Raw genomic sequence first — 115,343 nt, 5'->3', positions numbered from 1 at the left:
TTCAGCAGCGGCTCCGGATGCGGCTTCTTGTTTTGCACATCATCGCCGCCAATCACCACGGAGAAGTAGCTGTCGATGCCCAACGACGCCAGAATCGGCGCCACAAACGGCGTCGGCTTGTTGGTCACAACCGCCAGCGGCAGGCCGTTGGCGTGCAGCGCGGCCAACGTCTGCGCAACGTGCGGGAACAGGAAGCTGCCTTCTTCCGCAAATTCAGCATAATAGCGATCGAACAGGCGACGCAGCACGCGAAGCTGCTCATCCTGAGGAATATCGTGGCTATCGACGGACGGTTTGCCCTGCGCCGCACGCTGAGTCGCACGCTCCTGACGGGCCCAGTTCAGCGCTCGTTCCATCAGTACATCGGCACCGTTGCCAATCCAGGTGACCACGCGGTCTTCACCGGCGACCGGCAGTTCCAGCGCGTACAGCGCGCTATCCACCGCCGCCGTCAGCCCCGGCGCGCTATCGACTAACGTCCCATCGAGGTCAAACGCGACGCCGCGAATGCTTTGCAATTTATCCATGACTTACCTTTGCCAGCTCACTGCGCATTTCATCAATGACTTTTTTGTAGTCAGGTTGGCCAAAAATCGCCGAACCGGCAACGAACATGTCCGCTCCCGCCGCCGCGATTTCACTAATGTTGTTCACTTTAACACCGCCGTCGACTTCAAGACGGATGTCATAGCCAGATTCATCAATACGGCGACGCACTTCACGCAGCTTCTCTAGCGTATGCGGAATAAAGGACTGGCCGCCGAAGCCCGGGTTCACCGACATCAGCAGAATAACGTCCAGCTTATCCATCACGTAGTCGAGATAGCTCAGCGGCGTGGCCGGGTTAAACACCAGCCCCGCCTTACAGCCGTGCTCTTTAATCAGCTGCAGCGTGCGGTCAACGTGTTCGGAGGCTTCCGGGTGGAAGGTGATGATGCTGGCGCCTGCGGCGGCGAAGTCCGGAACCAGACGGTCCACCGGCTTCACCATCAGGTGTACATCGATAGGGGCGGTAATACCGTAGTCACGCAGCGCTTTCAGCACCATCGGCCCGATGGTCAGGTTCGGCACGTAATGGTTATCCATAACATCGAAATGAACCACATCCGCCCCGGCAGCCAGCGCACGCGCCGTGTCTTCTCCCAGGCGGGCAAAGTCGGCCGACAAAATTGAAGGGGCAATCAGGTACTGTTTCATCCGCATCTCCTCAGAGCCTATCCATTAGGATCTTTAACGTTGTTTTTTATCCGGCAGGCGATACAGCGCCAGCAACTCGTCCACCTTTTTACGCGTGCCGCCGTTGCGGCTAATGCTGCGTCGAACCTTCACGACGTGCATCTGCGTTGCGTTTTTATACCATTCCAGCGTTAGCGGCGTACGGTGGTTTGAGATAAGCACCGGTATTCGCTTCGCCATCAGTTCTTCCGCTTTCTGCGCCAGAACTTCCTGCTGCTGCAGGCTAAAGCTATTAGTGTGGTAGGCCGTAAAATTCGCCGTCGCCGACAGCGGCGCGTACGGCGGATCGCAGTAAACCACAGCATTCTTCCCGGCGCGCTTCATACAGTCTTCATAAGACTCGCAGTAGAACTCGGCATTTTGCGCTTTTTCAGCAAAGTGGCGTAGCTCGGCTTCCGGGAAGTAAGGTTTCTTATAGCGCCCAAACGGGACGTTAAACTCACCGCGCAAGTTATAACGGCACAGGCCGTTGTAGCCGTGGCGGTTGAGGTACAAAAACAGCACCGCGCGACGGAACAAGTCGGTGCTGGCGTTAAACTCTTCGCGGTACTGATAGTAGCGCTCAGCGTTATTGCTCTCGGGCACAAACAGCATCCGCGCCTGCTCAACGTACTCATCGGCGCGCGTTTTAACGATTTTATAGAGCTCAATGAGGTCGCTGTTGATATCAGCCAGAATATAACGCGAAAAATCGGTATTCAGGAATACCGATCCAGCACCAACGAAGGGTTCAACCAGGCAATCACCTTTCGGCAGATGGCCTTGAATTTCATCGAGCAGTGGGTACTTCCCCCCTGCCCATTTCAAAAAAGCGCGATTTTTTTTCATGCGGCCTGACTACTTACACTCTCTCCGGCTGTGGAGAAAGCTCCGACAGCATCCTGCGCTTCTACGCCCCGCTCATACCCAATGGTACAAACGGGGCGGTTGCTAACGAAACGGCGATTACTTCAGGTCAGATTGAACCTGATGCAGCGGTTTCGCCCACGGGTTTTTCGCCTGTACGTCGGCTGGCAGCGTGGTCACGGCGCGTTTGGCATCATCTTTCGATGCGTAGATGCCGCTGACCAGAACATACCACGGCTGGCCGTTACGAGAGGTTTCATACACCACGTAGTTTTTCAGGTTCTCTTTCTTCGCCCAACCGTTCAGGTTGTCGTAGTTAGAAGAGGAACTGAGCTGCAGAGTGTAGTGCGAGCCTGAAGCTGATTTCAACGAACCGACATCGCCTGCGGACTTACCGGTTGCCGCTGCAGGGGCTGCCGTCGTGGCGGCGGTAGCAGCAGGAGCAGTGGTGCTGGCCGCTGGTTTCGCCGTTTCGGCTGCCGGCGCTTTAGTTGGCGCTGCGGCCGTCACAGTTTGCTTCGGCGCGGTCGTAACCGGCTTCGCTTCAGCAGGTTTGCTCTGCGCAGTCGTCGTCTGCGTTTTCGCAGGGGCAACAGGCTGAGGTTTGGCTTCGATGACCGTGTGCTTACGTTCCGGACGCGGAGCGGTCGCAGTCTGGCGCGGGGTTTCCGGCGCCGTTACCGCCGGACGTGCGCCGTTACGGATAGGTGCGACGGTCGCGGGTTCAGTCGGCAGCGTGGAATTGACCACGGCATTATCAATCTGGCCCTGCTGCTGAGTCAGCGCATTATTCAGATCGCCCTGCACTTCTACGCGCTGCTGTCCGTCCGGCGCAGCGGTTTGCTGGCCCTGGGTCGGCGTAGAGGAAATTGGCGGCAGCGAAACGTCCTGCTGTGGGTTCGCTTCCGGCGCAGGCTGGCTCTGGGTGACATTGGCCTGATCGACGTTATCGCCGCCAGACAGAGAAATACTCTTCTCACCAGAGGCGCTCTGATCGTTTGAAGACGGCGCTTTTAATGCCGAACCGATGCCGACGATCAGCACCAGCAGCACGACGACGCCCAGCCCCATCATGATGTACTGACGGGAAGCCGGCTTACGCGGTGCGACATTTTTACGTTTACGCGGGCGGCGCTCTACGACTTCTTCTGCATCACCCTCGTCGGCTTCGTCAGATTCCTCGTATTCGTCTTCCGGTTCAACTTCTTCACGTGCTTTGCGACTACGGGACGGACGACGCTCATCCGCATCGAGATCCACATCATCAAAGTTGATCTGTGGCTCGTTGTCACGATCGGAAGATTGACGAGAGCGACCAGTGCGACGATCGCTGGGATCGGGTTTCAGCTCGTCTTCTGGTTTAAATTCATCCATTTAACACCCCACTAAAAGGCTTATGCCACGACAATTGCACATCACCTGAAGTTAAAACACCGCGCGAACGCGGCTAGACCTTTCTTATAGTTGCGCCTGCTGAGTATCAGCAATAGCGCCAAGAACCACATCGTGGGATACGCCACCGCGTACCTCACTTTTCCCGATGGCCAACGGCAGCACTAAGCGCATTTCGCCAGCCAGGACTTTTTTATCTCGCAGCATATGCGGCAGATAGGCTTGCGCCGTCATCTGCTGCGGACCGGCGACCGGCAGACCCGCTCGCTTGAGCAGCGCGATGATACGCTGAGTATCCTGAGCGTCAAATTGGCCCAGTCGCTCAGCGGCATGAGCCGCCATCACCATTCCCGCCGCCACGGCCTCGCCGTGCAGCCAGTTGCCATAGCCCATTTCGGCTTCAATGGCATGGCCAAACGTATGCCCAAGATTGAGTAAAGCACGTAACCCGGTTTCGCGCTCGTCGGCAGCGACAACATCGGCTTTCAGCTCACAACAACGGCGAATACAGTACGCCATTGCTTTTTCATCCAGCGCCATCAGCGCATCAATGTTATTTTCCAGCCAATCAAAGAACGGGGCATCCAGAATGATGCCGTACTTAATGACTTCAGCGAGGCCGGAAGAAAGTTCACGTTTCGGCAATGTTTTCAGGCAATTCAGGTCAACCACCACAGAGGCCGGCTGCCAGAATGCGCCAATCATGTTTTTGCCGAGAGGATGGTTGACCGCGGTTTTGCCGCCAACCGAAGAGTCCACCTGCGAAAGCAGAGTGGTAGGCACCTGGATAAAGCGCACGCCGCGCTGATAGCTCGCTGCCGCAAAACCGGTTAAGTCGCCAATCACACCGCCGCCCAGGGCGACAAGAGTGGTATCACGACCGTGTGGTTTTTGCAGAAGCGCGGTGAAGACGGTATCCATCACAGCCAGGCTTTTATACTGTTCGCCGTCCGGCAGAATGACGCTATCAACCTTCACGCCAGCCTGCTCGAGCACGGTTCGAACCTGGTCCAGATAAAGCGGTGCCAGCGTTTCGTTGGTGACCAGCATAACCTGATCGCCAGACTTGAGCGGTAAGAAGGAAGCTGGATCGTTAAACAAACCAGCCGCGATGGTAATCGGGTAACTACGTTCCCCGAGAGTTACTGTAAGCCTCTCCATAACGCGACGTCCACCTTAGTGACTTATATTCGCTGGCGTTCTACTTTTCTGGCCAGTATTAGTTGCTTTCCAGCATATGAATAATCTGGTTGGCGACAACTTTTGCGCTTTGATCGTCAGTGCGAATGGTGACGTCGGCAATCTCTTCGTACAGCGGATTACGTTCGTCAGCCAGCGCCTCGAGTACTTCACGCGGCGGCGTTTCGACCTGCAGCAGCGGGCGTTTTTTGTCACGCTGAGTGCGCGCTAGCTGTTTTTCAATGGTCGTTTCCAGGTAGACGACGACACCACGAGCGGAGAGACGATTGCGCGTTTCACGTGATTTTACAGAGCCACCGCCTGTCGCCAGAACAATACCCTGCTTTTCCGTTAACTCATTGATGATTTTTTCTTCGCGGTCACGGAAACCTTCTTCGCCTTCGACATCAAAGACCCAGCCCACGTCAGCGCCTGTTCGTTTCTCAATCTCTTGATCAGAATCGTAAAATTCCATATTGAGCTGTTGAGCCAGCTGGCGCCCAATAGTGCTTTTGCCGGCACCCATGGGCCCAACCAGAAAGATATTGCGTTTCTCTGCCATTTTTTTGGTACTACTAAGACTATTCGTTAATGATAAATCCGCGCCGCAGAACATCGCGCGTCGCTGGACATGAACTGAAACCTCTTATGCAATAGAGCGAGAGTCAGACTGAAAATTATCTCAATACTCCGGCTGGTTTGGCAACAGATTAAATCAGCAGACTACAGGAGAAGGAGCGGTGCGTACTGACACTCAAATCGGTACTCCTTGTATGCTAAATCTGGCCCCACGTCAAACTCGGGACACGCCTTCCCGCTGAAATTCGCCTGATTCTTCTCTGCTATTGCGCAGAAATAATACGTGGCGTGATAAACACCACCAGTTCACGTCGTTCATTATCCTTACCGTCACGGCGAAAAAGATGGCCCAACAACGGGATATCCCCAAGAAAAGGCACGCTGTCGCTGGCGTTTTTATTCTTTTGGGAAAAAATACCGCCTAGCGCCAGCGTCTCACCGCTTTTTACTTCCACCTGCGTTTCAATCTCCTGCTTATCAATCGCCAGGACTTCGCCATCCGCCTGTTGTAGGACCTGGCCCGGCATGTTTTCGCTGATGTGCAGCTTCAGCCGCACGCGACCGTTCTGTAACACCGTTGGCGTCACCTCCATGCCCAGTACCGCCTCTTTAAATTCCACTGACGTCGCGCCGCTTTCCCCACTCGACACCTGATACGGAATTTCGCTCCCCTGCTTGATGCTGGCAGGCTGGAGGTGCGAGGCGAGCAGGCGCGGGCTGGCGATAATATCCACCTTCTGTTTCTGCTCCAACGCAGAAAGCTCCAGCTCAAGCAGACGACCATTAATGCGGCCAATGTTGAACCCCGCGCGCGTGGTGGCGTCAGCCACCGAAAGATTGCTGCTTAGCGTGGTGATTTTACCTGCGCCAACGGTGCCTTCCGCATCGGCAAGACTCCACTTCACTCCCAGCTCACGCAGGCTGGTTTCATTAATGGTGACAATATGCGCCGCCAGCTCAACCTGACCGACGGGGATATCCATCTCTTTCGCCCACGCGCTGAACGCCGGCAGATGTTCACTATCGTCACGGACAATCAGGCGGTTGGTGCGTGTGTCGACGGTCAGCGTCCCACGCGCACTCAGGAGTTTGCCTCCGGACTTTGCCAGCTCAGCGGCATCGGCATAGTGCAACACGATGCTACTGTGGCTCAGCGGCAGCGTTTGCTGACGCCGCGTTTGTTCCGCCTGCGCTCGTGCCTGCTTCTCTTCACGCCAGCGCTGCGAATAAACGTAGATCACGCTTCCTTCCTGGGTCATCACCAGCCCGCTGCTGGTGATGACCGTCTGTAGCGCCTGTTTCCACGGCAGATTACGCAACTGAAGCGAGAGCGTGCCCTGCACGTCAGGAGCTATCACCAGGTTTTTCTGTTCAAGGTCGGCCAGGCTTTGCAGCACCTGTGCCACCGGCACGTCGTCCACCACCAGCGTGACGTTTTTCGCCGGGCTCAGCAGCGGCAGAAGCAGCAGTATCAGCAGACTTATCCTTTTCATGATGGCTCGTTCCTTCTCTTTTCCATTGCCAGCGCTGCGGCTCGCAGCCCGTTCCAACGTCTACCGTCAGCTCATCCGGCGTGATTTCCGTTACACGCCACCCGGTCTTCAGTAGGGTGTCGTTTTCCAGACGTTGCCATGTCTCATCATCGCGCTGGACGATGCCCATCGTTCGTCCCCCCGCTTCAATCGTTCCACCAAAGCGCCAGAGATTGAGCTGCGCGCTGTGGCATGGATCGTCGACCGGTGCGAAAGGGTCACGCAGGCCGCATAGCAGCGGAAGCGCAAGTAGAATGCCCAGTGGGATGTTAAGGTTCATGGTCATGCACCAGTCGAACGGTAAAGCGCAGCGTGCCGTTTTCCCCAGCCAGAGCAAACGCCGCCACCTGCATATCGCGCTCCGCCAGCAGTGAAAAGGTGTCAGCAACCAGCGGCCAGGGCGTATCAAGCACCAGCTCCCCACCCTTGTCTGAAGGCAGCCAACTCACCAGTCTGGCCCCGGCCCGCTGGAACGCCGCCGGAGAGAACGCGACGGAGGGAGGGACAGGCGACTCCGCGCCTGCCTGCTGCCGAGGCAGAGACATCAGCCGGTGCCAGCCCGCCACATACAGCGCATGCTGCCGCTGGCGGGCTTCCCTTTCCTTCTCGAGCGTCAGGCTGATCTGCGTCATCCTGTAAAAACACAGTCCGATGCCCAACAACACTGCCATTATCCCGGCGATACGCAGCGCGTTCAGCATTGAGACCGCTCGCCAGCCATCAGGGAGTCGCATGCGCTATCTCCTCATTAAGCTGATAGCGCACCAGCCAGCGCCCGGTACTATCACGCTGAATTTTTCCCGGCTTCGCGGGCTGAAAACCGGGCACGGTCTCCAGGCGATGTTCAAGCTCCGTCAGGGCAGGAAAACGCGTCAGCGTTGCCGAGAGCGACAGCGTGCGGTCGCGATAATCCAGTTCATTCAGCCACGCCTGAGCGGGTATGCCCTCTGCCAACGTCGTGAGGCGAGCGGACCACGCCTGTGTTGCTTGTCGGCGAGCGTGCTTTTGTGCGTTTAGCGCCTGCTGCTTTGCCCGCTCAGCTTGCGCACGTTCGCGCAACGCCAGCTGCTGAGCTATCTGCCGCTCTGCAGCAATATGCATAGCATTCACCGTCCGCGCGGCTTGCCCGTTTAACCAGCAGAACAGCACCACAGCCGCGCCACACAGCCAGCATGCCGCCACGCCCGCCCCCCAGCGACGAAGCTGCCGATAAAATCGCATCCGTCGCCACGGTAGAAAATTAACGGCCTGGTTCATCACATCACCGCCCCCATCGCCAGCCCGATCGCCACCGCAAACGCGTCGCCGCCGGCAGGCAACGGCGGCTGCTTTTGCGTGACGGCACTCCAGGGGTCGAAGTAAGGGTATTGCGTTTCCTCAGCCGTGCAGCACACCAGGCGAGGCGTGGTCATCTCGAGGTGTTCGCCCAGCATGGCGGCTTCATGCAGCGCACAGCTTCCCCACCGCTCCCCGCTGGCCCACAGCCACTGCCCGTCGCTGCGCCAGAGCAGCACGGTATCCGCTTCCGTTTGCAGCGGCATAAAAGATCGCAGCGCACAGGCATCCGGCGTAATCGCCGTTACCTGAAGACGCAGGCGGCGCGCCAGATGCTGTAATCGCGCGACGTCGTGCTGCTGCGCGGCGGTGACGTTCCAGCATCCCTGCGGCTCCGCCAGATGGTAATCAAAGCACAGCGCCTGCGCGGGCATCTCCAGTTGCTGAGACATCGCGCTGGCAATCCACTGGTTTTGCTCATTTTCTCGCAATGCGATCGCCGCACGAGGCAGGCTTTTTTGTAACGTTCTATTGGCAGGAAACGCGATACTTACCGCATGCCGCCAGGGAAGTTCACGGCGCCATGGCGAGAGGGCGGCGAACAGCGCATCGTCATCGGAGGAAGCCAGCGGCAGTTGCCACCAGCGGCGCAACGACCAGCCCTGACGGGCGCGCTGGAGAGCAACGATAAAAATATTATCTTGCTGAATATGCAGACCCATTTGCCAACAGTTGAAAGCCATTTCACGATTATCCTTACGTCACCGCAGGGTGACGGCTATATCAATGAATCAGGCTTGCCTTTATACTACCGCGCGTTTGTTTATAAACTGCCCAAATGACACTCAATGGGAAATCTCCGGTGAAGTTCGTAAAGTATTTATTCATCCTTGCAGTCTGTTGCATTCTGCTGGGAGCAGGCTCGATTTATGGCCTCTACAAATATATTGAGCCGCAGCTGCCAGACGTCGCTACGCTCAGAGACGTGCGCCTGCAGGTGCCCATGCAGGTCTATAGCGCAGACGGCGAGCTCATCGCACAGTACGGCGAAAAACGCCGTATTCCGATGACCCTTAGCCAGATCCCGCCGCAGATGGTGAAGGCATTCATTGCCACCGAAGATAGCCGCTTCTACGAGCACCACGGGATTGACCCGATTGGTATCTTCCGTGCGGCCAGCGTCGCGCTGGTGAACGGCCACGCCTCTCAGGGGGCCAGTACCATTACTCAGCAGCTGGCGCGTAACTTCTTCCTTAGCCCTGAAAAGACGCTGATGCGTAAAATTAAGGAAGCGTTCCTGGCTATTCGCATCGAGCAGTTGCTGAGCAAAGATGAAATTCTCGAGCTGTACCTGAACAAGATCTACCTCGGCTACCGCGCTTACGGCGTGGGGGCGGCGGCGCAGGTTTACTTCGGTAAGCCAGCCGACCAGTTGAGCCTCAGTGAAATGGCGGTGATTGCCGGTCTGCCGAAAGCGCCGTCCACCTTTAACCCGCTTTATTCGCTGGACCGCGCCACCGCGCGTCGCAACGTGGTGCTGTCGCGTATGCTGAGTGAAGGCTATATCACTCAGGCGCAGTACGATCAGGCGCGCAGCGAAGCCATTGACGCCAACTATCACGCGCCGGAAATTGCCTTCTCCGCGCCGTATCTCACCGAGATGGTGCGTCAGGATATGGTGAAACAATACGGCGAACAGGCCTATGAAGACGGCTACCGTGTTTACACCACCATCACGCGCAAAAATCAGCAGGCGGCCCAGCAGGCGCTGCGTAATAACGTGATGGATTACGATATGCGCCACGGCTACCGCGGCCCGGCCAACGTGCTGTGGAAAGCGGGTGAAGCGCCCTGGGACAGTAAAAAAATTCGTGCCTCGCTGCGTCCGCTGCCGTCTTACGGCCCGCTGTTGCCCGCCGTGGTGACAGCCGCGAATCCGCAGGAAGCGACGGTAGAACTGGCCGACGGTACTTCGGTGTCGATAAGCATGGAAGGTATGCGCTGGGCGCGTCCTTATCGTTCCGACACCGCGCAGGGCCCAACCCCGCGTAAGGTGACAGACGTGGTACAGGCTGGGCAGCAAATTTGGGTCCGTCAGAACGGCGACAGCTGGTGGCTGGCGCAGGTACCGGACGTCAATTCCGCGCTGGTGTCGATTAACCCGAAAAATGGCGCCATCATCGCGCTGGTGGGCGGCTTCGACTTCAACCAGAGCAAGTTCAACCGTGCGACTCAGGCGTTGCGTCAGGTTGGTTCCAACATCAAGCCCTTCCTCTACACCGCCGCAATGGATAAAGGCTTAACGCTGGCCAGTATGCTCAACGACGTGCCTATCTCCCGTTGGGATGCCGGCGCCGGTTCAGACTGGCAGCCGAAAAACTCCCCGGCAGAGTACGCGGGCCCTATTCGCCTGCGTCAGGGTCTGGGGCAGTCGAAGAACGTAGTGATGGTGCGCGCGATGCGAGCGATGGGCGTGGATTATGCGGCAGAATATCTGCAGCGTTTTGGCTTCCCGGCGGAAAACATCGTGCATACCGAATCGCTGGCGTTAGGTTCCGCCTCGTTCACGCCGCTACAGGTTGCGCGTGGCTACGCGGTGATGGCGAACGGCGGCTTCCTGGTTGATCCTTATTACATCAGCAAAATTGAAAACGATCAGGGCGGCGTGCTTTTTGAAGCGAAGCCGAAAATTGCCTGTGCCGAGTGCAACCTGCCGGTAATCTACGGTGATACGCCGAAGTCGAACGTGCTGGAGAATCAGGACGTGGAAGACGTCGCCATCTCGCAGACCCCGCAAAACGCCACCGTTCCAATGCCGGAACTGGAGCAGGCAAACCAGCAGTTGGTGGCTCAGAGCGGCGGTCAGGAGTATGCGCCGCACGTGATTAACACCCCGCTGGCGTTCCTGATTAAGAGCGCGCTGAATACCAACATCTTCGGCGAGCCGGGCTGGCAGGGTACCGGCTGGCGCGCAGGCCGCGACCTGGGTCGTCACGATATCGGCGGTAAGACCGGGACCACCAACAGTTCGAAAGATGCCTGGTTCTCTGGCTACGGGCCGGATGTGGTCACCTCAGTGTGGATTGGCTTTGACGATCATCGTCGCGATCTGGGGCGCACAACCGCCTCTGGCGCGATCAAAGATCAGATTTCCGGTTACGAAGGCGGCGCGAAGAGCGCGCAGCCAGCCTGGGATGCGTTTATGAAACAGGTGCTGGCGGGCGTGCCGGAACAGCCGCTGACGCCGCCACCGGGCGTGGTGACGGTCAACATCGACCGCAGCACCGGGCAGCTTGCCAACGGTGGCAGCAGCCGCCAGGAGTACTTCATTGACGGAACGCAGCCGACACAACAGGCGGTTCACGAGGTGGGGACTGAAGTGATTGATAACGGGGAAACCCACGAGTTGTTCTGATGTCGTGGCGGAATTTCCGCTGTCCATCAGACGAATAAAAAAGGCGCCGCTGGCGCCTTTTTTATGACAATCTGCCCTGGGCCTTCAGCCACTCTCGAAGCAGGAACAGCGCGCTGACGTTACGCGCTTCGTTAAAGTCAGGATCGTCGAGCAGATCCATCAGGTTAGCCAGCGGCCAGCGTACCTGCGGCAACGGTTCCGGCTCATCACCCGGCAGCGATTCTGGATACAGATTTTCCGCCACCACGATGTTCATTTTGCTGGAGAAGTAGGATGGCGCCATGCTCAGTTTTTTCAGAAACGTTAGCTCATGCGCGCCAAAACCCACCTCTTCTTTCAGCTCACGGTTTGCCGCCTGCATCACCGTTTCGCCTGGGTCAATCAGCCCTTTGGAAAAGCCCAGCTCGTAGGATTCGGTACCCACCGCGTATTCACGAATCAGAATAATATGGTCGTCGACAATCGGCACAATCATGACCGCTTCACGTGAGGACGGTTTCATACGTTCATAAACGCGACGAACGCCGTTGCTGAACTCCAGGTCAACGCTTTCCACATTAAACAGGCGAGATTGCGCCACGGTTTCAACATGCAGGATGGTAGGTTTCTGTAATGATTTGCTCATTGGGCCGGGTCTTTGCAGTGGTGACTTTTATCATTGTGCGATAGCGATGAGGTTCCGGCAATGTATAAAGCGTTTTATTTACATCATTGCAACCTTTATCCACCCATCTCTCATTTCTGGATAAATGTCAAGAGCTTGAATTGCAATTGAGAATTTACTGATACTCGTCAGAGGATGGGTTTGTTATGCTTACGTTTTGCGAGAGTCTATAAACTCTTTATAGTACCTCTGTAATACGTGCCGATGGTTTATAAGAAAAGCGGGCGACTCAAGAGACCTCTAAGAAAAAGTATGATGGGAAAAGCATGGGCACATTGATGATCTTTACCGTAGCGATACTGATCTGCGCCGTGCTGGTCGGTTGGCTCTTGCGTAAAAGAACAAAACGCCTTCAATTACCGTGGCTGCACCTTTTTCCGGGCGCAACCACGCGGAAACTGACCGATGAAGAGCGCCAGGGCGTTGAAAACTATCTGGGCGATCTGAACCGCGATTTGCAGGTTCCGGCGTCCGGCTCAACGATCGCGCCTACGGCGCTGACGCTCAATGCGCAAAGCGGGACCGTGTTCACGCTGACTCGCGCGATCACGCGCTACGGTATTACCACCGACGACCCGAATAAATGGCGCTATTTCCTCGACTCCGTGGAAGTACACCTGCCGCCGTTCTGGGAACAACATATTACCGATGAAAACAGCATTGAGCTTATCGTCACCGACGATATGCCATTGGTCATCGGGCTCAACGGCCATTCACTTAAGTCCTACTCGCAAGAGAGCCATAATTTCGCGCTGGAGTCGACCACATCAACGCAAGCCTCGATTCGTGGTGAAGAAAGCGAACAAATTGAACTACTTAACATTCGCCAGGAAACCCATGAGGAACACGCGCTAAGCCGCCCCGACGGGCTGCGCGAAGCGCTGCTCATTGCCGCGGCGTTTTTGCTGTTTTACTGTAGCCTGATTGCCCCGTCGGTGTTTACCCCGTGGGTACTGGGCGGTGCGGTGCTGCTGCTCGCGGGCGGGCTATGGGGACTGTTTGCTCCTCCCACCAAATCCTCTCTGCGCGAGATCCACTGTCTGCGCGGCACCCCTAAGCGTTGGGGCCTGTTTGGCGAAAACGATCAGGAACAGATCAACAACATCTCACTCGGAATTATCGACCTCATCTACCCACGTCACTGGCAGCCTTTTGTGGCACAGGATCTGGGGCAGAAAACGGATATCGATATCTACCTCGACCGACACGTTGTCCGTCAGGGGCGTTTCCTCTCGCTGCATGATGAAGTCAAAAACTTTCCTCTACAGCACTGGCTGCGCAGCGCAGTCATCGCTGGCGGCGCGTTGCTGGTGGCGATCATGATGTGGGTGAGCGTGCCGCTGAATATGCCGTTTAAGTTTACGATTTCATGGCTGAAAGGCGCGCAAACCGTAGAAGCCAAAGACGTTCGCCAGTTGACGCAGGCAGGCGTACGCGTAGGCGACACGCTGCAACTGAGCGGCATCGGGATGTGCAACATTCACTCACCCGGTACGTGGACGGCACAGGAAAGTTCGCCGTTCCTGCCATTCGACTGCTCGCAGATTATCTGGAACGATGCGCCGCGTCTGCCGCTGCCTGAATCCGAAACCGTCAGCAAAGCCACCGCACTGGTACAAGCGGTCAATCGTCAACTGCATCCTTCTGCGGACGATGATTCCCGCGTTAGCCCCGCGCTGCGTTCCGCCATTCAGAAATCCGGGATGGTCCTGCTGGATGACTTCGCCGATATTGTGCTGAAAACGAAAGATCTGTGTTCAGCTGCTGACGACTGCGTACGGCTGAAGAATGCGCTGGTCAACCTTGGCAACACCCGCGACTGGGATGCGCTGGTGAAGCGCGCCAACTCCGGTAAGCTCGACGGCGTTAACGTCCTGCTGCGCCCGGTCAGCGCCGAATCGCTGGATAACCTGGTAGAGACCTCCACCGCCCCGTTTATTCTGCGCGAAACCGCGCGCGCGGCGCAGGCGCTCAACAGCCCGGCGCCGGGCGGTTTCCTCATCACCAGCGATGAAGGCAGCGACTTTGTGACCCAGCCGTACCCAACCACCAGCCTGTACGACTACCCTGCACGCGAGCAGTGGAACGAGTTCCAGCGTCTGGCGGGTATGCTGATGCACACCCCGTTCCACGCCGAAGGTATCGTGACAAATCTCTATACCGATGCCAACGGCACCCAGCACATCAACCTGCACCGCATGCCGGACAGCAGCGGGTTGTGGCACTATCTGGCCACCACGCTGCTGATGCTGGCGATGATTGTCTGCACAATTTACAACGGCATTCAGGCGCTGCGCCGCTACCATCGCCATCGGGAACGTCTGACCGAAATCCAGAAATACTACGAAAGCTGCATCAATCCGGTTCTGCTTTCGTCACCGGATGACTTTAAGTCCGATTTCCCGACCCACTAGCCGCCTCACCCGTCGCGACAGAGTTATGTTACTCTGTCGCGCATTTCTTCCGTCTGGAGACTCAGCATGCATTTCGACATCGCCTGGCAAGAGGTTGATACCGTACTTCTGGACATGGACGGCACGCTCCTCGACCTCGCCTTCGACAGCTATTTCTGGCAAAAGCTGGTACCGGAAACCTACGGCGCTAAGCATGGCATCAGCGTACAGGCGGCGCAGGAAGCCATCCGCCAGGAGTACCACGCGGTGCAACATACGCTAAACTGGTACTGTCTGGACTACTGGAGCGAGCGACTGGGTCTGGATATCTGCTCGATGACCAGCGAGCAGGGGCCGCGCGCGGTGCTGCGTGATGATACCGTCCCCTTCCTGAATGCGCTGAAAGCCAGCGGCAAACGCCGTATCTTGCTGACTAACGCACATCCACACAACCTGGCGGTGAAGCTGGAACACACGGGTCTCGACGCACACCTTGATTTATTACTTTCCACCCATACATTTGGTTATCCGAAAGAGGATCAGCGGTTATGGCAGGCTGTGGCGGAAAAGACGGGACTGAAAGCCGAACGCACGCTGTTCATCGACGATAGCGAGGCGATTCTGGATGCCGCCGCACGCTTTGGGATTCGCTATTGCCTCGGCGTCACTAACCCCGATTCGGGCATGGCGGAAAAAGCGTATCTGCGTCATCCCGCACTTAACGATTACCGTCGTCTGATCCCCTCACTGCACGTGAAGGAGTGACCATGAAAGAGAAGCCCACTGACGGCGTCAGGCTGGATAAGTGGCTCTGGGCCGCGCGTTTTTATAAGACCCGCGCCCTGGCACGCGAAATGATTGAAGGCGGTAAAGTTCACTATAACGGGCAGCGTTCCAAGCCCAGTAAAGTTGTCGAACTGAACGCCCAATTGACGCTACGTCAGGGAAATGACGAACGCACCGTAGTGGTGAAAGCCATTACCGAGCAGCGCCGCCCCGCGACGGAGGCCGTCACCCTGTATGAAGAGACGGCGGAAAGTATCGAAAAGCGCGAAAAAGTCGCTCTGGCGCGCAAGCTAAATGCGCTGACCATGCCGCATCCGGACAGAAGGCCGGATAAAAAAGAGCGGCGCGACCTGATGAGATTTAAATACGGCGACAGTGAATAACTGCCACCCCAAGAGAGAATATTATGACTCAACACGATCAATTACATCGCTATCTGTTTGAAAACTATGCCGTACGTGGCGAACTGGTCACCGTATCCGAAACGCTCGAACAGATTCTGGCAGGCCACAATTACCCGCAGCCGGTAAAAAACGTGCTGGCGGAGCTGCTGGTTGCCACCAGCCTGCTGACCGCGACGCTGAAGTTTGAAGGCGATATTACCGTTCAGCTGCAGGGCGATGGCCCGATGACGCTGGCGGTGATTAACGGTAACAACCACCAGCAGCTGCGCGGCGTAGCCCGTGTACAGGGTGAGATCCCAGCGGATGCCGACCTGAAAACACTGATCGGCAACGGCTATCTGGTGATTACCATTACCCCAGCCGAAGGTGAACGTTATCAGGGCGTGGTCGGTCTGGAAGGCGATACGCTGGCGGCATGCCTGGAAGATTACTTCCAGCGTTCCGAACAGCTGCCTACTCGTCTGATTATCCGTACCGGTGAGTCTGAGGGTAAACCAGCCGCAGGCGGTATGTTATTGCAGGTGATGCCCGCGCAGAACGCCCAGGCGGACGATTTCGACCATCTGGCGGCGCTAACCGACACCATCAAGGCCGAAGAGCTGTTCACGCTGCCGGCCAACGATGTGCTGTGGCGTTTATACCACGAAGAAGAGGTGACGCTGTACGACCCGCAGGGCGTAGAGTTCAAGTGCACCTGTTCTCGCGAACGTTGTGCAGGCGCGCTGAAAACGCTGCCGGATGAAGAGATCAACAGCATTCTGGAAGAAGAAGGCGAGATCGATATGCACTGCGACTACTGCGGTAGCCACTACGTGTTTAACGCGATGGATATCTCCGAGATTCGTAATAACGCTTCTCCGGCGGATCCGCAGGTGCATTAATTCTGCGGTTCGGGACGTAGGCCTGATGCGCGTAGCGCTATCAGGCCTACTCTGATCGAATAAGTTTAGCGCCGATACTCCAGCACCACCGTTTCATCCCCCAGCGTCATATCCTGCCACGCCTTCGGCTTCGCACCCACTTTGCCCTCTTCCGCCGCCCGTAGCAGCTTCTCTTTATTCACCCCCGCAGGCAGCGTTGCGCTGGCTTTAAACTCCCAGCCTTTTGCCCCCTGACCAAACACCAGCACGGTGCGATCGCCAAACGCGTACAGGACCTGTTCCGGCTGGCCGTCACCGTTAAGATCCTGACTGACCAGCACGCAGCTATCGACGTCGCTGCAGGATTCCACCAGATAGCGGCGTTCAATAATCGCAGCCCACAGCGCGGCGTCCGGCGACTGGCTGCCAGGCGCCACGACGACGTTTTTCGCCAGCATCGGCGGCGTCAGTTTTTCTGTCGGAGTGAGATCGCCATTGAGCAGCCGCGTCAGTTGCCTCTGTCGCCTGGCGTCCTGGGTAAATTCCGGATCTTTTTGCAGTATAAGCAGCGCTTCACGCCCCGGTTTACCGCTGTGTGAAAGCATATACAGACTGACCTGATCGGCGTTAATTTTGCCCTCATGATAGCGCGCCATATGGCTATTCACGCTAATGCGCCAGCTGTCGAGAACCGGCGTATAGAGCAGTACCAGCAGCGCCAGCGCCAGTAGCGAGACCACCAGATGCACCTGGCCCATCAGCGGCGAAGGATCTTCCCGGCGGCGCAGCAGACTCAGCACATAGCCCAGCGACCAGACCAGCAAGACCACCACCACCAGCGTGCCGTGCAGGCGCTCCGACGTCCAGCCGTACTGCCCGATTCTCATCCACAGCGCCCAGCCGGCAATCGCCGCATACACCGGCGTAAGCACCATCGCCGTAATGATGAGATAGCGCAGCGGCCGTGGATAGCTCAATTGCGATTGCTGCGGCTGCCAAACCATCGCCGTCAGCAACAGCTGACTCAGCGCTAAGGTGATCAGCAGCAGCGCGGCGGACACGCGCTGCGAAATCACCGTCAGCCCGGTAAACGCCAACGTCACGAGGAACAGAATAGCCAGCAGCGAAACTAACGGCAGCAGGCCAGTAGCAAGCAGCGTCAGCAGCTTATGAATGGCGCTCACCAGCCGCATGTTCTGCCGAGCCAGAATCACCGTCAGCGCCGTTACCAGGCCAATAACGAGGTAAATAAACCATTCCGTCTCAAAGAACAGATGAGAGAAGAAGGTAATATTCGCCAGCTCAAACAGCCCGCTCCACAGCAGGAAGATGAGCCAGACCAGACCATTAGCGACGCCAATCAGCAGCAGCGTCAGCGCGTTCTGCCACTGTTGGTCATAGAAATGTACATAGCGATAGCTTCCCGGATGGGGGTGGAGCTGAAACTGTATCCACGGCAAAATCATTAGCGCCATCAACAGTAAACACCAACCATAACGGAACAGGGCATCGTACTGCCGCCATGAATCATCGCCGTTGAGGTTGCTTTTCAGCCATCCGCTCATAGCGAGGACGACCGCCAGAATAACGGCCAGCCAGCCCCACAGCGCGCGCTGGCGAAACGAGATGACGCTAAACAGCAGCACAGAAGATAATGCCAGGCTGCCGGGCAATCCATAAAATATCCACCAACTATGGTGAGGAATAAGCTCAGTCACCAGCAGGTAGCACAGCAACCCTTGTACCAGGCCGGTTAGCACCATGCCCCAGCGGGTTGGCGAGGAAAGCGGTGTCACAGTATCCATATCAGTGTCCCTGCTTCAGGATAGGGTAAATAGAGTATCTCATTGAACGAAACAGAACCGAAATACGCTGTATCGACAGGCGAGGTGAATCGATTTTTGTTCTGAAAGCATTACGTAATTTTCTTTCATAAATGCGATTACATTCACATTTACGCTGTCAATTAAACCATTTTGTAACCATTTAAGAACATTCGTGCCAAATACGCGGTGTTTCCTGTCATAATCCCTGTCGCTTCGTGACAGGAGTCACAATGTTTTCGTAAGTAAGACGTTTGTCGGGATACGTAAATCTATGAGCCTGGTCGCGGTCAACACCCCTAAAATACCCATAGAATTTATGGTAGTACATATTGGCTAAGGAGCAGTGAAATGCGCAACGGTATAACCCCGCAGGACCTCAAGGCTTATGGTATTAACGACGTACAGGATATCGTCTACAACCCCGATTACGATACATTGTATCAAGAAGAACTCGATCCTAACCTGGAAGGTTATGAGCGTGGTGTACTGACGAACCTGGGAGCAATTTCTGTCGACACCGGTATCTTTACCGGCCGTTCTCCAAAGGACAAATACATTGTTCGCGATGACACAACCCGCGACACCGTGTGGTGGTCTGATAAGGGCAACGGAAAAAATGACAATAAGCCTCTGTCACCTGAAATCTGGCAACATCTGAAAGGCCTGGTGTCAGAACAGCTGTCCGGCAAACGTCTGTTTATCATTGACGCCTTCTGCGGCGCTAATGAAGACACCCGTCTGTCCGTCCGTTTTATCACCGAGGTGGCCTGGCAGGCGCACTTCGTCAAAAACATGTTTATTCGCCCAACCGATGAAGAGCTGAAGACGTTTAAACCTGACTTTATCGTTATGAACGGCGCGAAGTGCACCAACCCGCAGTGGAAAGAACAGGGTCTCAACTCGGAAAACTTCATCGCGTTTAACCTGACGGAACGTATCCAGCTGATTGGCGGGACCTGGTACGGCGGCGAAATGAAAAAGGGTATGTTCTCCATCATGAACTACCTGCTGCCGCTGCAGGGCATTGCGTCCATGCACTGTTCCGCGAACGTCGGCGAGAAAGGCGATGTCGCCGTGTTCTTCGGCCTCTCCGGCACCGGTAAAACCACCCTGTCTACCGACCCGAAACGTCGTCTGATTGGCGATGACGAACACGGCTGGGATGACGACGGCGTGTTTAACTTTGAAGGCGGCTGCTACGCCAAAACCATTAAGCTGTCGGAAGCGGCTGAGCCGGATATCTACCACGCCATTCGCCGTGATGCGCTGTTGGAAAACGTGGTGGTGCGTGAGGACGGCAGCATCGACTTCGATGACGGTTCAAAAACCGAGAACACTCGCGTCTCTTACCCGATTTACCATATCGACAATATCGTCAAGCCGGTGTCAAAAGCGGGTCACGCGACCAAAGTGATCTTCCTGACTGCCGATGCGTTCGGCGTACTGCCGCCGGTTTCGCGCCTCACCGCCGACCAGACGCAGTACCACTTCCTGTCTGGCTTCACCGCGAAGCTGGCGGGTACCGAGCGCGGCGTCACCGAACCGACGCCAACCTTCTCCGCCTGTTTCGGCGCGGCGTTCCTGTCGCTGCACCCAACGCAGTATGCGGAAGTGCTGGTGAAACGCATGCAGGCGGCGGGCGCTCAGGCCTACCTGGTGAACACCGGCTGGAACGGCACCGGCAAACGTATCTCCATCCAGAATACGCGCGCCATCATTGATGCCATCCTCGACGGTTCGCTGGATAACGCCGAAACCTTCACCCTGCCGATGTTTAACCTGCAGATCCCAACCGCGCTGCCGGGCGTCGACACCCACATCCTCGATCCGCGTAATACCTACGGTTCGCCGGAGCAGTGGCAGGAGAAGGCCGAAACGCTGGCGAAATTGTTCAAAGAGAACTTTGAGAAATACACCGACACGCCAGCTGGCGCCGCGCTGGTCAGCGCAGGGCCGCAGCTGTAAGTACCGTTGAATAGCCCGGTGGCGCGATGCTTACCGGGCCTACAAACAAAAACCGCCGGGGTTTCCCCAGCGGTTTTTTTTTAGCTTTCTTTGCTGCCCGATGGCATCTGGCCTGCCGGTATTGGCAGCCAGGCGCGAATCAACAGCCCACCCCGCTCACTGGTGTCTAACTCCAGCAGCCCGTTGTGGTTATCAATGATGCGCTGCACAATCGCCAGCCCCAGCCCTGTTCCACTGATGGTACGGGCGCTATCGCCACGCACAAACGGCTGGAACAGATGCTTACGCTGCTCGGGCTTGATGCCCGGGCCGTCATCTTCCACCTGGAACCAAGCGCGATGCGCTTCACGACCGCTGCTGACTTTAATCCAGCCGTTACCATAACGGGCCGCGTTCACCACCATATTGGCCAGCGCGCGCTTGATGGACAGCGGATGCACACGCACCGGGATATCGCCATCCAGCAGGTTGGTGGCGATTTCACGCTCGTAGCCGCTTTCCGCTGCAATCACCTCACCGAGAACGGTATTGAGATCGATAAACTCCAGCGGCATCTCCTGACCGGTACGCAGGTAATCAATAAACTGCTCGATGATGGCGTTGCACTCTTCGATATCTTTATTGATCGATTCCGCCAGATAGCCATCCTGCTCGCCCATCATCTCGGTTGCCAGACGAATACGCGTGAGCGGCGTACGCAGATCGTGACTGACGCCCGCCATGAGCAGCGTACGGTCATCCGACAGCTGCTTCACACCTGCGGCCATATGGTTAAAGGCTCGGGTCACTGAACGCACCTCCGACGCGCCATACTCGCGCAGCGGCGGCGGAATAATCCCTTTACCGACCTGAAGCGCCGCGTGCTCCAGGTCGACCAGGGGTCGGTTCTGGATGCGGATAAACAGCCATGCGCCGCCTATCGCCAGCAGCATAATCGCCAGGGTGTAACGAAACAGTGGGGAGAAGTCTCCCTGATGGATCTCGGTCAGCGGCACGCGCACCCAGATATTGGGCGACAGCCAGGTCTTCAACCACACCACCGGGGAGCTTTTATTGACTTCGACGCGCACCTCGGTCGGCCCGCCGAGCTGCTGAGCCATCTGCTGACTCAGAAACTCATAGTGCTGCGCCCAGCGCAGGCCAGCCTCTTCTGCGGCTTCATCGGAATAGAGCGAAATGCCCAGTTCGCGATAGATCTCGCGGCGAAACGCCGGCGGCACGACCAGCTGCGTGCCGTCCTCCAACTGCAGTTTATCGGTCATCAGCATACGCACTTCGTAGGCTAAGACTTTATTAAACTGCTGCAGGCTGGGCAGAATCGCGAAATTCAACACCACCAGATAGGTTGTCACCAGGCTGACGAACAGCAAGGTGACAATCAGCAATAACGTGCGGGCAAATGAACTTCGTGGCGAGAAGCGCAGTCGCCTCATGCTTTAGAGCCGTCCGGGACAAACACGTAGCCCAGACCCCATACGGTCTGAATATAGCGCGGGTGCGCCGGATCTTCTTCCACCATACGACGCAGGCGGGAGATCTGCACGTCGATGGAACGTTCCATCGCCGAGTATTCACGACCACGCGCCAGGTTCATCAGCTTGTCACGAGACAGCGGCTCGCGCGGGTGGCTCACCAGCGCTTTCAGCACCGCAAACTCACCGCTGGTCAGCGGCATCGGCTCGTCTTCACGGAACATTTCGCGGGTACCGAGGTTCAGCTTGAACTTACCAAAGGCAATAACCGCTTCTTCCTGAGAAGGCGCGCCCGGCAGTTCGTTCGCCTGACGGCGCAGCACGGCACGGATACGGGCCAGCAGTTCACGCGGGTTGAACGGTTTCGGAATGTAGTCGTCGGCGCCGATTTCCAGGCCCACGATACGGTCAACTTCTTCCCCTTTCGCCGTCACCATAATGATCGGCATCGGGTTGCTTTGGCTGCGCAGGCGGCGGCAGATGGAGAGGCCATCTTCACCCGGCAGCATGAGATCCAACACCATCAGATGGAAGGATTCACGGGTCAGCAATCTGTCCATCTGTTCGGCGTTAGCCACGCTTCGAACCTGGAAACCCTGCTCGGTCAGATAACGCTCCAGTAACGCGCGCAGGCGCATGTCGTCATCCACAACAAGAATCTTATAATTCTCTTGCATTGTTTTTACTCCCAAAGGTTCGCAACAATTAATCAGCATGTATTCTCAAAAAAGCCTGCGCTTGCGACCAGCTAAATCTGGTATAAATTCCAGGCTAAATTGTTACAAAGCATATTTAACAGCGAGTTAAGTATACAATGAATCTTAATACACATTATTTATTCTGTCGGTATGCTCACGTAATACGTATTGTGCGCAATATTTCCTCGGCAGCCAGGTAAGCACGTAAGATGAAAACACCGTTGATCACCCGTGAAGGGTACGAAAAGCTCAAACAAGAGATGGATTATCTCTGGCGCGAAGAGCGCCCGGAGGTCACCAAAAAAGTGACCTGGGCCGCGAGCCTTGGCGATCGCAGTGAAAACGCTGACTACCAGTATAATAAAAAACGCTTAAGGGAGATTGACCGCCGCGTTCGTTATTTAACCAAGTGTCTGGAAAATCTGCGCATCGTCGATTACTCACCGCAGCAGGAAGGCAAAGTCTTTTTTGGCGCGTGGGTGGAGATTGAAAACGACGACGGAGATACCAAGCGTTTTCGCATTGTCGGCTATGACGAGATTTTTGGCCGCAAGGACTACATTTCGATCGACTCGCCAATGGCCCGTGCGCTATTGAAAAAAGAGGTCGGCGATCTCGCGGTCGTCAACACGCCAGCGGGTGAGGCCAGCTGGTATGTAAATGCGATCGATTACGTAAAATAACGCCGGAACAATCCGAAGCCCCCGCTGATGACTGGCATTTTTGCCAGTCAATCCGTATAACTGTCCCCTGATTTTATGACCTAACAGTGAAACCAAGCCATGATGAATGATTCGCTCTGCCGCATTATTGCGGGTGAACTTCAGGCCAGAGCCGAACAGGTGGAAGCCGCCGTTCGCCTGCTTGATGAAGGGAACACCGTGCCGTTTATTGCACGTTATCGTAAGGAAATCACCGGCGGACTGGATGACACGCAACTGCGTAATCTGGAAACTCGCCTGGGGTATTTGCGTGAGCTGGAAGACCGTCGTCAGGTCATTCTGAAATCCATCGGTGAGCAGGGCAAGCTGACCGAAGCGCTGGAAAAAGCCATCAACGGCACGCTCAACAAGACCGAGCTGGAAGACCTCTACTTACCGTATAAACAGAAGCGCCGCACCCGCGGGCAAATTGCCATTGAAGCGGGTCTCGAGCCGCTGGCCGATCTGCTGTGGAGCGAACCGTCTCACGACCCGGAAACCGAGGCGGCGAAATTTATCGATGCCGATAAGGGCATCGCGGATACCAAAGCAGCCCTCGACGGCGCGCGCTATATCCTGATGGAACGCTTCGCGGAAGATGCCGGCCTGCTGGCGAAAGTGCGTGACTACCTGTGGAAGAACGCCCACCTGGTGGCCAAAGTGGTCAGCGGTAAGGAAGAAGAAGGCGCGAAGTTCCGCGACTACTTCGACCATCACGAACCGATTTCAACCACCCCTTCCCACCGCGCGCTGGCGATGTTCCGCGGGCGCAACGAAGGTATTCTGCAACTCTCGCTCAACGCCGATCCGCAGTTCGACGAGCCGCCGAAAGAGAGCCATTGCGAACAGATTATTATCGACCACCTCGGCCTGCGCCTGAACAACGCCCCGGCGGATAGCTGGCGCAAAGGCGTGGTGAGCTGGACCTGGCGCATCAAAGTGCTGATGCACCTCGAAACCGAACTGATGGGCACCGTGCGCGAACGCGCGGAAGATGAAGCCATCAACGTCTTCGCCCGTAACCTGCACGATCTGCTGATGGCTGCACCAGCCGGTCTGCGCGCCACCATGGGCCTCGACCCTGGTCTGCGTACCGGCGTGAAGGTGGCGGTGGTGGACGGCACCGGCAAGCTGGTGGCGACGGATACCATCTACCCGCACACCGGGCAGGCGGCGAAAGCGGCGGTCGCCGTGGCGGCGCTGTGCGAAAAACACAACGTGGAGCTGGTGGCGATCGGCAACGGTACCGCCTCACGCGAAACCGAGCGTTTCTTCCTCGATGTGCAGAAACAGTTCCCGCAAGTCACCGCGCAGAAGGTGATCGTCAGCGAAGCAGGCGCTTCGGTGTATTCCGCTTCCGAACTGGCGGCGCAGGAATTCCCGGATCTCGACGTTTCCCTGCGCGGCGCGGTGTCTATCGCCCGTCGTCTGCAGGACCCACTGGCCGAGCTGGTGAAAATCGACCCGAAATCCATCGGGGTGGGCCAGTACCAGCATGACGTCAGCCAGACGCAGCTGGCGCGTAAGCTGGATGCGGTCGTCGAGGACTGCGTGAACGCCGTCGGCGTGGACTTGAACACCGCCTCCGTGCCGCTGCTGACCCGCGTCGCGGGCCTGACGCGCATGATGGCGCAGAACATCGTCGCCTGGCGCGATGAGAATGGCCAGTTCCAGAACCGCCAGCAGTTGCTGAAGGTAAGTCGTCTGGGGCCGAAAGCGTTCGAGCAGTGCGCGGGCTTCCTGCGCATCAACCACGGCGATAACCCGCTGGACGCTTCCACCGTGCACCCGGAAGCCTACCCGGTGGTTGAACGCATTCTGGCGGCCACCCAGCAGGCGCTGAAAGATCTGATGGGCAACAGCAGTGAACTTCGCGGCCTGAAAGCCTCTGAGTTTACCGACGAACGTTTTGGCGTACCGACCGTCACCGATATCATCAAAGAGCTGGAAAAACCGGGCCGCGACCCGCGTCCGGAATTTAAAACCGCGAAGTTCGCCGATGGCGTCGAAACCATGAACGACCTGCTGCCGGGAATGATCCTCGAAGGCGCGGTGACCAACGTCACCAACTTTGGCGCCTTTGTCGATATCGGCGTGCACCAGGACGGCCTGGTACATATCTCCTCGCTGGCGGATAAATTCGTCGAAGATCCACACACCGTGGTGAAAGCAGGCGATATCGTCAAAGTGAAGGTGCTGGAGGTCGATTTGCAGCGTAAACGTATCGCCCTGACTATGCGTCTGGATGAGCAGCCGGGTGAAACCAACGCCCGTCGCGGCGGCGGTAATGACCGTCCGCAGAACAGCGGACGTCCAGCGGCGAAAGCGGCCAAGCCGCGCGGCCGCGAAGCTCAGCCTGCCGGTAACAGCGCCATGATGGACGCTTTAGCCGCAGCAATGGGTAAAAAACGCTAATCGATAAACGCCTTATCCAGCCTGCATGGGGGATAAGGCGCTTTACACCACCAGCCGTGACGCATTCGCTTCGCGCCTTATCTCGCCCTCAGTAATTAATATTTTCGCGCAACTTTTAATAATAAACCGCATCACGTTTTATTTTATTAACCAATGAAACCTTAATTAAACATTAAGCGATGTAAATATCGGTTAATTGATTTATCGCTACAATGCGTTGCTTGAGTAATATCAAAAAAAGTGCAAATAGTGCGCAAAACTCCCACCAACCGCATATTATGTATTGATGATAAAAACCATTCTCATTATCATCATTTGCAGTGGATTTTATTCTTTATTCCTTGACGATGCCCTTGCCGCCATCAGGCCGCACGCGGGCACTCCCTCGTCCAGCTAGCGATAAAACAAGTAGGTTCTATGCAATTTACACCGGATACTGCGTGGAAGATTGTTGGTTTCTCCCGCGAAATTAGCCCAGCCTATCGGCAGAAACTCCTCTCATTGGGCATGCTGCCTGGCTCATCATTCCATGTCGTTCGCGTTGCGCCCTTGGGTGACCCCATTCATATTGAAACCCGTCGCGTAAGCCTGGTATTGCGTAAAAAAGATCTCGCGCTAATCGAATTAGAACCTGTCGCGTAATGACTTCAGCCCGGTAATAAGAGTCTGAAAAATGAAAAAATTAACCATCGGTCTAATTGGTAATCCTAATTCCGGCAAGACAACCTTATTCAATCAGCTGACCGGCGCGCGCCAGCGCGTAGGCAACTGGGCGGGTGTGACGGTTGAACGTAAAGAAGGCTCTTTCGCCACCACCGATCATCAGGTCACCCTTGTCGACCTGCCGGGCACCTACTCGCTGACCACTATCTCGTCACAAACGTCGCTGGATGAACAAATCGCCTGCCACTACATTCTCAGCGGCGATGCCGACCTGCTGATTAACGTGGTCGACGCCTCCAACCTGGAACGTAACCTGTATTTGACGCTGCAATTACTCGAGCTGGGCATTCCGTGCGTGGTCGCGCTGAACATGCTGGATATCGCCGAGAAGCAGCAGATTCGCATCGATGTCGACGCCCTTTCCGCTCGTCTCGGCTGCCCGGTGGTACCGCTGGTATCGACCCGCGCCCGCGGCATTGAAGCGCTGAAAATGGCGATTGATCGCCACAAGGGCAATCAGCCGCTGGAGCTGGTGCACTACCCGCAGCCGCTGCTGCGTGAAGCCGATAATCTGGCCAAAGAGATGGCGCAGGACATTCCGGAGCGCCAGCGCCATTGGCTGGGTATGCAGATGCTGGAAGGCGACATCTACAGCCGCGCCTACGCCGGCGATGCGGCGCATAAGCTGGACGTTTCGCTGGCGCACCTGAGCGAAGAGCTGGACGATCCCGCTTTGCATATCGCCGACGCTCGCTACCAGAGCATCGCCGCTATCTGCGACGCCGTCAGCAATACGCTGACCGCCGAACCAAGCCGTTTTACCGCCGCGCTGGATAAAATCGTCCTCAACCGCGTGCTGGGGCTGCCGGTCTTTCTGTTCGTGATGTACCTGATGTTCCTGCTGGCGATTAACATCGGCGGTGCCTTACAGCCCATCTTCGACGGCGGCTCGGTAGCGCTCTTTATTCATGGTATTCAGTGGATTGGCTACACCCTGCACTTCCCGGACTGGCTGACCGTATTCCTGGCGCAGGGGCTCGGCGGCGGTATCAACACCGTTCTGCCGCTGGTGCCGCAAATCGGCATGATGTACCTGTTCCTCTCGTTCCTTGAAGACTCCGGCTATATGGCCCGCGCCGCCTTCGTCATGGACCGCCTGATGCAGGCGCTTGGTCTGCCGGGGAAATCCTTTGTGCCGCTGATCGTCGGCTTCGGCTGTAACGTGCCGTCGGTGATGGGCGCCCGTACGTTGGATGCCCCACGTGAACGCCTGATGACCATTATGATGGCACCGTTTATGTCCTGCGGCGCGCGTCTGGCTATCTTCGCGGTCTTCGCCGCGGCCTTCTTCGGCCAGGGCGGCGCGCTGGTGGTCTTCTCGCTCTATGTGTTGGGGATCGTTATCGCCATCCTCACCGGCCTGATGCTCAAATACACCATCATGCGTGGCGAAGCCTCGCCGTTCGTCATGGAACTGCCGGTCTACCACGTACCGCACATCAAAAGCCTGTTCATCCAGACCTGGCAGCGCCTGAAAGGCTTCGTGCTGCGCGCCGGTAAAGTTATCGTGATCGTCAGTATTTTCCTGAGCGCACTGAACAGCTTCTCGTTCAGCGGCAAGATCGTCGACAACATCAACGACTCGGCGCTGGCCTCTGTCAGCCGCGCGATTACGCCAGTGTTTAAACCAATTGGCGTGCATGAAGATAACTGGCAAGCCACCGTCGGCCTGTTTACCGGGGCGATGGCGAAAGAAGTGGTGGTGGGGACGCTGAACACTCTCTACACCGCTGAAGACATCCAGAACGAAGCGTTCAACCCACAGGAATTCCATCTCGGTGATGAACTGCTGGGCGCGCTCGATGAAACCTGGCAAGGCCTGAAAGACACCTTCAGCCTCAGCGTACTGGCCAACCCCATCGAAGCCAGCAAAGGTGATGGCGAGATGGAAACCGGCGCAATGGGCGTGATGGGCAGCAAATTCGGCAGCGCGGCGGCAGCGTATAGCTACCTGATTTTCGTGTTGCTCTACATTCCGTGCATCTCGGTAATGGGGGCGATAGCCCGTGAATCAAGCCGTGGCTGGATGACGTTCTCCATCCTGTGGGGGCTGAATATCGCCTACTCGCTGTCCACGCTCTACTACCAGACAGTCAGCTTCAGCCAGCATCCACGCTACAGCCTGGTGTGCATTCTGGCGGTGATTCTGTTCAACATTGTGGTGCTCGGTCTGCTGCGCCGCGCCCGTAGCCGGGTGGATGTCTCCCTGCTGGCGACGCGCAAAACGCCGACGTCCTGCTGCTCCAGCCCGGCTGGCGATTGCCACTAAGGAGCGATGATGGCGTCATTGATCGAAATACGCGACACGCTGGCCCTGCAAGGACGCATGGAAGCCTCACAGCTCAGCGCCCAACTGCATACGCCGCAAGCGTTAGTTGACGCCATGCTGAGCCGCTTAGAAGCGATGGGAAAAGTGGTGAAAATTCAGGAAGACGCTGATGGTTGCCTGAGCGGTAGCTGCAAAAGCTGCCCGGAAGGCAAAGCGTGCCTGCGTGAGTGGTGGGCGCTACGTTAAGAGGTTATCCCCGACGCTGTCAGCAGCGTCGGGAGTAAAAGGCAAAACTTACTTGTAGACGTCCGCATTACCGTGGACGGTTTTTTCGTTTTTCCCACCCGCAATAATCACATAATACTTACCACCCAGCTCATCCGCCTTTTTCGACAGATCGCGCTTCGCATCCATTGGCGAAGTAGTACGCGAGGTGGTGATGTTGCCGATTTTCGTCAGCTTAAGCTTGGCAACATCTTCCTTCTGGATCTCTTTAGCAGCAAACGCACCAAACGACAGGGAGCCAATCACCAGAGATGCAACAATACCTGTAACAAATTTCATAGCCTCTACTCTCCTTAGGGTTGTTATTTGCGCTGCGCGGGTGCGCGAAATAATCACCTGCCGCAACAGCTTAAGTATTGCTATGAATATCTGTTTTACCACGTCCGCACAGAATTATTTCTCAATTTGCTTTTTCAATGCCAGCAAGGGTGCGCAAAACGCCTGCGGATGAGAGATAAACGGCGCATGGGCCGCTTTGTCAAAAATGAGCGATTCGCTCCGCGGCCACAGCGCATCCAGCTGCGGGACAATCTTGCGCGGCACCAGGCCATCGAGTCGGCCATACAGGCGCAGGAACGGTAAATCCAGCGCCGTCAGCGGCTCGCGTAAATCCGCGGTTTTGAGGATCTCCAGGCCGCCGTTGAGCACCTCAGACGACGGCATCGGCAGCGATAACACCGCCTGTTTCAGCGCACGAGCATCCTGTCGGGCACTTTCGGTGCCTAAGGTTTGCAACGCCAGGAAACGTTCAACGGTACGCTGAAAATCTTCGCTCAACTGCTGCTGAAAGCCGCTGAGCACTTCCGGCTTAATGCCCGGCCACTCATCCTGCGCGCTAAAGCAAGGAGACGACGCCACGGTAACCAATGCCTGCACGCGCGTCGGGTGGTTCAAGGCAATCTGGCTCGCCACCAGCCCTCCCAGGCTCCAGCCCAGCCAGATGGCCCGTTCAGGGGCATTTTCCAGCACCTTCTCCGCCATCGCTTCCAGCGTCATGGCACCCCATTCACCGCTACGTCCGTAACCCGGCAGGTCGACCAGGTGCAGCGTAAAATGCGCGCTCAATTCCGGCGTGATGCAATCCCAGACCTGTGCATTCAGCCCCCATCCGTGCAGCAGCACAAGATGACAATTTCCTTCGCCCGTGGTTTGCCACCAGATGTCGTTCATCAGCTATCGTTCTCGTTTCTTCGCTTAAGGAGGGATTATGCTAACAGTCCACGGCGCGTGCTGGCTATGCCAAATGCCGCTGGCGCTGCCTGCGTGGGGCATCTGTTCGCGCTGCGCCAAAACGCTGTTTACGCAAGGGAGCCATTGTCCGCAGTGCGGCCTGCCGGCAGAAAACGCCAGAATCCCCTGCGGCCGCTGCCTGCAAAAACCGCCGCCATGGCAGCGGCTGGTGGCGATTAACGACTATCGTCCTCCGCTCAGTCAGTTAATCCACCGCTTCAAGTTCAGCGGTAACCCAGAGCTGGCATCCACGCTGGCGCGTCTACTGTTGCTGGCCGTTCGTCAACGAACCGACCTACCCGCTCCTGTGCAGCTTATCAGCGTTCCGTTGTGGCAACGCCGTCACTGGCGGCGAGGCTATAATCAAAGCGAGCTGCTCTGTCGTGCGCTGGCACACTGGTTACACGCCGATTATCAGCCCCGGGCTCTCACGCGTATTCGCCCAACGGCGACCCAGCATCAGCTCAGCGCCCGGTTGCGCAAGCACAACCTGAAAAATGCTTTCCAGCTTGAATTATCCGTACGTGGGCGCCATATGGTGATTGTGGATGATGTGGTCACGACGGGGAGTACCGTGGCTGAAATTTCCCGCCTGCTTTTGCGAAACGGCGCGGCGAGCGTTCAGGTATGGTGTCTGTGCCGCACCTTGTAGACCCCCAGCGATGGGCGTATTATAACCAACTAAAGTAGTCAACTATTAGGTCAAAGCTATGATCCGTATTTCCGATACTGCGCAAGCGCACTTTGCCAAACTTCTGCAAAATCAGGAAGAAGGGACACAAATCCGCGTATTTGTGATTAACCCTGGTACGCCTAACGCAGAATGCGGCGTTTCTTACTGCCCGCCGGATGCGGTGGAAGCAAGTGATACAGCCCTGAAATTTGAACAGCTCACCGCCTATGTCGACGAGCTGAGCGCTCCGTATCTGGAAGATGCGGAAATCGATTTTGTCACCGACCAGCTCGGCTCTCAGCTGACGCTGAAAGCACCGAACGCCAAAATGCGCAAAGTGTCCGACGACGCCCCGCTGATGGAGCGCGTGGAGTACATGCTGCAATCACAGGTTAACCCGCAGCTCGCCGGCCACGGTGGTCGCGTGTCGCTGATGGAAATCACCGAAGATGGCTATGCCATTCTGCAATTTGGCGGCGGTTGTAACGGCTGCTCAATGATCGATGTCACCCTGAAAGATGGCATTGAAAAGCAGCTGCTGGCCGAGTTCCCGGACCTGAAAGGCGTACGCGATCTGACCGAACACCAGCGCGGCGAGCACTCTTACTACTAAGATGTTCCGCGATCGTCCCGGGCGAGGCGCTTACGCCGACCCCGGGGATTTTCTCTGCTCTCCGGCTGCACAATCTTTCGCCATAGCGTAATGTTACCGCGCAACATTCCTCGCAAATTTCCGCTCGAAAAACGGCAATAACCCTACCAATTATTTGACTACCGTCGCAGATTTCACATTTCAATGCACAGGGTTATTCTCAACCTCCACATGTTACCCGTATCATCGCAACACACACCACCGCGTTAAATAAATAGCCAGCTATCCTTTGTCTGAGTCATACAACAGACGGTGGCGTGAAGAAGTCAGTACCTATTCCCTCTGTAGGGACAATTGGAAGTTGTCGCAACAACAGTGACGTTACCCATAACAAATTAAAGGCTGGATAAGTTATGCCATTAATCATCGTAGCTATCGGGGTTATCCTCTTATTACTGCTGATGATCCGTTTCAAAATGAACGGGTTTATCGCTCTGGTGCTGGTGGCGTTAGCCGTCGGCTTAATGCAGGGCATGCCGCTGGACAAAGTGATCGTGTCGATTAAAAACGGCGTCGGCGGCACCCTTGGCAGCCTGGCGCTGATTATGGGCTTTGGCGCCATGCTCGGCAAAATGCTGGCCGACTGCGGCGGCGCGCAGCGTATTGCCACCACGCTTATCGACAAATTTGGCCGCAAGTACATTCAGTGGGCGGTCGTACTGACCGGTTTCACCGTCGGCTTCGCGCTGTTCTACGAAGTGGGCTTCGTGCTGCTGCTGCCGCTGGTCTTCACCATTGCCGCCAACGCGCGTATTCCGCTGCTGTACGTCGGCGTGCCGATGGCTGCCGCGCTCTCGGTGACCCATGGCTTCCTGCCTCCGCACCCGGGCCCGACGGCTATCGCCACCATCTTCCACGCAGACATGGGTAAAACCCTGCTGTACGGCACCCTGCTGGCGATTCCGACCGTCATTCTGGCGGGCCCGGTTTACGCACGCTGCCTGAAAAGCATCGACAAGCCGATCCCGGAAGGTCTGCACAACCCGAAAACCTTCACCGATGAAGAGATGCCGTCCTTTGGCGTGAGCGTCTGGACCTCTCTGGTGCCGGTTATCCTGATGGCGATGCGCGCCGTGGCTGAGATGGTGCTGCCGAAAGGCCACGCGCTGCTGCCTGCCGCTGAGTTCTTCGGTGACCCGGTGATGGCAACGCTGATCGCCGTGCTGATCGCTATCTTCACCTTCGGCCTGAACCGTGGCCGCTCAATGGATGACATCAACGATACGCTGATCTCCTCCATTAAAATCATTGCCATGATGCTGCTGATCATCGGCGGCGGCGGCGCCTTCAAGCAGGTGCTGGTCGACTCCGGCGTAGATAAGTACATCGCGTCTATCATGCACGAGTCCAACGTATCTCCGCTGTTTATGGCATGGTCTATCGCTGCCGTTCTGCGTATCGCGCTGGGCTCCGCGACCGTTGCCGCCATCACCGCGGGCGGTATTGCCGCTCCGCTGATTGCCACCACCGGCGTGAGCCCGGAGCTGATGGTTATCGCGGTAGGTTCCGGTTCCGTCATCTTCTCCCACGTGAACGATCCAGGCTTCTGGCTGTTCAAGGAGTACTTCAACCTGACCATCGGTGAGACCATCAAGTCCTGGTCAATGCTGGAAACCATTATCTCGGTTTGCGGTCTGGTCGGTTGTCTGCTGCTGGGGATGGTGGTGTAACACCACGAAATCTCGAAATAAAAACGCCGGGGCTTTCCCCGGCGTTTTTTTATGGCTAGATATGATGGTTACTTCTTCTTGCTCGCCGCTTTCCGGCGCTTATCCAAATCTTTAATCAGCTTGTTCACACTCTCATCGGCAAACATCGCCTCCAGCGTTGTCGTAAGCTTGCGTCGCCAGTTCGGATACTCGGTGCTGGTGCCGGGAATATTGACCGGCGCGGACATCTGCAGCCAGTCTTCCGGCTGTAGGCCCAGCAGCGCGCTGTTGCTGTCCGCGATATAACGCTGCATGCCGCGGCTCAGGGTTGAAGTCATCGACATCAGCGACGCCTTATGCCCTGCACGTTTAGGCAGCGCGCCATATTTATGCAGCGCGTCGAGCAGCCCCTGCTTCGCCAGTTCACGGTCCTGATACAGCCCACGCAATACGTCTGCGTCCGGGTAGAGACCCAACGCATTGCCCAGCGTCAGATCGCCGCTTTCCCAGTAACCGCGCAGCGTCGGCAGGTCATGGGTCGTGGCCACGGCCATTGACTGCTCCGGATAAGCTTTCGGCGCACGGAACGTCTTCTCACTGTCGTTCTCAAAATAGAGCACTTTGTACGAGTAGACGCCGCTCTTACGCAGCTTGCCGACGATTTCCACCGGCACCGTCCCCAGATCTTCGCCAATGACCATGCAGCGATGACGTTTACTTTCCAGCGCCAGAATCGACAGCAGTGCATCCACCGGATACTGCACGTAAGCACCGTGATCGGCAGTTTCGCCGTACGGAATCCACCACAGGCGCAGCACGGACATCACGTGGTCGATACGCAGCGCGCCGCAGTTTTTCATGTTGGCGCGCAGCAGCTCGATAAACGGTTCATAAGCACGCGCGGCGATGATATGCGGATCCATCGGCGGCAGGCCCCAGTTCTGCCCCAGCGGCCCAAGGATATCCGGCGGCGCGCCGACGGAGGCCTTCAGGCAGTAGAGTTCACGGTCACACCAGGTTTCGGCTCCGCCTTCAGCCACACCTACCGCCAGGTCGCGGTAGAGGCCAATCGGCATGGCGTCGCGCTGGCTGGTTTCCCAGCACTCGGCAAACTGGGTGTAGGCCAGCCACTGTAGCCAAAGGTAGAAATCGACTTCGTCGGCATGCTGTTGACAAAATGCGTGCACTTCCGGGCTTTCGATATTCTGATACGCCTTCGGCCAGGCCGGCCAGCCCCAGCGCAGCTTATCTTCTTTCACCTGATGAGCGTGCAGCGCGTCAAACGCCGCCTGCCAGTACAGGCTTTCGCCCTCTTTATCAACAAAGTAACGGAAGGCCGCCATCGGCTCGTCGTGACGTTTGGCAAAGCGTTTCCACGCCATACGCAGGGCCGTCATTTTCAGCTCGGTGACCGCGGTGTAGTCCACCTGCTCGACGTCGCGCGCGGCCTTCAGCTTCTGCTGAGTCGCCGGCAGTTTCCACCACGCCTGCGCCTCGTCGCTCAGTCTGAAGTCTTCCACCGCGTTAACGTCGATATAGATAACGTTCATCCAGCGACGCGACGACGGGCTGTACGGGCTCGCGCTCTCCGGGTTAGCCGGATAAAGCGCATGAATCGGGTTGAGGCCGATAAACGCGCCGCCACGCTTCGCCACTTCCGGCAGCATCGCCTTCAGATCGCCGAAGTCGCCAATACCCCAGTTCTTTTCCGAACGCAGGGTGTAGAGCTGCACGCAGGCGCCCCACAGCTTTTTCGCCTCTTGCAGCGGCTGTGGTTCATAGCAGCGTTCCGGCGCAATAATCACCCGGCAGTGCCAGCGCTGATCGTCCTGAGTCAACGTTAAGGAGTGATACCCCTCCGGCAGACGCGTCGGCAGGCTGAGATTTTTCCCGCCCGTCGCCTTGCCGTGATGCTGCTGGCCCTCTTCGGTGGTGAGGATCCAGCTAAACTCGCCGCTGCCGGAAACCGGCAGCGCCATTTTCTTACCGTACGTCAGAACCATCACGTTCGGTATCGGCGTCGCCGCGACCGAAGCGGTCGCGGGACGATGCATTGCGTCAAGCAAGCGCCGTTTGGTGTCTGCGCCGATAGACTGCGGCTTGCCGTGCGCATTGATATAGTCAGGGCTAATGCCTGCCGCCAGCGCGGCATTATCGAGGCGTTTGCTTTCCATAGGCCAGTCCTTAGCGTTTTGCCTGCCAGATACGTTTTTGGTAATCGCGAATCGAACGATCGGAGCTGAACATGCCGCAGCGCGCGGTGTTCAGAATGGCCGCACGCGTCCAGGCTTCCTGGTCACGATAAAGCACGTCCACCTGCTTCTGCGCTTCCACATAGGCGGCAAAGTCGGCCATCACCAGGTACGGGTCGCCGCCCTCTTTGCCGATGCTGTGCAGCATCTGGTCGAAGGCATGCTTGTCGCCGTCGCTGTACTTGCCGCTTTCCAGCTCTTTCAGCACCGCGTCCAGCAGCTTATCGGCTTTACGCCATTTCAGCGGATCGTAACCTTTGGCTTTGAGTTCTTTCACCTGCTCGACGGTATGGCCGAAGATGAAGATGTTTTCAGAACCGACCTTCTCGGCGATTTCTACGTTCGCACCGTCCAGCGTACCAACGGTCAGCGCGCCGTTCAGCGCCAGCTTCATGTTGCCGGTGCCGGAGGCCTCTTTACCGGCCGTGGAAATCTGCTCAGAAACGTCCGCCGCCGGAATCAGCATCTCTGCCGCCGACACGCAGTAATCCGGCAGGAAGACCACTTTCAGCTTATCGCCCACCTGCGGATCGTTATTGATCGCCTCAGCCACTTTGTTGATCGCAAAGATAATATTCTTCGCCAGGTAGTAGCCCGGCGCCGCTTTCGCCCCGAACAGGAACACGCGCGGTACGCGGTCAGCCTGCGGGTTTTCGCGAATCTCTTTGTACAGCGCCAGAATGTGCAGCAGGTTCAGGTGCTGACGTTTGTATTCGTGCAGACGTTTGATTTGAATATCAAAAATCGCGTTGCTTGAAATCTCAATCCCGGTACGGGCCTTGATGAATTTCACCAGGCGCTCTTTGTTCGCCAGCTTGATGTCACGATACTGCTGACGGAACTTCGCATCGTCGGCGTATTTTTCCAGATTAATCAGCTGGTCGAGATCGTTAGCCCACTCTTTTTTCAGCGATTTATCCAGCAGCGCGGCCAGAGCCGGGTTGCACTGTTTGATCCAGCGACGCGGCGTGATGCCGTTGGTGACGTTGTGGAAACGGGTCGGCCACAGCTGATGGTATTCCGGGAACAGATCCTTCACCACCAGGTCAGAGTGCAGCGCCGCCACGCCGTTAACCGCAAAGCCGCTCACTACGCACATGTTCGCCATGCGCACCTGCTTGTTGTGCACCACGGCCAGCTTCGCCCAGACGGCTTCATCGCCCGGCCAGGTCGCATCAACCAGCTTCTTAAAGCGGTCGTTAATCTCTTTGATGATCTGCATGTGACGCGGCAGCAGCGCTTTCACCAGCTTCTCATCCCAGCACTCCAGCGCTTCTGGCATCAGGGTGTGGTTGGTGTAAGCGAAGGTTTTGCTGGTGATAGCCCAGGCGTCATCCCAGCTCAGTTGGTGCTCGTCAATCAGCACGCGCAGCAGTTCCGGAATGGCGATGGTCGGGTGAGTATCGTTCAACTGGATGACTTCGAAATCGGCCAGTTCGTGCAGCTTACGACCCGCCAGATGGTGGCGACGCAGAATATCGGCCACCGAGCAGGCGCACTGGAAGTACTGCTGCATCAGGCGCAGTTTTTTACCTGCGGTATGGTTGTCGTTCGGGTAGAGCACTTTCGTCAGTTTTTCGGCGTCAATGCCCTGCTGCTCAGCGCGCAGGAAATCGCCGTCGTTGAATTTGGTCAGGTTGAACGGGTGCGCATGTTTCGCCTGCCACAGACGCAGCGGCTGCGCGACGCCGTTACGATAGCCCAGCACCGGCAGATCCCAGGCTTCACCGGTAATCGTGAAGGCAGGCTGCCATTCGCCTTTGACCACTTTACCGCCAATGCCCACCTGCACATCCAGCGCAGCGTTGTGGCGGAACCACGGGTAGCTTCCGCGCTGCCAGTCATCCGGCGCTTCCATCTGCTGGCCATCGGCAAACGACTGGCGGAACAGACCGTACTGGTAGTTCAGACCATAGCCGGTGGCGGACTGGCCAACGGTCGCCATGGAGTCGAGGAAGCACGCCGCCAGACGCCCCAAACCACCGTTGCCCAGCGCCGGGTCAGTCTCTTCTTCCAGCAGGTCAGTCAGGTTGATGTTGTAGGCCTTCAGCGCTTCACTCACCCCTTCATACCAGCCGAGGTTGAGCAGGTTGTTACCGGTCAGGCGGCCAATCAGGAACTCCATGGAGATGTAGTTCACGTGACGCTGATCTTTTGCTGGCTTCGCTACCGGCTGCGCCGACAGCTGTTCAGCCAGCGCGCCGCTCACAGCCTGCCACCACTGATGAGACGTCATTTCGGAAGCGGCCTGCAGGCCAAAACGCTGCCACTGACGCGTCAGGGCAGCCTGGAATGAATCGTGATTAAAAGTAGGCTGTGACATAGTGAAATCGAATCCTTTTTACATAAACGTTAGCGGTAGTTTGCCTGGCTGAATGCGCGACTTCCTCATCCTGTCCAGGATTAGGCGGGGAGGAGTCGCAGGGATGAGCGAAAAGTGTGATCGCCGCCACTATAACGTTAGCGACTGGCGGCAGTTTTGCGCGTTTTTCAGCCGGTTCAGCACGTCCTTTTTTCAGAATTCAGTCTCTGGGATTATGCCCGTGAGATCTTCGCGCCAGCTCATAAAATGAAATACTGTTTCGCAGTAAATATGTAAATAAGGAAACAATCCCCTTGCGAAAATAAGCAACAAATTAATACGTATTGTTTCTACGGAAAATTACGTGAGCTGACATATCTTTAAACGCTCTTTATTCCATAGGTGCTTAAAGTTTATTTTCACTTGTAACCACAATAGGTTATAAAACCCCGCATTTCCGCGCTCTGCGCGCCGTTCTACGTGGATGGTATTAAATTAAAGAATTTGTGACATATCGCAAATTAGCAGACATCAAAACGGGACATAACTTGCAATACATAGGCATTTGACCGACCTTTGTAGGGATTAATTACGAAGCGCAAAAAAAATCTCGTTTTCCAATCCTCACAGTGAAGTGATTAGCTATGTTGATTCCGTCAAAACTAAGTCGACCAGTCCGTCTCGAACACACGGTGATTCGCGATCGGCTGTTGGCGAAACTTTCCGGCGCGAACAATTATCGTCTGGCGCTGATAACCAGTCCGGCTGGCTATGGAAAGACCACGCTCGTATCACAATGGGCGGCAGGAATGAGTGACCTTGGTTGGTATTCGCTGGATGAAGGCGATAACCAACAGGAGCGCTTTGCCAGCTACCTGATCGCGGCTATCCAGCAGGCGACGGGCGGCCATTGCGAGGCCAGCGAAAACATGGTGCAAAAGCGCCAGTACGCGAGCCTCAGCTCCCTTTTCGCACAACTGTTTATTGAACTCAGCGAGTGGCAACGTCCGCTGTATCTGGTGATCGATGATTACCACCTGATTACCAACCCGGTGATCCACGATGCCATGCGTTTCTTCCTGCGCCATCAGCCGGAAAATTTGACGCTGGTCGTGCTATCGCGCAATCTGCCGCAGTTGGGTATCGCCAACCTGCGCGTGCGCGATCAATTGCTGGAGATCGGCAGCCAGCAGCTCTCCTTTACGCATGCGGAAACCAAACAATTCTTCGACTGCCGCTTAGCCGCGCCCATCGAAGCGGCGGAAAGCAGCCGTCTGTGCGACGACGTCGCCGGCTGGGCGACCGCGCTCCAGCTGATCGCGCTCTCCGCGCGTCAGCGTAATAACGCCACCCAGCATTCTGCGCGTCGTCTGGCGGGGATTAACGCCAGCCATCTGTCCGATTACCTGGTGGATGAAGTACTGGATAACGTCGATTCGCAAACACGCAACTTCCTGCTGAAAAGCTCGCTGCTGCGCTCCATGAACGATGCGCTCATCGCTCGCGTGACCGGTGAAGAAAACGGCCAGATGCGCCTTGAAGAGATTGAACGCCAGGGGCTGTTTATTCAGCGCATGGATAACTCCGGTGAGTGGTTCAACTATCACCCGCTGTTCTGTAGCTTCCTGCGTCAACGTTGCCAGTGGGAACTGGCCACTGAGCTGCCGGAAATCCACCGCGCAGCGGCGGAAAGCTGGATGGCGCAAGGCTTCCCAAGCGAAGCTATCCATCACGCGCTGGCGGCTGGCGACCCGAAAATGCTGCGCGATATTCTGCTGAATCACGCCTGGGGTCTGTTCCACCACAGCGAGCTGGCGCTGCTTGAAGAGTCGCTCTCCGCGCTGCCGTGGGAAAGCTTGCTGGAAAACCCGCGTCTGGTGCTGCTCCAGGCCTGGCTGATGCAAAGCCAGCACCGCTACAGTGAAGTGAACACCCTGCTGGCTCGCGCCGAGCAGGAGATGACGTTTGAAATGGATACCTCGCTGCACGGCGATTTCAACGCCCTGCGCGCACAGGTGGCGATCAACGACGGCGATCAGGACGAAGCCGAACGTCTGTCGACCGTGGCGCTGGAAGAGCTGCCGCTGGCTAATTTCTACAGCCGTATTGTTGCCACCTCTGTGCATGGTGAAGTGCTGCACTGCAAGGGGCAACTCAGCCAGTCCATCGCCGTCATGCAGCAAACAGAACAGATGGCGCGCCGCCACGATATCTGGCACTACGCGCTGTGGAGTCTGATTCAACAAAGCGAAATTTTGTTTGCCCAGGGCTTCTTACAAGCCGCCTGGGAGTGTCAGGAAAAAGGTTTCCAGCTGATTCGCGAGCAGCATCTGGAACAGCTGCCGATGCATGAATTCCTGCTGCGCATCCGTGCGCAGCTGCTGTGGGCGTGGGCGCGTCTCGACGAGGCGGAAACTGCTGCCCGCACCGGTATAGAAGTGTTGAGTGGCTTCCAACCGCAGCAGCAGCTCCAGTGCCTGACGTTACAGGTACAATGCTCGCTGGCACGCGGCGACCTGGATAACGCCCGCAACCACCTGAACCGTCTTGAAAATCTGCTCGGCAACGGTGCCTATCACAGCGACTGGGTTTCCAACGCGGATAAGGTTCGCGTCATCTACTGGCAGATGGTCGGCGATAAAAAAGCGGCCGCCAACTGGCTGCGACACACGCCGAAGCCGGAGTTCGCCAACAACCACTTCCTGCAGGGTCAGTGGCGTAACATTGCCCGCGCGCAGATTCTGCTGGGCGAGTTCGACTCCGCGGAAATGGTGCTCGAAGAGCTGAATGAGAATGCCCGTGGGCTGCGCCTGATGAGCGATCTCAACCGCAACCTGCTGCTGCTCAACCAGCTGCACTGGCAAGCGGGTAATAAGAATGAAGCCCAGCGCGTGCTGCTGGAGGCGCTCCAGCTCGCCAACCGCACCGGGTTCATCAGCCACTTTGTGATTGAAGGCGAAGCGATGGCCCAGCAGCTACGCCAGCTGATTCAGCTGAATACGCTGCCAGAGCTGGACCAGCATCGTGCCCAGCGCATTCTGCGTGAAATCAACCAGCACCATCGTCATAAGTTCGCCCACTTCGACGAAAGCTTCGTCGAGCGCCTGCTGAACCACCCGGAAGTGCCGGAGCTCATCCGTACCAGCCCGCTCACCCAGCGCGAGTGGCAGGTGCTGGGGCTTATCTATTCAGGCTATAGCAACGAACAAATTGCCGGTGAACTGGACGTGGCGGCAACCACCATCAAAACCCATATCCGTAATCTTTATCAGAAGCTTGGCGTGGCGCACCGTCAGGATGCGGTGCAGCACGCACAGCAGCTGCTGAAGATGATGGGGTATGGCGTTTAATAAAAAAGGAGAAACGGTTTACGTTTCTCCTTTCCGACCACTGCCTGATAGCGCGAAGCTTATCAGGCCTTAGCACAGCTCCAGCTGCACCTCATTTTCGGCAATCACCTGCATCACGCCCGGCGGCGGTAGCACGTCGGTGTATACCGCATCCACCATGCTGATACTGCCCATATTGACCATCGCGTTACGACCAAATTTCGAATGGTCGACAACCAGAATGACGTGGCGGGAATTATCAATAATCGCACGCTTGGTGCGCACCTCGTGATAGTCAAACTCCAGCAGCGAACCGTCGCTGTCGATGCCGCTGATGCCGAGAATGCCGAAGTCGAGGCGGAACTGGGAGATGAAGTCCAGCGTCGCCTCGCCGATGATACCGCCATCGCGGCTTCGCAGCTCACCGCCTGCCAGAATAATGCGAAAATCTTCTTTCACCATCAACGTGTTAGCCACGTTAAGGTTGTTGGTCACGATGCGCAGGTCACTGTGATTAAGCAGCGCGTGGGCCACCGCTTCCGGGGTCGTACCGATGTCGATAAACAGCGCCGAGCCGTTCGGGATCTGGCTTGCCACCTTCTGTGCGATACGCTCTTTCTCAGCCGTTTGCGTCGCTTTTCTATCGTGCCATGAGGCGTTGACCGAGCTCGACGGCAACGCCGCGCCGCCGTGATGGCGCAAGATTTTTTTCTGTTCCGCAAGGTCATTCAAATCGCGACGAATGGTCTGGGGGCTGACGGAAAAGTGCTCCACCAGCTCTTCCGTACTGACATAGCCCTGGAGTTTGACCAGTTCGATTATCGCGTCATGACGTTGTGTTTGTTTCATGATGAATCCCTGGAAAATTATGCTCGCTTTCGCACATTAAGCGTATCGACGAAGGCCATAGCCAGACCAATCACCAGCCCGGTGACGTGCGCGCCGTTCGCAATCGACATCCCAAAAACGTTGAACCACCCGGCAACCAGCCAGACCAATGAGAACATAATCAGCCCGCGCGGCAGGAAAATGCCGCTCTGCGGGTCGCGCTCACCGCGCAGCCAGGCGTAGCCCATCAAGGCATAGACCACACCGGAAAGTCCGCCAAACCACGGACCGCTAAACTGATGCTGAATAAAGCCGCTCAGCAGCGCGCTGATAACGGTAATCACCACCAGTTTGCCGCTGCCAATGCGCTTCTCTATCGCGCCGCCAAGGTACCACCACCATAGCAGGTTAAAGAGGATATGAACGAACGAGAAATGCATGAATGCGTGGGTAAAATAGCGCCAGACTTCAAATTTCAGCGAATCGTCGTACGGCCAGGCGAGCCAAATCATGACCGGCTGATCGCCGATGACGCTCATCAGAATAAAGACCAGAATGCAGACCGCCATGATGCTCATCGTCACCGGGCCAGCACCGGCTTTCAGCGTGGCAAGGAAAGGAAAACGACGATAGTGCAGGCCGCTGTTGGTCTGCCCGGACTGCCAGCTCGCCGCCAGGTAGCGCGGATCGGCCGGGTTCTCAAGAAAGCGCTCCAGCTCGTCGCGCACGCGGGCCTCCTGCGCTTCATCAGAAAGCCAGACATCGCTGCGCGTATGCTGCTGGATAGTCAGAATAACCCCCTGCGTCGCCATATAGTCAACAAAGGCCTGGGCCACGCGCGGGTTGGTAAAAGAGGTGATCATCAACATTCAGCAGGTCGCTTCTATTCCACACAAAAGGGGACAGTATATACCCAAACTCTGACAGATACGTTGCAAAGGCGCGCAATGACCGCCTGACAGCAGGCGGTATCAGGAATGGGCGAACGCAGCCGTCTTAGAAAGCCGCGTGCTCCACCTCAGCGGGGAAGTGACGGTGCCAGGCATCAAAGCCGCCGTCGACGCTGTAGACCTGGTCATAACCCTGCTGCAACAGGTACTGCGCAGCACCTTTGCTGCTGTTGCCGTGATAGCACATCACCATCACCGGCGTTTCAAAATCGTTATCACGCATAAACGCGCCCAGCGTGTCGTTAGTCAGATGAAACGCGCCTGGGGTATGGCCCATCGCAAAGCTCTGCGGGTCGCGAATATCCACCAGCACAGCGGTGCTTTGCTGCAGCTTTTGGTGCGCCTGTTCTACGTTAATACATTCAAACTGTTCCATGGTGCTCTCTTATCTTTATGGCAGGTATTGTCTTGCTGGCGATATTTTACCGCCAAGTGTACGTCCTCAGGCCACGTAAACGCCAATATGTTATGTACATCACTCTAAAATGTTTTTTCAATGTTACCAAAAGCGCGTTTACTTGCTATTATGAGCGATATCGAACATTAATGAGCTATAACGAAAGTCCCTGAGGTAGCAATAATGGAAACCAAAGATCTGATTGTGATAGGTGGCGGTATCAACGGTGCGGGCATTGCGGCTGACGCAGCGGGGCGCGGATTATCCGTGCTGATGCTGGAAGCCAGAGATCTGGCCTGCGCCACGTCGAGCGCCAGCTCGAAACTGATCCATGGCGGCCTGCGCTACCTTGAACACTACGAATTCCGTCTGGTCAGCGAAGCGCTGGCCGAGCGTGAAGTACTGCTGAAAATGGCCCCGCACATCGCCATTCCGATGCGTTTTCGTCTGCCGCACCGCCCGCATCTGCGCCCGGCATGGATGATCCGTACCGGTCTGTTTATGTACGATCACCTGGGTAAGCGCACCAGCCTGCCCGCTTCTACCGGTTTGCGTTTTGGCGCAGAATCGGTCCTGAAGCCGGAAATCGTGCGCGGTTTCGAATATTCCGACTGCTGGGTCGATGATGCTCGTCTGGTACTGGCTAACGCGCAAATGGTGGTAAAAAAAGGCGGTGAAGTCCGAACCCGTACTCGCGCAATCTCAGCGAAACGCGAAAACGGCCTGTGGGTGGTGGAAGCGGAAGATATCGACAGCGGCGAAAAATTCCGCTGGCAGGCGCGCGGCCTGGTGAATGCCACCGGTCCGTGGGTCAAACAGTTCTTTGACGACGGGATGCATCTGCCTTCGCCATACGGCATCCGCCTGATCAAGGGCAGTCATATTGTGGTGCCCCGCGTGCACAACCAGAAGCAAGCCTACATTCTGCAAAACGAAGATAAGCGCATCGTGTTTGTGATCCCGTGGATGGACGAATTCTCAATTATTGGCACTACCGACGTGGAGTACCACGGCGATCCGAAAAACGTCGAAATCGACGAAAGCGAGATTAGCTATCTGCTGAAAGTCTACAACGGGCACTTTAAGAAACAGCTCGCTCGTGAAGATATCGTCTGGACCTACTCCGGCGTGCGCCCGCTGTGTGACGACGAGTCGGATTCTCCGCAGGCGATCACCCGCGACTATACGCTGGATATCCATGACGACCACGGCAAAGCGCCGCTGCTGTCGGTGTTTGGCGGCAAGCTCACCACCTACCGCAAGCTGGCAGAACACGCGCTCGAGAAACTGGCCCCATACTATCAGGGCATTGGCCCGGCCTGGACCAAAGGCGCGGTGCTGCCGGGCGGTGAGATTGGCAGCGATCGTGACGACTACGCGGCGAAGCTGCGCCGCCGTTATCCGTTCATCAGCGAGTCACTGGCCCGCCATTTCGCCCGCACCTACGGCAGCAACAGCGAGCTGATTATTGGCGATGCGAAGGATATTGCCGGGCTGGGTGAAGATTTCGGCCATGAGTTTTACGAAGCGGAGCTGCGTTACCTGGTCGAACACGAGTGGGTGCGTCGCCTCGACGATGCTATCTGGCGCCGGACTAAGCAGGGAATGTGGCTGAACGCCGAACAGCAGTCACGGATTAGCGCATGGCTGGTAAAAACGCTGGGAAAGCCTGAATTGTCGCTGGCGTCGTAAGCAAGCAGGGAAAAAGAAACGGGGCCAATTGGCCCCGTTTGACGTTTACAGCCTCACCGGTTCGATATACCAGATATGCTCGGCATACTCTTTGATCGTGCGGTCAGAGGAGAAGTAGCCCATGTTGGCGATGTTGTGCATCGCTTTGGTGGTCCACTGCTCCGGCTCCTGATACAGCTCATCGACCCTGTCCTGACAGTCCACATAGCTGCGGAAGTCGGCCAGCACCTGATAGTGGTCGCCGAAGTTAATCAGCGAATCCACCAGGTCGCGGTAGCGGCCCGGCTCGCTCGGGCTGAACACGCCGGTGGCGATTTGCGTCAGCACCTGGCGTAGCTCTTCATCCTGCTCGTAGAAGTCACGCGGACTGTAGCCTTTGCGGCGCAGCGCCTCCACCTCTTCAGCCGTGTTGCCAAAGATAAAGAAGTTATCCGCCCCAACGTGCTCCTGCATCTCCACGTTAGCGCCGTCCAGCGTACCGATGGTTAACGCACCGTTGAGCGCAAACTTCATGTTACTGGTGCCGGAGGCTTCCGTCCCCGCCAGCGAAATCTGCTCGGAAAGATCGGCCGCCGGAATGATCATCTGCGCCAGGCTCACGCTGTAGTTCGGGATAAACACCACCTTGAGCTTATCGCCAATCTGCGGATCGTTGTTGATCACGTCCGCCACGTCGTTGATCAGGTGAATGATGTGCTTCGCCATGTAGTAGGCCGACGCCGCTTTACCGGCGAAGATATTCACCCGCGGTACCCACTTCGCATCCGGCTCGGCCTTGATGCGGTTGTAGCGAGCGATCACGTGCAGCACGTTCATCAGCTGACGCTTATATTCGTGGATGCGCTTGATCTGCACGTCAAACAGCGCGTGGGGATTCACCACCACGTTCAGGTTCTGGGCAATAAACGCCGCGAGGCGCTTTTTGTTCTCCAGCTTGGCGTGCTGCACCGCCTGATTCACCTTCGGATAATCGATGTGCTGTTCCAGCTCGCTCAACTGACTGAGATCCGAACGCCAGGTCTGGCCGATATTTTCGTCCAACACACCGGAGAGCGCCGGGTTCGCCAGCGCCAGCCAGCGGCGCGGGGTCACGCCGTTAGTGACGTTGGTAAAGCGGGTCGGGAAGATAGCGGCGAAGTCGGCGAACAGCGACTGCACCATCAGGTTCGAGTGCAGTTCAGAAACGCCGTTGACCTTCTTACTCACTACCACCGCCAGCCACGCCATGCGTACGCGGCGGCCGTTGGACTCGTCGATGATCGACGTGCGGCTCAGCAGTGCGGTATCGTTCGGGTACTGCTCCTGCAGCGTCTTCAGGAAGTAGTCGTTAATCTCGAAGATAATCTGCAAATGACGCGGCAGAATTTTGCCGAGCATGTCCACCGGCCAGGTTTCCAGCGCTTCGCTCATCAGCGTGTGGTTGGTGTACGAGAAGACCTGACAGGTGACGTTAAACGCGTCGTCCCAGCTGAACTTGTGCTCGTCAATCAGCAGGCGCATCAGCTCAGGAATCGACAGCACCGGATGAGTGTCGTTGAGGTGGATGGCAATTTTATCCGCCAGGTTGTCATAGGTTTTATGCAACATGTAGTGGCGATTTAAAATGTCCTGCACCGTGGCGGAGACCAGGAAGTACTCCTGACGCAGGCGCAGCTCGCGCCCGGAATAGGTGGAATCATCCGGGTAGAGCACGCGGGATACGTTCTCCGAGTGGTTTTTATCCTCCACCGCGGCGAAGTAATCGCCCTGGTTAAATTTACCCAGGTTGATTTCGCTACTGGCCTGGGCGTTCCACAGACGCAGCGTGTTGGTCGCGTCGGTGTCGTAGCCGGGGATAATTTGATCGTAGGCGACCGCCAGGATCTCTTCGGTCTCCAGCCAGCGGCTGGTTTTGCCTTCCATCTGCACGCGGCCACCGAAACGCACTCTGTAGCGGGTGTTATGGCGCGGGAACTCCCACGGGTTACCGTACTCCAGCCAGTAATCCGGCGACTCTTTCTGACGACCGTCGACGATGTTCTGCTTAAACATGCCGTAATCATAGCGAATACCGTAGCCGCGCCCCGGCAGCGCCAGCGTCGCCAGCGAGTCAAGGAAGCAGGCCGCCAGACGGCCCAGACCGCCGTTGCCAAGGCCCGGGTCGTTCTCTTCGTCGATCAGCTCTTCGAGGTCTAACCCCATACCTTCCAGCGCGTTTTTCACGTCGTCATACAGGCCTAACGACAACAGCGCATTGGAAAGCGTGCGGCCAATCAAAAACTCCATCGACAGGTAGTAGACCTGTCGCGTTTCCTGGGAAAGCTGAGCGCGGTTCGAGCGCAACCAGCGTTCAACCAGACGATCGCGAACGGCAAACAGGGTGGCGTTCAGCCATTCGTGTTTGTTGGCGATAGCCGGATCTTTCCCGATGATGAACATCAGCTTATAGGCAATAGAGTGCTTCAGTGCCTCAACGCTGAGGGTCGGTGATGCATACGTAAAGGGTGCATTCATAACTCAGATCCCCGTAGTTAGATCAGGCGTTGGTAAAGCTCACGATAAGAGTGCGCAGCAACCTGCCAGCTAAAATCCATGTTCATCGCCTGACGTTGTACATAGCGCCAGAGCGACGGACGAGACCATAATACGAAAGCACGGCGGATGGCTCTGAGCAGCGACCAGGCGTTGCTGTCTTCAAAGACAAAACCGCTGGCGATACCGTCAGCCAGGTTTTCCAGCGAGCTATCCGCCACGGTATCCGCCAGACCACCGGTACGACGGACCAACGGCAGCGTGCCGTACTTCAGACCGTAAAGCTGCGTTAAGCCGCATGGCTCAAAGCGGCTCGGCACCAGGATGACATCCGCGCCGCCGATAATGCGGTGCGAGAACGCTTCGTGGTAGCCAATCTGTACGCCCACCTGCCCCGGATGTTCTGCGGCGGCGGCGAGAAAACCTTCCTGCAATACCGGATCGCCCGCGCCTAGCAGCGCCAACTGACCGCCCTGCTCCAGCAGGCCCGGCAGGGCTTCCAGCACCAGATCCAGCCCTTTCTGGCTGGTGAGGCGGCTGACCACGGCAAACAGCGGCGCGGTGTCGCTGACCTTCAGTCCCATCGCAATCTGGAGCTGCCGTTTGTTCTCCGCTTTCTTCTCTAGCGTATCGCGGCTATAGCTTGCTGGCAGCAGCAGGTCTTTTTCCGGACTCCAGACGTTGTCATCCACGCCGTTGAGAATCCCCGACAGACGGCCTTCTTTATGCCGTTGACGCAGCAGCCCTTCCATACCGTAGGCAAACTGCGGTTCGGTAATCTCCCGGGCGTAGGTTGGGCTGACGGCGGTAATATGATCCGCGAAGAACAGCCCCGCTTTCAGGAACGAAATCTGCGCGTGGAATTCCAGCCCGTGCATGTTGAAGTATTCTGCCGGCAGCTGGATTTCATCCATATGGTGGCTGTAAAACAGCCCCTGATACGCCAGATTATGTACCGTAAACACCGATTTCGCCGGGCGACCGCGGGCCGCCAGATAGGCTGGGGCCAGGCCCGCGTGCCAGTCGTGGGCATGCACCACGTCCGGACGCCAGAACGGATCCAGACCGCAGGCCATTTCGCTGCCCACCCAGCCCAACAGCGCAAAGCGCTTCACGTTATCGGGATAGGCGTTCAGGTGCGTGTCGTGATACGGGCTCCCAGGGCGATCGTAGAGATGCGGCGCATCAATCAGGTAAATACCAACGCCGTTATAGTGGCCGAACAGCAGCGTAATGCGCCCGGCGAACGTATCACGACGCGTCACCACTTTAGCATCCGTAATCCCGCGGCGAATATCCGGAAACGCGGGTAACAGCACGCGAGCGTCAGTCCCTTCGGCAATCTGTGCCGCCGGCAGCGCGCCGATAACATCCGCAAGGCCACCCGTTTTTAATAACGGGAACATCTCAGAACAAACGTGTAAAACCTGCATTATCGCTCCTGTTTGTACCCCAGCTGCCGCAACATCTCGCGCGTTACCAGCACGATCCCTTCTTCTGAACGGTAGAAGCGACGCGCATCCTCTTCCGCATCTTCACCGATCACCATGCCTTCTGGAATCACGCAGGCCCGGTCGATGACGCAGCGACGCAGGCGTGAGGAGCGCCCGACCCACACATCTGGCAGTAAGACTGCCGAATCAATGTTACAGAACGAGTTCACGCGCACGCGTGGGAACAGCACCGACTGCACCACCACCGAACCGGAAATAATACAGCCGCCGGAGACCAGCGAGTTCAGGGTCATGCCGTGGCTGCCGGAGCGGTCCTGGACGAACTTCGCCGGAGGCAGGGACTCCATATGGGTACGGATTGGCCAGTGCTGGTCGTACATATCCAGCTCTGGGGTCACCGACGCCAGGTCGAGGTTCGCTTTCCAGTAGGCTTCCAGGGTTCCCACATCGCGCCAGTACGGTTCGGCATCCGGGTCGGACTGTACGCAGGACAGCGGGAAAGGATGTGCATAAGCCGCGCCAGCTTTGGTAATTAACGGAATTAAATCTTTGCCGAAGTCGTGGCTGGAGTTTTCGTTGACGTCATCCTGCTCCAGCAGTTCATAAAGGTAATCCGCATCAAAGACATAGATCCCCATGCTGGCGAGCGATTTGCTTGGGTCGCTCGGCATGGCTGGCGGGTTAGCCGGTTTTTCCACGAAGTCGATAATCTTGTCGTTTTCGTCAACCGCCATGACGCCGAACGCCGATGCCTCTTCGATGGGCACCGGAATGCACGCCACGGTGCAACGCGCGCCTTTTTCGACGTGGTCGATCAGCATGCGCGAGTAATCTTGTTTGTAGATGTGGTCACCGGCGAGGATCACCACATACTCCGCTTTATAGCGGCGAATAATGTCGAGGTTCTGGGTCACCGCATCGGCGGTACCGCGATACCAGTTTTCACCGTGCATCCGCTGCTGAGCCGGCAGCAGATCCACAAATTCGTTCATCTCTTCGCTGAAGAAGGACCAGCCGCGCTGGATGTGCTGCACCAGCGTGTGGGACTGGTACTGCGTAATCACGCCGATACGGCGGATCCCGGAGTTCAGGCAGTTAGATAATGCAAAGTCGATAATGCGGAATTTACCGCCGAAGTGGACAGCGGGTTTTGCCCGTTTATTGGTGAGATCCTTTAATCGCGTTCCGCGTCCGCCCGCCAGAATCAGGGCGACGGATTTGATAGGTAACTGGCGAGCCAGCATTAAGGGATCGTTTTTTTCTAGCCTAACCATGATTAACTCCTTTTGTTGCTCGTCCTTCCGGGTTATTAGGTAGTCCCCGCACAGGTGCGGGGTTCCGGGTAATTCAGAGACTATGACCTTTGAAATACGCACACTCCGTGCGCGGGCCCATGCCAGACAGCCATGACTACCGGCGCTTCATCGCCGGTAAATGGAGGAACGGCGCGCCATTCCCCCACGGGTAACTTCAGGTTTGCCACGTCCTGCGTCGCATTGAGCGTAATGAGCCAGCGATCGGAAAGCAGAATCTGCATCCGGCGCGCCCCGTGCTGCCACTCCTCGGCAGACAGCGGCTGCGCGTCCTGATTGAGCCATTGAACGTTACCGTCGCCCTCCTGCCACCAGCGATCGTCCGTTAATGCCGGAATTTGCTGGCGCAGATGGATTAGAGCGGCGGTAAAGTCGGTCAGCGCATCATCCGCGTTTTCCCAATCAAGCCAGGTCAACGAATTGTCCTGGCAGTAGGCATTGTTGTTACCTTGCTGGCTGTGACCGTGTTCGTCACCGGCCAGCAACATTGGCGTTCCCTGCGATAACAGCAGCGTTGTCAGCAGCGCCTGAACGCTACCCTGCCGACGCGCCATTACATCCAGGTTTGCTTCCAATCCTTCGATACCATGATTATTGCTATGGTTATTGCTGGTTCCGTCACGATTCTCTTCGCCGTTGGCGTCGTTGTGCTTATTGTTAAAGCTCACACAATCGCGCAGGGTGAAGCCATCGTGAGCGGTGACCAGGTTGATGGCCGCGTGCGGTTGCCTCTCCTGATGCTGAAAGACGTCGCTAGAGGCGGCGAAGCGCTGGGCAAATTCCCCCAGCGACAGCGACTCCTCAAGCCAGAAGCGACGCATAGCATCACGGAAACGGTCATTCCACTCGCTGAAACCGGGCGGGAAGTTCCCCACCTGGTAGCCACCGTCGCCGATATCCCACGGTTCAGCAATCAGCTTCACCGTCGACAGTACCGGGTCGTCATGGATAGCCTTAAACAGCGGCGCATCCTGACGATAGCCCGGCGTTCGGCCAATCACCGACGCTAAATCAAAACGAAAACCATCAACGTGGCAGACGTCAACCCAGAATCGCAGGCACTGACGGGCGTATTCCACGACGCCCGGGTGACTGAGATTCAGCGTGTTGCCGCAGCCCGTCCAGTTGTGATAATCGCCGTCTTCTCTCAACCAATAATAGCTGCGGTTATCAATCCCCCGCAGCGAGAAGGTCTGACAATGCAGATCCAACTCGGCGCTGTGATTCAGCACCACATCGAGGATCACCTCGATACCGGCCTGATGCAGCGCTTTTACCGCATCGCGAAACTCGTCCAGCGCGTGCTCGGGCGCGCTGGCGTAACGCGGCGACAGGGCAAACATCGCCAGCGGGTTGTAGCCCCAGTAGTTGCGCAGCCCCATCCGCAGTAGACGCTGTTCGCTGGCGAAATGCGCCACCGGCAGCAGCTCCAGCGCCGTGATGCCAAGCCGCTTGAAGTAGTCGATCATCACCGGGTGGCCCAGCGCCTTATAGGTTCCGCGGATGGCATCCGGCAGCCCCGGGTGGCGCAGGGTCAGCCCTTTGACGTGCGCTTCGTAGATAACGGTTTTACCCCACGCGGTGCGCGGTGCGGCGTCGTCCTGCCAGTCGTACGCCAGGTCTACGACCACCGATTTTGGCGCTACCGGCGCGCTGTCGCGTTCATCCGGCGCATCGTAGCCATCGTGAAAACGCGGGTCGTCTACCGGGTCGCCCTCGGCGCGAAAACAGCACGGGTCCAGCAGCAGCTTTGCCGGGTTAAAGCGGAAGCCCTGCTGCGGATCCCACGGGCCATGCACCCGATAACCGTAACGTAAGCCGGGGCCCGCATAGGGCAAATAGCCGTGCCAGACGTCGCCGCTACGGGCGGGAAGGTCATAGCGCGACTCGTTGCCCTGCGCGTCAAACACGCAGAGTTCTACCCGCTGGGCATGCGCCGAAAAAAGCGTGAAGTTCACGCCTTCGCCGTCAAAGCTGGCGCCGAGCGGCGCGGGTTTCCCTGCTGCGAGTTGCCCCATGTGGTTAATCCCCTTCCCGTACCAGCCAGATAGTCGACAGCGGCGGCAACGTCAGGCTCAGCGACTGCGGACGACCATGGCTTTCGAGATTATCGCTGTGCACCACGCCGCCGTTACCGGCGTTGCTGCCGTGGTAATGGGCAGAATCGGTATTCAGCACTTCACGCCAGCGCCCCGGCTGATTAATGCCGAAGCGATAGTCGTGGCGCGGCACCGGCGTAAAGTTACTGACCACAATCACTTCGTTCCCGGCTTTGTCGCGGCGGACAAAAGCGAATACCGAACGCGCGTGGTCATCAACAACCAGCCATTCAAACCCGTACGGGTCGAAGTCCAGCTCGTGCATCGCTTTATGGTGGCGATAGGTATGGTTGAGGTCGCGCACCAGACGCTGTACCCCGTGATGCCAGTTATCGTCGCCTTCCAGCAGATGCCAGTCGAGGCTGCCGTCAAAGTTCCATTCGCGGCCCTGAGCAAACTCATCGCCCATAAACAGCAGCTTTTTGCCCGGGAAGGCGAACATCCAGCCGTAGTAGGCGCGCAGGTTGGCGAACTTCTGCCACGCGTCGCCCGGCATACGGTCAAGAATGGATTTTTTACCGTGGACCACTTCGTCATGCGATAACGGCAACACGAAGTTTTCCGTGTAGTTGTACAGCATGCCGAAGGTCATTTTGTCGTGATGGTACTGGCGATGAACCGGATCGAGCTTCATGTAGTCCAGGGTGTCGTGCATCCAGCCCAGGTTCCACTTAAACCAGAAGCCCAGACCGCCCATATCGGACGGGCGTGAGACGCCGGCAAAGTCGGTAGACTCTTCCGCCATACTCACCGCGCCGGGAACCTGCTCGCCCAACACGCGGTTGGTCTGACGCAGAAACTCAATCGCTTCAAGGTTTTCGCGGCCACCGAACTCGTTCGGGATCCACTCGCCCTCTTTACGAGAGTAGTCGCGGTAAATCATTGACGCCACCGCATCGACGCGCAGCGCATCAATACCGAAGCGCTCCACCCAGTACAGGGCGTTGCCCGTCAGGAAGTTACTCACTTCGCGGCGGCCATAGTTATAAATCAGGGTATTCCAGTCCTGATGGTAGCCTTCACGCGGATCGCTATGCTCGTACAGGTTGGTGCCGTCAAACTCGGCCAGCGCGAAGTCATCCGACGGGAAGTGCCCCGGCACCCAGTCGAGAATGACGTTCAGACCGGCGGCGTGCGCGGCGTTGATGAAGTAGCGGAAGTCTTCGCGCGTACCGAAGCGGCGGGTTGGCGCATACAGCCCGGTGGGCTGATAGCCCCAGCTGCCGTCAAACGGGTGCTCGTTAACCGGCAGCAGCTCCAGATGGGTGAAGCCCATCCATTTGGCGTACGGCACCAGTTGTTCAGCCAGCTCGCGGTAGCTCAGCCAGTAGTTGTTGTCGGTATGACGGCGCCAGGAACCCAGGTGCACCTCGTAGATAGAGATAGGGGCGTCGAACTGGTTGGCTTTTTTGCGTTCTTCGCTCTGCTCAACTTTTGGCGGCAGCCCGCAGATCAGCGATGCCGTTTCCGGTCGCATCTGAGCTTCAAAGGCATAAGGGTCTGCTTTAATCCGCAACGCGCCGCGAGCGTCGATCATCTCAAATTTATACAGCTGACCGTTGTGTGCGCCGGGGATGAACAGCTCCCAAATTCCGGTTTCCCGACGCAGACGCATCGGGTGACGGCGGCCATCCCAGTAGTTAAACTGCCCGACGACGGAAACGCGCTGGGCGTTAGGCGCCCAGACCGCAAAGCGAGTCCCGGTGATGCCGTCCATCGTGTCCGCATGCGCGCCCAGTTTTTCATACGGGCGCAGGTGGGTACCTTCGGACAGCAACCATGCATCCATTTCCTGGAGCAATGGGCCAAAGCTATAGGGGTCATCAATAAGATTCTGTTGGCCATGCCAAACGACAGCCAACTGATAGCGGAAGAAATTTTTACGACGCGGCAGAATGCCACAAAAGAAACCGCGTGAGTCCACGCACTCCAGCTTGCCCACTTTGCGCCCGGTTTTGGGTTCAATCACCCAAACGTCGGTCGCGTCAGGCAGTAACGCCCGGACTTCCAGCCCTGCTTCCGTTCTGTGCATCCCCAGTACGGAAAAAGGATCCGCAAAATGGCCTGAGATCAGTGCATTAATCACGTCTCTATCAACACGATCAGACATGCTTCATCATCCTTAGTTTTGTATCGCCTCAATCCAATTTAAATGGCGACATTTGTGACCTGAACGGTGCGGCACGAAGTTGTGTGCCTCTCTCGGCCCCGTTCAACCTTCAGTCAAGGTGACAGACCTTGATTAAAGCATAGTCAACGCTTTACCTGACTCCTGAGAGAAAAATAGACATAACTGCGTTTACTCCCTTGTATTACGCAAAAAAAAGGGGTGGTTCGCCACCCCTGATCGATGAATAAATGTTTACGCCAATTGACGTAGCATACGACGCAGCGGCTCGGCTGCGCCCCACAGGAGCTGGTCGCCAACGGTGAACGCTGACAGGTATTCCGGCCCCATATTCAGTTTGCGCAAACGCCCAACTGGCGTGGTCAGCGTACCGGTGACCGCCGCCGGGGTGAGTTCGCGCATCGTGATTTCACGATCGTTTGGCACCACTTTCGCCCACGGATTGTGCGCAGCCAGTAATTCCTCCACAGAACTTATGGAAATATCTTTTTTCAATTTCAGGGTGAATGCTTGGCTGTGGCAACGCAGCGCGCCGATACGTACGCATAACCCATCCACCGGAATCACCGAGGAGGTCGCGAGAATTTTGTTGGTTTCCGCCTGGCCTTTCCACTCTTCACGGCTCTGGCCGTTGTCGAGCTGCTTGTCGATCCACGGAATCAGGCCGCCCGCCAGCGGGACGCCAAAGTTATCAATCGGCAGATCGCCGCTGCGGGTCAAGGTGGTCACTTTGCGTTCGATGTCGAGGATGGCGGAAGCCGGGTCGGCCAGTTCGCTGGCGACGTGGTTGTGCAGCAGGCCCATTTGGGTCAGCAACTCGCGCATGTGGCGCGCGCCGCCGCCGGAAGCCGCCTGATAGGTAGCAACAGAGGCCCACTCAACCAGATCGTTGGCGAAGAGGCCGCCCAGCGACATCAGCATCAGGCTGACGGTGCAGTTACCGCCGACGAAGGTTTTAATCCCGTTGTTCAGACCGTCGGTGATGACCTGCTGGTTCACCGGGTCGAGAATAATGATGGCGTCATCTTTCATGCGCAGCGAGGAGGCGGCGTCAATCCAGTAACCCTGCCAGCCGCTTTCACGCAGCTTAGGATAGATTTCGTTGGTATAATCGCCGCCCTGACAGGTAACAATAATGTCGAGCGCCTTCAGCGCTTCAAGATCATAGGCGTCCTGAAGCTTACCACCGGTGGTGCCGCCGAACGACGGCGCAGCTTGACCTAACTGAGAGGTGGAGAAGAAGACCGGGCGAATGGCGTCAAAGTCGCGCTCTTCAACCATGCGTTGCATGAGTACAGAGCCGACCATCCCGCGCCAGCCGATAAAACCAACATTTTTCATAACGAATTTTCCTGCAGATATGTGCTGTTATTGCTTACCAGTTCCACTGGGCATCCCTTCACATTACAAAAAGCAGCTAAAGTCGCAAGTGAAATTAATCAATGATTGCAAAGCAATCAGAAATGCAACTTATTCCCCCCAGTTATAGGGGGCACATTTATCCACGTTGAACTCCGCAACGCAGACGATGTGTAGAGCAGAAATTCCACAACAATTATCAGGGAATTTGAGTCATGAGTGAAATCTTTTCCGCCGCTGTTTTATTGATCCTGATTATGGATCCACTGGGAAATTTGCCCATTTTTATGTCGGTGCTAAAACACACGGAACCCAAGCGCCGCAAGGCGATCATGATACGTGAGCTTTTAATCGCACTCCTACTGATGCTGATTTTTCTCTTCGCGGGCGAGAAGATTCTGGCGTTTTTAAACCTGCGCGCCGAGACGGTTTCCATCTCCGGCGGCATCATTTTATTCCTGATTGCTATTAAGATGATTTTCCCCAGCGCCACGGGGAACAGCTCGGGGCTACCGGCGGGTGAAGAACCGTTTATTGTCCCGCTTGCCATTCCACTGGTTGCCGGGCCGACGCTGCTGGCGACGCTGATGCTGCTGTCGCATCAGTATCCCAACAATCTGTCGCACCTGGTCATTGCGCTGCTGATTGCCTGGGGGGGCACAGTGGTGATTTTGCTGCAGTCGTCGCTGTTCCTGCGCCTGCTGGGCGAGAAAGGGGTTAACGCGTTAGAGCGTCTGATGGGATTGATTCTGGTGATGATGGCGACCCAGATGTTCCTGGACGGCATTCGGATGTGGATGAAGGGATAATAAATCGTCGCACCGTACAATCCCTCTCCCCATAGGGGAGAGGGAGCACTTCAGGTCAGCTCAGCAGCGAAAACGCCACCATACCGACAATCGCGCCTACCGTACCAAGAATGGTTTCCATCATGGTCCAGGTTTTCAGCGTCTGCGCTTCCGTCGCGCCGGTAAACTTACCGAACAGCCAGAAGCCTGCGTCGTTCACGTGGCTCACCACGATAGAACCGCCGCCGATACAGATAGACAGCGCCGCCAGTTGAGCGCCACTGTAATGCAGCTGCTCAATCACCGGCATCACCAGGCCAACCGCAGTCAGACACGCAACCGTCGCGGAACCCTGAATAATGCGCACCGCAGCGGCCAGAATGAAGCAGGTCAGCGCAATCGGCAGGCCCATCCCGGTCAGGGCTTCACCCAATGCCGGGCCGACCCCGGAATCCACCAGCACCTGTTTGAACACGCCGCCCGCACCGATCACCAGCAGAATAATCCCCGCTGGCTGCAAGGCCGCGCCGCAGATCGCCATCACTTTGTCTTTCGCCATGCCCTGACGGAACGCCAGGCCATAAATCGCCACCAGGCAGGCAATCAGAATCGCGGTGAATGGGTGACCGATAAATTCAAACCACTGATAGGTTTCGGACTCCACCGGCACAAAGCGCGCGGCGATCGTTTTCAGCCCCACCAGCACCAGCGGCAGCAGAATCAGCGCCAGGCTGAAGCCGAAGGACGGCATTTTGCCTTCGCCAAGGTGCGGCTCGGTAATGTCATCAGGAATATTCAGCTCAACGTAGCGGCTGATAAAGTTGCCCCACAGCGGCCCGGCAATAATCATCCCCGGAATCGCCGCACACAGGCCAATCAGAATCATCCAGCCAAAGTCGGCGTGCATTTGGGAAGCCAGCAGCATTGGCGCAGGCCCCGGCAGCAGAAACGCCGCAGCGGCTGCCACACCGGCAAACAGTGGAATCACTAGCTTCACCAGGTTGGTCCCGGTGTGACGCGCCATAGAGAACGCGACGCTAATCAGCAGCACGATCGCCACTTCAAAGAACAGCGGCAGCGCACAGATAAGGCCGGCAATACCAATGGCATAGTGCGCGCGGCTGTGGCCGAAGGATTTCAGCATTTTGACCGCAATCTGATCGACTGCGCCCGTCTCGTGCAGAATTTTGCCGAACATCGCGCCCAGCGCGACCACGATAGCCAGGAAGCCCAGCGTACCGCCCATGCCTTTCTCCATGGTTTCCGCGATTTTAATCAACGGCATACCGGAGAAAAGCCCTGCACCAATAGAAACCACCATCAAAGCCAGGAAGGCGTGCATACGCGCCTTCATGACTAAAAACAGCAGCAGTAAAACGGAACCCACTGCTGTTAAAACTAACGATAAAGTTGTCACGCGATACGGCCTTTGTTAATCACTTCAATGGTGCTGTCGATAACGCCTTCCAGCGGCTGATCGATATCAACCACCAGCACGTCGCGTTCGTCAGCGCCCGGTTCTTGCAGGGTTTCGAACTGCGTCACCAGCATTTGGGTCTTGAAGAAGTGGCCCTTACGCGCTTTCAGACGGCTCTCAATCACCTCGAAATCCCCTTTCAGGTAGACGAAGGAGAGATTCGGGTTCCCTTCACGCAGAATGTCGCGGTACGCTTTTTTCAGCGCGGAGCAGACAATCAGCGAGACTTTGTTCGTGCGCTGCATGGCAAACGCGGCGTCATTCAGCGCCTGCAGCCAGGGTTTGCGGTCGTCGTCGTTCAGCGGTTCGCCGGAGGACATTTTGACGATATTGCTGCGTGGGTGCAGGAAATCGCCGTCCAGAAACGCGGCGTTCAGGCGATGTGCGACTTCGCTGGCAACGGCGGATTTACCGCTGCCGGATACGCCCATCAGTACATAAACGTGGTGATCGTGGTTAGTCGTGCTCAAGGCGTCCTCCTGTTGGGCACTGGGAATTTGTTACGGGTAACAGTTATCGGTAACATTGTCATGCTGAGCAACTGGATAAGCAATAACCATTCGTGCCGGAAGTGAATTACGAGTGAATATGTGTGATCTAGTTCAAACTTGTGAGGCCTAAATAGAACCACCCGGTGACAAAGTGAAACCTAAATCTAACATCTTCGGCGTCACTACCTCACCGCGAATACGGGCAAGCAGACGCTCCGCGCCAATACGCCCCATGCGCTCACGCGGCGTCAGGACACTGGCGAGACGCGGTTCCATCACCTGGCCGATATCGTGGCCGTGAAAACCGGCAATCGCGATATCGTCCGGAATTTTCAGCCCCAGACGCTGGCACTCAAACGCCGCGCCGACCGCGAGGTCATCGTTGGTACAGAAAATGCCGTCCAGCCTGGAGAATTCGCGTCGTGCCTGGCGCATCAGTTCGATGCCGGAAGTGTAAGACGACGACTGCTCCACCATCACGCTATACGGCGTCAGACCTGCGTCAAGCATCGCCTGCTCGTAGCCTTTCTGTTTGATAATAGTACGTTCATCGAGACGCGCGCCTAAATAGGCAATGTGCCGATGGCCGCGCGCGATAATCGCCGCCGTCATCTGCCGCGCCGCTTCAAAGTTATCGAAACCCACGGCGATATCGAGGCACGGAGACTGGCTATCCATGAGCTCAACAACCGGGATACCGGCAACTTCGATCATTTTCAGGGTACGCGGCGTGTGGGTACGTTCAGTGAGAATCAGGCCATCAATGTTCCAGGAGAGCATCGACTCGAGGCGCTCCTGCTCCATTTCCGGCTTGTAGCCGTAGTGGGCAAGCATCGTCTGATAGCCGTGGGCATCGGTGACGCTTTCCACGCCGCGCAGCACTTCCGCAAAGACCTGGTTGGTTAATGAGGGCAGCAGCACGCCGATGGCGCGACTGGTAGCATTGGAGAGAATATCGGGAGCCCGATTGGGGATATAGCCCAGATCATCAAGCGCCGCCGCAATTTTACCGCGTAACGCCTCGGAAACCTGCTCCGGGTTACGTAAAAAACGGCTCACCGTCATTTTGGTTACGCCAACGCGATCAGCAACATCCTGAAGTACGGGTCTTTTCTTTTTCATCGTCCAGTGGCAAACAAAGGTGAAATATTGCTGAAGTTTACCACGGAGATGACGCAACCTCCCCGCAAGATTGGGGAGGTTGCGCTAATTATTTAAGACGGATCAAACTGGCGGCAGATCGAAGAGTAAAATTTCGCTTTCGCTGTCGGCGTGAACTGAAATCGCCTGCTCATCCCAAATCGCCAGACCATCGCTGGTAGTGGCTTTGGTGCCATTAATCGAGACTTCACCTTTCACGACCTGAATCCACACGCGGCGATCGGCGGCAATCTGGTGTACCGATTGTTCGCCTTTTGCCAGCGCCCAGCGGTACAGCTCCATATCCTGGTAAACCTTCAGCGAACCTTCACGCGCATCCGGCGACAGCACCAGCTGTTTGCCCTGCGCGGCGTCGAAGCGACGCTGTTCGTAGCGCGGCGTGATGCCGGTTTTTTCTGGAATAATCCAGATCTGATACAGGTGCAGCTTATCGGTGGCGCTCGGGTTGTACTCCGAGTGACGCACCCCGGTACCGGCGCTCATAATCTGGAACTCGCCCGCCGGAACCTGCTCTTTGTTACCCATGCTGTCCTGGTGCTCTACGGCGCCTTCCAGCACGTAGGTCAGGATTTCCATGTCTTTGTGCGGGTGAGTACCGAACCCCTGGCCTGCATCAATCACGTCATCGTTAATGACGCGCAGCGCCGAGAAGCCCATGTAATTCGGATCGTAGTAGTCGGCAAAAGAGAAGGTATGCCAGGAATCCAGCCAACCATGATTCGCGTGACCACGTTCATTTGCTTTGCGTAAGAAAATCATTTTTTACCCCCTCATGTTTTCGATGAAACAAGTTTGGACGTAAACCGCTCAGGATGATAGTGGGTGAAAATTGACTCCTCTGTTCAAAAAATATGAACAAGAACAGAGGAGCCATTTTTACTTATTTGGCAAGGGTAATCGTGGCAGGAGACGGTTGCTCAAAGGCGCGCTCAAGCAGTTCCATATTGGTGAGAGCCTCAGTTTCCTTGACGAAATTCGGCGCGCCTTGGGTCAGCGTCTGATACAGCGCATCGTACACGCGACCATAGTCGCCACGCTCGGCCTGCCACTGCTCTTTTACCGTTTCCCCCGCGTCGTTGACGTACTCCAGCTGTGCCAGTGAACTATCCGCCGCAAAGCCCGCATCGCCCGGCATAATGCCCGCTTTCAGGCTGGTTTCCTGCTGATCGATACCGTACTTCACGAAGGAGCCTTTGGTGCCGTGCACGATAAATTTCGGGTAGTCGATTTTCACCAGGTGGCTGGTTTTCACTATCGCCTTCAGGTTGCCGTAGAACAGCTGAGCTTCAAAAGTATCATCTGGATTGGCCGGATTGCGCAGGCTGCGAATGTCGTACGCCGCGTGATCCGGGCGGCCAAACAGCGAGATGATTTGGTCCATGGTGTGCACGCCCAGGCCATAAAACGCGCCATCCTGTGGACGGCCCGGCTGGGTCGGCGCGTCCGGGCGGTAGTAGTCAAAGTGGCTTTCTATCTCAACAATCTCGCCCAGCTTACCGCTCTCAATGGCTTTTTTGGCGGTCAGGAAGCAGGAGTCAAAGCGACGGTTCTGATACGGAGAGACGGTCAGCCCTTTGCTTTTCGCTAACGCAAACAGTTCCTTCGCTTCCGCCAGCGTCGGGGTGAATGGTTTTTCTACCAGTACGTTCTTGCCCGCTTCCAGCGCTCTTTTCGCGTACTCGAAGTGGCTATCAGCATGGGTGCAAACCACCACCAGCTTCACCTGCGGATCGTGCAGAATATCGTTCAGCTCGCTGGTGAAGTGAATGTGCGCATACTGCGGCGCCTGCTCGTCCGGCTTCGGACTGCGGCGATAGATATGCGCCACATGCCAGTCGGCTTTGCGGTGCAGAACGTAGGGAAGATGGTAACGGGTGGTGCTTTTGCCAAAGCCGATAAAGGCGCAGTGCAGAGTCATGGTTCAGTCCTTTTGAAGAGTTTGCTGAATACCATAGCGCAATGACAGACAAAAAAAAGCCAGCAATAAGCTGGCTAAAGTAATACTGGAAGCAATGTGAGCAATGTCGTGCTTTCAGGAACTCCGCAAGGACGCCCTGAATGCAGGACAATAATAATCATTCTCATTCGCAACTGTCCAGTGATTTTTGCAAAAAAAGCTAATTGACGCACATTTCAAAATCAATGATGTTAAAAGGGACTTTTACACCACAAAGGAAATGAAGAATGAGTGACATCGTGATACGCCACGCTGAACCCAAAGATTTCGACGCTATCCGTCAGATCCACGCCCAGCCGGAGGTGTATCACAACACGCTACAGGTGCCTCATCCTTCCAGCCACATGTGGCAAGAGCGGCTAGCCGACCAGCCAGGTATCAAGCAACTGGTCGCCTGCATCGATGAACAGGTGGTTGGGCACCTCAGTATTGCCATCCCCCAACGCCCTCGCCGCAGCCACGTCGCCGACTTCGGTATTTGCGTCGATACCCGCTGGCAAAACCGCGGCGTCGCCAGCGCGCTTATGCGCACCATGATCGATATGTGCGACAACTGGCTGCGCGTCGACCGCATTGAACTCACCGTGTTTGTCGATAACGCGCCGGCGGTGGCGGTGTATCAAAAGCACGGGTTTGAGATCGAAGGCACCGGGCGCAACTATGCGCTGCGTAATGGGGAGTATGTGGATGCCTATTTTATGGCGCGGGTGAAACCCATTTAAACCGCTCGCCCGGCCACGTGCCGGGCACTCACCACTTTTTGCCGTTCAAATCGTAGACGGTCCTGACCCACCCTTCATCAGGTCTATTCACAAAGCCGAGCGTTTCCGCTATCGCCGCGCCGCCATAAAGCTCGCCTGCATCATTCACCGTCACGCTGTTCCAGTTAGCCGAGCAGTGAATAAAGTCCTGCGCCAGCGTATCTAATTCCTGCGTGCTAAACCCGTTTATCCGCGATCCTACGCGTACCGCCTTCCCCATTTGTCTGGCGCGCTCGACAAGGGGTATTAACGCCTCCGGCAAGTGTAGCGTCGGCTCATCAAACAGCACGCCGGCAGCACGTGCCGCATCCAGCATCACCCATAACGCGGCCTGCGACCAGTCGGCGCTGACCTGTCGCTGCCGCAAGGTCAACGCCGCAAAGCATCTTTTTTGCATCTGCCCGTAGCGATCGTTCGGGGCAAATTCATCCTCCCAGGTTGCCGGCATCACCGAGTGCGTTCGCATTAAGGGAGCCATTGCGGGGGCGTTGTTGAGTGCGGAAAGCTGCGCGACAGCTTGCCGATAAACCCGCGATCGTTCGCCTGGCTCATTCCACGGCACCGTCTCAACCTGCGGGCGCGTGAGAAAGAGATCCTCACGTATTCGCGGCAGATAGCCGCCGCCGATATCCGAATGCGCACCCGGTAGCAAAAGCTCCGGCCATGCTGGTGCGACGCTGTTCAGCGCAAAGTTATAGCGGCATTCATGCTGAGCGACGATGTGAAAAACGTGTTCCGCCACGCCCGGACGCAGTACAAGATTGACCTCGCCGGTGTCAGGGCCGTGGGGATCCATACCATTGGCAAGCGTCACGATAGCGGCAACGGTATCAAATAGACCAATAAAGCGGCAGCGTATCCGTGGCAGATCGCCTACGGCAGAGGCAATAGCGCGAAAGATAGCCGGATCTTCCGATTGAATACGATTGGCAAAATGGCGAGCCGCCGCCGCACCGCGGCTGAAGCCAAAGAGATCGAACAGCACGCAATCAACTACCCACGGACCACTTAACGAAGCGAGTGCTGCCGACACCGCTGACGCCAGACGGGCAATAGCCTCATCGGTTTTGGCTATCACGCCATATTCTCCGGTGCCAAAACCCATCCCGATGACGCAATCAGGCTTTCCCACGCAGGTACCCACGCCCTCAATATAAATCGCCTGTTGAATCCGTTCCTTCCCGGCAGAATCGGGGAGCGCGTAGAGCGCCTGCAACGCGTAAATATTGGTGTAATAGCCGAGATAGCTCGCCGCTTGCGTACCGCTTACCCCGAAATGCGTTTGGGCATGACGCCTGAAAAGGGGCTCTGCCTCGACGCTGTCGATATTTCCGTGCTGTTGACGAAAAATCTCCACCATTTTTTGGGTGGTAAACGCATTATTGCCCGTACCATCAAAAAAGATCCCCAGCGCAAGCATCACCCTTCTTACCGGTACCTCTGCGTCCATCACGCCCCCTCTTGCTGAATAAAGAGGTCAACATGACACGGTGATTTTCGCAGGCAAAAACGTTTTTCGTTACAGCTCGCGATTAACGGTAAGCAATTCTCTTATCTATTTATTGAAGTTATCTGATCTAACATTTTATAGTTAGATCAGATATATAGCTTAATAACCCGCAGTTAAATCATCCGGCGAACGCGGGTCCGAGGCCCCATACAGCGTCCCATCCGGGTCGACCATAATGCTCTGCGTGCTGCCCATCGCCTCTTTCAGCGCCACCTTCTGCCCTTTCGCCTCCAGCAGCTTGAGCGTGTCCGGGCTAAAGCCCTTCTCTACCCGCAGTTCGTCCGGCAGCCACTGGTGGTGGAAACGCGGCGCGTTGGTGGCTTCCGCCACGTTCATCCCAAAATCGATGCTGTTGACGACCATCTGCAGCACCGTGGTGATAATACGACTACCGCCCGGACTACCGGTCACCAGCCAGGTTTTGCCGTCTTTGACGACAATGGTCGGCGACATTGACGACAGTGGGCGTTTCTTCGCCTCTACCGCGTTGGCGTCACCCCCTACCAGCCCATAGACGTTCGGCACGCCGGGCTTGGCGGAAAAGTCATCCATTTCGTTATTCATCAGAATGCCGGTGTTACCCGCCACGATACCGGTGCCGAAGGTGGTATTGAGGGTGTAGGTCACCGCCACCGCATTGCCGTCTTTATCCACCACCGAAAAATGGGTGGTCTGGTTGCTTTCGTATGGGGCCAGCTTGCCGGGTTTAATCTGGCTGGAAGGCTTGGCTTTGTTGATATCAATCTGGTCGGCAATTGATTTAGCGTAGGCTTTGTTGGTCAGCGCCTGCCACGGTACCTTCACAAAGTCCGGGTCGCCGAGATATTCCGAACGGTCGGCATAGGCATGCTTCTCCGCTTCGGCCATCAGCTGCATCGCATCAGCGCTGCCAAAACCGTATTTATGCAGATCGAAGTTTTCCAGAATATTAAGAATTTGCACGATGTGAATCCCGCCGGAAGACGGCGGCGGCATGGAGAACACTTCATATCCGCGATAGGTGCCGCTAATAGGCGTGCGCTCGACGGCCTTGTAATTCGCCAGATCCGCCTTACTCAACAGCCCCCCGTTTTTCTGCATCTCTTCGGCAATTTGATCGGCAATCGCCCCTTTGTAGAACGCATCCGGCCCGTGCTCGGCAATCAGCTCCAGGCTTTTCGCCAGATTAGCCTGCACCAGCTTATCCCCCTTCTTCAGCGGTTCACCGTTTTTCCAGAAGATGGCCTTGCTGTTGGCGTGATTCGGCAGTACTTCGCTGCCGTAGGTTTTCAGATCGTCGGCCAGCGCATCGTTAACGATAAAACCCTCTTGCGCCAGCTTCAGCGCCGGGCGAATGATTTTGTTGAGCGGCAGTGTGCCGTATTTTTCCAGCGCCAGGGAGAAACCGGCGACGGTGCCCGGCGTGCCGGAAGCGAGATGCGAAGTCAGTGATTTTTTACTGTCCGGGTTGCCGTGATCGTCGAGGAACATGTCGCGCGTTGCCTGCTCCGGAGCCATTTCACGGAAATCGATCGCCGTGGTTTTACCGTCTTTGGTGCGCAGCAGCATAAACCCGCCGCCGCCGAGGTTACCGGCCTGCGGGTGCGTAACCGCCAGCGCGTAGCCAACCGCGACCGCCGCGTCGACGGCATTGCCGCCCTGGCGCAAAATCTCCACGCCGACTCGCGTGGCGGCGGCATCCACCGAGGCCACCATGCCCTGCTGGGCGCGGACGGGATGAAACACATCTTCTTCCACGCCGTAGGAGACGGGAGGCGGAGGCGGCGCGGCTACGGCGCTAAAACAGCTTCCTGAGAGCAGAGCAGCAAGGGCTACCCGGCGGAAAAACGTCGGCGTTGTTATCATCATCATTCTCCAGAGCGTGCGGTGAGGTCCCCACTAAGCCTGGTTCAAAATGCTGAAATAATCCTCGTTCTGGCGGGAAAGGAGTAAACTTAAGAGATCCCCTACAAGGAGGAAAGATGATGAAACGATTACTGATTCTCGCAGCGCTGCTGCCGTTCACCGCGCTGGCTGCGCCGTTGAACATCGACAATAACCCGAACCAGCCGGGTTATGAGATCCCCAGCCAGCAGCGCATGCAGTCGCGAATGTTGAACCAACAACAGCAGCAGAAAGGGATGCTGAATCAACAGCGGCAGGTGCAGACGCAGCAGCAACAGCTGCATCTGCAAAACCAGCTCAAGGCCAACCAGCAGCGGGTACAACAGGCCCAGCCAGGTACACTCACCCCGAATCAGCAGCCGCTGCCCAACAACAACGGCGGCATGCTGAAGCAGTATTAAGGCTGGAAATCCGGGCCAATGACGTCAATCGCATCGGTACAGATGCAGTTCACGCCCCAGCGCAGCAGCTCCCGCGCGCGCTGGGGGTTATTGACCGTATAGACCAGAATCTTTAACCCGGCCTCGCGCAGCGCATCCACGCGCGCCTCATCGAGTAAACGATGGTTAAGGTGAATGGAAACGCAGCCCAGTCGCGTGGTCAGCTCACGCCAGTCGTCGCGCCACTCGTCGAGCAGCAGGCCGCGCGGCAGCTCTGGTGCGGCAAGCTGCGCCGCTTCCAGCGCATCGATTTCAAACGACGATAGCAGTGGCGGCGTCATGTCGGCCCACAGCTCGCGGGCGGCCAGCGCCACGACTTTGCCGGTCAGCGGGCCGGTGCCTGTGGTGGGTTTAATCTCAATATTCGCCATCATGCCGTGCTGACGGCAGCGTTCCGCCACCTGCGACAGCAGCGGCAGCGGTTCACCCTTAAAGCTGCTGGCAAACCAGCTGCCCGCGTCCACACGCAGCAGATCCTGCCAGTTCAGATCACCTGCCACGCCCCAGCCGTTGCTGGTGCGTTCAAGGTTATCGTCATGCAGCAGAAAGATCTGCCCGTCTTTCGACAGCTTGGCGTCAAACTCAATCATGGTATGCCCGTAGCGCGCACCCACGTCGATCGCCGCCAGCGTATTTTCCGGCGCTAATTTGCCGCCGCCGCGATGGGCGACGATATGAGGATAGGGCCAGTTGCTCATACTCGCATTCCTGTTTCACCGTCAAAGAGGTGCAGATGTTCATCCGGCAGATGTAACCACAGCGTAGTGCCTGCATTCGGGCGCTGCTGGTGCGGCAGGCGCACCACCATTTTCAATTCGCCAAAGCGCCCGTGCGCCAGGTTATCTGCACCTAAAATTTCCAGCGTGTCGATGACCATCGGCACGCCGCCTTCCGCCTGCGAGCTTAACGCAATATGTTCCGGGCGGATACCCAGCGTCATGCGACGTCCGGCATATTCACGACGCCCTGCCGGAATCGGGAGCTGCATTCCATTAGACAACACAAAGCGCGTGCCGGACGCATCCAGTTGCCCGTCCAGCAGGTTCATTGCTGGGCTGCCGATAAAGCTCGCCACAAAACGGCTGGCCGGTTTCTCATACACTTCCACCGGCGTGCCGATTTGTTCGGCAATGCCTTTGTTCATCACCATCACCCGCTGGGCAAGGGTCATCGCCTCCACCTGATCGTGAGTGACGTAAAGCGAGGTTGTTTTCAGACGACGATGCAGTTGCTGTAGTTCAAGACGCATCTGCACGCGCAGCTTGGCATCGAGGTTAGAGAGCGGCTCATCAAACAGGAACACCGCCGGGTCGCGTACGATGGCGCGGCCCATCGCCACGCGCTGGCGCTGGCCGCCGGACAGTTCGCGCGGACGGCGCTTCAGCAGGCCATCCAGCTCAAGAATACGCGCCGCTTCCTGCACCTTTTCCGCGATGTGCGCTTTCCCCATGCCGCGAATTTTCAGCCCCCAGGCCATATTCTCTTCCACGCTCATATGCGGGTAGAGGGCGTAGTTCTGGAACACCATCGCAATGCCGCGATCCTTCGGCTCCATTTCGGTGACGCGCTTGCGATCGATCCAGATGTCGCCGCTGGTCACTCGCTCAAGCCCGGCCACCATGCGCAGCAGCGTCGACTTACCGCAGCCCGACGGGCCGACCATCACAATAAACTCGCCGTCCGCCACGTCCAGCGTCAGCGGTTGAATCACCTGGGTTTTGCCGTCCCAGCTTTTGCTTACTGCCTGTAATTTCAGTCCTGCCATGTTATTTCTCACTGTCCACTAAACCACGCACAAACGCCCGTTGCATGGCTAAAACGATAACGACCGGAGGGATAAGGGTGAGCAGCATTGCCGCCATCACCTGATTCCACTGCGTGGTGCCTTGCCCAATGGCGATCATGCCTTTGATGCCCGCCACGGCGGTGCCGAGATTGACGTCGGTGATGATCAACAGCGGCCAGAGATACTGGTTCCAGCCATAGATAAAGGTGATAACGAACAGCGCCGCCAGGTTGGTTTTTGACAGCGGCAGCACGATGTCGCGAAAAAAACGCATCGGCGAGGCGCCGTCAATGCGCGCCGCTTCAATCAGCTCGTCCGGCAAGGTCATAAAGAACTGACGGAACAGGAAAGTCGCGGTGGCCGAGGCCATCAACGGCAGCGTCAGGCCCGCGTAGCTGTCGAGCATTTTCAGGTTGGCAATCACTTCCACCGTCGGGAAGATACGCACTTCGACTGGCAGCATCAGGGTGATAAAAATCATCCAGAAGAACAGGTTACGCAGCGGGAAGCGAAACCAGACAATGGCAAACGCCGACAGCATCGAGACGGTAATTTTGCCGACGGTGATGGCGAAGGCCATGATGAAGCTATTAAGCATCATCAACCAGAACGGCGCGCTGTTGGCCCCAACGCCGTTCACCCAGATGGCCTTCATGTTCTCAAACAGATGGCCGCCGGGGATCAGCGTCATCGGCGTTGCAAATACCGCTTTGTCGTCCAGCGTTGCCGCGGTGAACGCGACGTACAGCGGGAAGAGAATCACGATAATCCCCAGGATCAGCATGGTGTGGCTGAAAATAGTCAGCCCGCGACGGTTCTCAATCATTGGTAACGCACCTTTCTTTCCACGTAGCGGAACTGCACCACGGTCAGGATGATGACGAGGAACATCAGCACCACCGATTGCGCGGCAGAGGCCGAGAGATCCAGCCCGGCGAACCCTTCACGGTAAATCTTATAAATCAGCGTGGTGGTGGCCTGTACCGGGCCGCCTGCCGTCGCGGCATCAATCACCGGGAAGGTATCAAAGAAGGCGTAAACCAGGTTCACCACCAGCAGGAAGAAACTCACGGGCGCAATCAGCGGCAGCGCCAGCTTGAAGAAGCGGCGAATCGGGCCGGCGCCGTCAATGGCGGCGGCTTCTACCAGCGAGCGCGGAATCGACTGCAGCGCGGCGAAGAAGAACAGAAAGTTGTAGCTGATTTGCTTCCACACCGAGGCGAAGACCACCAGGAACATCGCCTGGCCGCTATTCTGCGCGTGGTTCCAGTCGTAGCCGAACTCACCGAGAACGTGGGTAATCAGCCCGCGTCCTGGGTTGAACAGGAAGATCCACAGTACCGCGGCAACGGCGGGGGCAACGGCGTACGGCAGCAGCATCAGCGTCTGGTAGAGACGACTGCCGCGCACGACATAATCCACCAGGGCAGCAAAAACCAGCGACACCAGCAGGCCGCTCACCGTTACCATGGCGCTGAACTTAATGGTCGTCCAGAAGGCGTCGAGATAGTAAGGGTCATGAAACAGCGTGACGAAGTTATCCAGGCCAACAAACTGGCTGGAGAGCCCAAACGGGTCGACGCTTTGCAACGAGTACCACAGCGCTTCGCCGGCGGGCCAGATAAAGAAAATAACGGTGATAATCAGCTGCGGGGCGACCAATGCATAGGGCAGCCAGCGCGATTTAAACACCGGACGGGATGATGACATAGTTAAACTCTGCGTTGGTTTTCCCCTCACCCCGACCCTCTCCCCAAAGGGGCGAGGGAGAAAAGACAACCCGGTGCAATCTCTACCAGACGGCGCCGAACGGTACCCTCTCCCCTATGGGGAGAGGGTTAAGGTGAGGGGTAAGGCGGTTAAATTAAGACTTGGTCGATTGCTCGAAGCGACGCAGCAGCTGGTTCCCGCGCTCTACCGCAGAATCCAGCGCCTGCTGAGGCGTTTTCTTCCCGGTCCAGACGCTTTCCAGCTCTTCATCCACGATGGTACGAATCTGCGGCATGTTGCCCAGACGCAGGCCTTTGGTGAACGGCAACGGTGGTTTGTTCAGCATCTGACGGGTCGCGATATCCGCGCCAGGGTTCTTGTCATAGAAGCCCTGCTGGCGGGTCAAATCGTACGCGGCGGTGGTGATCGGCAGGTAGCCGGTTTTCTGGTGCCACTCGGCGGCAATTTCCGGCTTCGCCAGGAACTCGAGGAATTTCGCCACGCCGGTATAGGTCTCTTTATCTTTACCCTGCATCACCCACAGGCTCGCCCCACCGATGATGGCGTTCTGCGGTGCGCCCTTGACGTCGGCATCGTACGGCATCATGCCGACGCCGTAGTTGAATTTGGCGTAATGGCGGATATCCGCCAGCGAGCCGGAGGACGCGGTCGTGATCGCACAGTCGCCGTTGTAGAACTTCTCGGTGGATTCGTCTTTACGTCCGAAGTAGCTGAAGTCGCCCTTCTTGTTCAGATCGGCAAGCAGCGCGATATGTTTAACCTGCTCCGGCTTGTTGAACTCCAGCACCGCATCGGTACCGTCGAAGCCGTTGTTTTTGCTGGCGACCGGCAGACCGTGCCAGGCACTGAAGTTTTCAATCTGGATCCAGCCCTGCCAGCCGCTGGCGTAGCCGCACTTCATACCGGCGGCTTTCAGCTTCGCGGTGTAGTCAGCCAGGTCCTGCCAGGTTTTCGGCGGCTGTTCCGGGTCTAAACCGGCTTTTTTGAAGGCATCTTTGTTGTAGTACAGCACCGGGGTAGAGCTGTTAAACGGCTGAGAGAGCAGATGCCCGGTTTTGGCATCGGTGTAGTAACCGGATACCGTCGGCACAAACTGAGATTCGTCAAACGTGATCCCGGCATCGCTGAATACCTGATAGACCGGCTTAATCGCTTTTGACGCCATCATGGTGGCGGTGCCCACTTCATACACCTGTAGAATCGCCGGCGCATTGCCGGTACGGAAAGCGGCGATACCCGCGCTCAGGCTCTGCTCGTAGTTGCCTTTGTAGATCGGGGTAATTTTGTAGTCCGGGTTGGCGGCGTTAAAACGCTGCGCCAGGGAGTCAACTTCTTTGCCCAGCTCGCCTTCCATGGAGTGCCAGAACGGAATTGTGGTCACTGCCATCGCCTGGCTCGCCAATGCCAGACTTAACGCCAATCCTAAAGCTGTATGTCGTAACGATATCATCGGTTATCTCTCTTTTTGTGCCGGGATGCGCGATATCACGCGTTTTATGTTCGCGGGGGTAACATGACATGCTCGAATGACAGAAAAATAACTTTTTTATTACAAAAAAAAGATAGTAAGGCGACAAAGGGATGGCAAGGAGGTGACGGTGGTAAGGAAGGAAAGTGGGAGCTGTGGCACGGATAGAGAAACGCCGGATGGCGATGCGAACGCATCTTATCCGGCCTACGAGTAACGGTAGGCCGGATAAGGCGTTTACGCCGCCATCCGGCATTGTTGCTGTGAATTAACCGCCGAGGTACGCGCTACGCACCGCTTCGTTCGCTAATAGCGCATCACCGGTATCGGATAGCACCACGTGGCCGTTTTCCAGCACATAACCGCGGTCGGCGAGCTTCAGCGCCTGGTTAGCGTTCTGCTCGACGAGGAAGATGGTCATACCCTGCTCGCGCAGCTGTTCGATGGTGTCGAAGATCTGCTGGATGATGATCGGCGCCAGCCCCAGAGAAGGTTCATCCAGCAGCAACAGGCGCGGCTGGCTCATCAACGCGCGGCCAATCGCCAGCATCTGCTGTTCGCCGCCGGACATGGTGCCCGCACGCTGGATTCGACGTTCATGCAGACGCGGGAACAGTTCGTAAACCCACTTGATGCGCTCCTGGAACTGATCGCGCTCGGCAAAGAAGCCCCCCATCGCCAGGTTCTCTTCCACCGTCATGCGCGAAAACACACGACGCCCTTCCGGCACGATCGCCACCGCTTCACGCATGATTTTCGCCGTCTGCCAGTCGGTAATGTCTTTATCATCAAAGACAATCCGCCCGCTGGTCGCGCGCGGGTCGCCGCACAGCGTGCCGAGCAGCGTGGTTTTACCCGCGCCGTTCGCCCCGATGAGCGTCACGATTTCACCCTGATTAATGTGCAGACTGACCTCGTGCAGCGCCTGAATTTTGCCGTAGTGGGCGCTGACTTTGTCGAACGATAACATCACTTTATCCATATTATGCCTCACCCAGATATGCGCGGATAACATCCGGGTTGTTGCGGATCTCTTCCGGCGTGCCGTTAGCCAACGGCGTGCCCTGGTTCACCACGTAGATACGGTCGGAAATGCCCATCACCAGCTTCATATCGTGCTCAATCAGCAGAATGGTGGTGTTGTGATGATTACGCAGTTCGGCAATCAGCTCGTCCAGCTCTTTGGTCTCTTTCGGGTTGAGGCCAGCGGCCGGTTCGTCGAGCATCAGGATTTCCGGCTGGGTCACCATACAGCGGGCAATCTCCAGACGACGCTGGTCGCCGTAGGCCAGGTTACTGGCCTGACGGTTGGCGTGCTCCAGCAGGCCGATACGCTCAAGCCAGGTGGCGGCGCGGTCCAGCGCTTCGCTTTGCGCGCGCTTGAACGACGGGGTTTTGAGCAGGCCGGAGAAGACGCCGGTTTTCAGCTGCTGATGTTGCGCCACCAGCAGGTTTTCAATCACCGTCATTTCGCGGAACAGACGCACGTGCTGGAAGGTGCGCACCACGCCCATGCGGGCGATTTGCTGGCCCGGCAGCCCTTCCAGGTGCTGGTCGCGCAGCATAATAGTGCCGCCGGTTGGCTTGTAGAAGCCGGTCAGGCAGTTAAAGACCGTGGTTTTCCCCGCGCCATTCGGGCCAATCAGGGAGACGATTTCCTGAGGATGCAGCTCCAACGCCACGTTGTTGACCGCCAGCAGGCCGCCAAAACGCATCATCAGGCCGTTAACGGATAATAATGGCTGACTCATGCCTGCTCTCCTTCTTTCGCTTGCCCGTTTTTCAGTTTCAGCTGTGGACGGGTCATCGGCAGAAGGCCCTGCGGACGCCAGATCATCATCAGTACCATCAGGCCGCCGAGCATCAACATGCTGTATTCGTTAAAGTCACGCATCAGCTCGCGCGACACAACCAGCAGAATCGCGGCGAGGATAACGGCAAACTGCGAGCCCATGCCGCCCAGCACCACAATTGCCAGCACGAAGGCCGACTCGGCAAAAGTGAAAGATTCCGGGCTGACAAAGCCCTGACGCGCGGCGAACAGCGTGCCGGCAAAACCGGCAAACGCGGCGCTGATGGTAAAGGCGGTCAGCTTGATGCGGGTTGGGCTTAAGCCCAGCGAGCGGCAGGCGATTTCATCTTCACGCAGCGCTTCCCACGCGCGGCCCAGCGGCATGCGCAGCAGGCGGTTAATCACGAACAGGCTCAGCACCACCAGCAGCAGCGCCACCAGGTAGAGGAAGATGACGCGATCGGACGGGTCGTACTTGACGTTAAAGAAGTTGCTGAAGGTGTCCCAGCCGCCTTCGCGCGCGCTGCGGCTGAACTCCAGGCCAAAGAAGGTCGGTTTTGGAATCTGACTGATGCCGTTCGGGCCGCCGGTGATTTCGGTGTTGTTGAGCAGCAGGATACGGACGATTTCGCCGAAGCCTAAGGTTACAATCGCCAGGTAGTCACCGCGCAGACGCAGTACCGGGAAGCCCAACAGGAAACCGGCAGCAGCAGAGACCAGCCCGGCGATTGGCAGACAGGTCCAGAAGCCGAGGCCGTAATAGTGGTTCAGCAGCGCGAAAGTGTAGGCGCCGATGGCATAGAAGCCGCCGTAGCCCAGCACCAGCAGGCCGGACAGCCCCACCACCACGTTCAGACCCAAGCCCAGAATAATATAAATCATGGTCAGGGTCGCGATATCGACCGTACCGCGCGAGACCATAAACGGCCACGCCACGGCAATCACCAGCAGCGCAATCAGGAACAGCTTTTGTTTGACCGTCGAGCCGTCAATCGCCGGCAGAATAAACTTCGGCCCGGAGACGCTCTTCAGCCCTTTCTGGAACAGAGGGCGCAGCAGCTGGAAGAAAAAGACCACCGCGGTGCCAATAAAGATCCACTGCCAGCGGATATCCGCCGCGCTGCCGACCACCAGCTTAGTGCCATCGAGCTGCAGCTGCACGCCCATAAAGACGCCCGCCAGGACGAAGAACATCGCCGCCGACAGCAGCGCCATCGCAAATTGCATCGGTTTCATACTTTCTCTACCTCCGGGCGGCCCAGAATACCGGTCGGCATCACCAGCAGTACCACGATCAGCAGCGCGAACGACACAACGTCTTTATATTCGGTGCTCAGGTATGCCGACGACAGCGCTTCCGCGATGCCGAGGATCAGCCCACCGATCATCGCCCCAGGAATACTGCCGATACCGCCGAGAACCGCGGCGGTGAAGGCTTTCATCCCGGCCATAAAGCCGATATACGGGTTAATCACGCCGTAGAACTGGCCGAGCAGCACGCCCGCCACCGCCGCCATTGCCGCGCCAATCACGAAGGTCAGCGCAATCACGCGGTCAGTGTTAATGCCGAGCAGGCTGGCCATTTTCAGGTCTTCCGCGCAGGCGCGACAGGCGCGGCCCATACGGGAGTAGCGAATGAACAGCGTCAGCGCCAGCATGGCAATAAAGGTCACAATCCAGATAACCAGCTGCATGGTGGTAATAGAGGCGGAGAAGTTATCGCTGCTGCCCACAATCCACTGACCGTTAAACAGGCTCGGCAACGCGATATCGCGCGAACCCTCGGTCAGGCTGACGTAGTTTTGCAGGAAGATAGACATCCCGATAGCGGAGATCAGCGCGATCAGACGCTTGGAGTTTCGCACCGGGCGATAGGCCACCCGTTCAATGCTCCAGCCGTAGGCGCTGGCAATGACAATCGCCCCGATAAAGCCCGCCGCCACCAGCAACCAGCTGGTGTCGATGCCCATCATCATCAGCGCAGCGATGATCATAAAGGAGACATAACTACCGATCATGTACACCTCGCCGTGGGCGAAGTTGATCATGCCGATAATCCCGTACACCATGGTGTAACCGATGGCGATCAGTGCATAGGTGCTTCCCAGCGTTACGCCGTTAAACATCTGCTGCACAAAGTAGAGAACCTGCTCTGACATAAATTAGCCTTTTGCTACCCCTGCGGATCTACGCCCGCCAGGGGGAAATGAAGGTTACTTCACCGCGGTGGATGAGCCATCGGCGTGCCACTGGAAGACGCCAAATTCAAAGCCTTTCAGATCGCCTTTGTCGTCCCAGCTCAGCGGCCCAATCACGGTTTTCGCGCCGTTTGCTTTTAAGTCTTTAATCAGCGCCTGAGGATCATCGCTGCCGGTACGTTCCATGGCGGTTGCCAGAGACTGTACGGCGGCGTAGGTGATCCACACATACGGACCGCTCGGATCTTTCTTCTGCGCTTTCAGGGCATCGACGATAGCGCTGTTTGCCGGATCCTGGTCATAGCGTTTTGGCATGGTAACCAACATGCCTTCCGCCGCATCGCCCGCGATGTTCGACAGCGAGGCGTTACCCACGCCTTCCGGCCCCATAAACTGCGTTTTCAGCCCTACGGCGCGCGCCTGACGCAGCATCTGGCCCATTTCCGGGTAGTAGCCGCCGTAGTAAACGAAGTCGATATTCTCTTTTTGCAGACGGGCAATCAGCGCGGAGAAGTCTTTTTCACCGGCGGTGATGCCATCGAAGAAGACGATATTGCCGCCGCCTTTTTTCAGCCCGTCCTGCACGGAGCGCGCCAGGCCTTCGCCGTACTGCTGTTTGTCATGAATGATGGCGATGCGTTGCGGCTTCACTTTATTGAGGATGTAGTTTGCCGCCGTCGGCCCCTGAGAGGAGTCCAGGCCCGCGGTACGCATGATGTACTGATAGCCGCGCTGGGTCAGTTCCGGGTTGGTCGCCCCCGGAGAGATCATCAGAATGCCTTCATCTTCATAAATATCGGAAGCAGGCTGTGTGGAAGAAGAACACAGGTGGCCGATGACATATTTAATGCCGTCGTTGACGATTTTGTTGGCCACCGCCACCGCTTGTTTCGGGTCGCAGGCGTCGTCGTACTCAACGCCCACCAGTTTGTCGCCCTTAATGCCGCCCTTCGCGTTGATATCCTTAATGGCCTGGCGCGCGCCGTTGAACTCCATGTCGCCCCACTGCGCGACCGGGCCGGACATCGCCCCGACAACCGCAACCTTGATATCGTCAGCAAAAGCCGCGTGAGACATAGCCAGCGCGATCATCCCTGCGATTACTGTTTTTGTATTCCTTTTCATACTTCGGGATCCTCATTCGTGATGTCGTGTTTACACGTCGTGGCGTGTATATATTTTGTAATTTAGTGGTTAAAAAGCATTCTGTACTTTTAATATACAACGCTATTTTTGCCATTATCTTTAATGGGTTAGCGCAGCTTTTTGGCTAAAAACAGACTAAATTCTCTATTTTTCAGTCTATTAAGGAAAGATAATATTCTGATTTTTGCCATAGATAAACAAAAAAAGTCCGTCACACAGCATAAAATAACGGCATAAAGAGCCGAATAAAACGCTGGTTTTTAGGTTAAAACTCTGTCTATTTTTCGATCCATACTGTTTCAAGCTGCCTATGTGAATATCGAAAAACGAATCACCTGTCTGCCAGGGCAAAAAAGAGAAAGCCTGCGGCAGAATAAATTGAGTACACTGACCGCCATTTTCGCGACTGGAGCCCACCGCCCATGAAATTGACCATCATTCGTTTAGAGACCTTTAGCGACCAGGACCGCATCTGCCTTGGCAAGATCTGGCCGGATCGTGTTCCCGCCGAATCAGCCCTCGACGATACTCACCGTTTGTATGCCGCCCGCTTTAACGAGCGCCTGCTGGCCGCCGTGCGCGTGACGCTGAGTGAACATCAGGGCGAGCTGCGCGATTTATGCGTGCGTGAAGTGACCCGCCGACGCGGCGTCGGGCAATATCTGCTGGAAGAGGTGATGCGCGATAACCCGCAGGTTAGCCGTTGGCTGCTCAGCAAAGCAGGCGCGGAAGAGAGTCTGGAAATGGCGGCGTTTGCCAAAGCGCTGGGCTTTACATCCAGGGAACAGGGCTGGGTGCGAGGGTAGTTTGAACCACTCGGTGTAGGCCGGATAAGCGCAGCGCCATCAGGCACTGCCGCATACATTGCCGGATGGTGGCGTACGCCTTATCCGTCCTACATTGAGAACGACTTACTTCGCGTCGGTCGCCGTACCGTTGGCGTGCCAGTTGAAAATGCCGAATTCGAAGCCTTTCAGGTCACCCTTCTCATCCCAGGACAGCGGGCCCATTACGGTATCCACGGTGCTTGCCTTGAGGAATTTGGCGATCTCAGCCGGATCGTCAGAGTGGTTCAGACCCGCCTGCAGAGATTGCAGCGCCGCGTAGGTGGTCCACACGAACGCACCGCTCGGATCCTGTTTCTTGGCTTTGATTGCGTCAACGATCGGTTTGTTCGCCGGAACCTGGTCATAGTTCTTCGGCTTGGTCACCAGCAGGCCTTCAGCAGATTCACCCGCGATGTTAGACAGCGACACGTTCGCTACCCCTTCCGGCCCCATGAACTGGGTTTTCAGGCCCGCAGCACGCGCCTGACGCAGGATCTGCCCCATTTCCGGGTGATAGCCGCCGAAGTAAACGAAGTCGATATTCTCTTTCTTCAGACGCGCCACCAGGGTGGAGAAATCTTTCTCGCCGGCGGTGATACCGTCAAAGAAGACCACGTTGGCGCCGCCTTTTTTCAGGCCGTCCTGCACTGCACGCGCCAGACCTTCGCCGTACTGCTGCTTGTCGTGCACGATAGCGATGCGCTGCGGCTTCACTTTATCGAGAATGTATTTCGCGGCGGTCGGGCCCTGGTCAGAGTCCAGACCGGTGGTGCGCAGAATCAGCTTATAGCCGCGCGCGGTCAGCTCCGGTGCCGTCGCCGCCGGGGTGATCATCAGAATGCCTTCGTCTTCATAGATGTCAGACGCTGGCTGAGTTGAAGAGGAGCACAGGTGGCCGATAACGTACTTAATGCCGTCGTTGACCACTTTGTTCGCTACCGCCACCGCCTGTTTCGGGTCGCAGGCATCGTCATATTTTACGATTTCCAGCTTGTTGCCCTTGATGCCGCCTTTGGCGTTAATATCGGCCACCGCTTGCGCCGCACCGCTGAACTCCTGATCGCCATACTGCGCAACCGGGCCAGACATCGCGCCAACGACAGCAACTTTAATATTTTCTGCTAATGCCATATTGCTGAATGCCAGTGCAATACATCCTGCCAGTAACGCTTTGCCCTTCATTTTCATCCTGAGGTTCCCCATTATTATGGTTATTGCAATTGTTGTGATGTTGTTGTTTAGCACATTATTCTTATATCAGACGCATGGTAAGTATAAGATATTAATATTAAGGGACGCTGCCTGTGCTTTTGCAGCATACTCTGCTAAAACATACCCCATTTTTATGGAATTGAAACGTTAATTTTGACGGATTTGTAACGCAAAAATGACAAAAAAAGCCACTCATCGGAGTGGCTTAAGGGATCAGGGGGAGTCAATTCATTCACTGAGAGCCCGACGAATCACCTCCAGCGCCTGCTGGAACTGTTTCTCAGGAATCGTGAGGGGGTAAAGGAAGCGAATCACGTTGCCGTACACACCGCAGCTCAGCAGTAGCACCCCTTCCGCCAGCGCGCGTTCCTGTACCAATTTGGTGAACTCCGGCGACGGCTCGCGGGTTTGCGGGTCGACAAACTCCACCGCCACCATCGAGCCCAGGCCGCGCACGTCGGCAATCGCCGGGCAGCTGTCGCGCAGGCTGTTGAGCACTTCAATCAGATGCTGGCCCAGATGATTGGCGCGGTTACACAGCGCTTCTTCTTCGATGACGTCCAGCACCGCATGCGCGGCGGCAATCGCCAGCGGGTTACCCGCATAGGTACCGCCCAGACCGCCGGGGGCCGGGGCGTCCATCACCTCGGCGCGACCCACTACGCCGGAGAGCGGGAAGCCGCCGGCCAGGCTTTTCGCCATGGTCATCAGATCCGGCTTCACGCTGTGGTGCTCCATGGCAAATAGCTTGCCGGTACGGGCAAAGCCAGTCTGCACTTCATCCGCAATCAGCAGAATGCCGTGGGTGTCGCACAGCGTACGCAGCGCCTGCATAAACTCGGGCGGCGCAACGTTGAAACCGCCCTCGCCCTGCACCGGCTCGATAATAATCGCCGCCACCTGATCCGGGGCGATGTCGGCTTTAAAAATATGGGTCAGGCTTTTGAGCGCCATGTCGACAGTGACGCCATGCGCCGCATTCGGGTACGTAGCGTGGTAAACCGACCCCGGGAACGGGCCGAAGCCGATTTTGTAGGGTGCCACTTTGCCGGTTAGCGCCATGGTCATAAAAGTACGCCCATGGAAGCCACCGCCAAAGGTAATCAGCCCCGGACGTTTGGTGTAGGCGCGGGCAATCTTCACCGCGTTTTCAACCGCTTCGGCCCCGGTGCTGAAGAACGCCGTTTTGGCATTGCCGGCAATGGGCGCCACGGCATTGATACGTTCTGCTAATGATACATAGCTTTCATAGGGAACAATCTGGTAGGCGGTATGGGTAAAGGCCTGAAGCTGGTTTTCCACCGCCACAATCACCTGCGGGTGGCGGTGACCGGTGTTGAGCACCGCGATCCCGGCGGCGAAATCAATATATTCATTGCCTTCAATATCCCACAGCGTGGCGTTCTCCGCGCGCTCCGCGTAGAAACCGCACATCACGCCGACGCCGCGCGGCGTCGCCTGTAAACGCCGATGATTCAGTGACTCGTTACTCACGGTAAACCCCCTGCCGTTAAAAGACGGAAAAATACATAGCGCTTATTTAGTCTTTGCCATCGACTTCATTCGCGCCAGCGATAAAAGGGAAATAAACAGAGGAAAGCGTGATGACGGTGGGATAAAAAAACAAAACCCCCGGACAGGCATCCAGGGGTTATCAGGGTAACGCGTTAACTGTCGTTATCAGGCTTCAATCGCCGCACGCAGTTTTTTCATCGCGTTCTTTTCAAGCTGACGTACACGTTCGGCAGAAACGCCGTAACGGTCAGCCAGTTCTTGCAGCGTGGACTTGTTGTCTTCGTCCAGCCAGCGGGCGCGGATGATGTCCTGGCTACGTTCGTCCAGGCCTTGCATCGCGTCGGTCAGCTTGTTGGCCGCCTGCTCTTCCCAGTTATCGTCTTCGATGCCGTCGGCAAAGTTGGACGATTTATCCTGCAGATAGAGCACCGGAGCAACGGAGTGGCTTTCAGACTCGTCGTCCGAAGACATATCAAACGCCATGTCCTGCGCCGCCATACGCGACTCCATCTCACGCACGTCTTTGCTGGAGACGCCCAGCTCGCGGGCCACCATCTCTACTTCATCCTGATTGAACCAGCCCAGACGCTGCTTGGTTTTACGCAGGTTGAAGAACAGCTTACGCTGTGCTTTGGTGGTCGCCACTTTAACGATACGCCAGTTACGCAGTACGTATTCGTGGATTTCCGCTTTGATCCAGTGCACCGCAAAGGAGACCAGACGAACGCCCACTTCCGGGTTAAAACGGCGCACCGCTTTCATCAGGCCGATGTTACCTTCCTGAATCAGGTCCGCCTGCGGCAGGCCATAGCCCGAGTAGTTACGAGCAATATGAACAACAAAGCGCAGGTGAGACAGGATCAGCGTTTTAGCTGCTTCCAGATCGCCCTGGTAATGCAGCCGTTCAGCAAGCGCCTTTTCTTCATCAGCCGTCAACATCGGCCATGCGTTCGCAGCCCGGATATAAGATTCCAGGTTACCAACAGGGGCTAACGCTAAATTTTGCATTTCTTTGGTCATTCAAATCCTCTCAATTCACTTCATACTGGCGGAGGCTTGTCCCCGAAGGCAACAAACATGCCAGGCTCTATGAGCAACGAGAATATCATCCGCTCTTTTATCAGACAGTGAGTTTATCCACAAGTTCCGTGCAACAGTGTGAATAAATTACGCACAAAATGTGACACGCGATAGTTGCGAGGGCAGAAAGATGGGGTTGAAAACACATCCCCTGCGAACGGAAGTCGTCGCAGGGGAAGAGTATAACAGAACTTTTTTAGTCGGGGGTAAAGTGACGTAAATGTTGTACCGTGGCAAGCCAGGCTGCCACCCAACCAATCATCGAGCACAGCAGCAGCAGCAACAGACACTCGTCAAACGACAGGCCGCTCAGTTCAAACTGGGTGCCGAAAACCCGCGCCACTTCGGTGACCGCCGATGACAAACGCATCACCAGAATCTCCGACAGGATCAGCGACAGAAACGCGCCGGCAAAGCCCAGCAGCGCTCCGCCGTACAGGAACGGCCGCAGGATAAAACCGTCGGTCGCGCCAATCAGCTTCTGCACGTTGATGGTATCACGACGGGCAAAAATGCTCAGGCGCACGCTGTTACCGATGACGAGGAATACCGCCGCCACCATCAGCACGCCAATCATCGCCGCCACGCGTCCCACCAGCCCGGTAATCGAGGCCAGACGGGCAAACCAGCTGTCGTCCATCCGCACTTCGTTAACGCCCTGAATCTGGGATACCCGGTCACGCAGCGTGTTCAGCGCGTCGGTGGTCTGGAAGTCAATTTTCGGAATCACCACCGCCACGGCGGGCAGCGGGTTCTCTTCCAGCATATCCAGCGCGCCGCCAAAGCCTGACCAATTGCGGAATTCACCCAGCGCCTCATCGCGGGAAAGGTAGTTCACCTTATCCACGCCCTGCTCGGCCTGAAGTTGGCCCACCACCTTCGCGGCCGCATCGTCATCCAGCGTTTTTTCCAGATAGACGGTGATCTGCGGCGACGGGTAGTACTGTGACGCCGCCGTATTGACGTTTTTGTACACCATGTAGCAGACGCTCGGCAGCGTCAGGGAGATAGCAATCACCATCACCGTCAGGAAGGTGGCGAACGGTTTGCTTTTCAGGTCCTGTAACGCGCCTTGCCACGCATAGCGCACCTGTTCGTTGAACACGTTGGTTTTGCGTGAATTCGGCTTTGTCGCAGGCTTCGGCCGTTTTGGCGCATTGCGGTTATCGCCGCCTTTACCGACGGATTGGCGAATCCTGTCCAGTCGCCCGCCAAACTGGCGAATCTGGTTGATGGCATCGCGCTTATTCATTCATCAGGCCTCCATGCAGATGGCCGTCGCTCAGCGTCAGCATGCGATAGGAACGACTGGAGATCAGCCCAATATCGTGCGTCGCCATCAGGACGGTCACCCCAACGCGGTTAAACTCTTCGAACAGTCGCAGAATGCCTTCCGACAGCGCATTATCCAGGTTACCGGTTGGTTCATCCGCCAGCAGTACCGCAGGCTTGTTCACCACCGCACGGGCAATACCGACACGTTGTTGTTCACCACCGGAGAGCTGAATCGGGAAGTTCTTCGCCTTATCCAGCAGCCCCACTTTATCCAGCGCCGCCGACACGCGGCGGCGGATATCGTCCGCGCTCGCGCCAGCAATAATCAGAGGGATCGCCACATTATCGAAAACGGTGCGGTCCATCAGCAGATGGTGATCCTGGAAAATCATGCCGATCTGGCGACGCAGGAACGGCACCTCACGGTTCTTCAGGCGGCTGATATCATGGCCGCCGAAGAAGATTTTCCCGGCGCTTGGCCGTTCAATCCCACAGATAAGCTTCAGCAGGGTACTTTTACCCGCGCCGGAGTGGCCGGTCAGAAATGCCATCTCGCCCGGCTGCAGGTGGAAAGTGACGCCCTGCAGCGCTTGTCTCCCGCCGAGATAGGCTTTGCTGACGTGTTCAAAGCGAATCATTGTTAGTCCTCTCGGGCAAAAAGTGCCTCAATAAAATCGCCCGCTTTAAACGGACGTAAGTCCTCTATACGCTCGCCGACGCCGATATAACGAATCGGAATGCCGAACTGATCCGCCACGGAGAATATCACCCCGCCTTTGGCGGTACCGTCGAGTTTAGTCAACGTAATGCCGGTCAGACCGACCGCTTCATGGAACAGTTTGGCCTGGCTGATCGCGTTCTGCCCGGTGCTGGCGTCAATGGTCAGCATCACTTCGTGCGGCGCATCAACGTCGAGTTTCTTCATCACACGGACAATTTTCTTCAGCTCTTCCATCAGGTGCGATTTGTTCTGCAAACGCCCGGCGGTATCAGCGATCAGTACATCGACGTTACGCGCTTTTGCCGCCTGGATAGCATCGAAAATGACCGAAGCAGAATCTGCGCCGGTGTGCTGCGCAATCACCGGAATGTTGTTGCGCTGGCCCCAAACCTGCAGCTGCTCAACCGCCGCCGCGCGGAAGGTATCGCCCGCCGCCAGCATCACGCTTTTACCCTGCTGTTCGAACTGACGCGCCAGCTTGCCGATGGTCGTGGTTTTACCCACGCCGTTAACGCCGACCATCAAAATAACGAATGGCGTTTTGCCTTCAATATTAAGTGGTTCATCCACTTTTGCGAGAATTTCACCCATCTCATCTTTCAGCAGGCCGTACAGCGCTTCCGCGTCGCGCAGCTGTTTACGGCTGGCGGTATCGGTCAGGCTGCTGATGATCTTACGGGTGGTTTCCACACCGACGTCGGCAATCAGCAGCTGTTCTTCCAGCTCTTCAAACAGATCGTCGTCGATTTTCTTGCCGCGGAACAGACTGATAAATCCGGAACCGAGATTTTCTTTCGTTTTCAGCAGGCTGCGTTTCAGGCGCGCGAAGAAGCCTTCTTTGGTCGGCTTTTCCTGTTCCTGCTGAGCGTCGTCGGCAGGCGTCTCTTCCACCGCCGCCTCTTCTTCGACGATTTCATCTTCAGACTGCGTCGCCAGCGCCTGCGCTTCCAGCTCTTCGTCGGTCAGCTCAGGTTCAATCGCTTCATCCTGCTCCGAAGGGGTCTCCTCGACCACTTCCGGTTGTTCTTCAACTACCGGCTCGATTTCTTCGACCACTTCCGGCTGTGCTTCAACAACCGGCTCGATTTCTTCGACCACTTCCGGCTGCGCTTCAACAACCGGCTCGATTTCCTCAACCGCTTCCGGCTGTGCTTCAACAACCGGCTCGATTTCTTCGACCACTTCCGGCTGCGCTTCAACAACCGGCTCGATTTCCTCAACCGCTTCCGGCTGTGCTTTTTCGCTTTCCGCAACCTGCTCGGTCACTTCCACGACTTCAGCCGCGAAAGCTTCACTCTCGGCAATCGTATGGGCGTCTTCAACGACCGGTGTCTCTTCTGCGATGATTTCCGGCTCGACAGCAGGCGTTTCCTCTATCGGCTGTGATTCAATTTTTTCTTCTGATTCAACAACCTGTTCCTGTTCTTTCTGCCCAAAGCCCAGCCAGGAAAAAAAGCCACGTTTTTTTTCTTTTGCCATTTGCAACCACACTCCCCGCTGTTTTTGATGGCGCCACTTCGCCATAATCGACGCGAAGGCTAAAATAATGATGAAATTAGTCGCTTAGTCTACCACTTAACTTCCCTGGCTTCACCGCTTTCACCCGGCTGAGCAGATCGCTAGAATAGCAGGCCGAAAGAGCGACCAGAGCAAGCAAATGAAAAAACCAACTTCCGGCGGCAGTGGCCAGATCCGCATTATTGGCGGGCAATGGCGAGGCCGTAAACTCCCTGTTCCTGATAGTCCGGGACTGCGCCCCACCACCGACCGGGTGCGCGAAACCTTATTCAACTGGCTGGCGCCGTCGATGGTCGATGCCCGTTGCCTGGACTGCTTTGCCGGCAGCGGCGCGCTGGGACTGGAAGCGCTCTCTCGCTACGCGGGTAGCGCCACGCTGCTTGAGATGGAGCGTCAGGTTGCCCAGCAGTTGCAAAAGAACCTCGCCACGCTGAAGGCGACGCACGGAAAAGTGGTAAATACGAATACGCTCGCATTCCTCAACCAGACCGGTACGCCGCACGATATTGTGTTTGTCGATCCGCCGTTCCGTAAAGGATTACTGGAAGAGACGTTACACTTGCTGGAGAGCAATGGCTGGCTGGCTAGTGACGCGTTAATCTACGTCGAAAGCGAAGTCGAAAACGGCCTGCCGCCGGTACCCGCCAGTTGGGATCTGCATCGGGAAAAAATCGCCGGTCAGGTGGCTTATCGTCTCTACCAACGTGAAGTACAGGGAGAAAAGGATGCTGATTAATCTGGGTCGTTTGTTGATGCTGTGCGTGTGGGCATTTCTGCTATTGAACCTGTTTCACCCGTTCCCGCGTCCGCTGAATATTTTCGTCAACGTCGCGCTGATCTTCATGGTGCTGATGCACGGTATGCAGATGGCGCTGCTGAAATCCACGCTGCCGAAAGACGGCCCGCAGATGACGCGCGGAGAACAAATTCGCATCTTCCTGTTTGGCGTGTTTGAACTGTTGGTGTGGCAGAAAAAAATTGGCGCCAGCCTGAAGAAAAAGTAACGACAGCCGGCCTGGTCATGCACCAGGCCGCGTTTTACTGGTCTGCCTTAAACTCAACGAAACGCGAGCCTTTGTAGCTCAGCGTGCCTTTGTCGCCCACCGTCAGCTGATGATACTGCGCCGCCTCGACGCGAAAGCTCACCTCCAGGCCGCCCTGCTCCGGCTTAAAGCTCACGTCATAGCGCATCTCGCTGCCCGCAGGCGCTACCGTTTGCTGACGTGAACGACGGTCATTCAGTACCTTCTCGCGCTTATTGCTCACCACCACTCGCTTTTGCATCAGCGGCGCGGCGTCGTTGTCCATCTTCTCGCGTCGTTGCTGCACGTAGCGAAACGAGGCTGCAACCACGATGACGGCCACCACCACGATGAAAAAAAGAGGCATTTTGCTCATTTCAGGTTCTCTTAAGAATTTACGCAAATCATAGTAAAGGGCGCGGTCAGCCATTGTCATCTGGTCATCCACGCTACTACACTGGACATTCAAGACTGGCTACACAGTACCCATTAATGATAACAGATACAGGGACTTAATATGCTTTGGTCGTTCATCGCCGTATTCTTCTCCGGCTGGCTCTATGTCGATGCCGCCTACCGTGGCCCCACCTGGCAACGCTGGGTGTTTAAACCTATCACACTCATTTTACTCTTGTTTCTCGCCTGGCAGGCGCCGATGTTTAACGCCATCAGCTACCTGGTGCTGGCAGGCCTGTGCGCCACGCTGGTCGGCGATGCGTTAACCCAGCTACCGCGCCAGCGCATGCTGTACGCCGTGGGAGCATTCTTCCTCTCCCACCTGCTGTATACCATCTGGTTTACGAGCCAGCTCACCTTCACCTTCTTCTGGCCGCTGCCGGTTGTACTGCTGGTGATTGGCGCGCTGTGGGTGGCGGTTATCTGGACGCGGCTGGAAGAGATGCGCCTGCCGGTGCTGGCCTTTATCGGCATGACGCTGGTGATGGTGTGGGTCGCGGGCGAGCAATGGTTCCTGCGGCCAACCGATACCGCCCTGTCCGGCTTCGTCGGCGCGGCGCTGCTGCTTATCGGCAACATCGTCTGGCAGATGAGCCACTATCGTCGCCGCTTCCGCGCCGATACGGCGATCTATGCCGCCTGTTACTTTGCCGGGCACTTCTTTATCGTTCGCGCGCTTTATCTGTAATTTCCTGCTTGACTCTGGAGTCGACTCCAGAGTGTATGCTGCGCTTAATGAGACAACGATCATTAACCGGAGGATACAATGTCGACTCCAGAGACGCAGGGCAAAAAAGCCCCACAGTTCTCCTCATTTAAACTTGCCCCCGCGCCACAGCCGCAGGAAGACTGCTGCTGCGACAGCCAGTGCGCAACCGCTGAAGCCGCGCCAGAAAGCGCGCTGGAAGCACGCTATAGCTGGGTCGTCAACGGCATGGACTGTGCCGCCTGCGCCCGCAAAGTAGAGACGGCCGCAAGCCAGGTTGCCGGAGTCAAACAGGCAAAAGTGCTGTTTGCCACCGAAAAACTGCTGGTCGAGGCCGATGAAGATATTCGTGCGCAGGTGGAAAAAGCGGTCACTGCCGCAGGCTACACGCTGCGCAGCGAAGATGAGCCGCAGCCCGAGGTTCCAGAATCCCGCCTGAAGGAAAACCTGCCGCTGATTGCGCTGGTCGTGATGATGGCAATCAGCTGGGGCCTGGAGCAGTTTAATCACCCCTTCGGCAATCTCGCGTTTATCGTCACCACGCTGGTTGGGCTATACCCCATCGCCCGCCAGGCGCTGCGCCTGATGAAAAGCGGCAGTTGGTTCGCGATTGAAACGCTGATGAGCGTCGCAGCCATCGGCGCGCTGTTTATCGGCGCTACGGCGGAAGCCGCGATGGTGCTGCTGCTGTTTTTAATCGGCGAACGGCTGGAAGGTTGGGCGGCAAACCGCGCTCGTCAGGGCGTTAGCGCGCTGATGGCGCTGAAGCCGGACACCGCCGTGCGCGTGCGCGATGGCCAGCGTGAAACCGTGGCGCAGAAAGATTTGCAGCCCGGCGATGTGATTGAAGTGGCTGCCGGTGGCCGCCTGCCGGCTGACGGCAAGCTGATCACCCCCTTCGCCAGCTTTGACGAAAGCGCATTAACCGGTGAGTCGATCCCCGTTGAGCGCAGCGCCGGAGAGAGCGTTCCGGCTGGCGCCACCAGCGCCGACCGTCTGGTACAGCTGAGCGTCATCTCCAAACCGGGTGACAGCGCGATTGACCGCATCCTGCGTCTGATTGAAGAGGCGGAAGAGCGTCGCGCGCCGATCGAGCGCTTTATCGACCGCTTCAGCCGTATCTATACCCCTGTGATTATGGCGATTGCGCTACTTGTCACGCTGGTGCCGCCGCTGCTGTTCTCCGCCTCGTGGGAGGAGTGGATCTACAAAGGGCTGACCCTGCTGCTAATCGGCTGCCCGTGCGCGCTGGTGATATCCACCCCGGCGGCGATTACCTCTGGCCTCGCCACCGCCGCACGCCACGGTGCGCTGATTAAGGGCGGCGCGGCGCTGGAGCAACTTGGCCTGATTCGCCAGATGGCGTTTGATAAAACCGGCACGCTGACCCTCGGTAAACCGCAGGTGACAGCCATTATCGCCACCGCTGAACTGAGCGAAGACGCATTGCTGGCACAGGCTGCATCCGTAGAGCAAGGCTCCACGCATCCGCTGGCACAGGCGGTGGTGCGTGAGGCGCAACAGCGGAATTTGGCCATCCCGCAGGCAACCGCGCAGCGAACGCTGGTGGGCTCGGGCATTGAAGCGGAAGTAGAGGGTCAGCGCATCGTTATCTGCGCCGCAGGCAAATTCCCGGCCGAAGCGCACCTGGCGCAGATTCAGCAGTTAGAAAATGAGGGTAATACCGTTGTGCTGGTCACCCGCGACGACACGCTGCTGGGCATTCTGGCGCTGCGCGATACGGTACGCAAAGAGGCTCGCGAAGCGATTGATGGCTTGCGCGAATTGGGTATTCAGGGCGTGATTCTGACCGGCGATAACCCACGCGCCGCGAAAGCGATTGCCGATGAGCTGGGCATGACTTACCGCGCTAACCTGCTGCCTGCGGATAAGGTGAAAGAAGTCACCGCGCTGAACGTGCAGGGCCCACTGGCGATGGTTGGCGATGGCATCAACGATGCCCCGGCGATGAAGGCGGCGGCAATGGGGATTGCGATGGGTAGCGGCACCGATGTGGCGCTGGAAACCGCCGACGCCGCGCTCACCCACAACCGTCTGACCGGGCTGGTGCAGATGGTTCGCCTGGCGCGCGCTACTCACGCCAACGTGCGGCAAAATATCGCCATTGCGCTGGGGCTGAAGGGGATTTTCCTCGTCACCACGCTGCTGGGCATGACCGGGCTGTGGCTGGCGGTGCTGGCGGATACCGGCGCAACCGTACTGGTGACGCTGAACGCGCTGCGGCTACTGCGCAGAAAGTAGCGAGCCAACCCGGCCTACCGCTGTAGGCCGGGTTGCACCCTGAACGCTTACTCGTTAATCGCCTCAAGAATCACCAGCTGGTCGCTCACCAATTTCTTCGCTGCTGGTGAGCTTGCCGCCGCAAGCTCTGCCTGCAAGGCCGCCTGCTTTTGCTTCTTCGCCTGTGGGTCGCTAAACAGCAGCGCCTTCACATTGAACGACGCCACGTTGCTATAGCGTCCATCGTCGCTCATCGGCACGCTGATTTTGCCGTCATTCAGCAGCTTTTCGACGATCTTACGTTCACGATCGTAACCTTCGAGCCCAACCAGCTGCCAGCGCTGTACCGCCTGCCCCTGATAGTGACCTTTTTTCACCTCCGTCAGGTAGCGGATGGTCAGATTGCGGATGGTGCCCGCCTCTTCGCCATATTCCGCCTTGCTATCCGACAGTACCGGGAACTGCATACCTTCCAGCACGCCGCCTTTTTGCGTCAGGTGACCCATGCGGTAGCTGTTCATCCCGAGACGAATTGGCGTGCTGTCGGTCACTGGCGTACCATCCGCCATGTGCAGATCGCGAATACGCTGCCCGGCAGGCTGGCGCAGGTCAATCTTGTAGGTTACGCCGTCGAAGAAATCGTTGGTGGAATATTTAGACGCCCGGCGCTGCGGGTTAAAGCTGTAGGTGACGTCACCATCATGCAGCTGATTGAAGTAACCCGCCGACCACTCCATGTACTTTTTCAGCTCTTTGCCGGTCAACTGATACACGGTAATTTCGCCGCCCGCATACTGATAGTTAAAGGCGATATCTTTTGCCGTAATGGTGCCCACATTCAGTTTGGGTCGGTCGTTATCAATTTGCAGGGCAATCACCTGCGCCTTCGGCGCATAGTAGCGGCTGGCTTCCTGATACAGCTTGCTGATACCAGTGTCCTGAATATGGACCTGCGGAATGCCTTTCACCGCATCCGGCGGCACCAGATCCTGGCCAGTCAGTTGCGCGATCGGCCGATTGGCGTTGGCGCGCAGGATTGTGTGGTACGGCTGATAGACCTCTTCCAGCGCCTTGTCTGACGCCATGCCTTTGATGGAATAGGTATAACTGTCTTTGTTGATCAGCACATATTTGCCGTTGTGCTGCTCAAACTGCAGGTCGATACGCGACAGCGCGCGGCCGTATTTATCCGGTTCGGTCACGATGACGCCGTTAATCACCTCTTTATCGACCTTCACGTGCATATGCCCGGCGACGATGGCCGCCAGCTCAGGGTTAGCGCGCGCAATATCCCCGACGCCGGTCCCCGGGCGCTGGTTCTCGTTATCGATCCCCATGTGCGCCACCAGCACTATGGCATCCACCTCACCCTGAATCTGCTGGATGGTTTGCTTCACCGCCTGTACCGGGTCGGTAAAGTTAAGCCCTTTGACGCGGTCGGTGCCTTTAGCGAACTCAGCGGTCATCGGCGTATCCATACCGATAATGCCGATCTTCACTCCCTGACGTTCAATGATTTTATACGCAGGCAGATAAGGTTTGCCGCTGTCCCACAGAATATTGCCGGCCAGCGCCGAGCCTTTAAACTGGTTCAGCGAGGTCGACAGCGACGTCAGGCCAAAGTCGAACTCATGGTTGCCCATCACCCAGACGTCATAGTCCAGGGCGTTAAACCCGAGGATCATCGGGCTGGTTTTGTCGTTTTTGAAGGTTTCGACAAAGTTGCCCTGAATGGTGTCGCCCGCGTCGACCAGGATGACGTTCGGCTGCTGACTGCGCACTTCGCGCACCTGCGTCGCAATCTGGCTCAGGCTGCCCGCCAGATTTTCGGTATCCGTCGAGTAATCCCAGGGGACGAAGGTGCCATGGAGATCGGAAGTGCCCAGAATCGTGATATTGACCGGTTCAGCCATCGCCGTAGAGGTACCTAAACAAAGCAGCAGTGCTAAGAGTGATTTTTTCATTGTTATTTGTGGTGCCGGAAGGGAAATGAGGGGAAATTATGCGATTCACATCAATAATTTGGCCAGAGGCTTTACAGGGTAAACAATAAAACTGAGAGGCAGTTCAAGGTTAGGCGGGCTAGCGGAAGGGAAATGGCGGCCACGGTTTGAAAACAGTCCGGGTAAGGCCGCCGTTCGCGATTAATGGCTCTTGCGCAGCAAATACTGATACGGCAGCGACGCGGTCTGCTGGGCAATCAGCTCATGTTCCATAAAGCGGCAAAAGCCGGGAATATCGCGCGTGGTGGCGGGATCGTCGGCGATAATCAGCAACGTTTCACCCACCGGCATCGTGCGTACGGTTTTACGCACCATCATTACCGGCTCCGGGCAGCGCAGCCCTTGCGCGTCTAAGGTATGGTCGGGGCTGGAGAACAAATCGGTCATTATCATCTCGTCATCATAAAAATCGCGCCTAGTTTACGCCGACGGCGCAACGACGCAACCAGGTTAACGATTGCGCGAAAAACAACCATTGCAATGACGCACGAAAGCAGTATCATTCCGCCCCTGCAATGGGTTTGCAGTTTATTGGGTTCCCTCACCCCAACCACTAAAAAGGTACAATATGACTCCCTTTACCTCCATACAGCGCCGCCATGCGCTGGTCTGGCTATCGCTATTCCATCTGCTGGTGATCACCTCCAGCAACTATCTGGTGCAGCTGCCGGTAACGATTTTCGGCTTCCACACCACCTGGGGCGCGTTTAGCTTTCCGTTTATTTTCCTCGCCACCGATCTCACCGTGCGCATTTTTGGCGCGCCGCTGGCTCGACGTATTGTCTTTGCGGTGATGATCCCGGCGCTGATGATCTCCTACGTGATTTCATCGCTGTTTTATATGGGCCAATGGCAGGGTTTTGGCGCGCTCGCGCACTTTAACCTGTTCGTCGCCCGTATCGCCGCCGCGAGCTTTATGGCCTATGCGCTGGGGCAGATCCTTGACGTTCACGTGTTCAACCGCCTGCGCCAGAACCGTCGCTGGTGGCTTGCGCCGACGGCTTCCACGCTGTTTGGCAACATCAGCGATACGCTGGCGTTCTTCTTCATTGCCTTCTGGCGCAGCACCGACCCGTTTATGGCCGACCACTGGGTGGAAATCGCCCTCGTCGACTACTGCTTTAAAGTGCTTATCAGCATTATTTTCTTCCTGCCGATGTACGGCGTACTGCTGAATATGCTATTGAAAAGGCTGGCAGATAAATCTGATTTGTCAGCAATGCAGCCAGGTTAAAGGTTCATTTGACGGGTTGTGTTAAGATAGGCGGATGAGCCGTTTATGGCTATTTAGCGAAAGGAAGAAGTCAATGCGCAAATTGGTGAAATATGTTGGTATTGGCCTGCTGGTGATGGGGCTTGCCGCCTGCGACAACAGCGATACCAGCACGCCGGCACAGGGTTCGGCAGCCGCCAGCGATGCTGCGGGTCAGTCGATTAACCTGCTGGACGGTAAGCTGAGCTTCACGCTGCCTGCCGGGATGACCGACCAGAGCGGTAAACTGGGCACCCAGAGCAACAACATGCATGTCTACTCGGATGCCACTGGCCAGAAAGCGATCATTGTTATCGTTGGCGATAGCACCAATGAAGAGCTGTCCGTGCTGGCAAATCGTCTGGAAGAACAACAGCGTAGCCGCGACCCGCAGCTACAGGTGGTGACCAACAAATCCATCGAGATGAAAGGCCACACGCTGCAGCAGCTTGATAGCATCATCTCTGCCAAAGGGCAGACCGCTTACTCTTCCGTAGTACTGGGCAAAATCGACAACAAACTGCTGACACTGCAGGTGACGCTGCCAGCGGACAACCAGCAACAGGCGCAGGCTGATGCTGAGAAAATCATTAATACGCTGGTCATCAACTAATTTCGCTTGATGATCTCACGGCCTCTCGCGTGACTACGCCAGAGGCCGTTTTTTTAGCCGCCAGCCGAGCAGCAGCGCCACCGCCACCAGCCCCGCCGCCGCCAGATAGATTGTCGACACGCCCATCCATGCCATCATCAGCCCGGCCAGCGGCCCGGTGATGCCCAACGATAAATCCATAAATACGGTATAGGTCGCCAGCGCCGATCCCTGATTTTGCTGCGGCACGGCTTTTACCGCCACCACGCCCAGCGCCGGGAACACCAGCGAAAAGCCCGCGCCCGCCAGGAAAGTGCCAATCTTCGCCATCATTGGCGTCATCGCAATTCCTACCAGCAGTAGCCCCACCACCTCAACGGCAAAGCAAATCATCGCCACATTCAGTCCACCAAGGCGGTTAATGCCGTTCGGGAACAGCAGCCGTGTGCCGACAAACGCGCAGCTAAACAGAGTGAGCGCGAAGGCCGCGCCGTCCCAGCCTTTGGCGTCATAGAACAGGGTGATAAAGGTGGCGATCACGCCAAATCCCGCGGAGGCCAGCGCCAGCGCCATACCGTAAGGCCAGACGCGCCCGAGTACCGCCCGGAAGGACATCGGTTTGCCCTTTTTCGCTTTCACTTCATCACGGGGAAGCGCCGCCAGAATCGCCACGGCGGCGACGGCCATAATCGCCAGCGCCAGCCCCTGTAGGCCAATAAAGCGGTAACACAGCACGCCAAGCGGCGCGCCCATCGCCATCGCGCCGTAAGTGACGATACCATTCCAGGAGATCACCCGGCCAATATGCGGCGACCCGACAACGCCAACGCCCCACAGCGTCGAACCGGTACCGGCAAAGCTCTGGCCGATACCAAGAATCACGCGCCCCAGGCACAGCAGCGTCAGGCTTATCAACGGCCAGCCGCCGCCAAACGCCGCCAGTAAATAGCTCAACCCACTCAGGAAACAGCCGCAGAGGCCAAAAACAACGATTTTTTTCGGCCCCAGTTGGTCGGCGTAACGCCCGGCATGAGGACGACTCAGCAAGGTAGCGAAGTATTGCAGGCTGATAACCAGACCGGCCCAGAAGGCGCTAAACCCCATCACATCATGAACATAACCGGGCAGCACCGCCAGCGGCAGGCCAATGGTGAGATAGCTGGCGAAGTTGAAGATCACGACGGAGACAATACGCAAATTGAGGCGCAGGCCGCTAAGCTGCGCCTCGGCGTCGGCCGCAGGCATAGATAATCCCTTATAGATGCAACAGAAATGGCATTATTGCACATTTTGTCGCCGGGAAGGCGGCATTACCCGATTCGGACTACCGGTGAGGTGTCGGTTTGTTTGGCCAGAAGATGGTAATGACGCCGGCGATAATAACAATAACCCCCAGCAGGCCGCGCCACGAGAACGGCTCATGCCAGCCGGGCAGCAGAATCGCCGCAAGCCATACCACCATGTAGCTCAGGCTCAGCAGCGCGTAGGCTTTCGCCAGCGGCAGACGCTTGAGGGCGAAGAACCAGCAGGCCATCGAAGCCACGTAGCCCAGCAACCCCAGCAGCAGCGCCAGCGTGCCGGTGTCAAAATGCAGAAGATGCAGCAAAAAAGCCAGCGGCTGCGTCGCCGACGGTAGCGTGGTCATCGCCGCACGCAGCGTCAACTGCGCGGCGCTGACCAGCGCCACACTCATCAATGCCCAGATAAGCCCCATCAGGCGCTGCTCCCCAGTAACGCAATGCCGACGATTATCAGCGCCACCCCGGCCCAATGGCGGCCGCTCACCGGCTCGCGCCAGATAAGACGCGCGGCCAGCGTCACCCAGACAAAGTTCAGGCTCAGCATCGGGTAGGCCACGCTGACCGGAATCTGCTGGAGCACCAGCAGCCACAGCAGCATGCCCAGCCCCAGCAGCGCCAGCGCCAGTCCGAGCCAGGTTAGCAGATGACGCCCGCGCAGCCCTTTACGGGCAGGGCGAGTCGCCTGTTTCTGACATAGCTGCCCGCCGCAGCTCAACAGGCTGGCGAGCAGCAGGCAGGCCCATGTGATCATTGCGGGCGATACTGAATAAAGACGGTGCGACCCATGGCATATACCTCATCCGGTTTTGGCAGCGGCAGTTCGGCTAACTGTACGTCACGAGAGAGCAATAACACCAGCGAGATTGGCCCTTCCTGACGATGTGCCGCCAGCCACTGTGGGAAGTCTTCGGTAGAGACGAAGCTGCCTTTCGCGTCAGGGTAAGAGAGCCCATACTTCAGCTCGCCCTGCTGGCCGTACAACATCACATCGCTACGCTTCAGCTCCCAGGCCAGCCCGGCGGCTACGCCGACGCTGTTGCTCAGCACATAGCGGCTCGGCGCCAGCGACTCGCTAACAATATCCACCAGGAACTGCGGCTGCTTGCTGTTGGTCACGCGATCGGGAATCGCCATCCCCACCAGCAGCGCCAGCCCCAGCGGACAGAGCGCGGCAAGCTGCCAACGCTGTGCGCCCGGTTTAATCGATATCCAGCCCATCAGCGCCCAGAAGAAGAAGGCTACTGCCGCCAGTACGCATTTATACAGCTCAATCTGCATCCAGACCGGATGTTTCATCGGCCCCCACGGTGAGACCACCGCGACCGCCACCAGGCCCACAACGCCGAAGACGATGTTGATGATGCCGTTCACCCGCAGCGCTTTCGAGCCGACTTTTGCCGCCTCAACCGCATAGCGCGCCATCAGCATTGCCAGCGGCGCGAAGCACGGCAGGATATAGGTCGGCAGCTTGCCCTTGGCGATACTGAAGAACAGGAACGGCATTACCACCCAGCCCAGCAGATAAAATGCGCCGCGTAACCCTTCCTGCTCCTGCCAGCCGCGCTTGAACGCGCCGGGTAGCAACGCCAGCCACGGCAGACTTCCCGCGACCAGGAACGGCAGGTAGTACCAGAACGGCGCTTTGTGCTGCGCGTCGCTCTGAGCAAAACGTTGAATATGTTCGACCCAGAAGAAGTAGCGCCAGAAGTCGCTTTCCCGCGCGGCGATGGCCAGCCCCCACGGCAGGACGGTCAGCACGCAAACCAGTACCGACAGCCAACCCCAGACCAGCACTTCCCGCCAGCGTTTCTGCGCAATGACCCACGGCAGCACACCGATCACCGGCACCGCCAGGGCGAGGAAGCCTTTGGTCATGACCCCCATACCGCAGGCCACGCCCAGCAGCACGTAACCCCAGAAGCGTTCGCCAGTGGTCTTCGCCTGCGCCGCCAACCAGAAGCTGCACATGGCAAGCGTCATCCACAGGGTAATCATCGGGTCGAGCACCGCATAGGTGCCAATCCCGTAGACCAGGAACGCGGTTAAGAAGATGGCGCCGGAGAGCAGCGCCACTTTGCGATCCTGCCAGATTTTCCACGCCAGCCAGACCACCAGCAGCGCGGAAACGGTGATAGAAAACACCGCGCCAAAACGTACCGCGAAGTTACTGTGACCAAATAGCCACTGCCCGATACTGTTAATCCAGTAGCCGGCAATCGGCTTTTCGAAGTAGCGTAACCCCAGGAAATGCGGCACCACCCAATCACCGGTCGCCAGCATTTCGCGGCTGATTTCGGCATAGCGGGTTTCGTCCGGCTGCCACAGCAGCCGGAAGTTGAGCGGAACCAGGTAGTACAGAACAAACAATGCAGCTAACGAAATACCATAGCGAAGGGATTTCATACGTCTGAGCTCAAAAGTTGTTGGCAGCCTAGCCAGCCTTCACGACCGGCAATTTCTCCGCGCACCACCTTCCCAACCGGCAACTGACGGAAGTCATCCGGGAGAAGCTGGCCTAACGGGCAAAAACGAATTTCCTGCTGTGCCGCAAGGGTCAGCAGATAGTCAAACTGTTCGGCGTAGGCACCCCCCTCCACCTCAGCATGAATGGTGTACACCGGCGTACCGGTATCCTGGCGAATACGCTCCAGCAGCCAACGATTGAAGCCTTCCGCACTGACCACGCTACCGACAACTTCATCCCAGGTGGGCAACGTCACCGGGATCTGTACGGTCGCCTTCTCGCCGTTACTGAGTTGCGGAATGAACGGTTGCGTGCCGCGGCAGTCGCTGTTGTAGAGAAATTCAAAAGACTCTTTCGCCTTCACCACACGCTGGTCAGCGCGCCAGCCCGCCACCGCCGAGCAGGTGACCGGATGACCAATAATCGTCTCCAGCGCAGACAGGCCGCGGCCAATTTCGTCAATCAACTGCTGCTCGTTCCACATGCCGCTCCACTGCTGCCAGCGGTGATGATCCCAGGCATGCAGCCCCACCTCATGTGTCTGCGCAACGCTACGGATAATCTCCGCGTTGGCTTCGCCAATAATACGCCCCGGCCACGCCGTCCCGGCCAGCAGAATGTCCCAGCCATACAGCGATGCCGCGCGTGAGCGCAGCATCTTCCACAAGAACTTCGGCTTTACCAGGCGCCACAGGTGGCGCCCCATGTTATCCGGCCCGACGCTGAAGAAAAAACTGGCCTGTACGCGGTGCTTTTTCAGCACCGCCATCAGCCTTGGCACCCCTTCGCGAGTACCGCGAAAGGTGTCGACATCAACGCGCAAACCTACTTTTTTCATGATGGTTTTTCATCCGTCAGTTCAACCGTGCGCAGGAAGAAGTCCAGCGTTTCTTCAACGGTCTGCTGCATTTCCACCGTCGGCTGCCAGTCGAGGAGGCGTTTCGCATTGCGAATGCTCGGTTTACGATGCTCAACGTCCTGATAACCTTTACCGTAGTAGTCGCTACTTTCCACTTCACGGAAGCCGGCAAACGGCGGGAAGCGGTCGCGCAGCGGATGACGCTCAAAGCAGTCGAGCAGCATTTCGGCCAGCTCTTTAATGCTCGCTTCGTTATCCGGGTTACCAATGTTGATAATCTGCCCATCGCAGCGGCCGTCTTTGTTCTCAATGATGCGGAACAACGCTTCAATACCGTCGCTGATGTCGGTGAAGCAGCGTTTTTGTTTGCCGCCTTCGATCAGTTTGATCGGCGAACCTTCCACCAGGTTGAGGATCAACTGGGTAATAGCCCGAGAGCTGCCGATACGCGCAGCGTTGAGGTTATCCAGACGCGGCCCCATCCAGTTAAACGGACGGAACAGGGTAAACTTGAGGCCAGTTTTGTCACCGTAAGCCCAAATCACGCGATCCAGAAGCTGTTTGGAAACCGAGTAGATCCAGCGCTGCTTGTTGATCGGCCCCACCACCAGGTTAGAGTTATCTTCATCAAAGTTGGCATCGGTACACATGCCGTACACTTCGGAGGTGGACGGGAAGATAATACGCTTGTTGTACTTCACGCAGTCGCGGATGATCTTCAGGTTCTCTTCGAAGTCCAGCTCGAACACGCGCAGCGGGTTACGGGTGTACTCGATAGGCGTCGCGATAGCCACCAGCGGCAGCACCACGTCGCATTTCTTAATGTGGTATTCGATCCACTCTGAGTGAATACTGATATCGCCTTCCACAAAGTGGAAACGCGGGCAGTCGAGGAAGCGGCTGATGGCGTCAGAGCCGATATCCAGGCCGTAAATCTCGTAGCTATCATCGGCCAGCAGGCGTTCGGTCAGATGGTTACCGATAAAGCCGTTCACACCCAGAATCAGCACGCGGGTACGACGCTTAACGGCCACAAACGGACGGCTGGAGAGCAACGCGCCCGCCACCAGACCCAGCGCCGGTGCCAGCTGAGCGCCCTGCATATAAACGCCGTTAGCGCTCTGACCGGTAACGATTTCCAGCGCGCCTTCACCGCAGGCAACCACCAGCGGCGCGACGGACAGAACGGTACCCGGCTTCGCGGCTTCCATGTCAGTACGCACACGAGATTTCCAGACGATAAATTTGTTGGTGCCAACATAGCCAAACGCGCCCGGCCACGGATCGCTCACCGCACGCACCAGGTTATGCAGCGCCTGAGCCGGTTTTTCCCACTCCAGGCGGCCATCTTCCGGGGTACGACGACCGACGTAGGTCGCCTGCGAATGATCCTGCACACGCTCGTCGGTCTGGCCGCTGCGAATTTTCGCCAACGCATCGCCAAGCAGCGTCTGGGACGCCGTGCACAGCTTACGGTGCAGCGTCAGCGCCACGTCAGAGTCAGCAATCGCCACGCTCTGCTGGGCCACAATATCCCCCGCGTCCGCGCGGTTGGTCATACGGTGCAGCGTCACGCCGGTCTCTTTCTCACCGTTCACCAGCACCCAGTTCAGCGGCGCGCGACCCCGGTATTTCGGCAGTAGCGAGCCGTGCAGGTTGAACGCCCCTTTCGGCGCCAGATTGAGGATCTCGTCGCTGAGCAAGTTGCGGTAATAGAAGGAGAAAATCACTTCCGGCGCCATCGCGCGGATGCGCTCCACCCACAGCGGGTGGTTGACGTCTTCCGGCGCGTAAACGGTAATACCCTGCTCAGCCGCCAGGCGGGCAACGGAGCCGAAGAAGTTATTCTCACCCGCGTTGTCCGGGTGAGTGAAGATCGCCTCGATGTCGTATCCGGCATCCAGCAGTGCCTGAATACCGGTGCAACCCATGTCGTGATAGGCAAATACAACAGCTTTCATTAACGATTTTCCTCTTCAGAATCCAGATTTTCCTGGCGAACAACACGTTGAATAAAGTAGCGGGGGCGGGCACGCACATCGTTGTAGATGCGGCCGATATACTCCCCAAGCAGGCCCATGCCGATAAACTGGGCGCCGATAAACATGAACAGAATGGCGAATAGCATGAACACGCCGTCCCCCGCCCATTCCGGACCGAGCACCAGGCGCAGCACGACCAGCAGAATGGAGAAGGCAAAGCCCAGCACCGCAATCACGCTGCCGACCACGCTTAACAGACGCAGCGGCGTGGTGGTCAAGCAGGTCACCAGGTCGTACATCAGGTTAATCAGGCGCATAAAGCTGTATTTCGAGTCACCGAACTCACGCTCGGCGTGCAGCACCGGAATCTCCACGGCGCGGCGGGCGAAGGTATTCGCCAGAATAGGAATAAAAGTGCTGCGCTCATGGCAGTTGAGCATCGCGTCGACAATATGACGGCGATAGGCGCGCAGCATGCAGCCGTAGTCACCCATCGCTTTACCGGTGGTGCGCTGAATCAGACGGTTAATCATCTTCGAGGCTGTTTTACGGAAGATACTGTCCTGACGGTTCTGCCGCACGGTACCCACCACGTCGTAGCCTTCGTCGGCTTTTTCGACGAGGCGCGGGATCTCTTCCGGCGGGTTTTGCAGGTCGGCATCGAGGGTGATGATCAGATCGCCGGTAACGTGGCTAAAGCCCGCCATAATTGCCGAATGCTGGCCGTAGTTGCGGTTTAACAGCACCGCCACAATGTGGCTTTCCGGCGCTTCTGCCGCTTCAACCAACATGCGCGCGGAGTCGTCGCTGCTGCCGTCGTCGACCAACAAAATTTCATAGTCACGATTCAGGGTCGCGCAGGCAGCGTCGGTACGGCGAATCAGCTCCGGCAGGCTGTCCTGCTCGTTATAGACCGGTATCACGACGGAGACTTTCTTGACTAACGGGTACTCAAACATATCAACGGCCTGCTAGCTGATGGAGCGCCGTAATGACACGGGTGGTGTCGTCATCGGTCATATCCGGGAAAAGAGGTAATGAACAGATACGTGCGCTGTTCCATTCGGTATTCGGTAGCGAGAGTTCAGGGAAACGCTCGCGGTAGTATTTCTGCGTATGCGCCGCACGGAAGTGCAGCCCGGTACCAATACCTTGCGCTTTGAGTTGTTCCATTAGCGCATCACGGCTGATGCCGCAGCGCTGTTCGTCCACGCGAATAATAAACAGATGCCAGGCGTGCAGATGCGGCCAGCTCGGTACGGCCAGCGGCTGGAACGGCGTATCCGCCAGTTCCTGCACGTAACGCTGAGCGATATCACTACGGCGCTGATTGGCCTGCCCTAATTTGCCCAGTTGAACCAGCGCCAGTGCGGCATTGATATCGGCGAGGTTGTACTTAAAGCCCGGGCTAATCACTTCTGCCTGCGGGGCGCGGCCGTGGGTCTGACGGTCATAGGCATCAACGCCAAGACCGTGGAACTTGAGGCTACGAATGCGGTTGGCCAGCTGTTCATCGTCGGTGACAATCAGCCCACCCTCGGCGCTGGTCATGTTTTTGATGGCATGGAAGGAGAAAATCGCCGTTCCCTGCGCGCCGACATGCAGGCCCTTATAGTAGGTACCCGCCGCATGCGCCGCGTCTTCAATCACCGGAATGCCGTGACGCTCCGCCACTGCGCGAATGCCGTCAATATCAGCAGGCGCACCCGCGTAGTGCACGGGAATAATGGCTTTCGTACGGGGAGTAATAGCGGCTTCAATGGCTTCAGGCGTCACCATCAGGTTGTCGCGATCGACATCGATCATCACCGGGGTCGCCCCCAGCAGGACGATCATATTCAGCGTCGAAACCCAGGTTTGAGAAGGGGTGATGACTTCATCGCCGGGACCGATGCCCAGCGCCATCAGCGTGACGTGCATACCGCCGGTTGCCGAACTGACGGCGATTGAAAAACGGTTCCCCGTTAGCGAGCAGAACGCCTCTTCCAGCGCCTGGTTTTTTGGCCCGGTGGTGATCCAACCGGATTGCAGCACTTCCTTGAGTGCTGCGAACTCCGCCTCACCCATAGAAGGGCGGGAAAACGGCAGAAAATCACTCATGAATGTTCCTTACCCTATTACGCAAATGAGCGAAGCTGGCTCATCAATCAATGATTCGAGCGTTGTTTTTGTTTAAAAACAGCAATGGATAACGTGATATTCAAACCGACAACATTCGATGACGGTAAAAGTATCAATGTTATCTTAGGATAAGATTAAGAAACTTGTGGCGAGAGGCACAATAAATACTAACTAAACGAAATCAATAGATTACACCTCTATTAATTCATATGATTTGTATGTAAAAAGCGCCCAGGTTACATCGTAACCTGGGCGCTGATTCACATTATTCAACGTTCACTCAACAAAGGATTTATAATCAGAATAAATTAACCTTCGTTGAATATTAGTGTAATAAAGAATATTCAGGACAGTATTAATACTTAGCGTAAATTCGCCGGGAAATCTTTCGGTAATTCACTGGCAGCACAATCAATCACGCTATCGTTATTCGCCCCACAGTCGCGAACGAAGGTAATGGTAGCGAATTCATCAATCACCTCAGTCGGATACGCTGGGCCCGCATCACGATACGAATTCATCAGCGGGATGTGATCGTTCTGGAAGCAGACGGTTTTTTCCGGATTGTTGATGACCCAACGTGGGAAGAAAATGGTGCCATGGAACAGTTTGTCGCCGAGGTTCACAATCAGGCTGACATCGGTACCGGTCGGTTCGGTCCAGGAAATTTTATATACGCTCTCACCCACACGGACGATGTAGGCCTGCTGGTCTTTGACCCAACGATTCGCCACGATACCGCTGTGGATACGGTAATCCAGAGTGTTGTCGTTTTTCACATAAATTTCGTAGTTCCAGCCGTTGTCATAGGTATAGACCAGATGTTTACCCACGAAGCCGCTCAAGTCATGTTTATCAAAGTTGCTCATAATTAAATCTCCTTGTGTCGATGCAGAGATCTTATTGCTTTAAAAAATAAATGAATAACGCTATGTTTGAATTAAATTCATCTAATTTTTAAATCAATCATGCACAAAACCACCCTTGAACAGTGGGCGCTACTGGAAAAGGTAGTCGAACTGGGCAGTTTTGCGAAAGCCGCGGAGGAGACGCACCGCAGCCAGTCGTCGGTCAGCTATAACCTGTCGCTGCTGCAGGAGCGGCTGGGCGTGGCCTTGCTGGTCCCCGAAGGTCGCCGCGCGGTGCTGACTCCGGCGGGCGAGCTATTGCTGGGCCAGGTGAAGCCGCTGCTCAAAGCCTTTGCCTGGGTAGAAACTCGTGCCGCCACGTTACGTGAAGGCACGCGCACGCGGCTGGATTTGTTGGTCGACAGCATTTTCCCGCGTCAGAGACTGTTCGCCATTCTGCGCCAGTTTCAGCAGCGCTACCCACAAACGCAGGTGCGGCTAACCGAGGTGCTGGAGAACGCCAACGACGCCGATAACGTGCAAGCGGAGGCGGACGTGATGGTGCTGACGCGCCGTCAGGATATTACCGGCCGCGGGGAATGGTTGATGAATATCGATTTTGTCGCCGTCGCGCATCGGGATCATCCTCTATTTCAGCAGGCAGGCCCGCTTAGCGACGAACAGTTGCGCCCCTGGCCGCTGATCCGCATTGCCGACAGCGATAGCAGCCGCCAGGAGACGCACGATGCGTGGACCTTCTCAACGATTGATGCCGCCATTGATGCCGTATTGTATCAGGTGGGATATGGCTGGTTGCCGGAGGAGAGAATCCAGGAGGAACTGGCACAGGGAATATTAAAGCCGCTGCCGCTAAATCATGGCGTACGCCGCGCAACGCCGCTGCATCTGATCGTCAAACGAGATTTAGCCCCGCTCGACGAACAGGTGGAGATGCTGCTGAAGCTGTTTAGCCAGCAGCATTAATACGTTTACTCCGCCAGCGCCTGCGCACAAGCCCAGGCGCTCGACCACGCCCACTGGAAGTTATAGCCGCCCAACCAGCCGGTAACATCCATCACTTCACCGATAAAGTAGAGCCCTGGCGCTTTCTTCGCTTCCATGGTGCGCGAAGAGAGTTCGTTGGTATCCACACCGCCGAGGGTCACTTCCGCCGTACGGTAGCCTTCGGTGCCGTTCGGCTGAACGCGCCAGTTTGTCAGCGTCTCAACCAGCGTCTGTTGCTCGCGCACGTTAAGCTGCTTAAGGGTCACGTCGGGAACCTGGCCCAACTGTTGCAGACACTCCACCAGACGCTTCGGCAACTGCATCGCCAGCGTATTTTTCAGGCTCTGGTTCGGATGCTCGGCGCGCTGCGCATCAAGGAAGTCCGCGAGATCGATGTCGGGCAGCAGATTGATGGTGACGAATTCGCCAGCCTGCCAATAGCTCGAAATTTGCAGCACTGCCGGGCCAGACAGGCCGCGGTGGGTGAAAAGCAGACTTTCGCGGAACACCGTGCCGTCTTCAGCGGTAATCACCGACGGGACGGAGACGCCGGACAATACCTGAAACTGCTCCAGCATCGGCTTATGCAGGGTGAACGGCACCAGCCCGGCGCGAGTCGGCAGCACCTTCAGGCCGAACTGTTCGGCAATTTTATAGCCGAACGGCGAAGCGCCCAGCCCCGGCATCGACAGGCCGCCGCTGGCAATCACCAGTTTATCGGCGGCCACGGTATCGCCGTTGAGCTGTAAGGTGTAGCCCTGCTCGTCACGAGCGACGTTGAGGATTTCGCTGCGCAGACGCATCGTGACATTGCCCTTCTCGCATTCCGCCACCAGCATCGCGACAATTTGCTCGGCAGAATCATCGCAGAAGAGTTGACCGAGGGTCTTTTCATGCCAGGCAATGCCGTGCTTGCCGACCATGTCGATAAAGTCCCACTGGGTATAACGCGCGAGGGCAGATTTACAAAAATGCGGGTTTTGGCTGAGATAGGCCGCGGGTTCGACATAAAGGTTAGTAAAATTACAACGGCCACCGCCAGACATCAGGATTTTACGCCCCGGTTTTTTACCGTTATCCAACAGCAACACGCGGCGGCCTGCCTGCCCGGCCATGGCTGCACAAAACATTCCTGCCGCTCCGGCACCCACTACAATGGCATCAAACCTTTCCACGCACTATCCTCAACATAGGTATTGTCGGGAAGTGTAAATTTTTCATGGATGTCATACCAGTGAAATCTCGACAAAGCCGACTTATCTGATTGATACAAGGGAAATATTTATTTTCAACCATTTAACGAATACGGATAAATATCAAAAAAAGTCGAGATTTCACTTTGCCCGCGCCGCCAATGTCCCTGATAATGCCGCGCGTTCATGTCCTCAAAATGGCGTAACGTCCTATGTTACATTTGTTTGCTGGCCTGGATTTACATACCGGGCTGTTGTTAGTTCTGGCGCTGGTGTTTGTTCTGTTCTACGAAGCGATTAACGGCTTCCACGATACGGCAAACGCTGTTGCCACCGTAATTTATACCCGTGCCATGCGCTCACAGCTTGCTGTTGCGATGGCCGCAATCTTTAACTTCCTCGGCGTTCTGTTGGGCGGTCTGAGCGTAGCCTATGCGATTGTGCATATGCTGCCGACGGATCTTCTGCTCAATATGGGCTCCGCGCACGGCCTCGCCATGGTCTTTTCCATGCTGCTGGCGGCCATCATCTGGAACCTTGGCACCTGGTATTTCGGTCTGCCTGCTTCCAGCTCCCACACGCTGATCGGCGCGATCATCGGTATTGGTTTAACCAATGCGCTGATGACCGGCACTTCAGTGGTTGAGGCGCTCAACATCCCGAAAGTGATTAACATTTTCGGTTCGTTGATTATCTCGCCTATCGTGGGTCTGGTTGTTGCGGGTGGTCTGATTTTCCTGCTGCGCCGTTACTGGAGCGGTACTAAAAAACGCGCCCGTATCCACCTGACCCCTGCTGAACGTGAAAAGAAAGACGGTAAGAAAAAGCCGCCGTTCTGGACGCGTATCGCTCTGATTCTCTCCGCCATTGGCGTGGCGTTCTCCCACGGCGCCAACGACGGTCAGAAAGGCATTGGTCTGGTCATGCTGGTCCTGATTGGCGTCGCTCCGGCAGGTTTCGTAGTCAATATGAACGCTTCCGGCTACGAAATCACCCGTACCCGCGATGCGGTCAACAACGTTGAAACCTTCTTCCAGCAGCGCCCAGATTTGCTGCTGAAAGTGGCAAGCAACGCTGAAAAGCTGACCCCGGAAGCCGAGGCTGCCGTTGAGTTTCACTGCCATCCGGCGAACACCATCAACGCGCTTGATCGCGCTAAAGCGATGCTGACCAACGTTGAGAGCTATGACAGCCTCTCCGTAGAACAGCGTGGCCAGCTGCGTCGTATCATGCTCTGCATCTCTGATACCACCGATAAAGTGGCGAAGATGCCGGAAGTCAGCGGCGATGACCAACGTCTGTTGAAGAAACTGAAAACCGACATGCTGAGCACCATCGAGTACGCGCCAGTCTGGATTATCATGGCCGTCGCGCTGGCTCTGGGTATCGGTACAATGATCGGCTGGCGTCGCGTGGCGACCACCATCGGTGAGAAAATCGGTAAGAAGGGCATGACCTACGCCCAGGGGATGGCAGCGCAGATGACCTCTGCGGTCTCCATCGGTCTGGCAAGCTATACAGGGATGCCGGTATCCACCACCCACGTCCTGTCGTCTTCCGTTGCGGGGACCATGGTCGTTGACGGTGGCGGTCTGCAACGAAAAACCGTGACCAATATCCTGATGGCCTGGGTCTTCACGCTGCCAGCGTCGATCCTGCTGTCCGGCGTGCTGTACTGGCTGTCTCTGAAGCTTATCTAAGCGCGTTTGGCACAAACAGAAAACGGGTCAGGAAACTGGCCCGTTTTTTTTACTCAGTGCCAAATCATCAGGGCGATTAAGCTAATCACCACCAGGCCACACAGGGAACTGGTCAAAATAAACTGACGACGAACCCGGTCACAGCGGCGAATAAACTCATCATCATGATGATCGCGATACCGCTGCCCGTAGATATACCAGACCAGGCGTATTTGTTTGCCCGGCTGACCGTGCGAGGTAAAGAAACCACCGCCGTCCACATACTGATAAAGCAAGGGATCGCAACCACGTAGTACAACCAATAATGCACGCAACGATGAGAAGTAGCGTGCCATATTTACCACACAAACGACACACAGGGCCCAAAACAGCGCAATCGTGCTGATCATAACTCCTCCCCGGCGACCAGTCCTCGGAGACCCCAGGACATCTCGCTCCCCAATAACCCACCAACACCTCAGTAAAAGAGTGCGATTCAGATCACGTTTATTTATCCGAACGGCTCATTAAATAGTGTAGGAGATCAGTTAAATTTTTTACCACAAGGTTAATCGTTATCAATACGTAAGATGGAAAAATTTGTTTAACTAATTGGCGAACCGGATGCATTGACGGCGCCCCAAGGCCGCTATAAGGTAGAAATATCTTCTACAATTAGGTCTTTAAGGGCAAACCCCGCGCAAGTCGCACGCAGGACGCGGGCAAGGGACAGCGCATGGGCTGTCTGGTCCAACAGTCATCGACAACTTTATGGAAGGAGTAACACCATGGCTTACAAACACATTTTGATCGCGGTCGACCTTTCCCCAGAGAGCAAAGTTCTGGTGGAAAAAGCGGTATCAATGGCTCGCCCCTACAATGCAAAAGTTTCGCTGATTCACGTCGACGTAAACTATTCCGATCTCTACACCGGGCTTATCGACGTTAATCTTGGCGATATGCAGAAGCGCATTTCCGAAGAAACCCATCACGCACTGACTGAACTGTCCACGAACGCGGGCTACCCGATCACCGAAACCCTGAGCGGTAGCGGCGACTTGGGCCAGGTGCTGGTTGATGCGATTAAGAAATACGATATGGACCTGGTGGTTTGTGGCCATCATCAGGACTTCTGGAGCAAGCTGATGTCATCTGCACGCCAGCTTATCAACACAGTCCACGTCGATATGCTGATTGTTCCGCTGCGCGACGACGAAGAAGAATAACTCTCGCGTTGAGCATCGTGAAACGCCTGCGCAAGCAGGCGTTTTTATTTCTATTAACCCGAAATTACTCCGCCGTTCCGGCATAAATATCAAAGCGATGTCCTTTGGTCACCACCGCGTTCGGCGTTGCCACGTCCGCCAGCGGCGGCGCGTAGTCCGGGCGCTTCACCACCACGCGTTTGGTGGCTAACCGGCGCGCGGGTTCAAGCAGGCCATCCGCATCGAGATCCGGCCCCACCAGCGACTGAAACACGCGCATCTCTTTTTTCACCAGCGCGCTTTTCTGCTTATGCGGGAACATCGGGTCGAGATACACCACCTGCGGGCGCGGCGTAATATCGGTTAACGCGGTCAGACTCGAGGCGTGAATCAGTTGTAAACGTTCCTGCAACCACGGGCCAATTTCCGCATCGGCATAGCCACGCGCCAGGCCGTCGTCGAGCAGCGCGGCAACCACCGGATTACGCTCCAGCATCCGCACGCGGCAGCCGACGGAGGCCAGTACAAACGCATCGCGCCCCAGCCCGGCGGTGGCATCAACCACGTCCGGCAGGTAATCGCCTTTGATGCCGACGGCTTTCGCCACCGCTTCGCCGCGACCGCCACCAAACTTGCGCCGGTGCGCCATCGCCCCGCCGACAAAATCGACAAAAATACCGCCAAGCTTCGGCTCGTCGCGTTTACGCAGCTCCAGATGTTCCGGCGTCATCACCAGCGCCATCAGGTTGTCGTCATCGTGCTCAAGCCCCCAGCGGGCGGCAAGAACAGATAAGGCGCCGTCTCCGGCGCCCGTTTCATCCAATAAACAAATTTTCACGCGAACAATCAGCCCTTGATGCCGTAATGCGCCAGCATGGCATCGAGCTGCGGTTCACGGCCACGGAAGCGTTTGAACAGCGCCATTGGCTCTTCGGAACCGCCACGGGTCAGGATGTTATCGAGGAACGACTGACCGGTTTCACGGTTGAAGATGCCTTCTTCTTCAAAGCGAGAGAACGCATCCGCGGCCAGCACGTCGGCCCACAGATAGCTGTAGTAACCCGCTGCATAACCGCCGGCAAAGATGTGGCTGAAGGCGTGCGGGAAGCGGCCCCAGGTTGGGCCCGGCACCACGGCGACCTGTTTCTTAATTTCCGCCAGCGTCTCGAGGACTTTCGCCCCCTGCTCCGGGTTGTACTGCGCGTGCAGGCGGAAGTCGAACAGGCCGAACTCCAGCTGGCGCAGGATAAACAGCGCGGCCTGATAGTTTTTCGCCGCCAGCATTTTATCCAGCAGTTCCTTCGGCAGCGGTTCGCCTGTTTCATAGTGGCCGGAGATAAACGCCAGTGCTTCCGGCTCCCAGCACCAGTTTTCCATAAACTGGCTCGGCAGCTCGACCGCATCCCATGGCACCCCGCTGATGCCGGAAACACCGGCCGTTTCGATGCGGGTCAGCATGTGATGCAGGCCATGACCAAATTCGTGGAACAGGGTGATCACTTCGTCGTGGGTGAACAGCGCCGGTTTGCCGTTCACCGGACGGTTAAAGTTACAGGTCAGATAGGCGACCGGTTTTTGCAGCGTGCCGTCGGTTTTACGCATCTGGCCGACGCAGTCGTCCATCCACGCCCCGCCGCGTTTGTGCTCGCGGGCGTACAGGTCAAGGTAGAAGCTGCCGCGCAGTTCGTTATTTTCATCGTACAGCTCGAAGAAGCGTACTTCCGGGTTCCAGACGTCAACGTCGGTACGCTCTTTGGCGGTAATCCCGTAAATACGTTTTACTACTTCAAACAGGCCATTAACGGCTTTGTTTTCAGGGAAGTACGGGCGCAGCTGTTCGTCGCTGATACTGTACAGATGCTGTTTCTGTTTCTCGCTGTAGTAAGCTATATCCCACGGCTGCAGCTCATCAACGCCAAATTCGGCTTTGGCGAAAGCACGCAGCTGGGCCAGCTCTTTTTCCCCCTGCGGACGGGCGCGTTTCGCCAGATCGGTCAGGAAGTCGAGCACCTGCTGCGGGTTTTCCGCCATTTTGGTGGCGAGTGATTTAAAGGCGTAGCTTTCGAAGCCCAGCAGCTGTGCCAGCTCGTGACGCAGCGCAAGAATCTCTTCCATCACCGGGGTGTTGTCCCACTTACCCGCGTTTGGCCCCTGGTCTGAGGCGCGAGTGGAGTAGGCGCGATACAGCTCTTCACGCAGAGCCTGGTTGTCGCAGTAGGTCATGACCGGCAGGTAGCTCGGGATATCCAGGGTCAGCAGGTACCCTTCCTGCTCTTTAGCTTCGGCCTGGGCCTTCGCTGCCGCCAACGCGCTTTCCGGCATCCCGGCCAGCTCGCTTTCGTCCGTCACCAGCTTGCTCCAGCCCATGGTGGCGTCGAGCACGTTGTTGCTGTACTGGTTGCCCAGCTCGGACAGACGAGTGGCGATTTCGCCGTAGCGCTGCTGTTTCTCTTTCGGCAGGCCGATACCGGACAGCTCGAAATCACGCAGCGCGTTATCGACCGCTTTTTTCTGCGCCACGCTCAGGGTGGCGTAGTTGTCGCCGTCGCGCAGGTCGCGGTAAGCCTTGTACAGCCCCTCATGCTGGCCAACCCAGGTGCTGTATTCCGACAGCAGCGGCAGCGTCTGCTCGTAGGCCTCACGTAGTTCCGGGCTGTTTTTGACCGAGTTTAAGTGGCTAATTGGCGAGAAAATACGCCCCAGAACATCGTCCACTTCCGCCAGCGGCTGGCAGAGGTTTTCCCAGCTATATGGCGCGCCCTGTGCGACTACACGCTCCACATTCTCGCGACAGTCGTTCAGTGCTTTAGTTACAGCAGGGACAACATGTTCGGGCTGAATCCGGGAAAACGGCGGTAGTTCGAAAGGGGTCAGTAATGGATTGGTCATATGCGCTGTCCTGGTCTAAGAAAGAAATGAAGCGCTCAACGGCGCTTTAGCGATAGATCTAGAATGGGGGATAGTTGGGGGAATTTCAATGATAGCGCCGGAGGTTATCCTCTTAACGGGTGATAGCGGTAATCTCGGCGGATCTGCGGTAAACTATCGGTTATCTTGTTTAATTCCCGGAATATCCGCATCCATGCTCAGTTATCGCCACAGCTTTCACGCAGGCAACCACGCCGACGTCCTCAAACACACCGTTCAGAGTCTGATCATTGAATCACTGAAAGAGAAAGAGAAGCCGTTTCTCTATCTGGACACCCACGCTGGCGCAGGCCGCTATCAGCTGAGCGGCGAGCATGCCGAAAAGACCGGGGAATACCTGGAAGGCATCGCCCGCATCTGGCAACAGGACGATCTGCCTGAAGAGCTGGTGCCGTATATTTCGGTGGTTGAGCACTTCAACCGCAGCGGCCAACTGCGTTACTACCCTGGTTCTCCGCTGATTGCCCGCCAGCTGCTGCGTGAGCAGGACAGCCTGCAAATGACCGAGCTGCACCCGAGCGACTTCCCGCTGCTGCGTTCTGAATTCCAGAAAGATAACCGCGCCCGCGTAGAACGCGCCGACGGCTACCAGCAGCTCAAGGCGAAGCTGCCGCCAGCCTCCCGCCGCGGCTTGATTCTGATCGACCCGCCGTACGAAATTAAAACCGACTATCAGGCAGTAGTGAGCGGCATCAGCGAAGGCTACAAGCGTTTTGCTACCGGCACCTATGCGCTGTGGTACCCGGTGGTGCTGCGTCAGCAAATTAAACGCATGATCCACGACCTCGAAGCGACCGGCATTCGCAAAATTCTGCAAATTGAGCTGGCGGTTCGTCCGGACAGCGACCAGCGCGGCATGACCGCCTCCGGTATGATCGTCATCAACCCGCCGTGGAAGCTGGAAGCACAAATGAACAACGTGCTGCCGTGGCTGCACAGCAAGCTGGTTCCAACAGGCATCGGTCATACGCTGGTGAACTGGATCGTGCCGGAGTAATCGCAGGCATCGGTGGAACCTATCAGTTTCAGGTATACAATCGCGAGTATTTTGGCGGGGAGCATGAGGCTCACCCGCTCAACATTGAACGTTTGAGGAGCGGCCATGACCAAACATTACGACTACATCGCCATTGGCGGCGGCAGCGGCGGTATCGCCTCAATCAACCGTGCGGCCATGTACGGCCAGAAGTGCGCGCTGATTGAAGCCAAAGATCTGGGCGGTACCTGCGTTAACGTCGGCTGCGTGCCGAAAAAAGTGATGTGGCATGCCGCGCAGATTCGCGAAGCGATTCATATGTATGGCCCGGACTACGGTTTCGACACCACCATCAATAACTTTGATTGGGACAAACTGGTTGCCAGCCGCACCGCGTACATTGACCGTATCCATACCTCTTACGACAACGTGCTGGGTAAGAATAAAGTTGATGTGATCAAAGGCTTTGCGCGCTTCGTCGATGCCAAAACCATCGAAGTGAACGGCGAGACGATCACTGCCGATCATATCCTGATCGCCACCGGCGGCCGCCCAAGCCATCCGAACATTCCGGGCGTGGAATACGGTATCGACTCCGACGGTTTCTTCGAACTTCCGGCGCTGCCGAAGCGCGTGGCCGTGGTGGGCGCAGGCTATATCGCCGTTGAGCTGGCGGGCGTCATTAACGGCCTGGGCGCAGAAACTCACCTGTTCGTGCGTAAACACGCGCCGCTGCGCAGTTTCGACCCGTTAATCGTCGAGACGCTGGTTGAGGTGATGAACGCCGAAGGCCCGCAGTTGCACACCAACGCCATTCCAAAAGCGGTGGTCAAGAATGCCGACGGCAGCCTGACGCTGGAGCTGGAAGACGGCCGCAGCCAGACCGTCGATTGCCTGATTTGGGCGATTGGCCGCGAACCGGCAACCGATAACTTCAACCTCGCGGTAACCGGCGTGGAAACCAACGATAAAGGCTATATCGTCGTTGATAAATTCCAGAATACCAACGTGCCGGGCATTTATGCCGTAGGTGATAACACCGGCGCCGTTGAGCTGACGCCGGTCGCGGTCGCCGCTGGCCGTCGTCTGTCTGAGCGTCTGTTTAACAACAAGCCAGACGAGCATCTGGACTACAGCAACATCCCGACCGTGGTCTTCAGCCATCCGCCGATCGGTACCGTTGGCTTAACCGAGCCGCAGGCACGTGAGCAGTACGGCGATGATGCTGTGAAGGTCTATAAATCCTCCTTCACCGCCATGTACACCGCCGTCACCTCTCACCGTCAGCCATGCCGTATGAAGCTGGTCTGCGTTGGCCCGGAAGAGAAAATTGTCGGTATTCACGGCATCGGCTTCGGCATGGATGAAATTCTGCAAGGCTTTGCCGTGGCGCTGAAAATGGGCGCGACCAAGAAAGACTTCGACAATACCGTGGCGATTCACCCTACTGCCGCGGAAGAGTTTGTCACCATGCGCTAAGGCGCGTGGCCCGAACGACAAAAGCCAGACGAAAGTCTGGCTTTTTTTATGACGCGTCATCGGGAAGCGCCGATAATCAGAACCGCCAGCTTACCCCGGTCAGCAGCGTAAAGCTGTCATCCCTGTCGACCATCGGGCTGTTTTTAATTTCATCCGGCAGTACGCTATAACTGGCGTTGGCCAACAGCATCAGGTTGCGGGTCAGCGGGTATTTCAACGTCAGCCCCACGTACGGCATCCAGCTATCCCCGGGCGATCGCGCCGCCAAACCGCTACGGCGGGACTCAGCCCCCGACACGCCATAGTAGTAACGGTTAAAGCTGTCATCATAGTAATAGACACCCACGGCAGGCGTAATAGACAGAGCCCCTAACGGCAACACGCGGAACCAGGACAGTTCACCCACCCAACCGTTGCTGTTATCCAGCACATCCGCTGCGGCGGACAGCTTCAGGCTCCCCCACTTCTCATGGTGATACCATGCCGCACCGGCCATCGCAGTACTGTTACGCTTGTCCAACTGCTTCATGGCGCGATCGTCGTTATCCGACGGGTCAAACGTCAGCGGCAGCCATGATGCCGTCAGGCTAACTTCGTCACGTTTGTTTTTAAACAACGCGTAGCCCAATGTGGTCTGGCGAATATAAAAAGAATTGCCTTCGTAATTTATAATGGGTACCGCATGGGTATTTTCATTATATCCGCGATAAACCGACTCATTATATATTACACCCGCACCGACAGATAAATTACCCGCCGTGGCATTTGCGATAAATGAGAGTGACAGAAGCAACATCGCCGTACGCTTAATTGACATTCCTGAGGTTCCAACCTAATATCATATCCTGATAGCAAATATGATAATGGTCGTATTTATATCGCTGCAATCTCAATATTTATATAGCACTATATCAACTTATATATACAGAGCCAGGTGATGAAAAAACTCCAGATTAAACCACAGGAATTAAAAATAATTTCGGTGATTGCAGCCAGCGAAAACGTCAGCCATGCCGCCACTATACTCGGGATGGCGCAGGCCAACGTAAGCAAGTATCTTGCTGATGTTGAATCAAAAATTGGTTTAAAGATCTTTGAGCGCACTTCCCGAAAGCTGTCGTTAACGCGTTTTGGCGAGTCGTTACTGCCCTACGTCAACGACCTGTTGGAGAAGGAAAATCAGCTGAATAATTTCATCTCTGATTATAAGCATGAGAAAAATGGCCGCGTCACCATTTACTCGCCAACGATGATTAACGCCTATTTAGCGAAAAATGTGGTCAACACAATTAAAGATATTGGCAACATTACGCTTAGTCTAAAAACCTTTAACCTTGAGCGTAAATCCTTCTACGAAGGTTCCGATTTTCCAGAAGATTGCGACATATTACTTTCCTGCGTGGGTCCAAAAAATGAATCACTGGTTGCCAACTTTATTACGAAATATGCGGTCAGCGCCTATGCCAGCACACAATACCTCAAGGAACATCCGCTTAACTCTCCAGAAGAACTTGAACAACACTCCTGCATCCTGCTGGATTCGATGATGATTGATGATGCCAATATCTGGCGGTTTAGCCGTGCGGGCAGCCAGGAAGTGCGGGATTTTCGTGTCAAAGGCCACTACGTTTGCGATAACAGCCAGTCAGCGTTGGAGCTGGCGCGGCATGGTTTAGGCATCGTCTTTGCGCCTAAAAATAGCGTACAGGCAGACATTCAGGCCGGTGTGTTAGCCCCTTGCTTTGCCGAACAATACGAGTGGTGGCTGGATCTGGTCGCTATCTACCGCAAGCGTGAATATCAGCCATGGCGGGTTCAGTTTATCCTCAATGAGGTACTGGAAGAGATTCGCCGTCAGGTGGCATAGCCCGACAAGCGACACAGGCAGACTATCCGCGGAAGAGCGTTTATCGATTTTATACTTCATCCTTTGAGCTCTACCGCGAATCACCGACTTTCCTCAGATCTGTTCAACTTACTTTCTTCATATTAAAAATGGGATACTCAGGGAAAATAACCCGCATTAATTATATTAATAACCAATAATAAGTATAGACCAAGTACTTTATTATTGACGTTTTACAATCACGCCATCGCATCCGAAATATGTTATTTTGTTAGCGCACTTAATTAATGCAATTGCCAGATTACCCATCCTATATAGACATAAACATGCGCACGACATAACCATTCGCGCCGCTATAGATTACATTCAGGATAGGGCGCTTCGCGCGCTGCGGATACCAAAGATGACGAATATCGCTACCTCTCTGGAAGAAAAATCACTGCTGATTTTCAACCACCTCAATAAAATGGATAAATTCTGGAATACCTATTCCATGGAGCTTATCACCCAAATCACCGCCTCCGAGCGCATGTATCATCACCAAATTCAACCCAGCGAAAAAGGTCGCTTAAGCATCAGCGTATTTAGCGGTGTTAATATTAATATCATCCGCTCAAGCATGTTTGGTGAAATCCAGATCCAGTTTGAGGTCGAATCCGGGACGTTGGGGCGTATTGAGCTCCCGCCAGCCTGTATCGACGTGCATGGCAATCT

The 115,343-nt window shown here is 56.5% G+C and carries 100 protein-coding genes and 1 pseudogene (2 of these 101 only partly in view); 33 read left to right on the top strand and 68 right to left on the bottom strand.

Features of this window, described 5'->3' with window-relative positions; genetic code table 11:
• From gph to K7B04_RS07115, 11 genes are all read right to left on the bottom strand, one after another.
• Positions 1-527 carry the 5' portion of a phosphoglycolate phosphatase gene (gene gph, locus K7B04_RS07165; RefSeq protein WP_223803759.1) on the bottom strand. The gene continues 235 nt to the left of window position 1, outside the view, so the window shows 527 of its 762 coding nt (coding positions 1-527); the start codon lies at positions 525-527; its stop codon lies beyond the left edge, outside the window.
• The gene (gene rpe / locus K7B04_RS07160; protein WP_163446688.1) at positions 520-1,197 is read right to left on the bottom strand and encodes a ribulose-phosphate 3-epimerase; all 678 of its coding nucleotides are present in this window, start codon (positions 1,195-1,197) and stop codon (positions 520-522) included. Before rpe ends, gph begins: the two co-directional genes overlap by 8 nt.
• A 33-nt stretch (positions 1,198-1,230) precedes the next feature.
• The gene (dam, locus tag K7B04_RS07155) at positions 1,231-2,064 is read right to left on the bottom strand and encodes an adenine-specific DNA-methyltransferase (RefSeq protein ID WP_163446690.1); all 834 of its coding nucleotides are present in this window, start codon (positions 2,062-2,064) and stop codon (positions 1,231-1,233) included.
• Between the two features lie 117 nt (positions 2,065-2,181).
• A complete protein-coding gene (damX, locus tag K7B04_RS07150; RefSeq protein ID WP_163446692.1) occupies positions 2,182-3,456 on the bottom strand; it encodes a cell division protein DamX in 1,275 nt (424 codons plus the stop codon).
• A gap of 84 nt (positions 3,457-3,540) precedes the next feature.
• The gene (gene aroB / locus K7B04_RS07145) at positions 3,541-4,635 is read right to left on the bottom strand and encodes a 3-dehydroquinate synthase (protein WP_223803758.1); all 1,095 of its coding nucleotides are present in this window, start codon (positions 4,633-4,635) and stop codon (positions 3,541-3,543) included.
• A 58-nt stretch (positions 4,636-4,693) separates the two neighbouring features.
• Positions 4,694-5,215, bottom strand: a complete 522-nt coding sequence (gene aroK, locus K7B04_RS07140; RefSeq protein ID WP_035892101.1) for a shikimate kinase AroK — start codon at positions 5,213-5,215, stop codon at positions 4,694-4,696.
• 280 nt (positions 5,216-5,495) lie between these two features.
• Positions 5,496-6,716, bottom strand: a complete 1,221-nt coding sequence (hofQ, locus tag K7B04_RS07135) for a DNA uptake porin HofQ (protein WP_223804133.1) — start codon at positions 6,714-6,716, stop codon at positions 5,496-5,498.
• A complete protein-coding gene (locus K7B04_RS07130) occupies positions 6,604-7,044 on the bottom strand; it encodes a HofP DNA utilization family protein (RefSeq protein ID WP_223803757.1) in 441 nt (146 codons plus the stop codon). Before K7B04_RS07130 ends, hofQ begins: the two co-directional genes overlap by 113 nt.
• Positions 7,034-7,498 (bottom strand): hypothetical protein, encoded by a 465-nt coding sequence (locus tag K7B04_RS07125; protein WP_223803756.1) that lies wholly within the window; start codon positions 7,496-7,498, stop codon positions 7,034-7,036. The genes K7B04_RS07130 and K7B04_RS07125 overlap by 11 nt, the downstream gene beginning before the upstream one ends.
• The gene (locus K7B04_RS07120; protein ID WP_223803755.1) at positions 7,485-8,021 is read right to left on the bottom strand and encodes a hypothetical protein; all 537 of its coding nucleotides are present in this window, start codon (positions 8,019-8,021) and stop codon (positions 7,485-7,487) included. The genes K7B04_RS07125 and K7B04_RS07120 overlap by 14 nt, the downstream gene beginning before the upstream one ends.
• Positions 8,021-8,782 (bottom strand): pilus assembly protein, encoded by a 762-nt coding sequence (locus K7B04_RS07115; RefSeq protein ID WP_223803754.1) that lies wholly within the window; start codon positions 8,780-8,782, stop codon positions 8,021-8,023. Before K7B04_RS07115 ends, K7B04_RS07120 begins: the two co-directional genes overlap by 1 nt.
• A gap of 119 nt (positions 8,783-8,901) precedes the next feature.
• On the opposite strand from K7B04_RS07115, the gene mrcA reads away from it, so the two are divergent.
• Complete coding sequence (gene mrcA, locus K7B04_RS07110) at positions 8,902-11,454, top strand: peptidoglycan glycosyltransferase/peptidoglycan DD-transpeptidase MrcA (protein ID WP_163446705.1); 2,553 nt, start codon at positions 8,902-8,904, stop codon at positions 11,452-11,454.
• A 61-nt stretch (positions 11,455-11,515) separates the two neighbouring features.
• Here mrcA and nudE read toward each other — a convergent pair whose 3' ends face one another.
• Positions 11,516-12,079, bottom strand: coding sequence for an ADP compounds hydrolase NudE (nudE, locus tag K7B04_RS07105; protein WP_064541497.1), 564 nt, complete (start codon positions 12,077-12,079; stop codon positions 11,516-11,518).
• Between the two features lie 305 nt (positions 12,080-12,384).
• Between nudE and K7B04_RS07100 the strand changes: the two genes are divergently transcribed.
• From K7B04_RS07100 to hslO, 4 genes are all read left to right on the top strand, one after another.
• Positions 12,385-14,532 carry an intracellular growth attenuator family protein gene (locus K7B04_RS07100; RefSeq protein ID WP_167574909.1) on the top strand — a complete coding sequence of 716 codons (2,148 nt, stop codon included), beginning with the start codon at positions 12,385-12,387 and terminating at the stop codon, positions 14,530-14,532.
• A 66-nt stretch (positions 14,533-14,598) separates the two neighbouring features.
• On the top strand, positions 14,599-15,276 hold the full coding sequence (gene yrfG, locus K7B04_RS07095; RefSeq protein ID WP_163446708.1) for a GMP/IMP nucleotidase: 678 nt from the start codon (positions 14,599-14,601) through the stop codon (positions 15,274-15,276).
• Positions 15,277-15,278: 2 nt separating this feature from the next.
• A complete protein-coding gene (gene hslR / locus K7B04_RS07090; RefSeq protein WP_163446710.1) occupies positions 15,279-15,680 on the top strand; it encodes a ribosome-associated heat shock protein Hsp15 in 402 nt (133 codons plus the stop codon).
• A gap of 23 nt (positions 15,681-15,703) precedes the next feature.
• A complete protein-coding gene (gene hslO, locus K7B04_RS07085; protein WP_223803753.1) occupies positions 15,704-16,582 on the top strand; it encodes an Hsp33 family molecular chaperone HslO in 879 nt (292 codons plus the stop codon).
• 65 nt (positions 16,583-16,647) lie between these two features.
• Here hslO and K7B04_RS07080 read toward each other — a convergent pair whose 3' ends face one another.
• Entirely contained in the window at positions 16,648-18,366 is a 1,719-nt protein-coding gene (locus tag K7B04_RS07080; protein ID WP_223803752.1) for a DUF4153 domain-containing protein, read from the bottom strand.
• A 369-nt stretch (positions 18,367-18,735) separates the two neighbouring features.
• Between K7B04_RS07080 and pckA the strand changes: the two genes are divergently transcribed.
• A complete protein-coding gene (gene pckA / locus K7B04_RS07075; RefSeq protein ID WP_064541482.1) occupies positions 18,736-20,352 on the top strand; it encodes a phosphoenolpyruvate carboxykinase (ATP) in 1,617 nt (538 codons plus the stop codon).
• 80 nt (positions 20,353-20,432) lie between these two features.
• Here pckA and envZ read toward each other — a convergent pair whose 3' ends face one another.
• Positions 20,433-21,785: a two-component system sensor histidine kinase EnvZ gene (envZ, locus tag K7B04_RS07070; protein WP_163446716.1), complete on the bottom strand. Its 1,353-nt coding sequence runs from the start codon at positions 21,783-21,785 to the stop codon at positions 20,433-20,435.
• Entirely contained in the window at positions 21,782-22,501 is a 720-nt protein-coding gene (gene ompR / locus K7B04_RS07065) for a two-component system response regulator OmpR (protein WP_001157751.1), read from the bottom strand. Before ompR ends, envZ begins: the two co-directional genes overlap by 4 nt.
• A 230-nt stretch (positions 22,502-22,731) precedes the next feature.
• Here ompR and greB point away from each other — a divergent pair, with 230 nt between their 5' ends.
• The 5 genes from greB (at position 22,732) to feoC (ending at position 28,876) form a co-directional block, all read left to right on the top strand.
• Positions 22,732-23,205, top strand: a complete 474-nt coding sequence (gene greB / locus K7B04_RS07060) for a transcription elongation factor GreB (RefSeq protein WP_064541476.1) — start codon at positions 22,732-22,734, stop codon at positions 23,203-23,205.
• Positions 23,206-23,304: 99 nt separating this feature from the next.
• Entirely contained in the window at positions 23,305-25,638 is a 2,334-nt protein-coding gene (locus K7B04_RS07055; RefSeq protein ID WP_163446718.1) for a Tex family protein, read from the top strand.
• Positions 25,639-26,055: 417 nt separating this feature from the next.
• Positions 26,056-26,280, top strand: coding sequence for a ferrous iron transporter A (feoA, locus tag K7B04_RS07050; RefSeq protein WP_074416793.1), 225 nt, complete (start codon positions 26,056-26,058; stop codon positions 26,278-26,280).
• Between the two features lie 31 nt (positions 26,281-26,311).
• On the top strand, positions 26,312-28,630 hold the full coding sequence (feoB, locus tag K7B04_RS07045; protein ID WP_167574904.1) for a Fe(2+) transporter permease subunit FeoB: 2,319 nt from the start codon (positions 26,312-26,314) through the stop codon (positions 28,628-28,630).
• A 9-nt stretch (positions 28,631-28,639) separates the two neighbouring features.
• Positions 28,640-28,876, top strand: coding sequence for a [Fe-S]-dependent transcriptional repressor FeoC (feoC, locus tag K7B04_RS07040; RefSeq protein ID WP_163446722.1), 237 nt, complete (start codon positions 28,640-28,642; stop codon positions 28,874-28,876).
• A 48-nt stretch (positions 28,877-28,924) separates the two neighbouring features.
• On the opposite strand, the gene K7B04_RS07035 is transcribed toward feoC, so the two are convergent.
• Together K7B04_RS07035 and bioH are read right to left on the bottom strand one after the other, a co-directional pair.
• Complete coding sequence (locus K7B04_RS07035; protein ID WP_064541463.1) at positions 28,925-29,194, bottom strand: YdgH/BhsA/McbA-like domain containing protein; 270 nt, start codon at positions 29,192-29,194, stop codon at positions 28,925-28,927.
• A gap of 114 nt (positions 29,195-29,308) precedes the next feature.
• Entirely contained in the window at positions 29,309-30,085 is a 777-nt protein-coding gene (gene bioH, locus K7B04_RS07030) for a pimeloyl-ACP methyl ester esterase BioH (RefSeq protein ID WP_223803751.1), read from the bottom strand.
• 37 nt (positions 30,086-30,122) lie between these two features.
• Here bioH and gntX point away from each other — a divergent pair, with 37 nt between their 5' ends.
• From gntX to gntT, 3 genes are all read left to right on the top strand, one after another.
• Positions 30,123-30,797: a DNA utilization protein GntX gene (gene gntX / locus K7B04_RS07025; protein WP_223803750.1), complete on the top strand. Its 675-nt coding sequence runs from the start codon at positions 30,123-30,125 to the stop codon at positions 30,795-30,797.
• A gap of 58 nt (positions 30,798-30,855) precedes the next feature.
• Positions 30,856-31,431 carry a Fe-S biogenesis protein NfuA gene (gene nfuA / locus K7B04_RS07020; protein ID WP_064541454.1) on the top strand — a complete coding sequence of 192 codons (576 nt, stop codon included), beginning with the start codon at positions 30,856-30,858 and terminating at the stop codon, positions 31,429-31,431.
• 392 nt (positions 31,432-31,823) lie between these two features.
• Positions 31,824-33,140: a gluconate transporter gene (gene gntT / locus K7B04_RS07015; protein ID WP_163446728.1), complete on the top strand. Its 1,317-nt coding sequence runs from the start codon at positions 31,824-31,826 to the stop codon at positions 33,138-33,140.
• Positions 33,141-33,208: 68 nt separating this feature from the next.
• Here gntT and malQ read toward each other — a convergent pair whose 3' ends face one another.
• A complete protein-coding gene (gene malQ, locus K7B04_RS07010; protein ID WP_167574901.1) occupies positions 33,209-35,293 on the bottom strand; it encodes a 4-alpha-glucanotransferase in 2,085 nt (694 codons plus the stop codon).
• A 10-nt stretch (positions 35,294-35,303) separates the two neighbouring features.
• Positions 35,304-37,694, bottom strand: a complete 2,391-nt coding sequence (malP, locus tag K7B04_RS07005) for a maltodextrin phosphorylase (RefSeq protein WP_223803749.1) — start codon at positions 37,692-37,694, stop codon at positions 35,304-35,306.
• A 623-nt stretch (positions 37,695-38,317) separates the two neighbouring features.
• Here malP and malT point away from each other — a divergent pair.
• Positions 38,318-41,023 carry an HTH-type transcriptional regulator MalT gene (gene malT / locus K7B04_RS07000; protein ID WP_163446734.1) on the top strand — a complete coding sequence of 902 codons (2,706 nt, stop codon included), beginning with the start codon at positions 38,318-38,320 and terminating at the stop codon, positions 41,021-41,023.
• Positions 41,024-41,092: 69 nt separating this feature from the next.
• Here the strand turns inward: malT and K7B04_RS06995 are convergent, their stop codons facing one another.
• From K7B04_RS06995 to glpE, 3 genes are all read right to left on the bottom strand, one after another.
• The gene (locus K7B04_RS06995) at positions 41,093-41,851 is read right to left on the bottom strand and encodes a DeoR/GlpR family transcriptional regulator (protein WP_064541438.1); all 759 of its coding nucleotides are present in this window, start codon (positions 41,849-41,851) and stop codon (positions 41,093-41,095) included.
• Between the two features lie 17 nt (positions 41,852-41,868).
• Positions 41,869-42,699 (bottom strand): rhomboid family intramembrane serine protease GlpG, encoded by an 831-nt coding sequence (gene glpG / locus K7B04_RS06990; RefSeq protein ID WP_223803748.1) that lies wholly within the window; start codon positions 42,697-42,699, stop codon positions 41,869-41,871.
• Between the two features lie 127 nt (positions 42,700-42,826).
• On the bottom strand, positions 42,827-43,156 hold the full coding sequence (gene glpE / locus K7B04_RS06985; RefSeq protein WP_064541432.1) for a thiosulfate sulfurtransferase GlpE: 330 nt from the start codon (positions 43,154-43,156) through the stop codon (positions 42,827-42,829).
• A 204-nt stretch (positions 43,157-43,360) separates the two neighbouring features.
• On the opposite strand from glpE, the gene glpD reads away from it, so the two are divergent.
• On the top strand, positions 43,361-44,869 hold the full coding sequence (glpD, locus tag K7B04_RS06980; protein WP_163446738.1) for a glycerol-3-phosphate dehydrogenase: 1,509 nt from the start codon (positions 43,361-43,363) through the stop codon (positions 44,867-44,869).
• 45 nt (positions 44,870-44,914) lie between these two features.
• Here the strand turns inward: glpD and glgP are convergent, their stop codons facing one another.
• From glgP to asd, 6 genes are all read right to left on the bottom strand, one after another.
• Positions 44,915-47,362: a glycogen phosphorylase gene (gene glgP, locus K7B04_RS06975; protein ID WP_223803747.1), complete on the bottom strand. Its 2,448-nt coding sequence runs from the start codon at positions 47,360-47,362 to the stop codon at positions 44,915-44,917.
• Positions 47,363-47,379: 17 nt separating this feature from the next.
• Positions 47,380-48,813 carry a glycogen synthase GlgA gene (glgA, locus tag K7B04_RS06970; protein ID WP_223803746.1) on the bottom strand — a complete coding sequence of 478 codons (1,434 nt, stop codon included), beginning with the start codon at positions 48,811-48,813 and terminating at the stop codon, positions 47,380-47,382.
• Positions 48,813-50,108 carry a glucose-1-phosphate adenylyltransferase gene (gene glgC, locus K7B04_RS06965; RefSeq protein WP_064541420.1) on the bottom strand — a complete coding sequence of 432 codons (1,296 nt, stop codon included), beginning with the start codon at positions 50,106-50,108 and terminating at the stop codon, positions 48,813-48,815. Before glgC ends, glgA begins: the two co-directional genes overlap by 1 nt.
• Positions 50,109-50,188: 80 nt before the next feature.
• Positions 50,189-52,165 carry a glycogen debranching protein GlgX gene (gene glgX / locus K7B04_RS06960; protein ID WP_167574898.1) on the bottom strand — a complete coding sequence of 659 codons (1,977 nt, stop codon included), beginning with the start codon at positions 52,163-52,165 and terminating at the stop codon, positions 50,189-50,191.
• Between the two features lie 4 nt (positions 52,166-52,169).
• Complete coding sequence (gene glgB / locus K7B04_RS06955) at positions 52,170-54,356, bottom strand: 1,4-alpha-glucan branching enzyme (RefSeq protein ID WP_163446744.1); 2,187 nt, start codon at positions 54,354-54,356, stop codon at positions 52,170-52,172.
• Between the two features lie 252 nt (positions 54,357-54,608).
• The gene (gene asd, locus K7B04_RS06950; protein ID WP_223803745.1) at positions 54,609-55,715 is read right to left on the bottom strand and encodes an aspartate-semialdehyde dehydrogenase; all 1,107 of its coding nucleotides are present in this window, start codon (positions 55,713-55,715) and stop codon (positions 54,609-54,611) included.
• A 233-nt stretch (positions 55,716-55,948) separates the two neighbouring features.
• Between asd and K7B04_RS06945 the strand changes: the two genes are divergently transcribed.
• Entirely contained in the window at positions 55,949-56,542 is a 594-nt protein-coding gene (locus tag K7B04_RS06945; RefSeq protein ID WP_035892151.1) for a YhgN family NAAT transporter, read from the top strand.
• A gap of 55 nt (positions 56,543-56,597) precedes the next feature.
• Here the strand turns inward: K7B04_RS06945 and gntU are convergent, their stop codons facing one another.
• The 5 genes from gntU to K7B04_RS06920 form a co-directional block, all read right to left on the bottom strand.
• Positions 56,598-57,938 carry a gluconate transporter gene (gntU, locus tag K7B04_RS06940; protein WP_163446745.1) on the bottom strand — a complete coding sequence of 447 codons (1,341 nt, stop codon included), beginning with the start codon at positions 57,936-57,938 and terminating at the stop codon, positions 56,598-56,600.
• The gene (gene gntK / locus K7B04_RS06935; RefSeq protein WP_064541408.1) at positions 57,935-58,468 is read right to left on the bottom strand and encodes a gluconokinase; all 534 of its coding nucleotides are present in this window, start codon (positions 58,466-58,468) and stop codon (positions 57,935-57,937) included. The genes gntU and gntK overlap by 4 nt, the downstream gene beginning before the upstream one ends.
• 147 nt (positions 58,469-58,615) lie before the next feature.
• Positions 58,616-59,611, bottom strand: a complete 996-nt coding sequence (gene gntR / locus K7B04_RS06930) for a gluconate operon transcriptional repressor GntR (RefSeq protein ID WP_064541405.1) — start codon at positions 59,609-59,611, stop codon at positions 58,616-58,618.
• A gap of 102 nt (positions 59,612-59,713) precedes the next feature.
• On the bottom strand, positions 59,714-60,409 hold the full coding sequence (locus K7B04_RS06925) for a pirin family protein (protein WP_064541402.1): 696 nt from the start codon (positions 60,407-60,409) through the stop codon (positions 59,714-59,716).
• 121 nt (positions 60,410-60,530) lie between these two features.
• Positions 60,531-61,568: an oxidoreductase gene (locus K7B04_RS06920; RefSeq protein WP_223803744.1), complete on the bottom strand. Its 1,038-nt coding sequence runs from the start codon at positions 61,566-61,568 to the stop codon at positions 60,531-60,533.
• A gap of 266 nt (positions 61,569-61,834) precedes the next feature.
• On the opposite strand from K7B04_RS06920, the gene yhhY reads away from it, so the two are divergent.
• Positions 61,835-62,329, top strand: a complete 495-nt coding sequence (yhhY, locus tag K7B04_RS06915) for an N-acetyltransferase (protein WP_163446750.1) — start codon at positions 61,835-61,837, stop codon at positions 62,327-62,329.
• A gap of 28 nt (positions 62,330-62,357) precedes the next feature.
• Here yhhY and K7B04_RS06910 read toward each other — a convergent pair whose 3' ends face one another.
• A complete protein-coding gene (locus tag K7B04_RS06910; protein WP_223803743.1) occupies positions 62,358-63,818 on the bottom strand; it encodes a DUF2235 domain-containing protein in 1,461 nt (486 codons plus the stop codon).
• Positions 63,819-63,977: 159 nt separating this feature from the next.
• Positions 63,978-65,723: a gamma-glutamyltransferase gene (gene ggt, locus K7B04_RS06905; protein WP_163446916.1), complete on the bottom strand. Its 1,746-nt coding sequence runs from the start codon at positions 65,721-65,723 to the stop codon at positions 63,978-63,980.
• 119 nt (positions 65,724-65,842) lie between these two features.
• Here ggt and K7B04_RS06900 point away from each other — a divergent pair.
• Positions 65,843-66,151 (top strand): annotated as a pseudogene (locus tag K7B04_RS06900) (DUF2756 family protein); the annotation flags it as partial.
• 8 nt (positions 66,152-66,159) lie between these two features.
• Here the strand turns inward: K7B04_RS06900 and ugpQ are convergent.
• The 10 genes from ugpQ to livK form a co-directional block, all read right to left on the bottom strand.
• The gene (gene ugpQ, locus K7B04_RS06895) at positions 66,160-66,900 is read right to left on the bottom strand and encodes a glycerophosphodiester phosphodiesterase (protein ID WP_163446754.1); all 741 of its coding nucleotides are present in this window, start codon (positions 66,898-66,900) and stop codon (positions 66,160-66,162) included.
• Complete coding sequence (locus tag K7B04_RS06890; RefSeq protein ID WP_163446756.1) at positions 66,897-67,967, bottom strand: sn-glycerol-3-phosphate import ATP-binding protein UgpC; 1,071 nt, start codon at positions 67,965-67,967, stop codon at positions 66,897-66,899. The genes ugpQ and K7B04_RS06890 overlap by 4 nt, the downstream gene beginning before the upstream one ends.
• A gap of 1 nt (position 67,968) precedes the next feature.
• Positions 67,969-68,814, bottom strand: coding sequence for a sn-glycerol-3-phosphate ABC transporter permease UgpE (ugpE, locus tag K7B04_RS06885; RefSeq protein ID WP_223803742.1), 846 nt, complete (start codon positions 68,812-68,814; stop codon positions 67,969-67,971).
• Positions 68,811-69,698, bottom strand: coding sequence for a sn-glycerol-3-phosphate ABC transporter permease UgpA (gene ugpA / locus K7B04_RS06880; RefSeq protein WP_163446760.1), 888 nt, complete (start codon positions 69,696-69,698; stop codon positions 68,811-68,813). Before ugpA ends, ugpE begins: the two co-directional genes overlap by 4 nt.
• Positions 69,699-69,852: 154 nt before the next feature.
• Positions 69,853-71,169 (bottom strand): sn-glycerol-3-phosphate ABC transporter substrate-binding protein UgpB, encoded by a 1,317-nt coding sequence (ugpB, locus tag K7B04_RS06875; protein WP_064541383.1) that lies wholly within the window; start codon positions 71,167-71,169, stop codon positions 69,853-69,855.
• Between the two features lie 286 nt (positions 71,170-71,455).
• Positions 71,456-72,169 carry a high-affinity branched-chain amino acid ABC transporter ATP-binding protein LivF gene (gene livF, locus K7B04_RS06870; RefSeq protein ID WP_064541380.1) on the bottom strand — a complete coding sequence of 238 codons (714 nt, stop codon included), beginning with the start codon at positions 72,167-72,169 and terminating at the stop codon, positions 71,456-71,458.
• 1 nt (position 72,170) lies between these two features.
• On the bottom strand, positions 72,171-72,938 hold the full coding sequence (livG, locus tag K7B04_RS06865; protein ID WP_035892174.1) for a high-affinity branched-chain amino acid ABC transporter ATP-binding protein LivG: 768 nt from the start codon (positions 72,936-72,938) through the stop codon (positions 72,171-72,173).
• On the bottom strand, positions 72,935-74,215 hold the full coding sequence (gene livM, locus K7B04_RS06860; protein WP_064541378.1) for a branched chain amino acid ABC transporter permease LivM: 1,281 nt from the start codon (positions 74,213-74,215) through the stop codon (positions 72,935-72,937). The genes livG and livM overlap by 4 nt, the downstream gene beginning before the upstream one ends.
• On the bottom strand, positions 74,212-75,138 hold the full coding sequence (gene livH, locus K7B04_RS06855) for a high-affinity branched-chain amino acid ABC transporter permease LivH (protein WP_064541376.1): 927 nt from the start codon (positions 75,136-75,138) through the stop codon (positions 74,212-74,214). The genes livM and livH overlap by 4 nt, the downstream gene beginning before the upstream one ends.
• Positions 75,139-75,192: 54 nt before the next feature.
• The gene (livK, locus tag K7B04_RS06850) at positions 75,193-76,302 is read right to left on the bottom strand and encodes a high-affinity branched-chain amino acid ABC transporter substrate-binding protein LivK (protein WP_163446764.1); all 1,110 of its coding nucleotides are present in this window, start codon (positions 76,300-76,302) and stop codon (positions 75,193-75,195) included.
• 443 nt (positions 76,303-76,745) lie between these two features.
• Between livK and panM the strand changes: the two genes are divergently transcribed.
• Positions 76,746-77,129, top strand: a complete 384-nt coding sequence (gene panM, locus K7B04_RS06845) for an aspartate 1-decarboxylase autocleavage activator PanM (protein ID WP_163446766.1) — start codon at positions 76,746-76,748, stop codon at positions 77,127-77,129.
• Between the two features lie 105 nt (positions 77,130-77,234).
• Here panM and livJ read toward each other — a convergent pair whose 3' ends face one another.
• The 6 genes from livJ to ftsY form a co-directional block, all read right to left on the bottom strand.
• The gene (gene livJ, locus K7B04_RS06840) at positions 77,235-78,338 is read right to left on the bottom strand and encodes a branched chain amino acid ABC transporter substrate-binding protein LivJ (RefSeq protein WP_100249924.1); all 1,104 of its coding nucleotides are present in this window, start codon (positions 78,336-78,338) and stop codon (positions 77,235-77,237) included.
• 252 nt (positions 78,339-78,590) lie between these two features.
• The gene (locus tag K7B04_RS06835; RefSeq protein WP_223803741.1) at positions 78,591-79,856 is read right to left on the bottom strand and encodes a 4-aminobutyrate--2-oxoglutarate transaminase; all 1,266 of its coding nucleotides are present in this window, start codon (positions 79,854-79,856) and stop codon (positions 78,591-78,593) included.
• Positions 79,857-80,042: 186 nt separating this feature from the next.
• A complete protein-coding gene (rpoH, locus tag K7B04_RS06830; protein ID WP_064541362.1) occupies positions 80,043-80,897 on the bottom strand; it encodes an RNA polymerase sigma factor RpoH in 855 nt (284 codons plus the stop codon).
• 256 nt (positions 80,898-81,153) lie between these two features.
• Positions 81,154-82,209 (bottom strand): permease-like cell division protein FtsX, encoded by a 1,056-nt coding sequence (gene ftsX / locus K7B04_RS06825; RefSeq protein WP_064541359.1) that lies wholly within the window; start codon positions 82,207-82,209, stop codon positions 81,154-81,156.
• On the bottom strand, positions 82,202-82,870 hold the full coding sequence (gene ftsE / locus K7B04_RS06820) for a cell division ATP-binding protein FtsE (RefSeq protein ID WP_064541355.1): 669 nt from the start codon (positions 82,868-82,870) through the stop codon (positions 82,202-82,204). Before ftsE ends, ftsX begins: the two co-directional genes overlap by 8 nt.
• A 2-nt stretch (positions 82,871-82,872) precedes the next feature.
• Positions 82,873-84,432 carry a signal recognition particle-docking protein FtsY gene (ftsY, locus tag K7B04_RS06815; protein ID WP_163446770.1) on the bottom strand — a complete coding sequence of 520 codons (1,560 nt, stop codon included), beginning with the start codon at positions 84,430-84,432 and terminating at the stop codon, positions 82,873-82,875.
• A 178-nt stretch (positions 84,433-84,610) separates the two neighbouring features.
• Between ftsY and rsmD the strand changes: the two genes are divergently transcribed.
• Positions 84,611-85,207, top strand: a complete 597-nt coding sequence (gene rsmD / locus K7B04_RS06810; protein WP_163446772.1) for a 16S rRNA (guanine(966)-N(2))-methyltransferase — start codon at positions 84,611-84,613, stop codon at positions 85,205-85,207.
• Complete coding sequence (locus K7B04_RS06805; RefSeq protein ID WP_064541345.1) at positions 85,197-85,475, top strand: DUF1145 family protein; 279 nt, start codon at positions 85,197-85,199, stop codon at positions 85,473-85,475. The genes rsmD and K7B04_RS06805 overlap by 11 nt, the downstream gene beginning before the upstream one ends.
• 34 nt (positions 85,476-85,509) lie before the next feature.
• Here the strand turns inward: K7B04_RS06805 and K7B04_RS06800 are convergent, their stop codons facing one another.
• On the bottom strand, positions 85,510-85,869 hold the full coding sequence (locus tag K7B04_RS06800) for a DUF2500 domain-containing protein (RefSeq protein ID WP_163446774.1): 360 nt from the start codon (positions 85,867-85,869) through the stop codon (positions 85,510-85,512).
• A 141-nt stretch (positions 85,870-86,010) separates the two neighbouring features.
• Between K7B04_RS06800 and K7B04_RS06795 the strand changes: the two genes are divergently transcribed.
• Together K7B04_RS06795 and zntA are read left to right on the top strand one after the other, a co-directional pair.
• Positions 86,011-86,637 carry a lysoplasmalogenase gene (locus K7B04_RS06795; RefSeq protein ID WP_163446776.1) on the top strand — a complete coding sequence of 209 codons (627 nt, stop codon included), beginning with the start codon at positions 86,011-86,013 and terminating at the stop codon, positions 86,635-86,637.
• A 78-nt stretch (positions 86,638-86,715) separates the two neighbouring features.
• Positions 86,716-88,917 carry a Zn(II)/Cd(II)/Pb(II) translocating P-type ATPase ZntA gene (gene zntA, locus K7B04_RS06790; RefSeq protein WP_163446778.1) on the top strand — a complete coding sequence of 734 codons (2,202 nt, stop codon included), beginning with the start codon at positions 86,716-86,718 and terminating at the stop codon, positions 88,915-88,917.
• 47 nt (positions 88,918-88,964) lie between these two features.
• Here zntA and K7B04_RS06785 read toward each other — a convergent pair whose 3' ends face one another.
• Positions 88,965-90,860: a 5'-nucleotidase C-terminal domain-containing protein gene (locus K7B04_RS06785; RefSeq protein ID WP_223803740.1), complete on the bottom strand. Its 1,896-nt coding sequence runs from the start codon at positions 90,858-90,860 to the stop codon at positions 88,965-88,967.
• 180 nt (positions 90,861-91,040) lie between these two features.
• On the bottom strand, positions 91,041-91,286 hold the full coding sequence (gene tusA / locus K7B04_RS06780) for a sulfurtransferase TusA (protein WP_163446782.1): 246 nt from the start codon (positions 91,284-91,286) through the stop codon (positions 91,041-91,043).
• Between the two features lie 181 nt (positions 91,287-91,467).
• Here tusA and K7B04_RS06775 point away from each other — a divergent pair, with 181 nt between their 5' ends.
• On the top strand, positions 91,468-92,133 hold the full coding sequence (locus K7B04_RS06775; protein WP_163446784.1) for a 7-cyano-7-deazaguanine/7-aminomethyl-7-deazaguanine transporter: 666 nt from the start codon (positions 91,468-91,470) through the stop codon (positions 92,131-92,133).
• Between the two features lie 73 nt (positions 92,134-92,206).
• On the top strand, positions 92,207-92,764 hold the full coding sequence (locus K7B04_RS06770; protein ID WP_065356415.1) for a DcrB family lipoprotein: 558 nt from the start codon (positions 92,207-92,209) through the stop codon (positions 92,762-92,764).
• 33 nt (positions 92,765-92,797) lie between these two features.
• On the opposite strand, the gene K7B04_RS06765 is transcribed toward K7B04_RS06770, so the two are convergent.
• The 9 genes from K7B04_RS06765 to K7B04_RS06725 all read right to left on the bottom strand — a co-directional run bounded on the left by K7B04_RS06765 (position 92,798) and on the right by K7B04_RS06725 (position 102,339).
• Entirely contained in the window at positions 92,798-93,988 is a 1,191-nt protein-coding gene (locus K7B04_RS06765; protein ID WP_223803739.1) for an MFS transporter, read from the bottom strand.
• Between the two features lie 79 nt (positions 93,989-94,067).
• On the bottom strand, positions 94,068-94,457 hold the full coding sequence (arnF, locus tag K7B04_RS06760) for a 4-amino-4-deoxy-L-arabinose-phosphoundecaprenol flippase subunit ArnF (RefSeq protein WP_223803738.1): 390 nt from the start codon (positions 94,455-94,457) through the stop codon (positions 94,068-94,070).
• Entirely contained in the window at positions 94,457-94,795 is a 339-nt protein-coding gene (gene arnE, locus K7B04_RS06755; RefSeq protein ID WP_167574882.1) for a 4-amino-4-deoxy-L-arabinose-phosphoundecaprenol flippase subunit ArnE, read from the bottom strand. The genes arnF and arnE overlap by 1 nt, the downstream gene beginning before the upstream one ends.
• Positions 94,792-96,447: a lipid IV(A) 4-amino-4-deoxy-L-arabinosyltransferase gene (arnT, locus tag K7B04_RS06750; RefSeq protein WP_223803737.1), complete on the bottom strand. Its 1,656-nt coding sequence runs from the start codon at positions 96,445-96,447 to the stop codon at positions 94,792-94,794. The genes arnE and arnT overlap by 4 nt, the downstream gene beginning before the upstream one ends.
• Positions 96,444-97,346 carry a 4-deoxy-4-formamido-L-arabinose-phosphoundecaprenol deformylase gene (gene arnD, locus K7B04_RS06745; RefSeq protein WP_167574881.1) on the bottom strand — a complete coding sequence of 301 codons (903 nt, stop codon included), beginning with the start codon at positions 97,344-97,346 and terminating at the stop codon, positions 96,444-96,446. The genes arnT and arnD overlap by 4 nt, the downstream gene beginning before the upstream one ends.
• Positions 97,343-99,328, bottom strand: a complete 1,986-nt coding sequence (gene arnA / locus K7B04_RS06740) for a bifunctional UDP-4-amino-4-deoxy-L-arabinose formyltransferase/UDP-glucuronic acid oxidase ArnA (RefSeq protein ID WP_223803736.1) — start codon at positions 99,326-99,328, stop codon at positions 97,343-97,345. Before arnA ends, arnD begins: the two co-directional genes overlap by 4 nt.
• A complete protein-coding gene (arnC, locus tag K7B04_RS06735) occupies positions 99,328-100,308 on the bottom strand; it encodes an undecaprenyl-phosphate 4-deoxy-4-formamido-L-arabinose transferase (RefSeq protein WP_167574879.1) in 981 nt (326 codons plus the stop codon). Before arnC ends, arnA begins: the two co-directional genes overlap by 1 nt.
• Before the next feature lies 1 nt (position 100,309).
• Positions 100,310-101,449: a UDP-4-amino-4-deoxy-L-arabinose aminotransferase gene (gene arnB / locus K7B04_RS06730; protein WP_163446800.1), complete on the bottom strand. Its 1,140-nt coding sequence runs from the start codon at positions 101,447-101,449 to the stop codon at positions 100,310-100,312.
• Positions 101,450-101,832: 383 nt separating this feature from the next.
• The gene (locus K7B04_RS06725) at positions 101,833-102,339 is read right to left on the bottom strand and encodes a phenolic acid decarboxylase (protein ID WP_064541301.1); all 507 of its coding nucleotides are present in this window, start codon (positions 102,337-102,339) and stop codon (positions 101,833-101,835) included.
• Between the two features lie 99 nt (positions 102,340-102,438).
• Here K7B04_RS06725 and K7B04_RS06720 point away from each other — a divergent pair, with 99 nt between their 5' ends.
• A complete protein-coding gene (locus tag K7B04_RS06720) occupies positions 102,439-103,302 on the top strand; it encodes a LysR family transcriptional regulator (RefSeq protein ID WP_223803735.1) in 864 nt (287 codons plus the stop codon).
• A 5-nt stretch (positions 103,303-103,307) separates the two neighbouring features.
• On the opposite strand, the gene K7B04_RS06715 is transcribed toward K7B04_RS06720, so the two are convergent.
• On the bottom strand, positions 103,308-104,498 hold the full coding sequence (locus tag K7B04_RS06715; protein ID WP_223803734.1) for an NAD(P)/FAD-dependent oxidoreductase: 1,191 nt from the start codon (positions 104,496-104,498) through the stop codon (positions 103,308-103,310).
• Positions 104,499-104,728: 230 nt separating this feature from the next.
• Between K7B04_RS06715 and pitA the strand changes: the two genes are divergently transcribed.
• Positions 104,729-106,216: an inorganic phosphate transporter PitA gene (gene pitA, locus K7B04_RS06710; protein WP_163446808.1), complete on the top strand. Its 1,488-nt coding sequence runs from the start codon at positions 104,729-104,731 to the stop codon at positions 106,214-106,216.
• Between the two features lie 53 nt (positions 106,217-106,269).
• Here the strand turns inward: pitA and uspB are convergent, their stop codons facing one another.
• Positions 106,270-106,605, bottom strand: a complete 336-nt coding sequence (uspB, locus tag K7B04_RS06705; protein WP_064541289.1) for a universal stress protein UspB — start codon at positions 106,603-106,605, stop codon at positions 106,270-106,272.
• A gap of 378 nt (positions 106,606-106,983) precedes the next feature.
• Here uspB and uspA point away from each other — a divergent pair, with 378 nt between their 5' ends.
• Positions 106,984-107,421, top strand: a complete 438-nt coding sequence (gene uspA / locus K7B04_RS06700) for a universal stress protein UspA (protein ID WP_064541286.1) — start codon at positions 106,984-106,986, stop codon at positions 107,419-107,421.
• A 64-nt stretch (positions 107,422-107,485) separates the two neighbouring features.
• Here uspA and rsmJ read toward each other — a convergent pair whose 3' ends face one another.
• The gene (gene rsmJ / locus K7B04_RS06695; protein ID WP_064541283.1) at positions 107,486-108,238 is read right to left on the bottom strand and encodes a 16S rRNA (guanine(1516)-N(2))-methyltransferase RsmJ; all 753 of its coding nucleotides are present in this window, start codon (positions 108,236-108,238) and stop codon (positions 107,486-107,488) included.
• Between the two features lie 8 nt (positions 108,239-108,246).
• Positions 108,247-110,289, bottom strand: a complete 2,043-nt coding sequence (gene prlC, locus K7B04_RS06690; protein ID WP_223803733.1) for an oligopeptidase A — start codon at positions 110,287-110,289, stop codon at positions 108,247-108,249.
• A 193-nt stretch (positions 110,290-110,482) separates the two neighbouring features.
• Between prlC and K7B04_RS06685 the strand changes: the two genes are divergently transcribed.
• Together K7B04_RS06685 and gorA are read left to right on the top strand one after the other, a co-directional pair.
• A complete protein-coding gene (locus K7B04_RS06685) occupies positions 110,483-111,325 on the top strand; it encodes a 23S rRNA (adenine(2030)-N(6))-methyltransferase RlmJ (protein ID WP_064541271.1) in 843 nt (280 codons plus the stop codon).
• Positions 111,326-111,430: 105 nt separating this feature from the next.
• Positions 111,431-112,783 (top strand): glutathione-disulfide reductase, encoded by a 1,353-nt coding sequence (gene gorA / locus K7B04_RS06680; protein ID WP_167574874.1) that lies wholly within the window; start codon positions 111,431-111,433, stop codon positions 112,781-112,783.
• A 76-nt stretch (positions 112,784-112,859) separates the two neighbouring features.
• Here gorA and K7B04_RS06675 read toward each other — a convergent pair whose 3' ends face one another.
• Entirely contained in the window at positions 112,860-113,600 is a 741-nt protein-coding gene (locus tag K7B04_RS06675; RefSeq protein WP_163446814.1) for a MipA/OmpV family protein, read from the bottom strand.
• A gap of 120 nt (positions 113,601-113,720) precedes the next feature.
• Here K7B04_RS06675 and K7B04_RS06670 point away from each other — a divergent pair, with 120 nt between their 5' ends.
• Both K7B04_RS06670 and K7B04_RS06665 read left to right on the top strand, forming a co-directional pair.
• Positions 113,721-114,650: a LysR family transcriptional regulator gene (locus tag K7B04_RS06670; protein WP_163446816.1), complete on the top strand. Its 930-nt coding sequence runs from the start codon at positions 113,721-113,723 to the stop codon at positions 114,648-114,650.
• 382 nt (positions 114,651-115,032) lie between these two features.
• Positions 115,033-115,343, top strand: the 5' portion of a protein-coding gene (locus K7B04_RS06665; RefSeq protein ID WP_163446818.1) for a hypothetical protein. The gene runs 109 nt beyond the window's last position; only the first 311 of its 420 coding nucleotides appear in the window; its start codon is at positions 115,033-115,035; its stop codon lies beyond the right edge, outside the window.

It is taken from the genome of Kluyvera sp. CRP (genome assembly GCF_019930565.1).
GTDB classification, from domain to species: Bacteria; Pseudomonadota; Gammaproteobacteria; order Enterobacterales; family Enterobacteriaceae; genus Kluyvera; species Kluyvera georgiana_A.
Note: the sequence above shows the minus strand (reverse complement) of the source record. Positions and strands in the feature narration are given on the sequence as shown.

Coding starts and splice junctions, on each gene's coding strand:
- glpE (WP_064541432.1), bottom strand. CDS start 43,156: ATGGAACAGTTTGAATGTATTAACGTAGAACAGGCGCACCAAAAGCTG.
- livG (WP_035892174.1), bottom strand. CDS start 72,938: ATGAGTCAGCCATTATTATCCGTTAACGGCCTGATGATGCGTTTTGGC.
- gntX (WP_223803750.1), top strand. CDS start 30,123: ATGCTAACAGTCCACGGCGCGTGCTGGCTATGCCAAATGCCGCTGGCG.
- nfuA (WP_064541454.1), top strand. CDS start 30,856: ATGATCCGTATTTCCGATACTGCGCAAGCGCACTTTGCCAAACTTCTG.
- K7B04_RS06925 (WP_064541402.1), bottom strand. CDS start 60,409: ATGATTTTCTTACGCAAAGCAAATGAACGTGGTCACGCGAATCATGGT.
- K7B04_RS06995 (WP_064541438.1), bottom strand. CDS start 41,851: ATGAAACAAACACAACGTCATGACGCGATAATCGAACTGGTCAAACTC.
- pitA (WP_163446808.1), top strand. CDS start 104,729: ATGTTACATTTGTTTGCTGGCCTGGATTTACATACCGGGCTGTTGTTA.
- uspA (WP_064541286.1), top strand. CDS start 106,984: ATGGCTTACAAACACATTTTGATCGCGGTCGACCTTTCCCCAGAGAGC.
- rpoH (WP_064541362.1), bottom strand. CDS start 80,897: ATGACCAAAGAAATGCAAAATTTAGCGTTAGCCCCTGTTGGTAACCTG.
- ugpB (WP_064541383.1), bottom strand. CDS start 71,169: ATGATATCGTTACGACATACAGCTTTAGGATTGGCGTTAAGTCTGGCA.
- hslO (WP_223803753.1), top strand. CDS start 15,704: ATGACTCAACACGATCAATTACATCGCTATCTGTTTGAAAACTATGCC.
- feoB (WP_167574904.1), top strand. CDS start 26,312: ATGAAAAAATTAACCATCGGTCTAATTGGTAATCCTAATTCCGGCAAG.
- feoC (WP_163446722.1), top strand. CDS start 28,640: ATGGCGTCATTGATCGAAATACGCGACACGCTGGCCCTGCAAGGACGC.
- ftsE (WP_064541355.1), bottom strand. CDS start 82,870: ATGATTCGCTTTGAACACGTCAGCAAAGCCTATCTCGGCGGGAGACAA.
- K7B04_RS06800 (WP_163446774.1), bottom strand. CDS start 85,869: ATGAGCAAAATGCCTCTTTTTTTCATCGTGGTGGTGGCCGTCATCGTG.
- pckA (WP_064541482.1), top strand. CDS start 18,736: ATGCGCAACGGTATAACCCCGCAGGACCTCAAGGCTTATGGTATTAAC.
- bioH (WP_223803751.1), bottom strand. CDS start 30,085: ATGAACGACATCTGGTGGCAAACCACGGGCGAAGGAAATTGTCATCTT.
- K7B04_RS07120 (WP_223803755.1), bottom strand. CDS start 8,021: ATGAACCAGGCCGTTAATTTTCTACCGTGGCGACGGATGCGATTTTAT.
- aroB (WP_223803758.1), bottom strand. CDS start 4,635: ATGGAGAGGCTTACAGTAACTCTCGGGGAACGTAGTTACCCGATTACC.
- asd (WP_223803745.1), bottom strand. CDS start 55,715: ATGAAAAATGTTGGTTTTATCGGCTGGCGCGGGATGGTCGGCTCTGTA.
- K7B04_RS07130 (WP_223803757.1), bottom strand. CDS start 7,044: ATGAACCTTAACATCCCACTGGGCATTCTACTTGCGCTTCCGCTGCTA.
- K7B04_RS06725 (WP_064541301.1), bottom strand. CDS start 102,339: ATGAGCAACTTTGATAAACATGACTTGAGCGGCTTCGTGGGTAAACAT.
- livH (WP_064541376.1), bottom strand. CDS start 75,138: ATGTCAGAGCAGGTTCTCTACTTTGTGCAGCAGATGTTTAACGGCGTA.
- K7B04_RS06910 (WP_223803743.1), bottom strand. CDS start 63,818: ATGGACGCAGAGGTACCGGTAAGAAGGGTGATGCTTGCGCTGGGGATC.
- yhhY (WP_163446750.1), top strand. CDS start 61,835: ATGAGTGACATCGTGATACGCCACGCTGAACCCAAAGATTTCGACGCT.
- glpD (WP_163446738.1), top strand. CDS start 43,361: ATGGAAACCAAAGATCTGATTGTGATAGGTGGCGGTATCAACGGTGCG.
- gorA (WP_167574874.1), top strand. CDS start 111,431: ATGACCAAACATTACGACTACATCGCCATTGGCGGCGGCAGCGGCGGT.
- ggt (WP_163446916.1), bottom strand. CDS start 65,723: ATGATAACAACGCCGACGTTTTTCCGCCGGGTAGCCCTTGCTGCTCTG.
- uspB (WP_064541289.1), bottom strand. CDS start 106,605: ATGATCAGCACGATTGCGCTGTTTTGGGCCCTGTGTGTCGTTTGTGTG.
- K7B04_RS06765 (WP_223803739.1), bottom strand. CDS start 93,988: ATGCCTGCGGCCGACGCCGAGGCGCAGCTTAGCGGCCTGCGCCTCAAT.
- arnF (WP_223803738.1), bottom strand. CDS start 94,457: ATGGGGCTTATCTGGGCATTGATGAGTGTGGCGCTGGTCAGCGCCGCG.
- K7B04_RS07035 (WP_064541463.1), bottom strand. CDS start 29,194: ATGAAATTTGTTACAGGTATTGTTGCATCTCTGGTGATTGGCTCCCTG.
- rpe (WP_163446688.1), bottom strand. CDS start 1,197: ATGAAACAGTACCTGATTGCCCCTTCAATTTTGTCGGCCGACTTTGCC.
- ugpE (WP_223803742.1), bottom strand. CDS start 68,814: ATGATTGAGAACCGTCGCGGGCTGACTATTTTCAGCCACACCATGCTG.
- ugpQ (WP_163446754.1), bottom strand. CDS start 66,900: ATGAGCAACTGGCCCTATCCTCATATCGTCGCCCATCGCGGCGGCGGC.
- dam (WP_163446690.1), bottom strand. CDS start 2,064: ATGAAAAAAAATCGCGCTTTTTTGAAATGGGCAGGGGGGAAGTACCCA.
- K7B04_RS06675 (WP_163446814.1), bottom strand. CDS start 113,600: ATGTCAATTAAGCGTACGGCGATGTTGCTTCTGTCACTCTCATTTATC.
- K7B04_RS06795 (WP_163446776.1), top strand. CDS start 86,011: ATGCTTTGGTCGTTCATCGCCGTATTCTTCTCCGGCTGGCTCTATGTC.
- damX (WP_163446692.1), bottom strand. CDS start 3,456: ATGGATGAATTTAAACCAGAAGACGAGCTGAAACCCGATCCCAGCGAT.
- K7B04_RS07115 (WP_223803754.1), bottom strand. CDS start 8,782: ATGGCTTTCAACTGTTGGCAAATGGGTCTGCATATTCAGCAAGATAAT.
- K7B04_RS06945 (WP_035892151.1), top strand. CDS start 55,949: ATGAGTGAAATCTTTTCCGCCGCTGTTTTATTGATCCTGATTATGGAT.
- ftsY (WP_163446770.1), bottom strand. CDS start 84,432: ATGGCAAAAGAAAAAAAACGTGGCTTTTTTTCCTGGCTGGGCTTTGGG.
- K7B04_RS06720 (WP_223803735.1), top strand. CDS start 102,439: ATGCACAAAACCACCCTTGAACAGTGGGCGCTACTGGAAAAGGTAGTC.
- K7B04_RS06670 (WP_163446816.1), top strand. CDS start 113,721: ATGAAAAAACTCCAGATTAAACCACAGGAATTAAAAATAATTTCGGTG.
- gntR (WP_064541405.1), bottom strand. CDS start 59,611: ATGAAAAAGAAAAGACCCGTACTTCAGGATGTTGCTGATCGCGTTGGC.
- aroK (WP_035892101.1), bottom strand. CDS start 5,215: ATGGCAGAGAAACGCAATATCTTTCTGGTTGGGCCCATGGGTGCCGGC.
- gntT (WP_163446728.1), top strand. CDS start 31,824: ATGCCATTAATCATCGTAGCTATCGGGGTTATCCTCTTATTACTGCTG.
- K7B04_RS07125 (WP_223803756.1), bottom strand. CDS start 7,498: ATGCGACTCCCTGATGGCTGGCGAGCGGTCTCAATGCTGAACGCGCTG.
- livF (WP_064541380.1), bottom strand. CDS start 72,169: ATGGATAAAGTGATGTTATCGTTCGACAAAGTCAGCGCCCACTACGGC.
- glpG (WP_223803748.1), bottom strand. CDS start 42,699: ATGTTGATGATCACCTCTTTTACCAACCCGCGCGTGGCCCAGGCCTTT.
- K7B04_RS06785 (WP_223803740.1), bottom strand. CDS start 90,860: ATGAAAAAATCACTCTTAGCACTGCTGCTTTGTTTAGGTACCTCTACG.
- malP (WP_223803749.1), bottom strand. CDS start 37,694: ATGTCACAGCCTACTTTTAATCACGATTCATTCCAGGCTGCCCTGACG.
- yrfG (WP_163446708.1), top strand. CDS start 14,599: ATGCATTTCGACATCGCCTGGCAAGAGGTTGATACCGTACTTCTGGAC.
- glgP (WP_223803747.1), bottom strand. CDS start 47,362: ATGAATGCACCCTTTACGTATGCATCACCGACCCTCAGCGTTGAGGCA.
- K7B04_RS06685 (WP_064541271.1), top strand. CDS start 110,483: ATGCTCAGTTATCGCCACAGCTTTCACGCAGGCAACCACGCCGACGTC.
- arnD (WP_167574881.1), bottom strand. CDS start 97,346: ATGAAAAAAGTAGGTTTGCGCGTTGATGTCGACACCTTTCGCGGTACT.
- malT (WP_163446734.1), top strand. CDS start 38,318: ATGTTGATTCCGTCAAAACTAAGTCGACCAGTCCGTCTCGAACACACG.
- ftsX (WP_064541359.1), bottom strand. CDS start 82,209: ATGAATAAGCGCGATGCCATCAACCAGATTCGCCAGTTTGGCGGGCGA.
- K7B04_RS06890 (WP_163446756.1), bottom strand. CDS start 67,967: ATGGCAGGACTGAAATTACAGGCAGTAAGCAAAAGCTGGGACGGCAAA.
- livM (WP_064541378.1), bottom strand. CDS start 74,215: ATGAAACCGATGCAATTTGCGATGGCGCTGCTGTCGGCGGCGATGTTC.
- ugpA (WP_163446760.1), bottom strand. CDS start 69,698: ATGTCATCATCCCGTCCGGTGTTTAAATCGCGCTGGCTGCCCTATGCA.
- glgC (WP_064541420.1), bottom strand. CDS start 50,108: ATGGTTAGGCTAGAAAAAAACGATCCCTTAATGCTGGCTCGCCAGTTA.
- greB (WP_064541476.1), top strand. CDS start 22,732: ATGAAAACACCGTTGATCACCCGTGAAGGGTACGAAAAGCTCAAACAA.
- livJ (WP_100249924.1), bottom strand. CDS start 78,338: ATGAAAATGAAGGGCAAAGCGTTACTGGCAGGATGTATTGCACTGGCA.
- glgX (WP_167574898.1), bottom strand. CDS start 52,165: ATGGGGCAACTCGCAGCAGGGAAACCCGCGCCGCTCGGCGCCAGCTTT.
- arnA (WP_223803736.1), bottom strand. CDS start 99,328: ATGAAAGCTGTTGTATTTGCCTATCACGACATGGGTTGCACCGGTATT.
- glgB (WP_163446744.1), bottom strand. CDS start 54,356: ATGTCTGATCGTGTTGATAGAGACGTGATTAATGCACTGATCTCAGGC.
- panM (WP_163446766.1), top strand. CDS start 76,746: ATGAAATTGACCATCATTCGTTTAGAGACCTTTAGCGACCAGGACCGC.
- K7B04_RS07055 (WP_163446718.1), top strand. CDS start 23,305: ATGATGAATGATTCGCTCTGCCGCATTATTGCGGGTGAACTTCAGGCC.
- K7B04_RS06770 (WP_065356415.1), top strand. CDS start 92,207: ATGCGCAAATTGGTGAAATATGTTGGTATTGGCCTGCTGGTGATGGGG.
- malQ (WP_167574901.1), bottom strand. CDS start 35,293: ATGGAAAGCAAACGCCTCGATAATGCCGCGCTGGCGGCAGGCATTAGC.
- K7B04_RS07100 (WP_167574909.1), top strand. CDS start 12,385: ATGGGCACATTGATGATCTTTACCGTAGCGATACTGATCTGCGCCGTG.
- hslR (WP_163446710.1), top strand. CDS start 15,279: ATGAAAGAGAAGCCCACTGACGGCGTCAGGCTGGATAAGTGGCTCTGG.
- rsmD (WP_163446772.1), top strand. CDS start 84,611: ATGAAAAAACCAACTTCCGGCGGCAGTGGCCAGATCCGCATTATTGGC.
- K7B04_RS06775 (WP_163446784.1), top strand. CDS start 91,468: ATGACTCCCTTTACCTCCATACAGCGCCGCCATGCGCTGGTCTGGCTA.
- arnE (WP_167574882.1), bottom strand. CDS start 94,795: ATGATCACATGGGCCTGCCTGCTGCTCGCCAGCCTGTTGAGCTGCGGC.
- prlC (WP_223803733.1), bottom strand. CDS start 110,289: ATGACCAATCCATTACTGACCCCTTTCGAACTACCGCCGTTTTCCCGG.
- zntA (WP_163446778.1), top strand. CDS start 86,716: ATGTCGACTCCAGAGACGCAGGGCAAAAAAGCCCCACAGTTCTCCTCA.
- ompR (WP_001157751.1), bottom strand. CDS start 22,501: ATGCAAGAGAATTATAAGATTCTTGTTGTGGATGACGACATGCGCCTG.
- arnC (WP_167574879.1), bottom strand. CDS start 100,308: ATGTTTGAGTACCCGTTAGTCAAGAAAGTCTCCGTCGTGATACCGGTC.
- arnB (WP_163446800.1), bottom strand. CDS start 101,449: ATGAGTGATTTTCTGCCGTTTTCCCGCCCTTCTATGGGTGAGGCGGAG.
- envZ (WP_163446716.1), bottom strand. CDS start 21,785: ATGAGGCGACTGCGCTTCTCGCCACGAAGTTCATTTGCCCGCACGTTA.
- K7B04_RS06805 (WP_064541345.1), top strand. CDS start 85,197: ATGCTGATTAATCTGGGTCGTTTGTTGATGCTGTGCGTGTGGGCATTT.
- glgA (WP_223803746.1), bottom strand. CDS start 48,813: ATGCAGGTTTTACACGTTTGTTCTGAGATGTTCCCGTTATTAAAAACG.
- livK (WP_163446764.1), bottom strand. CDS start 76,302: ATGAAAAGGAATACAAAAACAGTAATCGCAGGGATGATCGCGCTGGCT.
- tusA (WP_163446782.1), bottom strand. CDS start 91,286: ATGACCGATTTGTTCTCCAGCCCCGACCATACCTTAGACGCGCAAGGG.
- arnT (WP_223803737.1), bottom strand. CDS start 96,447: ATGAAATCCCTTCGCTATGGTATTTCGTTAGCTGCATTGTTTGTTCTG.
- feoA (WP_074416793.1), top strand. CDS start 26,056: ATGCAATTTACACCGGATACTGCGTGGAAGATTGTTGGTTTCTCCCGC.
- K7B04_RS07080 (WP_223803752.1), bottom strand. CDS start 18,366: ATGGATACTGTGACACCGCTTTCCTCGCCAACCCGCTGGGGCATGGTG.
- nudE (WP_064541497.1), bottom strand. CDS start 12,079: ATGAGCAAATCATTACAGAAACCTACCATCCTGCATGTTGAAACCGTG.
- K7B04_RS06920 (WP_223803744.1), bottom strand. CDS start 61,568: ATGACTCTGCACTGCGCCTTTATCGGCTTTGGCAAAAGCACCACCCGT.